Genomic DNA, 113,560 nt, shown 5'->3' with positions numbered 1-113,560 from the left:
GCCGTCGAGCACAAGGGCGCGCCGACCGTGATCCTCGCCCAGACGGTGAAGGGCTTCACGCTCGGCAAGGGCTTCGAGTCCAAGAACGCCAACCACCAGATGAAGAAGCTGTCGATCGACGAGTTCAAGAGCATGCGCGAGCTGCTCGGCCTCCCGATCCCGGACAGCGCCTTCGTCGACGGCCTGGTGCCCTACGGCCACCCGGGCGCCGACTCCCCCGAGGTCCGCTACCTCCAGGAGCGCCGTGCCGCCCTCGGCGGCCCCGCCCCGGCCCGCCGGGTCCACGCGGTGGCGCTGCCCGAGCCCGAGGAGCGGGCGTTCGCCGCGCTCAAGAAGGGGTCCGGCAAGCAGGAGATGGCCACCACCATGGCCTTCGTCCGCCTGGTCAAGGACCTGATGCGGGACAAGCAGACCGGCAGGCGCTGGGTGCCGATCGTCCCGGACGAGGCCCGCACCTTCGGCATGGAGTCGCTGTTCCCCTCGGCCGGCATCTACTCGCCGCTGGGCCAGACGTACGAGCCGGTCGACCGCGACCAGCTGATGTACTACAAGGAGGCCAAGGACGGCCAGATCCTCAACGAGGGGATCACCGAGGCCGGGGCCATGGCCGACTTCATCGCCGCCTCCACGTCGTACGCGACGCACGGCGAGACGATGATCCCGTTCTACATCTTCTACTCGATGTTCGGATGGCAGCGGACCGGCGACCAGATGTGGCAGCTCGCCGACCAGCTCGGCAAGGGCTTCATCGTCGGTGCCACGGCCGGCCGCACCACGCTGACCGGTGAGGGCCTCCAGCACGCGGACGGCCACTCGCACCTGATCGCGGCCACGAACCCGGCGTCGCTCAACTACGACCCGGCGTTCGCGTACGAGATCGCGGTCATCGTCAAGGACGGCCTGCGGCGGATGTACGGCCCCGAGGCCGAGAACGTCTTCTACTACCTGACGGTCTACAACGAGCCGAAGCCGCAGCCCGCGATGCCCGAGGGCGTCGAGGAGGGCATTCTCAAGGGCCTGTACCGCTTCAAGGAGGGCGCGCCCGCCAAGGCGAACGGGCCGCGCGCCCAGCTGCTGGCCTCGGGCACGGCGATCCACTGGGCCCTGGAGGCCCAGGAGCTGCTGGCCGCCGACTGGGGCGTCACGGCCGACGTCTGGTCCGCCACCTCGTGGGGCGAGCTGCGCCGGGACGCGCTGGAGTGCGACGAGGCGCTGCTCCGGGGCGAGCTGCGGGTGCCGTACGTGACCCAGGCGCTGGAGGGCGCACCGGGCCCGGTCGTCGCGGTCAGCGACTGGATGCGCCAGGTGCCGGACCAGATCAGCCAGTGGGTGGAGCAGGACTGGACCTCGCTCGGCACGGACGGCTTCGGCCTCTCCGACACCCGGGACGCGGCCCGCCGCCACTTCGGCGTCGACGCGCAGTCGGTCGTCGTGGCGACCCTGGCCCAGCTGGCCCGCCGCGGCGAGGTGCCGGCGACGGCGGTCAAGGAGGCGCGGGACCGCTACGGTCTCTGAGCATGATCGGTCCGTCCGGTCCGGGGTCGCGCCCCCGGGCCGGGCGGACCCGTCGTGCGGCCACAATGGCCGCATGCGTGCTGCCCGACTGATCCGCATGGTGCTGCTCCTCCAGGCCCGCCCCGGCATGACCGCCGCCGAGCTGTCCCGGGAGCTGGAGGTGTCCGAGCGGACGGTCACCCGGGACGCCCAGGCGCTGTCCGAGGCCGGGGTCCCGGTCTACGCGGAGCGCGGCCGGACGGGCGGCTACCGGCTCGTCGGCGGTTACCGCACCGGGCTGACGGGGCTGGCCCGGGACGAGGCGGAGGCGCTGTTCCTGTCCGGTCTGCCCTCCGCGCTGCGCGAGATGGGGCTGGCCGACGCCGCCTCCGCCGCGCGGCTGAAGGTGTCGGCGGCGCTGCTGCCCTCGCTGCGGGACGCCCCGGCGGGTGCCGCGCGGCGCTTCCACCTGGACGCGCCCGGCTGGTACCGGGAGCCGGCCACCCCCGCCCTGCTGCCCGCCGTGGCCGGGGCCGTGTGGGACGACCGGCGGATCCTCGCGCGCTACCGGCGGCCCGGCCGGGACCGCGAGGCGGAGCGCGCGCTCGCCCCGTACGGACTCGTGCTCAAGGCCGGGGTCTGGTATCTCTGCGCCCGCGCCGACGAGAGCGTCCGGGTGTACCGGATCGACCGCTTCACGGCCGTGGACGTCCTGGACGAGCGGTTCGAGCGGGACGAGGACTTCGATCTCGCCGCGTTCTGGGAGGCCCGCGCGGCCGAGTTCGCCCGGTCGATCCTGCGGTCGGAGGTGGTGCTGCGGCTCTCGCCGGTCGCCGCGGACCGGCTGGGGCACGCCACGGACCGGGCCGCCGCCGAGGAGGCGCTGGCCTCGGCGGGGCCGTCGGACGGCGACGGGTGGGTCACCGTCACCCTGCCGGTCGAGTCGCCCGAGGTCGCGTACGGTCAGCTGCTGGCGCTGGGCCCGGAGTTGGAGGTGCTCGCCCCGGAGGCGCTGCGCGCCCGGTTCGCCGGGGCCGCGCGCGCCCTGCACCGGCTGTACGGGGGCGGGGGCTGAGCCCCGGGTCGCGCACCTCCGCGTGCGGGGCCCGCCGCCCGGACGGATCCTGGACGCGTGATGGACGAGACGGAGTTCTGGGAGATCGTGGACCGCGCCCGCGAGGCCGCCGGCGGCGACTCCGAGGAGCAGGCCGATCTGATGGTCGAGCGGCTGGTGCGGCTCGATCCGGACTCCGTGCTGGACTTCGCCCGGCACTTCGAGGCCCGTTTCCACCGGGCCTACCGCTGGGACCTGTGGGGCGCCGCCGTCCTGCTCACCGGTGCGGCGGACGACGAGGGCTTCGACGCCTTCCGCTGCTGGCTGATCGGCCGGGGCCGGGAGGTCTTCGAGGGCGCGGTGCACGATCCGGACGCCCTGGCCGGTCTGCTGACGGACTTCGATCCGGAGTTGGACGGCGACGGGGAGGAGCTGGGGTACGCCGCCGACGAGGCGTACGAGCAGCTGACCGGGGTGGTGGCCCCCGACCTCGGGCTGCCGCCGCAGGCCGCCGAGCCGGAGGGCACCCCGCTCGCCCTGGACGACGACGCGGCGCTGGCGGCGCGGCTGCCCGCGCTGTGGGAGCGGTTCGGCGCGCTCACGGCGTGAGCGGGCGGCCCATCAGAACGTCGTCCACGTACCGTCCGTTCAGGAAGAACTCGCCGGGCAGCACACCCTCGACGGTGAATCCCTCCGCCTCGTACAGCGCGCGGGCGGGGGTGTTGTGGCCGAGGACCCGCAGGGTGATCCGGTTCGCCCCCTCGCGGCGCGCCTCGGCGCAGGCCGACCGCACCAGGGCCCGCCCGATGCCCCGGCCGCGCGCCCAGGTGGCCACGGCCAGGCCCTGGATCTGCCGTACGTGCGCGTTGCAGGCCAGCGGGGTCGGCGGCACCACGCGTATGTAACCGGCCGGCGCCCGCTCCCCCGCCCCGTTCACCGCCTCCGCCACCAGGATGTCCCCGGGCGGGTGGCGCTCGTCGAAGAACGGCGGGTACGGCGGCTGCGGACGCGGCTGCACGGCGTGCAGCGTCGACCAGGTGGCCCGGTCCAGCTCGGCGAGCGCGGACTCGTCGGCGAGAACGGCGCGCCGGACGACGGGGCCGGCGGATGCGGACGATGCGGCGGATTCGGTCATGGCCGCCACTGTGCCACGGCCGTGTACGGCGGCCCCCGTGGGGCAGGATGGCCCCATGGCTCACTCCCGTATCGCAGTCACCGGATCGACCGGCCTCGTCGGAGCGGCGCTGGTGCGCTCGCTGCGGGCCGACGGGAACGAGGTGGTCCGGCTGGTGCGCCGGCCCGCGCGGTCCGGCGACGAGGTGGAGTGGGACCCGAAGCGGGGGTACGTGGACGTGGCCGGGCTGGTGGGGTGCGACGCGGTCGTCCATCTCGCCGGGGCGGGGGTCGGCGACCACCGCTGGAGCGAGGCGTACAAGCGGGAGATCCGGGACAGCCGGGTGCTGGGCACGGCCGCGGTCGCGGAGGCCGTCGCCTCGCTGGACGTCCCGCCGAGGGTGCTGGTCTCGGGGTCCGCGATCGGTTTCTACGGCGACACCGGGGACCGGGCGGTCGACGAGGGCGCGCCGCCCGGGGACGGTTTCCTGCCGTCGGTGTGCGTGGAGTGGGAGGAGGCCACGGCCGCCGCCGAGGAGGCCGGGATCCGGACCGTGCACGCCCGCACCGGACTGGTCGTCGCCCGGGAGGGCGGTGCCTGGGGCCGGCTCTTCCCGCTGTTCCGGGCGGGGCTCGGCGGCCGGATGGGCAACGGACGGCAGTACTGGAGCTTCATCGCGCTGCACGACGAGGTCGCGGCGCTGCGCCATCTCCTGGACACCCCGGAGCTGTCCGGTCCGGTCAATCTGACCGGACCCGCCCCGGTGACCAATGCCGAGGTGACGGCGGCGATGGGGCGGGTGCTGCGCCGTCCGACGCTGTTCACCGCGCCGGCGCCCGCGCTGCGGCTGGCGCTGGGCGACTTCGCCGAGGACGTGCTCGGCAGCCAGCGGGTGCTGCCGGGCCGGCTGCTGGAATCCGGATTCGCCTTCGCCTTCCCCGGGATCGACGCGGCGATCCGCGCGGCCTTGCGCTGACGCATCCCCGCCCCGGCCCGTACGGGTGTGCGACCCCGTGCACCGGTGCCCCCGGCCGCGCGCGACTGCGCGCGATCCCGCCATGTCCCTAGCCTCGTGGGCGAACTCGCGCATTCCGGTGGCCGGTTGAGGGAAAGAGCCCCCCACTTGTTGCGCCGACTCGGGGAGGGCACGTGCTCAGCACGGCACACCACGCGGACGTCGTCATCATCGGGGCCGGGATCGCCGGCCTGTCAGCGGCCCACCGACTGATCAGGGCGGGAGTCAGCGTCAGCGTCCTGGAGGCCGGCCCCCGGGTCGGCGGCCGGATGGCGACCGACGAGGTGGACGGATTCCGGCTCGACCGCATCGGGCCGCTGCTCACCACCTCGTCACCGGAGCTGTACGGCACACCCGGGCTCGACGGTCTCGTCCTGCGGACCTTCGACCCCGGCGTCCTCGTGCACAGCGCCGGCCACCGCCACCGGACCGGCGAGGTGCCGGGCCCCAGGGGCTCCCGCAGCGCCCGGGGCGCGCTCCGGGCGGCGCGCGCCCTCGCGCACGCGCCCCGGGCGCCCCTGGGCGGGGCCCTCACCGGCGCCATGGGCGGGGCGATCGACCAGGCCCGGCTGGGGGTGGCGCTGGCCCGGCTCGCGGCCACGCCCCGCTCCCGCGTCCTGGCCCGGCCCGAACGGGCCGCGCTGGACGCCCTGTCGGGGCGCGGGCTGCCCGCCCGTACGCTCGACGGCTTCGTCCGCCCGCTGCTGACCGCACTGCTCAGCGACCCCGGGCTCACCACGTCCAGCCGCTACGCCGACCTCGCGCTGCGCGGCTACGCGAGCGGCCGGCTCTGTGTGCCCGAGGGCGGTTCGGCGGCGCTGCCCGACCTGCTCGCCGCGTCGCTGCCGCCGGGGACCGTGCGCACGGGGGTGCACGTCACGGCGGCGGACATCACCTCGGTGCGCACCAAGGAGCACGGTGAGCTGGGCTGCCGCTCGCTGCTCCTGGCGACCAACGCGAGCGCCGCCGCCGAACTGCTGCCGGGGCTGCGGGTGCCGCCCTTCCGCCCGGTCACGGTGGTCCACCACACCGCGCCCACCGCCCCGCCGACCGGGGCCTCGCTGCTGCTGGACGCCGACCGTTCGGGCCCGGTGGCGCACACCGCGGTGATGAGCGAGGTGGATCCGGCGCGGGCGCCGGAGGGCCGGGCGCTGATCAGCTCGACGGTGCTCGGCACCCGTCCGGCGGATCTGGACCGGACCGTGCGCGGGCATCTGGCGGCCCTGTACGGCGTGCCGACGGACGACTGGGAGCTGCTGGCCGTCCACCACGATCCGGAGGCCGTGCCGGCGATGGAGCCCCCGCACGACCCGCAGCGCCCGGTGCGGGTGCTCTCGGGGCTGTACGTGTGCGGCGACCACCGCGACACCGGCACCGTCCAGGGCGCCCTGTCCTCCGCCCGCCGGGCCGCCGAGGCGATCCTGGACGACCTCGGCGTACGGCACGGGGAGCGCGGCTCCGGGGCGCTCCCCGAGGCCGCGTAGGCGCCGGGTCAGCCCAGGGCGGCGACCTTCTCGCGGTAGCCCCGGACGGCGGCGGCGTCCCGGAAGGGCTCCAGCCGCCGTTCGAAGTCGCGTACGTACTCGGCGGCCCGGACCGAGCGCATCTCGGCGGCCTGCTGGGCGGCCTCCGCGCCGAGCCGGCAGGCCTGGTCCAGCTCGCCGAGCCCGAGCCGGGCGGAGGCCAGCACCACCCGGCAGAAGAGCCGGCTGCGGGCGTACGCGGGCGCGCGCAGCTGGAGCGAGCGCTCGGCGTACTGGGCGGCGATCCGGTACTGCTGGAGGTCGCGGTGGCAGTGGCCGAACTCGTCGGCGAGCTGCGCCTCGTCGAAGAAGCGCGCCCAGTGGGGCACCTCGTCGCCGGGGCGGGAGTTCTCCAGCGCGTGTTCCGCCCGGGTCAGCGAGGCCGTGCACGCCTTGGCGTCGCCGAGCACCCCGTGGCCGCGTGCCTCGACGGCGTGGAGCAGGGCGAGGACGGACTGGGGGGCGGCGGAGCCGACGCCCTGCTGGGCGACCCGGGCCAGCTGCACCGCCTCCCGGCCGTGCCCGAGGTAGACCGCCTGGCGGCTCATGGTGATCAGCACGAAGCTGCCGTAGGCGCGGTCGCCGGCGGCCTGGGCGAGCCGCAGCGCCTGGACGAAGTAGCGCTGGGCGAGGCCGTGGGCGGCGATGTCGTACGAGGTCCAGCCGGCGAGGCGGGTGAGGTCGGCGGCGGCCGCGAAGAGCCGGCGGCCGGTCGCCTCGCCGTAGGTGCCGCGCAGCATCGGCTCCGTCTCGTGCTCCAGATAGCGCACGAGAGCCTGCCGGGCGTGGCCGCCGCCGTAGGCGTTGTCCAGGGTGCGGAAGAGCTCGGCGACCGAGCGGAGCGCCGCCACGTCCCCGCTGCCGACGCGCTGGCCCGAGCCCCGCTCGGTCTGGCGCTGGCGGGGGACGCCGGGCGGCGCTCCGGCCGGGGACTGCGGTCCGCCGGGGCGGGCGGGGGCGGGGCCGCGCGGGGCGGGCCGGGCGCCCTGCTCGGGCACGCCGCCGTACGGTCCGGTGGCGCCGGGCGCGGGGCGGACCGCGCCCGGACGGGGCCGGGCGGGACTCTCCGGAGGGTCGTCCGGTCCGCCGCGCGCCACCCGTTCGTCGGCGCGCCCGATCAGCCAGTCCCGGCTGGGCACGACCAGTCCCGCCGGGGTGAAGGCGATCTTCCGCAGCTCGGCGTGGCTGCCGGAGTCCTTGCGCCAGAGCCCGCTGACGATGTCGACGGCCTCGGCGGGGGTGGCGGCGAACTCCAGCCCGGCGTAGACCGGAGCGCAGGCGTCCAGTCCCAGGTCCTGCGCGGAGAGCCGGCGGCCGAGCCGCCGGGTGAAGACCTCGGCGATCAGCGCCGGGGTGGTGCCCCGGGGCTGCTGGCCGCGGAGCCAGCGGGTCACGGAGGTCTTGTCGTACCGCAGATCGAGGCCGTGCTCCAAGCCGAGCTGGTCCACCCGGCGGGCGAGCCCGGCGTTGGAGAACCCGGCCTCGGTGATGAGCGAGGCGAGCCGGCGGTTGGGGGTGCGCTGCGGAGGTCGTTCCGACATCAGCTGTACGGTCTCCTGCCTTCGGGTCAGGGACAGGCCTCCGGACGGGCCCTGGGAACGGCGCGAATTTAGCGGCCTGCGGGACGGCCCCAGCGGCCATCGCTTCACTTTCATCCGATCGTGTGAGGATTGGGGGCGGCGCTGACGGGAACACCTGCCGGGCCCCCGTTCCGGCCCCGGTCGTACAGTGGCCGAGGCGCGATTCGACGCGGCGTGCGGGTGCGGGGACCCCGCACCCGGCACCGCAGGAAGAGAGGCAGCAGCCGTGACTGAGCTTCGGTTCGTCCGTCTGGGATTCGGCGAGGACGCCGTCGACTACCAGGAGGCCTGGCAGAAGCAGCGCGAGGTGCACGCGGCGCGGTTCGAGGACGCCGTCCCCGACACCTGCCTGCTGCTGGAGCACCCGCCCGTCTACACCGCGGGCCGCCGCACGGCCGACAGCGAGCGCCCGCTCGACGGCACGCCGGTCATCGACGTGGACCGGGGCGGGAAGATCACCTGGCACGGTCCGGGCCAGCTGGTCGGCTATCCGATCCAGAAGCTGCCCCGCCCGGTGGACGTCGTGGCGCACGTGCGCCGGCTGGAGGAGGCGCTGATCCGTACGGCTGCCGAGTTCGGTGTGGAGACCACCCGGGTCGAGGGCCGCAGCGGCGTCTGGGTCCTCGGCGACCCGGTCGAGCACCGCCCGGCGATCGGCGGCCTCTCGCTGGACTTCGACCCCCGGCTGCAGGACGAGGAGTTCGACGCCCGGCTCAACGGGCCGGAGTACGCCCCGTCCAACGCCGGGCAGCGCCGCGAGGACCGCAAGCTGGCCGCCATCGGGATCCGGGTGGCCAAGGGCGTGACCATGCACGGCTTCTCGTTCAACGTGAACCCGGACAACACCTGGTTCGACCGGATCGTGCCCTGCGGCATCCGGGACGCGGGCGTCACCTCGCTCAGCTACGAACTGGGCCGCGACGTCACCATCGCCGAGGTGCTCCCGGTCGTCGAGAAGCATCTGCGGGACGTCCTGGAGAACGCCGAACTCGCCCCGCGCACGATCGCGCGCGACGACGACGCCATGGCCACGGCGTGACCCACGGAACACGCGGCGGGGAATAGGACCTGCCGGGCCCAGGTTGGGCAGACGTACAGCCGAGCGAACCACGGGCGTACCCTGGTGTTCGCCGAAGAATCCAATGCAGTGAAAGCAAAGGGGAGTGCCGGAGTGTCTGTCGCACCCGACGGGCGCAAGATGCTGCGCCTGGAGGTCCGGAACAGCCAGACCCCCATCGAGCGCAAGCCCGAGTGGATCAAGACCCGGGCGAAGATGGGCCCCGAGTACAACCAGCTGCAGAAGCTCGTGAAGAGCGAGGGTCTGCACACGGTGTGCCAGGAGGCCGGCTGCCCCAACATCTTCGAGTGCTGGGAGGACCGCGAGGCCACGTTCCTCATCGGCGGTGACCAGTGCACCCGGCGCTGTGACTTCTGTCAGATCGACACCGGCAAGCCGCAGGCGCTGGACCGGGACGAACCCCGCCGCGTCGGCGAGTCGGTCGTCACGATGGACCTGAACTACGCCACCATCACCGGCGTCGCCCGCGACGACCTGGAGGACGGCGGCGCCTGGCTGTACGCGGAGACCGTGCGCCAGATCCACGCGCTGACCGCGGACCGGGAGGCCGGCCGCACCAAGGTCGAGCTGCTCATCCCCGACTTCAACGCGGAGCCCGCCCAGCTCGCCGAGGTCTTCTCCGCCCGCCCCGAGGTGCTGGCGCACAACGTGGAGACGGTGCCGCGCATCTTCAAGCGCATCCGCCCCGGCTTCCGCTACGAACGCTCCCTGGAGGTCATCACGCGCGCCCGCGAGGCCGGACTGGTGACCAAGTCCAATCTGATCCTCGGCATGGGCGAGACCCGCGAGGAGGTCAGCGAGGCGCTGCGCGACCTGTACGACGCGGGCTGCGAGCTGATCACCATCACCCAGTACCTGCGCCCGTCGGTGCGCCACCACCCGGTGGAGCGCTGGGTGAAGCCGCACGAGTTCGTGGAGCTGAAGGACGAGGCCGACGCGATCGGTTACTCCGGTGTGATGTCCGGGCCGCTGGTCCGCTCCTCGTACCGGGCCGGCCGGCTCTTCCAGCAGGCGATGGAGCGGCGCGGGGCGACGGCGGCGGCCGGGGCGCCGACCGCGTGACGTCACGCGGGTGCGCTCCGCGCAGGCACCTCGCCGGCGTTCACCGCCGGTCCGAAGCGGCTCGTACGTTCCCCGCGGACCGGGGCGCGTATGGGCCGCTTCGGCGTGCGCTCCGCGCTCATCGGGGTTTCATTGGTGTGTGACCGACCGGCCACGCGCTGGTAACACCCGGGCGTGACCCTGGGTGGACGGGGCGCGGCGGCTCGCGACGGCCGCCGCTCCCCGTGCTCCGCCGCAGGTCCTCGCTCCGTCACTCCGACCTTCCGTCCGCGCAGCACCTCCCGCCCGAACCGGGCCCGCCGGGTGCGCGCATCCGTTCCGAGAGGACTTCCACGATGCAGGCCGTGCCGGTACGCGCCACCGCCCTCCCGTCCGTCACGGGCGCCCTGCGCGCCGTCGAATCGCTGCTCCTGGCCGGCGGCCAGCGCACCGCCCGCCGCAACGCCTGGACGGCCGTCCTGGAGGACCGCCGCCGGGCCGAGGACCGCGTCGAGTCCGCGTACGTGGGGGAGGCCGTGGCGGACCACCGTTCGAAGGCCACGTAAACTTCATTGCATGGCGAGGAAGGCAAACACCACTGAAGGCGCGGACAGCGCCGAGAACGCGGGGCGGCTCAAGCAGATCGCCCTGACCTACAAGATGACCAGGCGGACCGACCCCAGGATCGGTCTTGTCGTCGCGGGTGTGGGAATCGTCACCTTCGGTGTCCTCCTCGCGATTGGTTTCTTGATCGACCACCCGATCTACCTGGGCATCCTGGGCTTCGTGCTCGCTCTCCTCGCGATGGCGATCGTCTTCGGACGGCGTGCCGAGCGGGCTGCCTTCGGTCAGATGGAGGGCCAGCCGGGTGCGGCGGCCGCGGTGCTCGACCGGGTCGGCCGTGGCTGGACCACGACGCCGGCGGTGGCGATGAACCGCAACCAGGACGTCGTCCACCGGGCCGTGGGCAAGGCGGGCATCGTGCTGGTCGCGGAGGGCAACCCGAACCGGGTGAAGAGCCTGCTCGCCGCCGAGAAGAAGAAGATGGCCCGCATCGTGGTCGACGTGCCCGTGCACGACATCATCGTCGGCAACGGCGAGGGTCAGGTGCCGCTGAAGAAGGTGCGCACCACGATGCTGAAGATGCCCCGCGTGCTGACCGGCCCGCAGGTGACCGCCGCCAACGACCGGCTGCGCGCCATGGGCGACCTGATGAGCAACATGCCGCTGCCGAAGGGCCCCATGCCGAAGGGCATGCGGATGCCGCGCGGCGGAAAGATGCGCTGACCCGCCACGGACGGACGAAGAGGGCGGGCGCGAACCGGTTCGGTTTGCGCCCGCCCTCTTCTCGTGCCCGGGCCGTCTCGTCCTCGGGCCCGGCGGACCTCAGATGCGCACCTGGACGGCGCGGCCGACCCGGTCGTGGATGCCCCGTCCGTCGCGGTCCCAGACCAGGGCCGGGATCACCAGGCAGAGCAGCAGGCTGCGCACCAGCCCCCGCCCGATCCCCAGCGGACCGCCGCTCTCGGCGACGACCCGGATGCCCATCAGACGCTTGCCGGGGGTGCAGCCGATGGTGCCGACGGTGAGCACGCTCAGGACGAAGAAGATGCCGAGCGCCCAGTTGCCGGCGGCCTGCTGGTCACCGCGAGCGAACAGCCCGTATGCGATCAGCATGCACAGGGCCCAGTCGATGAAGAGCGCGCCGAAACGCCGCCCGAGGGGCGCCATGGCCCCCGGTCCCTGCTCGGGAAGCCCGAGCCGCTTGCCCCGGTACCCGAAGTCGGCGCCCATCTCCTCGGCGGCCGCGCGCGGCCCGGAGAGCCACGATCCGATTGCTTGCCTGTTGTCCACCCGACCACGGTACTGCGCCCCTCCCGCGACCCTGCCCGGCGGGGGCGGGGCCACGGCCCCGACACGCGTCCGGAACAGGGCCGGAACGCGTCCGGAACGGCTCCCGGTCCGAGGAAGGAGGCGCCGGTCACACCCGCCCCGGTTAACTTCGGCGAAACAAATGGGTCATGCTTGAGAAATCCGGTCTGCCTATGGTCGGGTCCAGCGTGGGCCACCGCACTGGCCGCACCACGAGCTACCACCCCGTTCCTCTCCGGACGGGAGTAGGAGGAGTTGGATGTTCCAGAACGCCGACGACGCGAAGAAGTTCATCGCCGACAACGACGTCAAGTTCATCGATGTCCGGTTCTGCGACCTGCCCGGTGTGATGCAGCACGTCACGGTCCCGGCGGCGACCTTCAACCCGGCCGACGAGCTTGCCTTCGACGGCTCGTCGATCCGCGGCTTCCAGGCCATCCACGAGTCCGACATGGCGCTCCGCGCGGACCTGTCGACCGCCCGGGTCGACCCCTTCCGCCGCGACAAGACCGTCAACATCAACTTCTTCATCCACGACCCGATCACCGGCGAGCAGTACAGCCGTGACCCGCGGAACGTGGCCAAGAAGGCCGAGGCCTACCTCGCCTCCACCGGCATCGCCGACACCGCGTACTTCGGCCCGGAGGCGGAGTTCTACGTCTTCGACAACGTCCGCTTCCAGACGTCGGCGAACGAGAGCTTCTACCACATCGACTCCGAGGCCGGCGCCTGGAACACCGGTGCGATCGAGAACAACCGCGGCTACAAGGTCCGCTACAAGGGCGGTTACTTCCCGGTCTCGCCGGTCGACCACTTCGCCGACCTGCGCGCCGAGATGTCCCTGGAGCTGCAGAACAGCGGCCTGGAGATCGAGCGCCAGCACCACGAGGTCGGCACCGGCGGCCAGGCGGAGATCAACTACAAGTTCAACACGCTGCTCGCCGCGGCCGACGACCTGATGCTCTTCAAGTACATCGTGAAGAACGTCGCCTGGCGCAACGGCAAGACCGCGACCTTCATGCCGAAGCCGATCTTCGGCGACAACGGCTCGGGCATGCACGTCCACCAGTCCCTGTGGGCCGGCGGCGACCCGCTGTTCTACGACGAGCAGGGCTACGCGGGCCTCTCGGACACCGCCCGCTACTACATCGGCGGCATCCTCAAGCACGCCCCGTCGCTGCTGGCCTTCACCAACCCGACGGTGAACTCCTACCACCGCCTGGTGCCCGGCTTCGAGGCCCCGGTCAACATGGTGTACTCGCAGCGCAACCGCTCCGCCGCCATGCGCATCCCGATCACCGGCTCCAACCCGAAGGCCAAGCGCGTCGAGTTCCGCGCCCCGGACCCGTCGTCCAACCCGTACCTGGCCTTCTCCGCCCTCCTGATGGCCGGCCTCGACGGCATCAAGAACAAGATCGAGCCCGCCGAGCCGATCGACAAGGACCTCTACGAGCTGGCTCCCGAGGAGCACGCCAACGTCCAGCAGGTCCCGACCTCCCTCCCGGCCGTCCTGGACGCCCTGGAGGCCGACAACGAGTACCTCCAGGCCGGCGGTGTCTTCACGTCCGACCTGATCGAGACGTGGATCGACTACAAGCGCACCCACGAGATCGCCCCGATCCAGCTGCGCCCGCACCCGCACGAGTTCGAGCTGTACTACGACCTCTAGGCCGGACCGCCGCACGCACGGGCCGGGCCCGCTCCTCCTCGTCGGAGGGGCGGGCCCGGCCCGTTTCCGTGCGGGCCCGGTGGCTCAGGCGCGGTGCCGGCGGAAGCCGATGTACGCGTAGCTCTCCCCCGCGCGCGGGGCGCGGGTCCAGGAGCGGGTGGGGAAGGTGGGCAGGACGCCGCGGGTGAGGGCGAAGCGTGGCAGGGAGAGGTGCAGTTCGGTGTGGAGGGCGGTCAGGAAGCGGCGCTCGTTGGCGAGGGGGGTGTCCTCGGGGCGGAAGAGCCGGGCGGGGTCCAGGGCCTCGGGTATCGCCCCGGAGCGCTCGGTCCCGGTGTCCCGGACGGTGAACGCGTAGAGCTCGCGGCCCTGTTCGGCGACGGAGAGGTGGAAGGCGGAGCGGCCGGAACCGGAATCCTCGCGTCGGGGTTCGTTCCAGACCACGACCGCGCGGCCGGTGGCGGAGGCGGACGCGGCGGGGGAAGCAAGGCGGTCGCCCGGGAGGCGGGACTCGCCGTCGAAGGCGAAGGCCCAGCCCTCGTCGGTGCGGCCGACGCTCACCGTGGCCCGGTCCTCCCACGGCTCGGCGTCGTCGAGACCCCGTCGGTCACGTCGGTGGTGGGGGGTCGCGCGGACGTTCACGGGGGCGCCGAGGGCCGCGCCCTCCCCGCCCAGCAGTGCGGGCAGCCGGTCGGGGTCGGCGTCCCGCACCCAGACGCAGCGGTAGCCGGAGAAGGACGGCTGGTAGCCGTCGGGCTCGGTGAGCCAGAGGAGGCCGGGCGGGTCGAGGTCGGGCACGGGGGCGGGGGCGGGGCCCCGCTCGCCGGAGCGGGGGGTGGCGAGGAGTTCGGCGCCGCGCTCCGGGGTGACCAGCGGGCCGAGCCAGGGGTCGGCGAGCAGGCCGAGGGGGGCGATCAGCGAGGGGTCGGGCGCCTCCCAGTGCGGAAGGGCGGCGCGCAGCGTGCGCCAGGCGGCGTCCGTCGCACCCCAGCGGGCCTCCTCACGGGCCCGGGCGACGGCACGGCCCCAGGCGCCGTCCGGCGCGTAGCGGTGGGTGCCGTCGCGGACCGCGCCGAGGACGGCCTCGGCGGTCTCCCGGGGGACACCTCGCGCGGCGATCATCCCGAGCCAGTGGTCGTCCCCGCCCAGCCGCCATTCGCCGCGGCCGGGCTCCAGGGCCTGCAGGGGCAGGAGTTCGGGCAGACAGCCGGGTTCGCCGACCAGCGGGCCGTAGTCCCGGTGGCCGTTCGGGGAGAGGAAGTGCTGGATCTGCTGGTGGAGCACATGGCTGCGGGGCCGGCCGAAGGACCGCGCGTCCTCCAGGAGCGGCGCCGCCTCCTCGTACCGTCCGCGCAGTGCGAGCCGCCGGGCCTCCTCGACCCGGGCGTCCTGGGTGCGCGTGGTCGCGTTGACGAAGTCCGGGCGGGCGGCGCGGTCGCCGTGGAAGCCCCGGTACATCTCCTCCATGAACGCGCGGAACGAGGCGTAGCGGTCCGGGTACTCACCGCCCCAGCCCCGGTAGACGTACAGGGCCCATTCGCCGTCCTCGTCCGTGTCGCCCGGGTCGAGGAGGGCGTACGACATGTCGGAGTCGGTCTCCAGGCGCAGCGCCCGGCTCCACATCCCGGCCAGCAGGATCTCCTCCGGGGACGGGTTCTCGCCCAGGTTCTCCTCGTACATCGGGGTCATGCCGAACGGATCGTCGAACCACTGGATGTCCTCGGCGCCGCCGAGGCGGTAGATCCCGGCGGTCTGGTCCACCTGCCATCCGTCGCTGGCGGCCAGGAACGCCCGGTACGACGGGGGAAGCCGCTGTCCGAGGCGGGCCTCGGCGCCGGCGATCGCGGCCTCGGAGGCCCCCGGTACGCCGAGCGGGCGCGCTTCCTCCTCCGCCTCTTCGTCCGGGTCGTCGTCGGACGGGACCCACTCGTCCTGCCAACGCCCGAGGAACGTCTGCCAGTCGAAAGAACCTTCAGTCATGGCCGGATGGTGTCATCCGGCACCGACAACGGGGCCGCCGCGCCGGGTCAGGCGCCGGCGTCGTGCACGATCTGGATCAGGTTGCCGCAGGTGTCGTCCAGGACCGCCACCGTCACCGGGCCCATCTCCAGCGGCTCCTGGGTGAACCGCACGCCGAGCGCGCCGAGCCGGGCGTACTCGGCGGGCACGTCGTCCACGGCGAAGGACGCGGCCGGGATGCCGTCCTTGACGAGGGCCTCCTTGTACGGCTTCACGGCGGGGTGCCCGTCGGGCTCCAGGAGCAGTTCGGTGCCGTCGGGCGCCTCGGGCGAGACCACGGTCAGCCAGCGGGCCGCGCCGAGCGGCACCTCGTGCTTCTTCACGAAGCCGAGTACCTCCGTGTAGAAGCGCAGGGCCTTGTCCTGGTCGTCGACGAAGACGCTGGTCAGATGGATGCGCATGAGGCTTCTCCGGGTCGGTGGGGCGGGGGCGTTCAGTGCCGGAGGGCCTTGCCCACCTCGGCCTTCACGTCTCCTTCGAGCGTGCGGTTGCTGCGGGCCGTGGCGTCCTCGGTGGCCTTGGACGCCACGTCGTCGACCGTGACCACGACCGTGTCGAGGAGATTGCCGCTCGCGTCCCGGAAGTTGACCTGGACCGCGTAGGACTGCGTGCTGTCGGTGCTGTTGGTCACCGTGACCTTCGAGGTGGCCCGGCCGTCGCCGTCGGCGGTGGGGGCGGCCGCCTTGACGTCGCCGCCCGCGTTCACGCCGTCCTTGATGTCGTCGAGCTTGTCCCCGGCGGCGGCCGTCGCGGAGGCCACGGCGTCGGCGCCCTTGGAGGCGGCGGAGGAGGCCGCGGAGGCCGCCTTGGAGACCGTGCTCGACGCGGTGTCCCCGTCGTCGGAGCAGGCCGTGGCCGTCGCGGCGATCACCGCCGCCACCAGCACCGCGCCCGCGCCCCGTACGCCTCGCCTCGCCATGGTGCCTCCCAGCACTCGCCGTATCGGGTCCCAGTCAACGGGGCGGCGGTCGGGGCCGCACCCGGGGCGGGCGGCGGTTGGGCCGGACGGGCGGCGGGGTCGCGGGACCGGGCCGGAGCACCGAGGGTGGGGGCATGGACGAGCCGGCCGTACCCCCGGGCCCCGCCGCGCCGGACCCCGCGCCCGAGACCGGGCCCCGGCGGCGGCTGTGGCCGTGGGTGCTCGTGATGATCCTGGTGCTGCTGGCCCTGGGGGCCGGCGCGGTCTCCGCCGTACTGGCCGGGGAGGCGCACCGCGAGGGGGCCAGGACCCTGCACGTCCGGTACGAGGTCACGGGCGCGGCCGAGGACGTGACCCTCACGTACAGCACGTGGCGGGACGACGAGCTGTCGACCGGGCGGCTGACGCTGCGCCGGCTGCCGTGGGCCGGGGAGGTGGACACGAAGGGCTTCATGGACGGCGGTTCGTTCACCGTCACGCTCGGCCGGTCCGGGGGCAGCGTGGCCTGCGCGGTGACCGTGGACGACGGCACCCGGCGGACGGCGACCGCCTCGGGCCCCTTCGCCACGGCCTCGTGCAGCGGGTTCTGAGCGGCGGGCACCGCTGTGCCCCCGCCCGGGAAGGTCCGGACGGGGGCGGGGTGCGGGCGGGTCAGCGGCCGTAGCGGATGAGGGCGCGGACCATGCGGCAGGTGGTGTCGGACGGCGGGTGGATGCCGATGCGCTCGGCGGTCGTGCGTATCCGGGCGTTGCTCGCGGTCGACGGGTAGTAGACCCCCGTGTCGAGCAGCGCGATCGCCAGGCGCATCGCCTTCAGCCGGCGGTTGTGCGAGACGTACCATTCGCGCGGGCGGCCGGCGGGAAGGGGCTTCTTCTGCAGGGGCTTGTGGAGCGGCTGGGTCGTGACTGCGGCAACGGCCATGGGCAACCTCCTGGCGCGGTGGCGTAACTCTGCGGAACCCTCACGAACTACCCCCATTTTACTGCCCCCCACTGACAATCGCCCCTGGCCAGAGGGGTTTTCGGGGATCCATCCCGTACCTTTGGCCCCATGGAGATCTGGATCAATCCCGCCTGTTCCAAGTGCCGTTCCGCGGTGGACCTGCTCGACGCGGAGGGGGCCTCGTACACGGTCCGCCGCTATCTGGAGGACGTGCCGACGCCCGACGAGATCCGGGCGGTGCTCGGCCGTCTCGGGCTGGAGCCGTGGGACATCACGCGCACCGGCGAGGCCGACGCACGGGAGCTCGGCCTCGCGGACTGGCCGCGCGAGGCGGAGGCCCGCGACCGCTGGATCACCGCCCTCGCGGAGCATCCGAAGCTGATTCAGCGGCCCATCATCACGGCGGACGACGGCACGGCCGTGGTGGCCCGCTCCGAGGAGGCGGTGCGGGACGCGCTGGAGCGCTGAGCGGGCGGCCGGCTCAGGGGGCCGGGGCGAGGAACGCGGCGATCGCGGCGTCGAGTTCGTCCGCCGTCGCGGTGTGCGACGGCAGGCTGTGGTGGGTGGCCCCGGCCAGGACCACCGTCCGCGCGGGCGGCAGCAGCCGGCGCACGGCGGCTTCCGCGCGGGCCGCGCTCTGGGCCCGGCCGCGCCCGGCGAGCAGGACCAGGGCCGGAACGGTGAGCGCGCGCAGCGCCCCGGGCGCCGGGCGGGGACCGGTGACCGGGCGGGCCGAGGGAACGCCCGCCGCCGCCTCGCGCAGCCGCAGCCAGAGCGGGTCGAGCGCGGCCCCGCCGGTCTCCCACGCCAGGAAGGCGCGGACGCGGGCGGCGTTCGGGCGGAGCAGCAGGGGAAGGGCGTGCAGCAGATAGCCGGGGCGGAAGCCGGTGAAGCAGCCGGTCGGGTCGACGAGCACCAGCCGGTCCAGCCGCTCCGGCGCGTGCAGCGCGTAGTGGAGGGCGATCCAGCCGCCGTAGGAGTGGCCGCACAGGGCGGCGGACGGGATGCCCAGGCCGTCCAGGACCGCGTCGAGCCAGGCGGTCAGGTCCGCCACCGTGCGCACCGACCGCTCCCCCGGTGTGCTGCGGCCCGGCTCCCCGACGAGGTCGAGCGCGTGGACCCGGTGGGTGCGCCCGAGGTCGCTCGCCTGGGCGTACCAGACGGTGGAGGTCGCTCCGCCGCCGGGGAGCAGCACCAGGGGCGGCGCGTCCTCGGGGCCGCAGCTGTTGACGTGGGTCGTGCCGTAGGGGGTGGGGACGGCCGTCGCGGTGGTGCCGGGCGGCCAGTGGGCGGCGAGGACCGCGTCGTAGGCGGTGAGGAAGGCCGCGTCGGCGGTTACGGGCGGGGTGGACGTCATGGTGCTCCCTCGGCTCGCACATCCGGATATTATCTCGCTGAGCGAGATAATATCGAGGAGTCGGGATGGGTACGGAAACGGGCGGGCAGGAACGCGAGATCGTCCATCTGCTGCGCCGGGTCTCCATGGAATTCGGGCTGCGCCAGGCGGAGTTCGCCGCCCGGCACGGAATGCACCCGACCGATGTACGGGCCCTGGTGTGCCTGCTCGACGCCGAGCGGAGCGGGACGGCGGCCACCGCGGGGCGCCTCGGCGCGGAGCTGGGCCTGAATTCGGCGGGCACCACCTCGCTCATCGGCCGGCTGGAGCGGCTCGGCCAGGTGACGCGCACCCGCGACCCCCGGGACCGGCGGCGGGTGCTGCTGGCCGTGACCCCGCGCGCCGTGGAGCTGGGATGGGAGGCGTTCGGGCCGGCGATCGCGAGCGCCGAGGAGCTGCTGCGGGGGTACGAGGAGGGCGAGGTCGCGGCCGTACGGAGGTTTTTGGCCGGGTTCCTCGCCTCGGTCTCGGAGCCGTTGGAGCAGGCGGCCGGGGACCCGGAGGGCTGAGCCCGGCCCGCCCCGCTCCCCCGTCTACGCGCCGGCCTCCGCCACCGCCTCGGCCTCCGCGAGCAGTTCCGTCAGCCGGAGGCCGAAGCGGACGTCGCAGGGGTGCGGCTCCCCCGTACGGACGGAGTCGATCAGGGCGTCCACGGCGGCGCGGAAGGCGTCCACGGCCCCGTCCCAGCGGGGCAGGGCGGCGGTGCCGTGCCCGCCCCGCAGCTCGACGGCCACGCCGGCCGCCGCGACCGGGGCGCCGAGGGCGAGGGTCACGGTACTGGAGGCGCCGGAGGTGTGGCGGAGCACCAGGTGGTGGAGGTCGGCGGGGCCCCGGGCGGCCGTCAGGGCGGTGACGTCGCCGAGGACCGGGATGAGGACCGAGAGGGCGTGCGGGCCGACGTCCCACAGGCCGCCCTTCTCCCGGCGCCACGGGGACGCGGCGTAGGCGCTGTCGGCGCCGGGGGCCCACAGCGCGCCGATCCACTCGGCGCGCGCGGTGAACCAGTCGCCCGTCGCGCGTTGTTCCTCGATCCAGGCGGCGGTCGGCGGCGCGAAGCGCAGGGTGCAGAACACGACCGAGGCGACCCGGGCCTGTTCGGCCGCCTCGGCGACCGCGCGGGCCCCCTCGACGGTCGTGGCCACCGGCTTGTCCATGAGCAGATGGCAGCCGGCCGCCGCGGCGCGCGCGGCCAGCGGGGCCTGGACGTCCGGCGGCAGCGCGAAGGCGACGGCGTCACTGGCGGCGAACAGCTCGTCCAGCCCCGCCTCCCCGCTGAACGCCTCGACGCCGTACTCCCCGGCCAGCGCGCGGGCGGCCTCCGCGCGGCGGCCCCACACCCCGCTCAGCACGGCCCCGGGATGGGCCGCGAGGGCGGGTGCGTGGGTGGTGCGGGCCCACGGGCCCGTACCGACCAGGCCGATGCGCAGGGGGTTCACGGGAGGCGTCATGGGTCCAGTGTGCCCGGTGGGGCGTGGTGCGCGTCCGAATCCGGTGGCGGGACGGGGGCACGGACGGTTACGTTGGCGCCGGCCGGCCGCGGGACTCCGGCGCGACTTCCGGGACTTGCCTATGAAGCAAATATTTCGCTGTTCGCGCCCCCATTCCCCGGCCGGCCTCCGCGTGCGCGCACGCCTCGCGGACCGCCACGGGGGACACCGACCATGACGACCGAGACGACCGAGACCCTTGCCGACCTCGTCGCGGCCGAGGACGTCCTGCTCTTCGTCAACGCGGCGATCACCGCGACCGGGCAGCGCGAATTCCGCTCGGAGGCGTACGAGCAGCGGCTCTCGCTGGACTTCCTGCACGCGTACGTACGCGTCAACTACCGCCGTGTGTACGCCGCCGCGCTCGCCCTGGACATCAACGACCACAACGCCGCGCACATCGTGCACGGCCTGCTGGAGCACGCCGCCGACGCCACCGCCGAGGAGAAGCGCGCCGAGGGCCGGCTGATCGCGGCCCGGCTGGAGCGGATGGCGCCGCAGCGGGTCTACCGGCTGTTCCGGGGGCTGCGCGCGGCCGGGGTCAACAACCGGCGCACCCGGGCGATCGTGCGCGACTGGCTGGCCGCCCGGCCGGACCTCGGGCACGACGCCGTGAAGTACCGGTCGGGGCTGAAGGCCGCGGCCCGCCACACCCACCTCCGGCTCGACGGCGCGCCCGCCGCCGCGGCCCCGGGGGCGGACGGCGAGCTGGGGGCGTTCCTGTTCCGGCCGGGCGCGCTGCCGCGCTACCGGCACCCGCTGCTCGACGCCTGGCGCCGGGCCCACTACGAGCGGGGCGCCGTCGAGGAGCTGCCGTTCACCGTCGCGGAGGGCTTCGCCGCCCGGCGCGGCATGGAGCGCGAGGCGTTCCTGGAGCGGATGGCGCCCCGGATGACCCGGCTGGAGCGGCTGCGCACCCGGGAGGAGCGGGCGGACGGGCGTGCCGGGCCGCCGCCGGACGTGGATCTGGCCGCGATGCCGCTGACCCGTCTCGCGCTGTACGTGCTGGCGCTGGACCGGGAGGAGCGGGCGCGGCGGCGCGCGGAGCTGACCGGGGCGCTGCGCACGGCCGCGCGCCGGGCCGCCGGGCCGCACGCCGGGAGCTGGGGGCGGGTCGCCGCAGTGCTCGACGACAGCTACTCCTCGTCCGGTTCGGGGGTGAAGCGGCGCCGCCCGCTGGCCGTGGCGCTGGCCTGCCACCAGCTGCTGGAGGCGCTCGCCGCGCCCGGCGCGTACACCGGGCTGTGGACCTCCGGCGCGCGGGACCCGCTGCTGGTCGTGCCATGGGGGCCGACGCCGCTGGGCTTCCGGATCCTGGACGCGCTGGAGCACGGCCCGGACCGGCTGGTCGTCGTCTCGGACGGCTGGGACAACGCCCCGCCGGGGCTGGCCGGTGAGGTGCTGCGGCTGTGGCGGGCGCGGATCGACCCGGAGCGGCGCACCTCGGCGGTCCATGTGAACCCTGTATACGACGCGGACGGTTTCGATGTGCGGCGGCTGTCGTCGGCCGTGCCGACGGCCGGGATCCGCGACGCGGAGGACCTGCCGGCGCTGGTGGAGCTGGCGCGGTTCTCCGAGGGGCGCACCGGGCCGGCCGACCTGTACGCGTACCTGGACCGGCGGGTCGCCCGGTTCACCGGGGCCGGACCGGCGGGAGGAGAGCGGTGACCGCGATCGAGACGGCCGGGCTCACCACGGGCCCGGCCCAGGTGTGGGGCGGCATCCGCCTCGTCCCGCTGCTGCGCGAGGCCCCGGTGGAGGGGCTGCGGCTGCACCGGGAGGTGTACGAGGGGTACGGCGCCGCGACCGTGGAGCTCGGGCCGCGCACCGCGTACAGCTCGTACATCCCGCACGGGTTCGTCGCGGACTGGTCGGGCGAGGGGGCGGGGTCGGCGGCGTACGGCACCCAGCTGTCCGGTGCGGACGGCGGCGCGCGGCCCGAGGCCGTGCGGCTGCCCCGGCTGCACCACCACCGGCTGGCCAAGCGGCGGCCGGGCGACCGGCTGCGCTTCCTGCCGCTCCATCTGGCGCTGGAGGGCTATCTCGCACTGCACTTCGGCGGTCCCTCGACGGCCTGGGAGGAGTGGTCGCGCTCGGCGCTGCGGGACGGGCTGTCGCCGCGTGCGGAGGACACATATCTGGGGTGGTCGGTGCGGGGGCTCGGCGAGGCCCTGCGGATCTTCGAGATCCATCCGGGCCAGTGCGGGGTGATGGTCTACGCGTCGGACGCCCTCGCCTCCGCGTTCGTGGTGCCGCACCCGGAGGACTACCGGCTGCTGCACGCGACGCTCGTCCAGGACCTGTACGGGGAGCTGGTCCACCAGTACGCGACGTACGGCGCCCCGGTGCCCGATTTCGCCGCCCGGATCGCGGACGGGCCGCATCTGCGGACGCTCGCGGACCTGCGGGCCGCGGCGCGGGTCCAGGAGCGGGCGTGGCGCACGGGGCACGACACGCTGTTCGCCGGGGAGCTGCTGGACGGCTCGTACGCGTTCGACCGGGTGCGCCGCATGGGATCGTTCACGCTCCAGCGGTTCCTGCCGCCGTTCGCGCGGGACGGGAGCGGGCAGCACATCGGGGAGGCGATCACCGACCACAAGGGCCGGCTCGCGTATCTGAAGACGTTCCGGCTCTCCGAGGCGCAGATCCGGCGCGGGCATCTGCTGCGCCGGCTGGCCGCCGAGGACTGGCACCTGGGGAACACGGCGCGGGCGCTGGGCACGAGCACGCAGGAGCTGACGCGGCGGATCCGGGCGGCCGGTTTCGCGTCGCTGCTGCGCGAGCGGGGGCGGTGAGAACGGCCCCGGGTGCGGGGGCCGCTCCCCCGCACCCGGGGCCCGTCGCCCGCCGGAAACCCCGGTAACACGGGGTTCACACGAGGGCAACGGTCGGGAAATCGCGCCTTGCGAAGCTGCGCGGCAGAGACCGCTGCGCCCCCGAAGGATGGCTTCCGTGACGTTCAAGGCTGAGTACATCTGGATCGACGGCACCGAGCCGACCGCCAAGCTCCGCTCCAAGACCAAGATCATGTCCGGAGCCCCGTCGGCCGACGTGGCCTCGCTGCCCATCTGGGGCTTCGACGGTTCGAGCACCAACCAGGCCGAGGGCCACGCCTCCGACCGCGTGCTCAAGCCGGTCTTCAGCTGCCCGGACCCGATCCGCGGCGGCGACGACATCCTGGTCCTGTGCGAGGTCTTCGACATCGACATGACCCCGCACTCCTCCAACACGCGGGCGCTGCTGCGGCCGGTCGCCGAGCAGTTCGGCGGGCAGGAGCCGATCTTCGGCATCGAGCAGGAGTACACCTTCTTCGACGGGCACCGCCCGCTCGGCTTCCCCGAGGGCGGCTTCCCGGCCGCGCAGGGCGGCTACTACTGCGGCGTCGGCTCGGACGAGATCTTCGGCCGCGAGATCGTCGAGAAGCACCTCGACAACTGCCTGAAGGCGGGCCTGGGCATCTCCGGCATCAACGCCGAGGTCATGCCCGGCCAGTGGGAGTTCCAGGTGGGCCCGCTCTCCCCGCTGGAGGTCTCCGACCAGCTGTGGGTGGCCCGTTGGCTGCTCTACCGCACCGCCGAGGACTTCAACGTCTCCGCGACCCTCGACCCCAAGCCGGTCAAGGGCGACTGGAACGGCGCGGGCGCGCACACCAACTTCTCCACCAAGGCCATGCGCGAGGGCTACGACGCGATCATCACCGCCTGCGAGTCCCTCGGCGAGGGCTCCAAGCCCCTGGACCACGTCAAGAACTACGGCGCCGGCATCGACGACCGCCTGACGGGCCTCCACGAGACCGCCCCCTGGAACGAGTACAGCTACGGCGTCTCGGACCGCGGCGCCTCCGTCCGCATCCCCTGGCAGGTCGAGCAGGACCGCAAGGGCTACATCGAGGACCGCCGCCCCAACGCCAACGTGGACCCCTACGTGGTCACCCGCCTGATCGTCGACACCTGCTGCACCGCGCTGGAGAAGGCCGGCCAGGCCTGATCCCGTTCCACGACGCGTGCGCCGAAGGGGCGTTCACCGGATTCCGGTGGGCGCCCCTTCGGCGTGGCGTGAGATACGTAACGCCACGGGTCCGTACCGACGGCTGAGAGAGGTCTGCTGCCGGGGGGAGTTCTCTGGTTCAATGGGGGCATGGCCAGCATCCTGTACGTCTCGAACGGTCGCAGCGACCTCGAACCGTTCTGGCCGTCCCGTCAGCACCACGACTTCGACCGGGTGTGTTGCCGCGCGTGGAACGCGCCGGCCCTCTAAAGCCGCTCACCCCGGTCTTCGGCCCGCGCGCACGACGCACGTCCCTCCACAGACGACTCCTCGCGCGAAAGAGCTGACCCTCATGGCGAACACCCGTACCTTCTCCGCCGCTGCCGCCTCCACCGCCCCTCTCCCGTCCGCCCACCGGCACCGGCTGCGTGCCGTGGCGCCGGACGAGACGGTCCGGCCGGCCGACGTCTCCGCGCTGCTGACGCCGGGGGCGACCTGGCTGCCGGCGCCCCAGCACACCCTGCCCGCGCTGCCGGGCCGGCCCCCGATGGTCGGCTATCTGGTGCTCGTACCGGCCGACCAGCAGCCGGCGCTCGCGGCGGCCGCCGCGCAGTACGTGGTGCCGGAGGTGCCGGCGCAGGCTCCGGCCGGGCCGGTGACCATCGATTCCGTCCAGCGTTCCGCCTCGGTGAACGGGCAGGTGCTCGACCTCACGTATCTGGAGTTCGAGCTGCTGGCCCATCTCGTGGCGCACCCCCACCGGGTGCACACCCGCGACCAGTTGGTGACCACCGTGTGGGGCTACGGGCATGTGGGCGACGGGCGGACCGTCGACGTCCACATCGCCCGGCTGCGCCGCAAGCTGGGGGCCGAGCACCGGCGGTCGATCCAGACGGTGCGGCGCGTCGGGTACAAGTACGCGCCCTGACGGACGCGTGAGGGGGCCCGGTTCCGGAACGGTCCGGAACCGGGCCCCTTCGCCGTCCGGGGGCGGGCGGGGTCAGACCCGCACGGACGGGGCGGGCGCGGGGGCGGTGGCCGGTTCGCCGTGGTCGGGGACCGGGAGGCGGGACAGGGCGCGCGGGGTGCGCCAGTTGCGTTCGCCGAGGAGCGCCATCACCGAGGGCAGCAGCACCATGCGGACGATCGTGGCGTCGAGCAGGACGGCGACGGCCAGGCCGACGCCCATCTGCTGCATGTCCTGCATGGAGAGCGTGCCGAAGACGGAGAACACCGCCACCATGATCACGGCCGCCCCGGTGACGGCGCCGGCGGTACGCCGGATGCCCTCATCGATGGCCTCGGAGGTGGACAGGCCCCTCAGGCGGGCCTCGCGGATCCGGGAGACCACGAAGACGTGGTAGTCCATGGAGAGCCCGAACAGAACGACGAGGACGAACAGCGGCATCCAGGACTCGATGGCGCCGACTCCCTCGGAGCCGATCAGCGAGGCGCCCCAGCCGTGCTGGAAGACGGCGGTCATCACCCCGTAGGCGGCGGCCACGGAGAGCAGGTTGAGGACGATCGAGGTGACGGCGACGACATAGCTGCGGAAGCAGAACAGCATGAGCAGGAAGGTCACGGCGGCGATGAAGAGGAAGACGGGCACGATGCCGCGCCGCAGCTGGTCGTTGAAGTCGACGGACCCGGCCGTCTCGCCGGTGACGTAGGCGCGCGCCCCGGTGCCGTCGAAGGCGTCCGGCAGCCGGTGCTCGCGCAGTTCGCGCAGTCCGTCCTCGCCGTCGGGCAGCGCCACCTCGAACTCGGCGACGTTCTCGGCGCGGTGGACGGTCACGTGGTCGAAGCCGGAAAGCGCCTCACGGACGCCGGGGGCCGCGATGTCGTCGGCCTCCACGACCACCCGGGCCGGGGCGGGGCCGCCGGGGAAGGTCTCGCTGATCTTCCGGTAGGCGACCGAGAGCGTGGAATCGGAGCCGAACTGCTTCTCCAGGCCGAGGGATTCGGTCTTCATGCCGACAGCGGGCGCGGCGAGGACGAGCAGGACGGCGACGGAGGCCACCGCGAAGAGCTTCGGCCGGTTCAGCACCGGGCGCAGCAGCCGTCCGGCCACCTTGCCGCTCTCCTTGCGTCCGCGCCGGGCCCGGCTGTTGAGCAGCGGGATGCGGCCCGCCTCGACGCGGTCGCCGAGCCAGGACATCAGCGCGGGCAGCACGGTCACGGAGCCGAGCATCGCGATGAGGACGACGATGATCGTGGCGAGGGCGAAGCCCTTGAACAGCATCAGCCCGGACAGGAACATCCCGGCCATGGCGACCATGACGGTCAGCCCGGAGACCAGCACGGAGCGGCCGCTGGTCGCGGCGGCGATGCGCAGCGCCGTCTCGGCGTCGTGTCCGGCGGCCCGCTCGTCGCGTTCGCGGCGCAGATAGAACAGGCAGTAGTCGACGCCGACGGCGAAGCCCATCAGGAACATCACGGAGTACGTGGTCTGGAAGAGGTGCAGCTGGTGGCTGGCGAGCGAGAGCAGGCCGAAGGCGGCCATGCAGGCGGTGAGGGCGAGGGCGACGGGCAGCAGGGCCGCGACGACCGCGCCGAACGCGACGAGGAGGATGCCGAGCGCCAGGGGCACGGCGGTGAACTCGGCCTTCTTGAAGTCGTCGGAGAGCAGGTCGCCGAGCCACTTGCCGGCGCTGGCGTCGCCGAACTGGCGGACGGTGACCCCGCTGTGCTCCTCCGCGACGCCGGAGACGGCGTCCAGCACCGGCCGCACGCGGTCGGCGGCGGTGTCCGGGTCGCCCTTCATCGAGAAGGTGACCAGTCCGTCCGTACCGTCCTTCGAGGCGACGGGCGGGGCGAGGTCGGTGACCTCGCCGGTCCGGTCGAGGGCGGTGGCCAGCTCGGCGGCGGCCTTCCGCCAGCCGTCGGGGCGGTCGGAGGACACCATGACGAGTTCGCCGGCCCGGTGGCCGAGGCCCGCGTCGGAGAGGATCTTCTCGGCGCGGGCGGAGTCGCCGGCCCCGTTCTCGGCGTCGGTCATCTCGACCATGCCGGACGCGCCGCCGAGCCCCGCGGCCAGAACCACGAAGAGCAGCCAGCCGAGTACGGCCGTCTTGCGATGGTGTGCGCTCCACACACCGATACGTGCCGCGAGGTTTCTCCTCATGGCGGTGTCGCCCCCTGAAGTAGTGCGTCGGACCTGACTCCCCCGAATCTAGGAAGCGCCGGTCCGCCGCCCCAGCCGCCGAAACCCCCACCCGCCCGTGCCGTAGGGCGAGGTCCGGGGGGTGGTGCTGGGTACACCCCCGCCGGGTGGGGAAACGGCTGACGCCCGGGGCGCCGCCCGGGTGAGACTGTGTGCGGACCGGGCCGGCACGGCGGCCCGACGAGGGAAGCGAGTGGTTCATGAACGCGGTCGGAGCACGGATACGGTCGGCGCTGCTGGCCGCGTGGCGCGGACTGGTGCTGTCGTTCACCGCGCTCGCGGGTTCCGTCACGCTGTTCACGGTGACGCTGGTCTCCATCGCCCTCATCCCGCTGGGCATCGGGGTGCTGACCACCCCGCACCTGATCGAGGCGGTGCGCAGGCACGCCAATCAGCGCCGGCTGCTGGCGGTCACCTGGTCGGACGTCCGGATCCCGGTCCCGTACCGGCCGTTCCCCAAGGATCTGCGGGGCGGGCTCACCGGTTACGTGGAGCGCACCACGCTGCTGATGAAGGACCCGGCGACCTGGCGGGACATGCGCTGGATGCTGGTGGACATGACGGCGGGGGCGGTCGTGGCGCTGCTGGGGGCGGCGCTGATGCTCTACCCGGTGGAGGGCTTCGTCCTGGCGGCCGGGCTGTGGCGGGTCTTCACGGACGACCGTTACTGGTACGCGTTCGTCCCGGTGGACAGCCAGGCGACCGGGCTGATGGCGGCCGGGCTCGGTCTGGTGCTCCTGGCGGTCGGCACGGTGCTGAGCGAGCCGCTGCTGCGGGCCCACTTCGTGCTCGCCCGCTCGGTGCTCGCCCCCACCCAGGAGCAGGAGCTGGCGCTGCGGATCGACCGGCTGACCGAGACGCGGCACGAGGCCGTGGACACGGCCGCCTCGGAGCTGCGGCGCATCGAGCGGGATCTGCACGACGGGGCGCAGGCCCGGCTGGTCGCCATGGGGATGAACCTCGGGGCCATCGAGGCACTGGTCGAGAAGGACCCGGCGCAGGCGAAGAAGCTGCTGGCGATGGCCCGGGAGTCCTCGGCCGAGGCGCTCACGGAGCTGCGCGATCTGGTGCGGGGCATCCATCCGCCGGTGCTGGCCGAGCGGGGACTCGGGGACGCGGTACGGGCGTTGGCGCTGCGGCTGCCGCTGGCGACCGAGGTGGACGTGGAGCTGGCGGGCCGGGCCGAGGCCCCGGTGGAGTCGGCGGCGTACTTCGCGGTGAGCGAGGTGCTGACGAACGCGGCGAAGCATTCGGGCGCGGACCGGGTCTGGGTGGACGTGCACCACGCGGAGGGGATGCTGCGGATCTCGGTCACCGACAACGGGAAGGGCGGGGCGGTGGCCGGGGCGGGTTCCGGGCTGAGCGGAATCGAACGGCGACTCGGTACATTCGACGGCGTCATGGCCGTCAGCAGCCCCGCGGGCGGTCCCACCATGGTGACCATGGAGATTCCTTGCGAGTTGTCCTAGCCGAAGATCTCTTCCTGCTGCGCGACGGCCTGGTGCGCCTGCTGGAGGCGTACGACTTCGAGATCGCGGCCGCCGTCGAGACGGGGCCCGAACTGACCCGGGCCCTCGCGGAGCTTCAGCCGGACGTCGCCGTGGTCGACGTCCGGCTCCCGCCGTCCCACACGGACGAGGGGCTCCAGTGCGCCCTGGCCGCCCGGCGGGCCAGACCGGGGCTTCCGGTGCTCGTCCTGTCGCAGCACGTGGAGCAGTTGTACGCGCGCGAGCTGCTGGCGGACGGCAACGGGGCGATCGGCTATCTGCTGAAGGACCGGGTCTTCGACGCGGACCAGTTCGTCGACGCGGTGCGCCGGGTCGCGGCGGGCGGCACGGCGATGGATCCGCAGGTCATCTCCCAGCTGCTGAGCCGGCGGGCGCAGGACGAGCCGATGGGCGGGCTGACGCCGCGCGAGCGGGAGGTCATGGAGCTGATGGCGCAGGGCCGGTCGAACGCGGCGATCGCCTCGCAGATGGTGATCACGGAGCGGGCGGTGGCCAAGCACACCTCGAACATCTTCGGAAAGCTCGGCCTGCCGCCCTCCGACGACGACAACCGCCGCGTCCTCGCGGTGCTGGCCTATCTGGACCGGGGCAAGGCGTAGGGGGTGGAGGGGGCGTCCCGCGTCAGCCGTTGAACCAGGCGGCCATGTCGAGCCGGTGGGCGTCCGCGCCCACCATCGTGCGCAGATCGTCCTCCAGGGCGCGGACCCGGTCGGCGCCGAGGGTGCGGACCCAGGCGGCGCGGAGCCGGTCGAAGCCCTCGGCGGACCGGGTCAGCATGTCGATGCCGTGCGGGGAGAGCCGGACCAGTTTGCGGCGGCCGTCGTGGGGGTCGTCGAGGCGTTCGACGTATCCGAGGGCTTCGAGCTTCTCGACGGTCTTGCCCGCGGCCTGTTTGGAGACGCCGAGCCGGCGGCCGATCTCCCCGGCGGTCGATCCCGCGAGGCCCACCGCCTGGAGCGCGTAGCCGTGGGCGGGGCTGAGGCCGGCGTGCCCCTGCTCGGCGAGTTCGGCGTGGAGGGCGTCGACGACCGAGCGGAAGCCGGCGAACAGCAGCAGGGGCAGTTCGAAGCCGGCCCGGTCCGCGCCGGACGTCCCCTCGGCGGGCTCAGCCATTGCGAAACCCGACAACCTGGTTTACTTTTTCGTCAATCACGTTGTCGAGTTTACCGCGAGAGGGGACACCCATGTCCACGACCCGCTTTCCCGACCACACCCTGGAATCCGCCCCGGCCGCCGCCCGCCCCACCATGGCCTCCGTGGCCGAGAAACAGGGCTATCTGCCCGTCGGCGTCGCCCGGCTCGCCTCCTCGCCGGAGACGCTGAACGGCTTCCTCCGGCTCAGCGCCCTCTTCGAGTCCACGACCCTGGACCCGCTCTCCCGCGAGGTCCTGATCATGACGGTGGCCACCCGGAACGGCTGCCACCTCTGCGTGGCGATGCACACCGCCCGGCTCGCGGCGCTGGAGGCCGACGCCGCACTCGTCACCGCCCTGCGCGAGGGCGCCCCGCTGCCGGACGAACGGCTCGACGCCGTACGGGTGTTCACCCTGGCCGTCATCGAGACGGCGGGCGCCGTGGACGACGCCGCGCTCGGGGCCTTCCTGGCCCACGGCTACACCCCGCGCAACGCGCTGGAGGTGACGCTCGGCATCGGCGCCTACACCGTCTCGACCCTGGCCAACCGGATGACGGGCGCACCCGTCGACCCCCAACTCGCCGCTTTCGCCTGAGGATTGTCCCCGACCCGGGCGCCCTCCCGGGGTGACCATCGCACGATTCGCTCGTTCTGCTGAATGTGCGCCCACAGCCAGAGCCATCGTCAGCCGACGCGGGGCGGTCCGGGGCCGCGCTCGTCGAGCACTATCCGCGCCTGGTCCGGCTCGGCTATCTCATCCTGCCCCGGACACCCGACCGCGACCGGCGCGTGCTCACCGCCCACGCCCTGGCCCAGCGGTCGCTCCAGGCCGCGCTGCGCGCCGGTCCCGCGCTCGGCGGGGTGCTGCCGCCGCCCCGCCGCCCCGGCCGGTCCGCACCGGCCGATCCGGGGTACGCGTACGTCCGGAGCCGCGTGGTGCGCGGCGCCCTGGCGGCCGGGCGCGCGGGAGGGCCGGGCCACCGCCCCCGGCTCGCCCCGCTGCCGCCCGTCCTCCCCCTGGCCTGGGGGCTGCGGCTCCTCCCCCACTCCGGCGGGGCCGGCCAACTGGCCCTGGAGCAGGAGCTGTCGGAGGTCAGCCGGGCGGCGCGGGCGGCGTTCGCGCTGCGCGGTCTGGAGGGTCTCGCGGACGGCGAGATCCGCCGGGAGCTGGCCGACGCGGGCGTGGCCGACCCGCACGCCGCGCTGACGGAGGCCGACCGGGTGGCCTCGCCGCCCGAGCTGCTGGCCTCGCCGGGCTTCGACGCCTGCTCGCTGCGGGCCCGCCCGCCCGATCTGCCGCGCCGCCGCCGGTACACCCGCGCCGGTCTGGTGGCGCTCACCGCGCTGCTGGTCTGCGGGGCGCTGCTCGGACTGCCCGGCGACGGGTGGGGCCGGGGCGCCCCGGCCGCGCCGCCCTACGCGCGCAATCCGGCCGTCGAGGAGGCCCTGGACCCGGCGGCGCTGCGCAGGGTCCCGGCCGGCTTCTGGAAGCGTTCGGCCCGTACGGACTTCACCGCCTGGCCCACGCGCGGCGGCCTGGCCGAGGACACCGGGCTGCTGCGCCGCGCGCTCGCCGTCTGGGCGCGGCCGGGCGACGGGGTGCGGACCTCGGCGACACCGCACACCCCCGAGGGCCCGCCGATGGGACCGCCGCAGTTGCTGTACGCGGGCGAGGCCGGCGCCTCCCGGGTGGTGCTGTTCCACGACGGGCTGCGGGTGGTGCGGTACGCGGAGCCGCGCGCGGCCGGTTCCTCGGGCGCCGCGCTCGACTTCGCCCGGGTCGACGGGGCCGGCGCGGCGGACTCGGGCGCGCTGGTCGTGGACCGGGGGCGCGGCACGGTCCGGTATCTGACCGCGCCCTGGGTGCGCGGGGTGCGGGTGCGGGACCTGCTGGCCCCGGACCAAAGGCCCCGGGCGCCGCGCCGCGCCGCCGACGGGGTGACGGACGCGCTGGCGAGCCCGGTGAACGCCTCCGGCTGCGCGTCCTGGCCGGCGCTGGAGCTGGCCGGGCCGGGGGCGGTCCGGCTGGTGACCGATCTCGGCGAACTCGCCCCGGCCCGGCTGACCTCCGGCCCGCCCGCACACCCCCACGACGTCTCCGGACGCGGTGAGCACGAGAGCTGGGCGCGGACCGCCTGCCTGCTTCCGGCGGTGAGCGCGCACGGGGTGCGGTCGGTCAACTCCTGGGCGTACGCCCGGCAGTCGCTGCCCGAGGGCGCCGGCTCGGCCCAGTGGCTGTGCATCCGGGCGGAGACCTGGCGGGGCACCGGGAGCCGGGTCCTCGCCCTGTTCCAGCCGCTGTCCGCGCGGCCGGGCGGGGCCCGCCCGCCGGGTGCGGTCGCGGCCCGCGCCGAGGACTCGCCGGCCTGCGGGGCGCGGGCGCCCCGGGCACTGGCCGGGGTGCGGTGGAAGTCGCGCACCGGGCAGTGGTACGTCCTGGCCGCGGGCAGCGAGCAGTTCGCCTCGCTGGCCGCCTCGGGCGGGGTGGGCGGACGGGCGCGGGGACGGTTCCTCGCCCTGCCGGTCCGCGCGGGCGACCGGGCCCTGCTCGACGGCAGGCTGGCGGACGGCAGCCGGGTCGGGGTGCTGCGGTAGCGGGTGTCCGGGGCGCAGCGGACACGGGGAGGGGGAGGAACCGACGTCCCTCCCCCTCCCCGGCGGGTGTGCCGCCCCGGATCCGCGCGCCGGCGGATCCGGGACGGGCGGCGGCCGGACCGCCGCGGGCCGTTCAGACCTGGAGCCCCGTGGCCTTCACGTCCTCGACCTTGCGGACCTTGATCTCCATGCTGTTCACCTCCTTCCGACTGGACGACGTTCCCCCGACCGGTGGTGTGCCGGACCGGGGCGGAGAGGTGCCCGCGGGGTTTCAGCTCCTCGCCGTGAGGCGCCGGGCGCGCTCACGGACCGCGAGGGCCGCGGGAAGAACGAAGGGGGTCAGACAGACCCCGCTGCACAGCAGCGCCCACCAGAACTGCCCGGTGGCCGGGCCCGTGCCGAGCCGGTCGGCGGCCCAGCGCAGCACCTCCCAGGCGAAGGGCGCCAGGAAGAGCGCCGCCCAGACCAGGGTCAGCACGGCCCCGCAGAGCCGCACCCAGCGGAACCAGCGGCCGGCCCGGACGTCGACCGGATGCGCGTCGGCCAGTTCGGCGGCCCCCTCGGCGTCCAGCCGGCCGGCGGAGCGCCGGAGCATCAGGGTCGTGACCTGCCACAGGTTGCGGCAGCCCAGTGCGTTGACCAGCACCGCGTACAGGTCCGTGCGCAGGAAGACCATGCACTGCCAGAGCATCGCGGTGAGCTTCACGTAGATCCAGGTGGCGAGGACCGCGTCGAGCCGGTCCGGTGCCGCCCACGCCCCGGTGTCGATCAGCAGCCGCGCCGCCAGCGGTACGGCGAGCAGCACCGCGTCGAGGGCGAGGCCGGCCAGCAGCGGCCCGTACCGCTTGCGTTTCGGCACGGTCCACAGTTGGGTCAGATCGGTCTCGAAGACCAGCAGGAACCCCATCCGCCGGTCCATGCCGAACCGGGCCCCGAGACCGAGGGCGCGGGCCGCGAACCAGTGCCCCAGCTCGTGGAGGGCCGTGGCGGCCGTGGCGAGCGGGATGAGGATCAGGGTGCCGAGGCCGATGTCGTCCACGACGAACGCGTCGGTGCCCGGATCGGGGAAGAGGCCGGGCCGGAACGCGAACACGGCGAGCGCGAACACCGCGCAGGCGAGGTAGCAGCTCCAGGCCACCCGGCCGAAGAACGGCCGCGCGACCTCCTCGCGAACGCCGTCCAGCCACCGCCCGCCCTGCACGGGCGCCGAGCGGACCGGGGTGCTCTCCTGCCCCTCGTCGAGGAATCCCAGCTCGCGCAGGACCCCGACGAAGGACGGCACGTCGACGGGCTGCCCGGCGAACTCCTCGGCCTCGGCGGCGGCTTCCGCGACCGTCGCCCCGCGCGTCAGCGCCTCGATGACCACGCCCCCGACCTTCGGAATGGCGACGAACCGCCCCGTCTCCGGGTCGCCGACCAGGACCTCGTCCTCCCCCTCGGGCACCAGGCTCAGCGGGCGCAGCCGCACGGTCGCCGCCGGGGATCCGTCCACCTCGCTCATGCCGCCGCCCCCCGTACGGGAGCCAGCGCGCAGACCGGGCAGTCCGGCACCTCGGGGAACGGCACCCGGTCGGCCGCCAGGCCCGTGCGCAGATCGAGCCGGACCCGGGCGCCCGCGGCCACCGGCTCCTGGAACCCGGTCAGATAGCGCAGGCCCTCCAGCGCGATCAGCGAACCGATCTGCATGGCCACGGGGCCGATGAGCGGGTTCGTGGTCCGCATGCCGTACACGAGGTCCTCCGCGGCCGCCGCGCCGGTGCCCTCCTCGGGGCGCTGTCCGAACTCGCAGGCCAGGCAGGCGCTCCGCCCCGGATCGACGGACATGTACGAGAGCAGCGTGCGGGTGGCGCCGCCGACGACCAGCGGCACACCGGCCCGGACGGCGGCCTCGTTCACCCACAGGCCGGCGTCGGGATGGCCGTCCAGGCCGCCCACCATCAGATCGGTGCCGTCGGTGAGTCCGGCGAGGTCCTCGGGGCCCGCGACCCAGCGGTCGACGGTGCGCACCTCGATGTCCGGGTCGTAGGCCCGCACCCAGGCCGCGGCGCGCTCGACCTTGGAGCGGCCGACGTCCTCGTGGCGGTAGAGGAACTGCCGGGCGAAGTTGCGGGTCTCGACGCGGTCGTGGTCCAGCAGGGTCAGCCGGCCGACGCCGAGTCCCGCCAGGCACTGCACCAGCGAGGAACCGCCGCCGCCCACGCCGAGCACCAGGACGTGCGCGTCGCGCACCCGGCGCAGGAAGTCGGTGCGGTGCCGGTCGAGGTCCGCGAAGGTGCCGAAGAACGCCAGGTTGGAGAAGTGCCGCTCGTCCACGGCCGGATCGCCGGTGAACCTGCCCTCCTCGCGTTCGACCAGCCCCAGGCCGGCCAGGCCCGCCAGTCCCCCGTCGAGCTCGTCCGCGGTGACCTCGACCCCCCGGGCGGTGAGCGCGTCGCGCAGTCCGGGCACGCTCCGGGGCCCCTCCCGCAGCACGGAGAGCAGCGCCTCGACCTTCCCCTCGGGGTCCTCCAGGGTGATCGACTCACGGGGGTCGAAGACGACGATCAGGTCCTCCCCCACCGTCCGCCAGGAGCACTCCTTGAGCGCGACACGCATCAACCCACTCGCTTTCGGCCCCGGCGGACCCCGGACTCCCCGGGCTCGGCGCCACTCTGTGTCCCGGGGCTGAACTTCCGCTTTGACGGCGCTTTGGGCCGCCGCCGCAGGTCAGCCGGTACGGGCCCGGGGCGCGCCCGGTGGCTCAGCGCGCCGTCCGCAGCAGCGCGCGCACGGCGTCCGCGCCCGGGTGGTCGAGTCCCTCGAAGAGGGCGAGGGAGGACCGCCACGCCTCGCGCGCGCCCGCAGGGTCGCCGACGGCGCCCAGGACCTCGCCGAGCTCGCGCAGGGCGACCGCCTCGCCGTACCGGTTGCCGAGCCGGCGGAACCCCTCCTGGCAGCGGCGGCAGCATTCCAGGGCCTCGGTGTACTGGCCCATGGCGCGGTGGACGACGCCGAGGGTCTGCCAGGTGTACGCCTCACCGAGCCGGTTGCCCTCCGCCCGGTGCAGCCGCATCGCCTCCTCGCAGCAGGCGAGGGCCTTCTCGTGGTCGCCCAGATGGGTGTGGCACCAGCCGATGTTGTTCAGCGCGCCGCCCCATCCGGCCCGGTTGCCGGCCGCGCGCTCCAGTTCCAGGACCTGCTCGACGCAGCGGAGCGTGGCGCGGTAGTCGCCCTGCTGCTCGTACGACCAGCCGAGGGTCCGCAGGGTGTGGGCCTGGGCCGGCAGATCGTTCAGCTCGCGTTGCAGCTCCAGCGCCCGGGACAGCGCGTGCCGGGCCTCCTCGTGCCGGCCCAGCCGGATCGCGGCCCGGCCCGACTCGCAGTGGCACAGCGCCGTCCCGGCCCGGTCCTCCTGGCGCCGGGCCGCGGCGATGGCCGTGCGCTGGGTGGCCGCCCAGTCGTGCCAGCGTCCGCTGAGATGGAGGAAGTCGCCGAGGGAGAGCGGCAGTTGCCAGGCATGGGCGTCGAAACCGGCCGGGCCCGCCGCGTCGGTCACCGCGAGCAGGACCTGGTGCTCCGCCTCGAACCACGCCATCGCCTCCTCGTGCCCCTCCGGGTGTCCCGGTACGGAGCCGGGCACCGGGGGCGGCAGCGGCAGTTCGCGGCGGACCGGGGCGAGCCGCCGGGCCGCGACGTGCGCGGTGTGCAGGAAGTGGTCGAACAGGCGGTGCAGCGCCGCGGTGCGTTCCGCCGCGGTCTCCTCGGCCGCCGCCAGCCCGGCCGCGTAGGCGCGCAGCAGGTCGTGGAAGGAGTAGCGGCCCGGGCGGTGCTCGTCGATCAGGTGGACGTGGGCCAGTTCGGTCAGCGCCGCGGCGGCGTCCTGGACGGAGAGCCCGGCCAGCGCCGCCACGGCGGGCGCGGCGGCGTCCCGGCCGGGGTACAGCCCGAGCAGCCGGAAGACCCGGGCCGTACCGGCGTCCAGCCGGAGGTAGGACCACGAGAAGACCGTCCGTACGCTGCTCGCCGACTCGCCGGTTTCCAGCGCGTCCAGCCGCCCCCGGGTGCCGCGCAGTTCCGCCGCGACCGCGCTGAGCGCGAATCCGGGACGGCCGACGGCGCGGGCGGCGGTCACGGCGAGCGCCAGCGGCAGCCGGGCGCACAGGCCGATCAGCTCGGCCACCGCCTGCGGCTCCGCGGCGATCCGGTCCCGGCCGAGCCGGGCGACGAGCAGTTCGTGCGCCTCCTCGCGCGGCAGGACGTCCAGGCAGACCAGCCGGGCGCCGTCGGTGACGGCGAGACCGGCCAGCCGGGCGCGGCCGGTGACGACCACCGCGCAGCCGGCGCCGCCCGGCAGCAGCGGGCGCACCTGGTCGGCGTCGGCGGCGTTGTCGAGGACGAACAGCAGCCGGCGGCCCGCGGTCTCGGTGCGCAGCAGCGCGGTCCGCGCCTCCAGCGCGTCGGGGATGCGCTCCGGCGGCACCGCCAGGGCCTCCAGGAAACCCCGGATCGCCTCGCCGGGCGGCACGGGTCCTGCGGCGGAGCCGAAGCCGCGCAGATTCACGTACAGCTGGCCGTCCGGGAAGTCCGGCGCCGCGCGGTGGGCCCAGTGCAGGGCCAGCGCGGTCTTCCCCGAACCGGCCGTACCGGTGATCACGCGCACCGCCGGGCCCGTGCCGGGGTCCGCGTCGCCGGACGGCCCGTCCAGGGCCCGCAGTTCGGACCGCCGTCCGGCGAATCCGCTCACCCCGGCGGGGAGCTGACGCGGTGGCGTCGGCCCGGTCCGGGGCGGCCGGGCCGGGGGGCGGGGGCCGGGCCGGGGGGCGGCGAGCGCCGGGTCGCCGCGCAGCATGCGCTGGTGCAGTTCGCGCAGCGGGACGGACGGTTCGACGCTGAGTTCGGCGGTCAGCAGCCGGTGCACCTCGCGGTAGGCGTCGAGCGCCTCCGCCTGCCGCCCGGACCGGTACAGCGCGAGCATCAACTGCTCCCAGAGCCCTTCCCGGAGCGGGTGTTCGCGCACCGACTGCCGCAGCTCCGGCACCAGCGCGAGGTGCCGGCCGCAGACCAGGTCGGCCTCGACGCGGGCCTGGAGGACGTCGAGCCGCTGTTCGTCCAGGCGGGCCGCCTCCGCGTCCACCACCGGGCCGGGCGGGACGTCGGCGAGCGCGGGGCCGCGCCACAGGGCGAGCGCCTCCGCGAGCAGGTCCGCCGCGCGTTCGGCCTCGCCGGCCGCCAGCGCGGCCCGCCCGGACGCGCCGAGCCGGGCGAAGACGGCGGCGTCCAGATCGTCCTCGCCGTCGGGCACCACCTGGTAGCCCGGCGGCCGGGTGACCAGTAACCGGCCCTCGCGGTCGCCGAGTTCACGGCGCAGCCGCAGCACGTACTGCTGGATGAGATTGGCGGCGGCCCTGGGTTCGCGTCCGCCCCACAGCTCCGTCCCCAGCCGGTCCGTCGGCACGGGGGTGTCGCGCCGCACCAGCAGCGTGGCGAGCAACGCCCTCGGTTTCGCGGCGGAGATGCCGCGCCAGTGGGTGCCGTCGAATATTTCGAGGGCACCGAGGATACGGAAACGCATCCGGCCTCCCCCGCCGTCCGTACCGTGTGCGTGTGATCTTGCCACTGGCCGGAACGATGCGCCACGCGGTTGCCCCGACGGCCGGGGGGCCGCGCCGGGCCCGTCGGACGAGGAAGTCGCCGCAGACCTCTGTCATCACGGCTTACCCCTCAGTACATTGACAACATGTCTAATACGCAGCCAGCGGCGGTCGCGTCGGAGCGGATCGCGCTCAAGGCCCGCCGGGTCTCCTTCGCCTGGGACCGGACCCCCCTGCACTGGGTGCCCGGCGATCCGTTCACCACGCACACCATCAATGTGCTCCATCTGCTCCTCCCGGCCGGGGAGCGCTGGTTCATCCACGTCTACCGCCAGGTGCTGCCGTACATCCACGACGAACGGCTGCGACAGGACGTCATCGGCTTCATCGGCCAGGAGGCCGTGCACTCCCAGGCGCACGACGACGTGCTGCCGCACCTGCGCGAACTGGGCCTGGACCCCACCCCGTACACCGCGCAGATCGACTGGTTCTTCGAGAAGCTGCTCGGCGACCGGACGCTGCCGCCCGGACGGCCGCGCCGGTGGTGGCTGATGGAGCGGGTGGCGATCATCGCGGCGATCGAGCACTACACGGCGTTCCTCGGCGACTGGATCCTCAACGCCGACGAGCTGGACCGGCGGGGCGCCGATCCCACCATGCTGGACCTGCTGCGCTGGCACGGCGCCGAGGAGGTCGAGCACCGCTCGGTGGCCTTCGACGTCTTCACGCACGTCGACGGCGGCTACCGGCGGCGGGTGCGGACCTGGGCGACGGCCTTCTCCGCGCTGCTCTTCCTCTGGCAGCGCGGCGCCCGCTTCTTCATGGAGAACGATCCGAGCCTGCTGGACGGCAAGGCGTCCTTCGGGCAGTTCTACCGCGCCGGCCGGCGGGGCACCCTGCCCGCCACCCCGGCGATGCTGCGCTCCATCCCCCGCTATCTGAGCCGGTCGTACCACCCCTCGCAGGAGGGAAGCACGGCCCAGGCCGCCGCCTACCTCGCCCGCTCGCCCGCCGCCCTCGCGGCCGAGGCCCGTACGACGGAAGCGCGCTGACGATGAACCGCACCCCCCTGCCCCTGACCCGGCTGCGGACCGCCGCCGTGGTGGCCGGTGCCGCACTGCTCACCCGGCGGGCCCTGCGCCGGCGCATCGCCCGCTCCCCGCTCTGGCCGCTGCCCGCCCTGGACGAACCGATATCCGGCCACGCCCGGCGACGCCGCACCACCGCCGGGCGGCGGCTGCTGATCACCGGCCGGACCTCCCCCGCCGAGGGCGTCGTCCAACTGCGCCTGGAGGGACCGGACCTGCCCGCCTGGGAGCCGGGCGCCCATCTGGACCTGGTGCTGCCGTCCGGACTGGTCCGCCAGTACTCCCTCTGCGGCGACCCGGCCGACACCGGGGCGTACACCGTGGCGGTCCGGCTGGTCGAGGACGGCCGGGGCGGCTCGCGCGAGGTGCACACCGCGCTCCGGGAGGGCCGGGAGATCGAGGTGCACGGCCCGCGCAACCGCTTCCCCCTGACCGGGGCCCCGGCCCATCTCCTCGTCGCGGGCGGCATCGGCATCACCCCGATCCTGCCGATGGTGCGCGCACTGGCCGCCGCCGGGGCGGACTGGCGGCTGGTCTACGGGGGCCGCAGCCGGGCCACGATGCCCTTCCTCGACGCGCTGGAGCGGCTGGACGCGGGCACCGGCCGGGTGACCGTCGTCCCGCAGGACGAGGCCGGCCATCCCGACCTCACGGCGGCCCTCGCCGACACGGCCGAGGGCACGGCCGTCCACTGCTGCGGCCCGGAACCGCTCATGGAGGCCGTCGCCGCCGCGCTGCCGTCCGGCCGCACCCTGCACCTGGAGCGCTTCTCGCCGCGCGGCGACGACGCGGCGGACCGGACACCGTTCGAGGTCGAACTGCGCCGCACCGGCCGCACGGTGCCCGTCGCGGCCGGCGAGTCGGTGCTCTCCGCCGTCCGCGCGGAGGTGCCCTACGTGGCGTACTCGTGCGAACAGGGCTTCTGCGGCACGTGCCGACAGCGCGTCCTGGAGGGCGAGGTCGACCACCGCGACGAACTGCTCAACGACGAGGAGCGGCGCGACTCCATGCTGATCTGCGTGTCCCGGTGCCGGGGCGAGCGGTTGGTCCTGGACCTGTAGAACAGGGCGCCGGGGGCGGGTCGGTACGCTGGTGACCATGACGACGACCCCGGTGAAGCGCAGGATGGGCGTCGAGGAGCGCCGGCGGCAGCTGATCGGCGTGGCGCTGGAGCTGTTCAGCCGCCGGGCCCCGGACGAGGTGTCGATCGACGAGATCGCCGCCGCCGCCGGGATCTCCCGGCCGCTGGTCTACCACTACTTCCCCGGCAAGCAGAGCCTGTACGAAGCGGCGCTGCGGCGGGCCGCCGACGAACTGGCGGCCCGCTTCCTGGAACCGCACGAAGGCCCGCTGGGCGCCCGGCTGTTGCGGGTGATGGGGCGGTTCTTCGACTTCGTCGACGAGCACGGCCCCGGCTTCGCCGCGCTCATGCGGGGCGGCCCGGCGGCCGGCTCCTCCACGGCCAATGCCATGATCGACGGGGTGCGCCGGGCGGCCTGCGAGCAGATCCTCGCCCACCTCGGGGTCGAGGACCCGCCCGCCCGGCTGGAGCTGGTCGTCCGCTCCTGGGTCTCGCTCGCCGAGTCCACCGCCCTGATCTGGCTGGACGGCCGGCGCGTCCCGCGTGCGGAGCTGGAGACCCAGCTCGTGCACGACTTCGCCGCGCTGGCCGCTGTAAGCGCCGCGTACAACGAGGAGATGGCCGGCATCGTGCTCCGCGTCCTCTCCCAGGAGCCGGCCGACGGGCCCTTCGGCGACCTGCTGGCCCGGCTCTCCGCGCTGGCCCCCGCCGTCCCGGCGGTGCCGGCCCGCCGGCTGCCGGGCCAGGGCTCCTGAGAAGGCTGCGAGGGGGCGGACGGACCGCCCGCCCGGCGCCGGGCTCCGGGGCGCGTCGGCCCCGGGGCCCGGCGGTCCTCACCGCGCGGCGCGCCGCACCGAGACGAACGGCTGGGGCTCCGCGCCCTGCGCGGTCGAGGTACCGACCACCGTGAGCCCGCCCCGGCCCCCGGACACCCCGGTCGCCAGGTTCTCCGGGGGCGCCGAGGGGTCCGTCGCCCCGGGCCGGGCCAGGGCCAGGTCCTTCCACCGCCCCCGGGTCCCGGCGGCGCCGGTGGCGTCCGGGTCGAGCGGCGTCCAGGCCCAGGCCAGCGCGGAGCGCCGGGCACCGAGCGTCTGGCCCACGACGGCGATGCCGCCCCCGGGGCGGACGGTCAGGCCGAAGAGCCGTGCGTCCACGTCCGGCACGGGGACCCTGCGCCATCCGGTGCCGTCGTGACGGGCGGCCAGGGCGCGGGTCGTGCCGTCCTCCGGCGACCAGTCCTCGCCGACCAGCCACACATCGCCCTCGTCGGTCACCGCGAGGCTCTGGGCCTGGCCGGGAAGGTCCGTGACGCCGGGAACGCCGACCCGCTCCCAGGAGACCCCGTCGTAGTGCATCAGCAGCGGGGTTCCGCCGGAGCCGTCGTACCCGGTCGCCCAGACGTCGTGGTCGGAGACGGCCCGCACCGCGTTCAGGTACCAGTAGTCGCCGGGCAGTTCGGGGAGCGGGACGTCGCGCCAGGCCGTCCCGTCGAAGTGCCGGGCGATGCCGGCGGTCCGGGACTCGATGATCCAGCCGCCCTTGGCCTCGTTCCAGGTGCGCGAGACCTCGATCTGCGCGAGGCCCACGGCCCAGGCGCCTCCCGGGCGCGCGTCCACGTCGAGCAGGGAGCCGGACTCGGCCTTCTCCGGCAGGCCGGCCGCGACGACCCGCCACCCCTTGCCGTCGAAGTGCTGCGTGTAGACCCGGCCGTCGAGGACCGAGGTGTCGTCACCGACGAGCCACACGTCGCGGGAGCCGTTCGCGTCCATGGCGTTGACGCGGCTGCTGATCTCCCCGGCGACGGCCGTGGCGGGGGCGACCGGGGTCCAGGCGGCGCCCGGCTCGGAGCGCTCGGCCACCACCGGTCCGAACCGGGTCACCCTGCCCTCCTGCCGCACGGTGAATCCGGCCGCCCAGGTCCTCCCCCCTCCCATCGGCACGACGTCCATGAGGGTGGCGTCATGGAACGGCACCGACTCGCTCGCCCAGGCGGGAGCGGGCGTACCGCTCCCGCCCGCCGCGGTCGCGGGCAGGGGGGCGGACAGTGCGGCGATCAGAGCGGCCGCGGCCACGACGGCGCGACGGCTGGGTTTCTGCACGGGTGGTTCCTTCCGGAGACGGTCTCACCCGGTAAGTGCCCCGGCCCCGCGCCCGGGTTGCAGCCGATCCGCGAGACCTTCGCCGCTCAGAGCTTCCGGTACGACGGGTCCAGGTCGCGGGTCTCCGCCGACAGATGCGGTGCCAGTCCCTCGACGGGCCGGATGTGGGCGGTGAGCAGATCCAGCACGGCCTGGGTGAGCCGGGCCCGGACCTCCGGGGTGCGGCCGGGGAGCAGCGCGATCTCGACGTGCACGATCGCGTCGCCCTCGGGCGCGTCCGCGACCACGGTCTCCTCGACCCGCCGGAACCGGGTCTTGCAGGCGGCGATCTTGGTGGTGACGGTCTCCGCGATCAGGGGGTGCAGGGCCCCCGCGAAGCCGGGGCGGTCGAAGGCGTCGTCGAGTTCGGCGGAGTAGTCGACGGTGATCTGCGGCATGGCGGGCTCCTGGTCGGGGCATGGGGCGCGGAAGGGCGACCGCCCCACCCTTCACCGTCGGCGGCGGCCCGCACAAGCACGATCCACTACGTGAGCAACTGCCCCTGGAGCGCCAGGGCCAGGCCCGCCTCGGCGGTGTCGTTGCGGCCCCGTTCGAAGGCGCGGCGGTAGGCGGCGTCGCCGATGGCCGCGCGGGCGCGGCGTTCGCATGCCTCGCGGAGGGGGCCCAGCTCCGGGGTGCCGCGCTGGGGGTGGCCGACCATGCCCCAGTAGATCTGCCCGGTGCCGTAGACGCGGGCGGCCTCGGCGCCCTCGCCCTGGGCGGCGATGGCCGCGGCCAGGATGTCCAGTCCGAGGGCGATGCCGAAGCGGTCGCGGAGCCGGTGCTTGCCGGCGATCATGGCGCGGGCGTGGGCGGCGGCGGCGTCGGCGCGGTCCTGGAGCAGGGCGATGAGGGCGAGTTGGTAGTCGACGTAGCTGAGCGTCCATCCCTCGTCCCTGGCCTCGCAGGCGGCGCGCAGGACGACGGCGGCCTCGGCGGCCTCGTCGAGCCGGCCGAGGCCGATCAGGGCGAAGACGGTGATCATGTGGCAGCGCAGCCGGTAGGCGGTCTCCAGGGGGGTGCCGGCGCCGGTGGTGCTGAGCACCCGGTCCGCCTCGCGCAGGCCCTTCTGCGGTTCTCCGGTCATGAGGTGGGTGAGGCCGCGCAGATAGGCGGCGGCGAGGATGCCCTCGTCGGTGCCGTCCTCGGCGGCCGCGCGCAGGCACTGGTCCCCGACGCGTTCGGCGGCCTGGTAGTCGCCCTGGAGCATCTGGCAGATGCCGAGGACCCACAGGACGCGGGTGCGGTGGGGGCCGTCGGCGGGGCCGCGCTCCAGGGCGCGCTGGGCGTAGCCTCGGGTCTGCGGGAGGTGGCCGCAGCAGCACCAGAAGAAGCCGATACGGCCGGCCATCTCCTGGGCGGCCTCCGGGTCGTGGTCGAGGAGATGGTCGAGGGCGGCGCAGAGGTCGGTGTGGGACTCCGCGATGCGGTGGTACCAGTGGATCTGGTCGTCGCCGGTCCAGCCGGCGTGGGCGCTGCGGGCGAGCCGGAGGAAGCAGGCGGCGTGCCGGTCGGCGGCGGCACGCTCCTCCCCGAGTTCGGCGAGCCACATCCGGCCGTACTCGCGGATGCTGTCCAGCATGCGGTGGCGTACGCCGTCGCGGTCGCGGGCGACGACCGACTGGGCGACCAGGGCGCGCAGGGCGCCTCGGACGGCTTCGGGGGTGAGGGGCCCTCCGGCGCAGACGTCGACGGCGGTGTCCTCGTCGAAGTCGCCGCGCAGCACGGTGAGCCGGGCCCAGAGCAGGCGCTGGGCGGGGGTGCACAGTTCGTGGGACCAGCCGATGGTGGTGCGCAGGGTGCGGTGGCGCCGGGGCAGCAGGGTGGTGTCGGCGAAGACGTCGAGGCGGGAGCCGAGCCGGGTGGCGACCTCGCCGGGGCTCTGGCGTCCGACGGCCGCGGCGGCGAGTTCGACGGCGAGGGGGATGCCTTCGAGGCGCCGGCAGATCTCGGCGGCGGCCGCGGGGTCGTGGGGGGTGTCGGGGGCGGCGGCGGCCGCGCGGTCGCGGAAGAGGGCGAGGGCGGCGGCACCGGCTCCGTCCACGGGCAGCGGTTCCACCTCGACGCGCTGTTCGCCCTTGATGTCCAGGGGGCGCCGGCTGGTGGTGAGGACGGTGAGTCCGGGTGAGGTGGTGAGGATCTCGCCCAGCAGGTGCGCGCAGGAGGGGCGCAGGTGTTCACAGGAGTCCAGGACGAGCAGCAGCTGTTTGTCGGCGAGCCATTCGCAGAGCACGTCGATGGGGGTGCGCAGGGTGTGGTCGCTGAGTCCGACGGCGTCGGAGACGGTGGCCAGGAGCAGTTCGTCGTCGTGCAGCGGGGCGAGTCCGGCCCAGTGGACGCCGTCGCGGTAGAGGGATTCCACGCGGGTGGCCGCGCGGACGGCGAGCCGGGTCTTGCCGACCCCGCCGGGTCCGGTGAGCGTGGTCAGCCGGCCGGCGGAGAGGGTGTGGCCGATCAGTTCGAGCTCCGCCTCCCGTCCGACGAAGCTGTTGGTCTCCTCGGGGATGTTGCTCGCCATGGTCACCGTCGCTGCACAGCTGGATCGGCCGGTTCCGGCCCCGGGGTGCCCGCGCGGCGCCCTGGGGGCGGGGTGCGGGTCCCGGGGCCGGAACCGGCCGGGTGGAGTGGGAGGGGCGCGTCGGGGAGTGCGCTGGTGGGGCTCTCCCCGACGGGCTGCCCCTACGGTAGTCCTGTCGCGGTCAGCGCAGGGCGAACACCGCCACCGTACGTCCCGGAACGGTGAAGCTTCCCGAACTCCGCTCGTACGAGGCCCTCTTGACGGTAAGATCCGCGCCCGCCGCCTGGACGGGGTGGAGGGCGTAGCCCTTTCCGGCCAGGGCGCTGACCTTCTGGGTGGTGGTGCCGGGGGCGGCGTTGAAGACGACCACGAGCGAGCCGAGCCGCATGGTGATCACCCCGGGGGTCTCGCCGGTGCCGGAGAGCGGGAACGCGAGCCGGTCCTGCACCTGCGCGGCGGTGGCCAGGTCGAAGTCCTTCTCCGTGGTGCGGATGGTGAGCAGGTCCCGGTACGCGGCCGAGGCGCCGTTGATCTCCGCGCAGCCGGGGGTGAGCGCCGGATTCGCCAGCAGCGGCTTGGCGTACGGCCACTTGGCCTGGTTGTCGGCGGCCGGCGGCAGTCCGCGCCCGAAGCCGTTGCCGTCCCGGCAGTCCCAGTGCAGGGCGTTGAACCAGTCGCCGCTGTCGAAGGAGTTGCGGTCCAGCGACTTGGAGCGGAGCAGGTCGGTGCCGGCCTGGGAGAGGGACGGGCCCTGCGAAAGGGCGGCCGTCGCCATGGCGAGGACCTGCGTCCTGGCCCGGTCGGCGGCGGAGGTGCCCGCCGGGAGCTTGAAGGCCAGGGCGTCGTACAGGGACTCGTTGTCGTGGGCGTCGGCGTAGGCGAGGGCGTCACCGGGGGCGGCGGCATAGCCGGCCGGGGCGCCGTTGTAGTCGACGTCGGAGCCCTTCACGGTCTTCCCGGAGGTGTCGGTGAAGGTGTAGCCGGCGAGGTTGCCGGTGAGGCCGACCTTGATCAGGTCCTGGTAGTGGAGGAGGCGGGCCTTCTGCTCGGCCTCGGTGCCGTTGGCGGCCGAGGCGTTGGGGTCGGTGTAGAGGCCGGTGGCGAAGCCCTGGACGCCGGGGTCCTCGTCGAACGGGGAGCCGCCGCGCACGGCGTCGCGGGCCCGGTCGGAGAAGGTGGCGATGCCGGTGCCGGCCATGTTCTTCTGGGTGGCCTGGACGAAGCGGGCGTCGTCGGCGATCTCGCCGAAGTTCCAGCCCTCGCCGTACAGGATGATCTTCTTTCCGTCCACGCCGTCCTTGGCGACGGTCAGCGCGTCGAGGGCCTTGCGGACGGCCAGGATGTTGGCCTTGGGGTGGTGGCCCATCAGGTCGAAGCGGAAGCCGTCGACCTTGTACTCCCTGGCCCAGGTGACGACCGAGTCCACGACGAGCTTGCCCATCATGGTGTGCTCGGGCGCGGTGTTGGCGCAGCAGGTGGAGGTGGCGACGGTGCCGTCCTCCAGGAGCCGCTGGTAGTAGCCGGGCACGATCCGGTCGAGGACGGACTTCTCGTCCTGGCCGGAGGCGACGGTGTGGTTGTAGACGACGTCCATGACGGTGCGCAGTCCGGCGCCGTTGAGGCCCTGGACCATCCGCCGGAACTCGACGGTGCGCTTCGTGCCGTCCGGGTCGGAGGCGTAGCTGCCCTCGGGGACGGTGTAGTGCAGCGGGTCGTAGCCCCAGTTGAAGCCGTCCTTCGCGGCGGCCTTCGCCACGCACGCCTGCTGTTCGGCGGAGTCGGGGGCGTAGACGGACAGGTCGCAGGCGGGCTTCTGCTGGTCCTTCCTCTTCTCGGGGATGGTGCCGATGTCGAAGGCGGGAAGCAGGTGGACGTAGCTGGTGCCGGCCTCCGCGAGCCGCTTGAGGTGCGTCATCCCGTCGGAGCGGGTGTCGGTGAACGCCAGGTACTCACCGGGGTGCTTCGAGGTGGGGTCCGCGATGGAGAAGTCGCGGATCTGGAGTTCCTGGATCTGGGCGTCGCGCAGCGGCACGGCGGCGGGCTTGCGAAGGGTGTCCCAGCCCTTGGGGGCGAGGGAGCGGTCCGCCAGGTCCACGACGAGGCTGCGGGCCGAGTCGGCGGTCAGGGCCGTGGAGTAGGGGTCGGTGACCTTGTTGGTGACGAGCTTCCGCACGGTGGGCGCCCAGACGTCCACGACGTACCGGTAGGGCTTGCCCGTCCAGTTCTTCTTCCCGGTGACGGACCAGACGCCGGTACGGTCGTCGCGCCGCATGGGGACGGTCTTCCCGTCGAGTTCGAGGGCGACGGTACGGGCGGTGGGCGCCCACACCGAGAGGGTGGGGGTGCCGTGGCGGAAGACCGGGCCGAGGGCGGCGCCGCTCGCCCGCGCGCCGTAGAGGTCGTCGAGAACGCCGGCGCTCTGCACCCCGGTGGCGGCGAGCAGGGCGCCGTTGGCGGCGCGCTGGGTGGCGATCAGCTGGCCGCGCAGGGCCTCGCGGACGCGGTCGCGGTCCCGGGCGTCGACGGTGAAGGCGGGGTAGTCCTTGAGGTGCGGGTACGCCGCCTTCTGGGCGTCGGTCAGCGCGGACGGGGTGAGGCGCAGCCACTGGCCCTCGTCGCTGAGGGCGCCGTCCTCGACGGTGATGCCGCCGCGCGGGGCGTACACGAGCTGCTGGCTGGTGGCCTCGGTGGCCTTGACCTTCCAGACGACGGTGCCGGCGTCGATCCACTGCGCCTCGGCCTTGGTCAGGTCGGGCGTCGGGACGCCGCCGGCCTGCGGGAGCAGGTAGCCGGCCCGGCCGCCGAGCAGCCAGACCTCGTGGCCGTACGTGGCGAGGTCGAGGGACTGGTCGCTGGGCAGGTCCTTCTCGTCGCCCCGGTGCAGGATGTAGCTGAGCGCGGTGGCGCCCTCGGTGAGCGGGACCTCGAAGGTGAGCCCGGAGGCGTCCTTCTTCACGGGCTGGAGCGGCTTGGCCCAGTCGGTCGGCTCCTTGGCACCGGTCCAGGTGTGCAGGCCCCAGCCGTCGTAGTCGCCGTCGGCGCGGTAGTAGTGCAGCACGGCCTTGGTGGTGTCCTGCGCCGGGTAGGCGCCGTCCGGCGCGGTGTCGGCCTGGCCGTCCTGGCCCTGCGCGATCCACACCTCACCGGTCTTCGCCAGGTCCACGCTCCGCTCGGGCCCGTCGGCGGTCCCGGACCTCTCGACGGTGTACGGGACGGTGGCGGCGCCCTCCGGCACCTCGACCCAGGCGAACGCGCCGTAAGCGTCGCGCCCGGCGAAGGCGGCGGTGGCCGTGCCGGACCTCAGCCGCCAGCCGTCGTAGTCGCCGTCGGCGCGCCGGTAGTGGACGACGGCGTAGTCGCGCTCGACGGCCACGGGCTTGGCCGGGGCGGGTGCCTGTCCGGCGGTGGAGGAGGCGGTGGCGCTCGCGGTGCGGCCGGTGCGGTCCACCACGACGGCCTTGTAGCGCAGGGGCGTTCCGGCGGTCGTGTCGCTCAGCGTCTGGGTGACCGTGTACGGGGCGTGGTCGGCGGTGCCGAGGGTGGTCCACTTCCCGTTGCCGGTCTGGGCGGCGAAGACGACCCGGTTGAGGGAGCCGCCGTCCACGTCCGCGGTGATCTCGACGGTGCCGGTGGCACCGGCGGCCGGGGCCTTCAGCGTGAGGGAGGGCTTGGCGGCCGGGGCCGCGAGCGGCTTCGCGGCGCGGAGCACGAGGCTCGACAGCGCCGGGACGGTGACCGTGATCCTCGTGTCGGCGCCGCTGCGGACGGTGCCGGAACCGCCGTACAGGGTACGGAAGTCCATGCGGGCGGACTCCGTGGGCAGCTCGACGGTCTTCGCGGAGGTGCCGTTGTTGACGGCGACCACGTACTCGTCGCCGCGCGCCGCGTCCGTCCGCGAGAAGGCGTAGACGGAGCCCTCGGCGTACCGCTCGGTCTGCACCCCGTCGCGCAGCGCCGGATGGTCCCGGGTGAGCTTCGAGAGGGCGGCGATGGAGCGGTAGAGCGGGTGCGTCGGGTCGTAGGCGTCGGAGGCGTGGGTGCGGTCGGTGCCCAGCTCGTCGTCGTCGAGGTAGTCGGCGGTCTTCGAGGCGAACATGGTCTGGCGGGCGTCCTTGTCGCCGCCGGCCCCGGTGAAGCCCTGCTCGTCGCCGTAGTAGACGACGGGGTTGCCCCGGCTGAGGAACATCAGCTCGTTGGCCAGCTCCGCGCGCTCGACCAGCTCCGCGTCACCGGCCTTCGGGTTGTCCTGCTTGAGGAAGGTGCCGATGCGGCCCATGTCGTGGTTGCCGAGGAAGGTCACCTGCTCGTAGGCGTTGGCCTTGTCGGTGGTGTAGCGGTAGTCGTCGCCGAAGACGGCGGCGAGCTTCGAGGCCGGGGCGCCCTGGGAGGCGAACTGACGGGCGGCCTCCTGGAACGGGAAGTCGAGCGTCGCGTCCAGCCGCCCCCGGGTGACGTAGGGCGAGGTGATCGCGGTGTCGGCCGAGTAGACCTCGCCGAACATGAAGAAGTCCTCGCGCCCGCGCTTGGCCGCGTAGGCGTCGAGCGCGGTGGCCCACTGGGTCCAGAAGTCCAGGTCGACGTGTTTCACGGTGTCGATCCGGAACCCGTCGATGTCGAAGTCGCGGACCCACTTCTCGTAGATCTTCTCCATGCCGGAGACGACCTCGGGCCGTTCGGTCCACAGGTCGTCCAGCCCGGAGAAGTCGCCGTACGTGGTGGACTCGCCGGCATACGTGGAGTCGCCCCGGTTGTGGTACATCGTCGGGTCGTTGAGCCAGGACGGCGTCTTGCCGCCGCCGCTCACCGGCTCGTACGGGAAGGAGTCGGCGTCCACCTTCGCCATGCCCGCCGCGTCGTCGAAGGGGCGCCCGTCGCGGTCGAGGTAGGGGTAGGCGCCCTTGGGCCGGTAGCCGTAGGTCTTCTCGGCGTAGTCGACGGTGTCGGCGGTGTGGTTGGTGATGACGTCGAAGAAGACCTTCATGCCCTTGGCGTGGGCCTTGTCGATCAGCTTCGTGAGGTCGGCGTTGGTGCCGAAGTGCGGGTCGACCTGGGTGAAGTCGGTGATCCAGTAGCCGTGGTAGCCGGCCGAGGCGTCCTTGCCGGTGCCCTGCACGGGCCGGTTCTTGAAGATCGGCGCCAGCCAGATCGCGGTGGTGCCGAGCCCCTTGATGTAGTCGAGCCTGCTGCTCAGCCCCTTGAGGTCGCCGCCCTGGTAGAAGCCCTTGTCGGTGGGGTCGTAGCCCGTCTCCAGCCGCGAACCGGTCAGCCCGCCCCGGTCGTTGCCGGGATCGCCGTTGGCGAAGCGGTCGGGCATGACGAAGTAGAACTGCTCGCGGGTCAGATCGTGCCGGGCGGGCTGGGCGGCCAGCTCGGCGTCCGACGGCGCGGCGGGCGGCCGGGCCGCGGCGGCGGGCAGTGCGGGCACCAGGGCCGCGCACAGGGCGGCCGCGACGACGGCGGGTGCCGTTCTTCGCGCGGGCACGCGCAGGGACGGACGTGTCACTCGGCTCTCCTCGGAGGGGTACGGGATGTGCGGGGCCGGACGGACCGCCGGGAGGCGGCCCGTCCGGCGGGAAGGGAGGTCAGCTCCGCCAGACGTCGGCGGTCAGGGCGACCTTGCCGGAGGACGGCACCGTGCCCGTGCGGTTGGCGCCGCTCTCCCAGGTGACGTTGCCGTTCGCGTCCTTGCGGATGTACTTGTACGCGAACGTGGTGCCCGCGGGCATGTTCACGTCGAGCTTCCAGACCGGGTACGTGGCCGGGTCCAGCTTCAGGGCGCTGCCGGTGTTCCAGTTGCCGAGGGCGGGCTGGTCGCCGGTGACGTAGATGTTCTGGCCGAGCTGGGTGGTGGCGGTGACGCCGAAGGAGGCGCCGGAGGTGCCCGCGCCCGTACCGGGGTCGGTGCCGGGGTCGGTGGAGCCGCCGCCGCAGGTGCGGGCACCGGTGTGCAGGGCCAGGGCGGTGTCGGCGCCGAGGGTGGCGGTGAACTGGCCGGAGCCGTTGACGGTGACGCCCTTGCCGGACTGGACGTCGCAGTAGTCGCCGGCGGGCAGCGAGGTCTGGAAGGTGCGGGTCAGCGAGGAGCCCTCGTGGTTGATCGCCACGTACGCCTTGGAGCCGCGGCCGAAGGCGATCTGGTCGCCGCCGTTGTCCCACCAGTTGGTGACGGCCTCGCCGCGCGCGGTGTTACGGAAGCCGACCATGGAGGAGATCTCGCGCCAGGCGTGCTGGCACTTCCAGCCGTCGCTGTAGCAGGCGTTCACCGTGCCGCCGTTCGGCGGGCCGGCGTCCTTGTCCGACCACTCGTAGCCGGAGTGGACGTCGGGCGAGCCGTAGGGCCAGGCCAGCATGAACACGCTGGCGAGCGTGTAGGAGGCGCCGTTCTTGTAGTTCAGCGTCTCGCCGTTGCGCTCGGTGTCGTGGTTGTCGACGAAGACCGCGGCCCGCGACGACGGCATGAAGCCCCAGCCCTCGCCGAAGTTCTTCAGATAGGCGAGGTTCTCGTTGGTGAAGACCTGCTTGAGGCTCCGGGCGTAGCGGAACTCCTGGACGTCGCCGGTCCCGGCGTACTCGTCGGGCGAGACGGCCTCGCCGGCGCCGTAGATCGCCTCCTGCTTCCAGTAGGCGTTGGGGTTGCTCAGCCGGGACTTGATATTGGCGAGGTCGGCGGCGGGCATGTGCTTGGCGGCGTCGATGCGGAAGCCGTCGACGCCGAGCGAGAGCAGGTCGTTGAGGTAGCCGGCGATCCTGCCCCGGACGTAGTCCTCACCGGTGTCCAGGTCGGCCAGCCCGACGAGTTCGCAGTTCTGGACGTTGGCCCGGTCGCCGTAGTTGGTGATCTGCGACTGGCAGTCGTTCATGTCGTTGACCGAGTACAGGCCGGGGTAGTCGTACTTGCCGTACGAGGAGCCGCCGGTGCCCGTGCCGGAACCGGCCGACATGTGGTTGATGACCGAGTCGGCGACGACCTTCACGCCGGCGCCGTGGCAGGTGTTGACCATGTTCGCGAAGGACGTGCGGTCGCCGAGCCGGCCGGCGATCCTGTAGCTGACCGGCTGGTAGGAGGTCCACCACTGGCCGCCCTGGATGTGCTCCTGCGGCGGCGAGACCTGAACGAAGCCGTAACCGGCCGGGCCGAGCGTGTCGGTGCACGCCTTGGCGACGGAGTCGAACTTCCACTCGAAGAGGACGGCGGTGACGTCCTTGGTGCCCGGGGCGGATGCCTGGGCCGTCGTGGCGGGGGCCACGAGGGCGGCGGCTCCCGCGACGAGGGCGAGCGCGGCAGACAGGGGTCTGCGGGCCATGTCTTTCCTCCTGCTGTGGGGGAAACGCGGGTGACGGTGCAGCCTCATACGGCAACGCGCCCTGCCCTCAAGGCTCTGAAGGTTCTTGCTGCAAGAATGCAAACCTTGCCGCAGCGAGACCGTACGAGTCCGCCGGTGCGCGGTCAACCCTTTGGACATGAGCTGCTCACATCCGCGAAATCATGCAGATTTCTTCCTGCAAGGTCTTACGCAAGACATTGCAGCCCTGTTACGTTGCTCGCGACTCCGGTCCGGTCGGCCGGGGGTCCCGTTACCCCGGGCCCCACGCGCCCGGCCGGCCGGGCCGGTCACACAGGGGGCGCACCGGAGGTCACACTCCCCGCCGGCCCGTCCGGGCCGACTTCCGGTGCCTCTCCCCCGTGTACGCGAACACGCGAGGCCGGGTCCCCCCTCCGGACCCAGCCTCCCCTTCCCTTCCCCTCCGCCTCACGCGCCCCGCAGCGCCGCCGTCGACCCCCGTACGACCAGCTCCGGCTGGAAGACGTACTCCGTGCGCTGCACGGGGCTGCCGCCGATCTCCTCCAGCAGCGCGCCCACGGCCGCCGCCGCCATCGCCTGGACGGGCTGGCGGACCGTGGTCAGCGGCGGGTCGGTGAAGGCGATCAGCTGGGAGTCGTCGAAGCCGACGACGGAGACGTCGCGCGGGACGTCGAGACCGCGGTCGCGGGCCGCGCGGACCACGCCCAGGGCCATCAGGTCGCTGCCGCAGACGATGCCGGTGCAGCCCCGGTCGAGCAGCGCGCCCGCCGCCACCTGCCCGCCCTCGACGCTGAACAGCGTGGAGCAGACGAGGAGTTCGGCCTCCGAGCGGTCCAGCCCCAGCACCGAGACCGCCGCGTCCACGAAGCCGTCCCGCTTGCGGCGGGAGGGCACGTAGCGCTGCGGCCCGATGGCGAGGCCGACCTTGCGGTGCCCGAGTTCGGCGAGATGGCTCACCGCCATGCGCACGGCGGCGGCGTCGTCGGGCGAGACGAACGGGGCGCTGATGCGCTCGTTGTAGCCGTTGATCAGGACGAACGGCACCCCGCGCTCGGTCAGCGCGGCGTAGCGCGCCGGATCGGCCGAGGTGTCGGCGTGCAGTCCGGAGAGGAACACGATGCCGCCGACGCCGCGTTCGACGAGCTGCTCGACGAGTTCGTCCTCGGTGGCGCCGCCGGGCAGCTGGGTGCAGAGCACCGGGGTGTAGCCGTGCCCGGCCAGGACCTGTTCCACGGACTGCGCGAACGCCGGGAAGATCGGGTTGGTCAGCTCGGGCGTCACCAGCCCGATCAGCCCGGCGCTGCGCTGCCGCAGCCGTACGGGGCGTTCGTACCCCAGGATGTCGAGCGCCGCGAGCACCCGCTGACGCGTGGTGTCCGCGACGCCCGGCTTGCCGTTGAGGACCCGGCTGACGGTCGCCTCGCTGACGGCCGCCTGGCCGGCGATGTCGGAGAGCCTGAGCGCCGAACCGGCCCTGGGCGGGGGGACGGTCACACCGTCCACCACACCGTGGTGTCGGCGGGCAGCTCGACCTCGGGACCGTCGGTCTCGACCGGGGTGCTGGACAGCAGCGGGGTGCCGTACGCGGGGATCCGGACCGGGGCGCCGGTCGTGTTGACGGTGCAGACGAAACCGGGGCGGGCGAGAACGAGGACGCCCTCGGGGGCGTCCAGCCACTCCACCTCGGTTCCGGCGCCGAGGCCCGGGTGGGCGCGGCGGGCGGCGATCGCCGCTCGGTACAGCTCCAGGGTGGAGCCGGGCGTGCCGGTCTGGGCCTCGACGCTCAGCTCGCCCCAGCCGGCCGGCTGCGGGAGCCAGCTGCCGCCCGCGCCGAAGCCGTACGAGGAGCCCTCGCGGGTCCACGGGATCGGGACGCGGCAGCCGTCGCGGTAGCCGTCCTGGCCCTCGGCGCGGAAGAACGAGGGGTCCTGGCGGGCCTCGTCGGGCAGGTCGGTGACGTCGGGCAGGCCCAGTTCCTCGCCCTGGTAGACGTAGGCGGAGCCGGGCAGCGCCAGCATCAGCAGGGTGGCCGCGCGGGCCCGGCGCAGGCCCAGCTCGCGGTCGCCCGCGGTGCGGATCTGGGTGCCGAGGCCCGCCGGGTTGGCGAAGCGGGTGGCGTGCCGGGTGACGTCGTGGTTGGAGAGCACCCAGGTGGTGGGGGCGCCGACCGGGCGCATCGCGTCGAGCGAGGTGTCGATGACCTCGCGCAGCGCGGCGGCGTCCCAGGCGGTGGCCAGGTACTGGAAGTTGAACGCCTGGTGCATCTCGTCGGGGCGCACGTAGTTGGCGGTGCGTTCGACCGTGGGCGTCCACGCCTCGGCGACGGCGATCCGCCCACCCGTCGCCCGCCGCCGCCCTTCCGAGGAAGGCCCTCCGGGCCCCATTGCATCCGGGTACTCGTCGAGGATGGTGCGCCAGCTGCGGTAGATCTCGTGCACCCCGTCCTGGTCGAAGAACGGCATGACATCGTTTCCGAGCAGCTTCAGCTGGTCGTGGGTGCCCAGGTCGGGCAGGCCCTCGGCCTTGACCAGGCCGTGCGCCACGTCGACCCGGAAGCCGTCGACGCCCATGTCGAGCCAGAAGCGCAGGATCGAGCGGAACTCGTCGGCGACGGCCGGGTGCTCCCAGTTGAAGTCCGGCTGCTCGGGGGCGAAGAGGTGGAGGTACCACTCGCCGGGGGTGCCGTCCGGGTCGGTCGTGCGGGTCCAGGCGGGGCCGCCGAAGATGGACTCCCAGTCGTTGGGCGGGAGTTCGCCGTTCGCGCCCTTGCCGGGGCGGAAGTGGTAGCGGTCGCGCAGGGCGGAGCCGGGGCCCTCGGCCAGGGCGCGCTTGAACCACTCGTGCTGGTCGGAGGAGTGGTTGGGCACCAGGTCGACGATGATCCGCAGGCCCAGGGCGTGGGCGCCGCGGATCAGCGCGTCGGCGTCCAGCAGGCTGCCGAACATCGGGTCGATGGCCCGGTAGTCCGCGACGTCGTAGCCGGCGTCGGCCTGCGGGGAGGCGTAGAAGGGGCTGAGCCAGACCGCGTCGACGCCGAGGTCCTTGAGGTACGGGAGGCGGGCGGTGACGCCGGCGAGGTCGCCCATGCCGTCGCCGTTGCCGTCGGCGAAGCTGCGCGGATAGACCTGGTAGATCACCGCGTCCTGCCACCAGCCGGTGCGGTGGCCCGGGGCGTCGTCGGACGTGCCGGTGGAGGGGGCAGCGAGGTGCTGGGTCATGTCGTCCCTGGGGTGTCTGGGTGGGGGTGGCGCCGGGACCGGGTCGGGATGCCGGCGCCACCGTGACGGTGCGTGGGGGTCGTACGGCCGCGTGCTGTCGGCTCAGCCCTTGACGGCTCCGGCGGACATGCCGGTGACCAGGTGCTTCTGCGCGAACAGGAAGACCAGGGCCGCGGGTATCGCGATCAGCACGGACGCGGCGGTCATCGGACCCCACTGGGCGCCGTACTGGTTGACGAACAGTTGCAGCCCTCCGGCGAGGGTGAGGTTGTCCTCGCCGACCATGAAGGCGGAGGCGTACGCCACTTCGCCCCAGGCGGTGATGAAGGAGTAGAACGCGGTGACGGCGAGACCGGGCTTGGCCAGCGGCAGGATCAGCCGCCAGAAGGTGCCGAACGGGGTGAGCCCGTCGACCTGTCCGGACTCGTCGATCTCGCGCGGGATGGTGTCGAAGAAGCCCTTCATCATCCAGGCGCAGAACGGCACCGAGATGGTGAGGTAGGTGATCACCAGGCCGGCGGGCTTGTTGAGCAGCCCCATGCCCGACATGATGTTGTAGATCGGCACGATGAGGACGGCGACCGGGAACATCTGGGTCACCAGCAGGGTCCACATCAGCCCGCGCTTCCCGGGGAAGCGGAAGCGGCTGACGGCGTAGCCCGTGGAGGCGGAGACGATCACGCCGAGGAGCGTGGTCAGTCCGGCGACGACGACCGAGTTGCCGAACCACGTGAGGAACTTCGTGTTCTGGAGCAGGTTCGTGTAGTTCTCGAAGGTCGTCTCCTTGAAGAAGTCCGTGGTCGTCGCGTACGCGGCGGGCTTCAGCGAGGTGAGCAGGACCCAGAGGACGGGGAAGACGGCGATCACCGAGGCGACGATGAGCGTCAGGTGCAGTCCGGTGGAGGCCAGCGGCGAGCGTTCGCCGCGGCGGCGGACCTTGCGCGCGGAGTGCCGCGCGGCGGGGGCGGGTGCGGTGGTCACCAGTCATCTCCCTGGGTGCGGAGGACTCGCCGGTAGACCGCGGCGAAGACCATCAGGAGGACGAGGATCAGCACGCCCCAGGTGGAGGACTGCGCGAAGTCGCGCGGGCTGATCTCGAAGGAGAACTTGTACGCCTGGGTGACGAGGATCTGGGTGGCCTCACCGGGTCCGCCGCGGGTCAGCAGGAAGATCACCGGGAACATGTTGAAGGTCCAGATGGTGGAGAGCAGGATCACCGTCGTGGAGACCGGGCGCAGTCCGGGCAGCGTGACGTGGCGGAAGCGCTGCCAGGCGGTGGCGCCGTCCATCTCTGCGGCCTCGTACTGCTCGCTGGGGATGGACTGGAGCCCGCCGAGGAGGGCGACCATCATGAAGGGCACCCCGAGCCACACGTTGACGGCGATGACGGAGAACTTCGCCCAGGTGGGGTCGTTGAGCCACGGTATGCCGTCGAAGCCGGCCCCGGAGAGGATCTGGTTGAGCAGCCCGCGGTCCTCGTTGTAGAGGAAGCGCCAGGCGAAGACGGAGACGAAGCCGGGGATGGCCCAGGGCAGGATGAGCGCCATGCGGTAGGCGGAGCGGCCGGCGATCTTCCGGTTGAGGATGTTCGCCAGGGCCATGCCGAGGGCGAAGGTGATGGCCACACAGGAGACCGTCCACACCAGGGTCCAGCCGAGCGTGCCGAGGAACTGGTTGCCGGTGAGGGCGTCGGTGTAGTTGTCCAGGCCCACGAACTTGTACGTGGCGGGCAGGTGGTTGACACCGATGGACCGCGCGACGTTGCGCTCGTTGGCGTCGGTCAGCGACAGGTAGATGCCGCGGACCAGGGGGTACCCGATGATCACGCCGATCACGACGACGACCGGGGCCACCATCGTCCAGGCGTACCAGTGCGTCGACAGGGCCCGCCGGAGCCTGCTCGGCGGCGGGGGGTTGCCAGTACCGCGGCTCCGGCCGCGGGCGACGATGTCGTCGCCCGCGGCCTTCGCCACCGACTGGCTGGTGTGGACAGCCATCAGTCGGCCTGCCTTCCTGAGTTACTTCCAGCCCTTGAGGAGCTTGCGGTAGGAGTCGCCGGTCGTCTTGACCGCCTTCTCCGGGGAGGTCTGGCCGGTGAGGACCTTGGTGTACTCGGTGACCAGCGGGGCGAAGAGGCTGCCGGTCTCGGGGATCCAGGGGCGCTCGACCGCGCTCTCGACGACCGGCTTGAAGAAGCCGACGATCTCGTTGTCGACCACGGACTCCTCGGCGTAGGCGGAGGTGCGGGTCGGCAGGAGGTTGAGCTCCTTGGTGACCTGGGCCTGGGTCTTGACGGAGGTCATGTAGTCGACGAAGGCGTAGGAGGCGTCGAGGTTCTTGGAACCGGCGTAGACGGCCAGGTTGTGACCGCCCTGCGGGGCGCCCTGGGCGGCGGAGCCGGCCGGGACCGGGGCGACGCCCAGGTTGGCCTTGTCCGCGAACTCCTTGCCGGCGTAGGTGTCGGCGACGGCCCACGGGCCGTTGATCATCATGGCGACCTTGCCGTCCTTGAAGGACGACTGCATGTTCTCCCAGCCGTCCGTCGCGTCCGTCTTGGCGGCGCCGGAGTCCACGAGGTCCTTGACGACCTTCATCGCCTTGACGCCGGCGGCGTTGTCGATGGTGACGGTCTTGGAGGAGGCGTCGACCATGTCGCCGCCCTCGCCGTACAGGAAGGAGAGGAACCAGTACGCGTCGTCGCCGCGCAGGTAGAGGCCGGTCTTGCCGGTCTTGTCCTTGATCTTCTTCGAGACGGTCTTCAGTTCCTCGACCGACTTCGGGACCTCGACGCCGGCCTCCTTGAAGATCTTCTTGTTGTAGAAGATGCCCATGGAGTCGATGACCTGGGGCACCGCGTAGGTCTTGCCGTTGTACTTGGTGGAGGCGGCGGCCTGCTTCAGGAAGTCGTCGGGCTTCTTCAGCGCGGTGGTGCCGTCGAGCGGGGCCAGGTAGCCGAGGTCGGCGAACTCGGGCGTCCACGCGACCTCGGAGCGGATCACGTCGGGGGCGCCGGCGTTGGCCTGGGCGGCGTTCTTGAACTTGTTCTGCGCGTCACCGAAGGGGACGTTGACGTACTTGACGTCGACCTTCGGGTGCAGCTTCTCGAAACCCTCGGCGATCTTCTTGAAGACCTTGTCCTCGCTGCCCGCCGTGGAGGTGTCCCACCAGGTGACGGTGCCGGAGAGCTCGCCGGAGCTCTTCGAGGTGCCGTTCGAACTGTCGTCATCGCTGCCGCAGGCGGTCGCCGCGAGCGCCAGGGCCGCGACCAGGGCGGTGGCCGTTATGCCACGTCGCATCTGAACTCCTTCAACTGCCGTACCGCTCCGTCGCGGCGCCGGGTCGACGTGAACGTAACAAGGATGAAAGACGACCGAAAGACTTTGCGGAAGATTTCTGCAAGCTTCGGTGATCGTTACATTCGCGTGTCCTCACGGTTGCCGTCAAGCCTCTTGACGGAACCCGTTATCCCCTGGCAGAAGCGCCCCGCCTCGGGTGATTCCGCAGTGCGACGATCCGACCGCAGACGGCAGGACGGCGCCGCAAGACCTTGCAAGACATTGCCGCGAGCCCACCGGATCGCACCGCAAACGGCCCGCTCCGCCCCGCCGCGACGGCCGCCTCGGGCCGTTGCCCCGGGCACCGCCGCCCGAATCCCGGGCCTGGTGGGCAATCCGACCCGCTCCCGGTACAGTCCAGTGCCATGACCGCACGGCTTGCCGATATCGCCACTCAGGCGGGGGTCAGCGAAGCGACGGTCAGCCGCGTGTTGAACGGCAAGCCCGGCGTCGCCGCTGCCACCCGCGAATCCGTCCTCGCGGCGCTCGACGTCCTCGGCTACGAGCGGCCCGTGCGGCTGCGCCGGCGCAGCGCCGGTCTCGTCGGCCTGATCACGCCGGAGCTGGAGAACCCGATCTTCCCGGCGCTCGCCCAGGTCATCGGCCAGGCGCTGACGCGCCAGGGCTACACCCCGGTGCTGGCCACCCAGACCCCCGGCGGCTCCACCGAGGACGAACTGACCGAAATGCTGGTCGACCGGGGCGTCTCCGGGATCATCTTCGTCTCCGGGCTGCACGCCGACACCTCCGCCGACATGGGGCGCTACGAACAACTGCGCGCGCAGGGCGTGCCCTTCGTGCTGGTCAACGGCTTCTCGCCCAAGGTGCAGGCACCTTTCATCTCGCCGGACGACCGGGCGGCGATGCGGCTGGCGGTGACCCATCTCGTCTCGCTCGGCCACACCCGGATCGGGCTGGCGGTGGGCCCCAAGCGCTTCGTCCCCGTGCTCCGCAAGATCGAGGGCTTCCACGCCACGATGCGCGAGCAGTTGAACCTCGCGGCGGACGACGTGGAGGAGCTGATCCAGCACTCCCTGTTCACGCTGGAGGGCGGCCAGGCCGCCGCGTCGGCGCTGATGGAACGGGGCTGCACGGCCGTCGTCTGCGCGAGCGACATGATGGCGCTGGGCGCGATCCGCGCCGCCCGCCGGCTCTCCCGCGAGGTGCCGCGCGAACTGTCCGTGGTCGGCTACGACGACTCGCCGCTCATAGCGTTCACCGATCCGCCGCTGACGACGATCCGGCAGCCGGTGACGGCGATGGGCCAGGCTGCCGTGCGCACGCTCCTGGAGGAGATCGGCGGCACGCCCGCCCCGCACAGCGAATTCGTCTTCATGCCCGAGCTGGTGGTGCGCGGCTCCACCGCCGCGGGGCCAGGCGCCCCGGCCACTCCGGCCGTTCCAGGATCCCACGCGCGCCCGTAGACCGCCGTTCCGGGTCCACAGCACTCGGTAAACCGCCGTTCCAGGATTCACGCGCGCCCGTAGACCGCAGGACGGTCCCGCACGCGTTCCCCTCCCGCAGGACGTGCGGGCCGCCCCTCACCGGAGGATCATCGGGCGAAGGGGACGAATCTGGCAGACTCTGTGCCTATGGGTGAATTGAGCGTGAAACCACACGAAGGCCGGTCGAAGGCCACCCCGACACCCATCGTGAACGAGGCGGCCGACGAGGCGAAACCGAGGCGTACCGCGTACGCGGACCGGATCGGCGGACTTCCCGCCCGGATCGGCTCCGCGCTGAGCGGTCCGCACTCCCCCCGGCGGCCACGGCTCTGGTTCGAAATCCTGCTCATCGCGGTCAGTTACTGGCTGTACTCGCTGGTGCGCAACGCCGTCCCGGAACAGCGGACGGCGGCCCTCGCCAACGCCGACTGGATCTGGTCGGCCGAACACTTCCTGGGCATCGCCGTCGAGCAGTCCGTCAACCACGCGGTCAACTCGGTGACATGGCTGATCGTGTCGATGAACTACTACTACGCGACGCTGCACTTCGTCGTGACCGTCGGCGTGCTCGTCTGGCTCTTCCGCCGCCACCCCGGCCGCTACGCCCCCGCCCGGCTCGCGCTGTTCGCGACGACCGCGGTGGCCCTGCTCGGCTACTACCTGTACCCGCTGGCCCCGCCCCGGCTGATGAACGGCGGGCACTTCATCGACACGGTCATGATCCACCAGACCTGGGGGTCCATGGCCTCGGGCAACTTCAAGCAGATGTCCAACCAGTACGCCGCGATGCCGTCCATGCACATCGGGTGGTCGCTGTGGTGCGGCCTGACGGTCTTCGCCCTGGCGTCCGCCCCGTGGGCGCGGATCCTGGCCCTGGTCTACCCGGCCGTGACCCTGATGGTGATCGTGTCCACGGCCAACCACTTCTGGCTGGACGCCGTGGGCGGCATGGCCTGCCTGGCCTTCGGTTACGCGGTGTCGTACGCCTGGTACGGGGCGCTGCCGCACCACCTGCCGAAGCGGATCGCGCCGAAACCCGCCCGGCGACCGCGACTGCGGGCGGTGCGCCGGCCACCCCGGCCACTGCCGGACGGGCCCCGCCCGCAGCGCCGGGGCGCTCAGGCCGCCCCGTAGAACAGCTCCTCCACCACCGCACGCGCCCGGCGCGTGATCCGGCGGTAGTCGTCGAGCATGTCCCCGACGTGCCCGGACTCGTAGCCCAGGTAGCGGCCGACGGCGGTGAGCTCCCTCGGCACGGACGGGAAGGTGTCGCCGGGCCGGCCCCGGACCAGCATCACGGCATTGCGCACCCGGGTCGCCAGGACCCACGCCTCGTCCAGCGTCCGGGCGTCCTCGCCGGAGATCAGCTCGGCCGCGCGGGCGGCGGCCAGCGCCTCGCGGGTGCGGGTGGTGCGCAGCCCCGGCTCGGCCCAGCCGTGCCGCATCTGGAGCAGCTGCACGGTCCACTCCACATCGCTCAGCCCGCCGCGCCCCAGCTTGGTGTGGAGCGTCGGGTCCGCGCCGCGCGGCAGCCGCTCCGACTCCATGCGGGCCTTCAGCCGCCGGATCTCCCGCACGGCGTCCTCGCCCAGGCCCTCCGCCGGATACCGCAGCGGATCGATCAGGTCGACGAAGGCGCGGCCCAGGTCCGCGTCGCCCGCCACCGGCCGGGCCCGCAGCAGTGCCTGGCTCTCCCACACCAGCGACCAGCGCCGGTAGTACGCCTCGTACGACTTCAGGGTCCGCACCAGCGGACCGTTCTTGCCCTCGGGGCGCAGATCGGCGTCGATGAGCAGCGGCGGGTCCGCGGTGGGCAGCTGGAGGAGCCGGCGCATCTCGGTGACCACCCGGTTCGCGGCCCGGCCGGCCTCCTGCTCGTCGACGCCCTCCCGGGGCGCGTGGACGAACAGCACGTCGGCGTCGGAGCCGTAGCCCAGCTCCTGGCCGCCGAAGCGGCCCATGCCGATCACGGCGAAGCGGGTGGGCAGGGTGTCGCCCCACTCCGCGCGGACGGCGGCGCGCAGCGCCCCGGCGATCGTCACGGCGTTCAGATCCGTGACGGCGCCGCCGACCCGGTCGACCAGCGCCCCGGGATCGGGTTCGGCCGGGTTCTCCTCCGTGCCGTAGGAGCCGATGAGGTCGGCGGCGGTGGTGCGGAACAGCTCGCGCCGGCGCACCCCGCGAACCACGGCGACGGCCGATTCGGCGTCCTCCGCGCGCCCGACGGCGGCCAGCACCTCCTGCTCCAGGTTCTCCCGGGTGCGGGGCTTCAGCCCCTGCGGGTCGCCGAGCAGCGCGACGGCCTCGGGGGCCCGCATCAGCAGATCGGGGGCGAGCCGGCCGGCCGACAGGACCCGGGCCAGGTTCTCCGCCGCCGCGCCCTCGTCGCGCAGCAGCCGCAAGTACCACGGGGTCTTGCCGAGGGCGTCGGAGACCTGGCGGAAGCCGAGGAGCCCGGCGTCCGGGTCGGCGGAGTCCGCGAACCAGCCGAGCAGCACGGGCAGCAGGGTGCGCTGGATGGCGGCCTTGCGCGAGACGCCGGAGGACAGGGCCTCCAGATGGCGCAGGGCGGCGGCCGGGTCCTCGTAGCCGAGCGCTTCCAGCCGGTGCGCGGCGGCCTCGGTGCTGAGCCGGGACTCCCCCGGTGCCAGCTGGGCCACGGCGTCGAGCAGCGGCCGGTAGAACAGCTTCTCGTGGAGCCGGCGGACCACGGAGGCGTGCCGGCGCCAGGCCTGGTTCAGCTCGGTGACGGGGTCGGTGCGCAGCCCCAGCGAGCGGCCGATCCTGCGCAGGTCCGGCTCGTCCTCGGGGACGAGGTGGGTGCGGCGCAGCCGGTAGAGCTGGATGCGGTGCTCCAGGGCGCGCAGGAAGCGGTAGGCGTCGTCGAGCTGGGCGGCGTCCACCCGCCCCACGTAGCCGCCCGCCGCGAGCGCCCGCAGCGCCTCCAGCGTCGATCCGCTGCGCAGGGTGGCGTCGCTGCGGCCGTGCACGAGCTGGAGGAGCTGGACGGCGAACTCGACGTCGCGCAGTCCGCCGGGGCCGAGCTTGAGCTCCCTGTCGACCCGGTCGGCGGGGATCGTGTCCACGACGCGGCGCCGCATCTTCTGCACGTCGGACACGAAGTTCTCGCGTTCGGCGGCCTGCCAGACCAGCGGGGACACCGCCTCGACGTACTCGGCCCCCAGCTCGGGGTCGCCGGCCACCGGCCGGGCCTTGAGGAGCGCCTGGAACTCCCAGGTCTTCGCCCAGCGCTGGTAGTAGGCCAGATGCGAGGACAGGGTCCGCACCAGGGGCCCGTTGCGGCCCTCCGGACGCAGGTTGGCGTCCACGGGCCAGATGGTGCCCTCGACCGTGGTGTCGGAGCAGATCCGCATCATGTGGGCGGCGAGCCGGGTGGCGGCCTGCATCGCGGCGCTCTCGTCGGCGTCCCCGGCGGGTTCGCCGACGAAGATGACGTCCACGTCGGAGACGTAGTTCAGCTCGTGGCCGCCGCATTTGCCCATGGCGATGACCGCGAGCCGGCAGCGCGCGGCGTCGGAGGGCTCCGCCGTGCGGGCGATGGCCAGGGCGGCCCGGAGCGTCGCGGTCGCCAGATCCGCCAGTTCGGCGGCGGTCTGGGCGACGTCCGTCGTCCCGCACACGTCCCGGGCCGCTATGGCCAGCAGGCACCTGCGGTAGGCGACGCGCAGCGCGTCGGGGTCGGCGGCGTCCGCCAGTTCCCGTTCGAACTCGGGGACGCCGGGGTGCAGGTCGGCCGCCTCGTACGTGACGAGCGCCTGCCAGTCGCGCGGGTGGCGGGCCAGGTGGTCGCCGAGCGCCTCGGACGCCCCGAGCACGCCCAGCAGCCGGTCCCGGAGGGGTTTGGCCGTGACGAGCGTGTCCAGCAGGATCTGCCGTTCGGCGGGCTCCTCGGCCTCGACGAGCCGGACGAGGCCGCGCAGCGCCACATCGGGGTCGGCGGTGGCGCCGAGTGCTTCGAGCAGGACGGGGTCGGAGCGTACGGAGGAGAGGTCGGGCAGGTCCAGCAGCCGCTCGGCGGCGGACGGGTCGGTGAATCCGTGCCGCAGCAAGCGGGTGAACGTACTGCTCCTGCGCCCCGGCAACGTCGTCATCCCGTGCTCTCTTCCGCTCGCCGCCCGATCACGTTCCAGCCTTCCGAGCCTAGCGGGGTGCGCGTGTGCGGGCTCCCTGCGTACGGGTTCCGTCCTCGAGCGCCGGACGGGCTGGGTGGTACGGGTTTCCCGTGGGGGCGCCTGATGTTCGGTGGGTGGGGGTCCGGGGTCCCTCCGGGGGTCTCCTCGAACGACGAACGTGCGGGCACCACGTAAGGGCACCCGGGTCTGTGTTCGTCGTTCTGCGGGGACTCCCCTGCACGCCCCCGGACCCGGCCGGTTCTGCGTCTGCGGCCTGGGATTCGCCGACGGGGAGGCGTAGGCGTGGGCCGGCGTTCGTGGCCTCGGGTTCCACCGGGGGTAAGACGCACGACGGCCGGGTGGGGGCGCGCAGGGGAGTCCCCGCAGGAAATGGCGTACGACCCGGGTCCCCTTGCGTACCCGGGTGCACACGCCATTTCTGAGGAGTCTCCCCGGAGGGACACCACCCCCACCCACCGGACACAGGCGCACCCGCACCCCGCCCGGAGGGCTACCGCGTGCCGATCACGACCGTCGCGCACCACTCGTCGGAGGTGATCACGCGCGGGACGAGGCCGCCCGCGCCGACGGTTTCCTCGGCGCGGGCCGCCTGGCGTTCGCTGGTCTCGACGAGGAGGCTGCCGCCGGGGGCGAGCCAGGCGGGCGCCTCCGCCACCACCCGGCGCAGCACGTCGAGGCCGTCGCCGCCTCCGTCGAGGGCGACGAGCGGTTCGTGGTCGCGGGCCTCGGCGGGCAGGAGGGGGACGTCGTCGGTGGGGACGTACGGCACGTTGGCGAGGAGGACGTCGACGCGTCCGCGCAGGGAGCGGGGCAGCGGGGCGAAGAGGTCGCCCTCGTAGACCCGGCCGCGCGGGCCGAGGTTGCGCCGGGCGCACCGCACCGCGGCGGGCTCCACGTCGGAGGCGTGCAGGTCGATGTCGGTCCGCCGGGCGGCGAGGGCCGCGCCGAGGGCGCCCGTACCGCAGCAGAGATCGACCACGACGGCGGAGCGGGGGGCCAGTTCGACGGCCTGGCGGACCAGGAACTCGGTGCGTCGGCGGGGAACGAAGACGCCGGGGTCGACGGCGATCCGCAGTCCGCTGAACTCGGCCCAGCCGAGGACGTGTTCGAGGGGGTGCCCGGCGGCGCGGCGCCGGGTCATCGCGCCGAGTTCGGCGGGGGCGGCGGCGGTGGCGGCCAGGAGGGCGGCCTCTTCCTCGGCGAACACGCAGCCGGCGGAGCGCAGCGTGGTGACGAGGGCGGAGAGGTCGGACGGGGACAGGGTGACCGGCATGGAGAGCGGTGCCTTTCGGAGAACGCCGAGGGGTGCTCCGGGCCGGACACGCTAGGAAGGGCCGACCGCGCGCTCGTGGGAGGGGAGCACCCGCGCTGCTACAGCGGTGATGGGTCCCACCTCCTTCGGTACGCCCCGTGCGGGGACGGTTTCGCCCCGGCTTCCGGGGATGCGAAACACTACCGCAGCCGGGGACCGCGCACGACGCCGTTCAGCGCTTGCGCGGAGTCCAGTCGTTGCCGCCGTCGACGAGGCGGTTGTGGACGGCGATCGACCTGTTGGCCGCCTTGATCTCGCGGATGTCGGCGCTGTACTGGCGTTCGATCTGCTGGCCGTCGAAATTCTCCGTACGGCGGCGGTGCTTGAGCGACACCCGCACGATCAGGAAGACGATCGTGGCGAGCAGAACTCCGAACACGACGAGTACGTCTGTCATCGGCCGACCCCCGTTCACGGCGCGCTCCGACGCGGCGGCCGTACGGCCATTCTCCGTGATCTCGGTCCGGGAGTCCACCGCTCGGGCGCGAGGGAGCCCCTGGCCGGCCAGCGGATAATGGGGCCATGGAGCGCGCTGTGGGACTGCGGGAACGCAAGAAGCAAGCCACCCGGCAAGCCGTGCACGAGGCGGCCTTGAGGCTGACCGTGGAACTGGGCTTCGACCACGTCACGGTGGAGGCCGTCGCGGACGCGGCCGGGATCTCCCGCCGGACGTTCTCCAACTACTTCGCCGGCAAGGAGGACGCACTGCTGCACGGCGAGGAGCAGCAGATCCGCGAGCTGGTGCGGGCGGTGCGCGAGCGGCCCGCGGAGGAGGACGCCTGGACGGCGCTGCGCGCCGCGGTGGCCCGGTTCGCGGAGCGGGTCGCGCCCCCGGAGCGGGAGTGGGCAGTGCGGACGCGGCTGGCGATGGGGCATCCCTCGCTGCTCGCCCGCCAGCTGGCCAATCACGCCGCGATGGAGCGGGATCTCGCGGACGCGGTGGCGGGGCGGGGCAGCGGTACGGGGGCGCCGGTGCGCCCGCTGGTGCTGGCGGCGGCGTTCCTGGCAGCGCTGCGGATCGCGATGCGGCTGTGGATCGAGGAGGACCTGGCCCGGGAGCCGGCCGAGGTGATCGACGAGGTCCTGGAGGAGATGGGCCGGTCCTTCGGCTGAGCGGTCAGGGGCCTGACGGGCTTCCCGTGGGCTCCGTCCCCGGGATCTCGGGGCAGTGGGTCCCGGTGTAGATCGTGGGCATGCAGCGGTTGCAGTGGATGCACCGCGAGCGGGTGGCGGCGTCGCGGCGGATCCGGTGCAGCAGATCGGGTTCGCGCAGCAGGGCGCGGGCCATGGCGACGAACTCGAAGCCCTCGGCCATGGCGCGGTCCATGCCCTCCCGGTCGGTGACCCCGCCGAGCAGGATCAGCGGCAGCCCGAGCGCGGCCCGGAACTGCCGGGCGTCGTCGAGGAGATACAGCGGCCGGTAGGGGTAGGCGCGGAAGAACCGGTCCCCGGAGGCGCGGATGGCGAGCCGCTGGGGCAGCGGGAAGTTCGCGGCGAACTCGCGGACGGGGGCGTCGCCCCGGAAGAGGTACATGGGGTTGAGCAGGGAGCTTCCGGCGGTCAGTTCGAGGGCGTCGACGCTGCCGTCCTCCTCCAGCCAGCGGGCCACCTGAAGGCTCTCCTCCAGGGCGAGCCCGCCGCGTACGCCGTCCTTCATGTTCAGCTTGGCGGTGATGGCCAGCCGGTCGCCCAGCGCCTCGCGCACGGCCCGGGTCACCCGGAGCGCCACGGTGGCGCGGGCGCGCGGGGAACCGCCGAAGGCGTCGGTGCGGCGGTTGAGCCGGGGGCTGAGGAAGGCGCCCGCGAGGTAGTTGTGGCCGAGGTGGATCTCCACCGCGTCGAATCCGGCCTCGGCCGCCAGCAGCGCCGCCTCGGCGTGGGCGCGTACGACCCGGTCGATGTCCTCGGCGGTGGCGGCCCGGTTGCGGCGCATGCTCAGCGGGTTGAACCCGGCCATCGGCGCGAGTGACGCCGCCCCGTTGGACCGCCCGTCGGCCACGGGCCCGGCATGTCCGAGCTGGGCGCAGACCGCGGCCCCGGTCCCGTGCACGGCCTCCGTCAGCCGCCGCAGCCCCGGCAGCGCCTCGGGCCGCATCCACAGCTGCCGCCGCTCCGTGCGCCCCTCGGGCGCCACCGCGCAGTACGCCACCGTCGTCATGGCGACCCCGCCCTCGGCGGGCCGCAGGTGGTAGTCGATCAGCTCCCGCGTCACCAGCGCGTCCGGCGTGGCCCCCTCGAAGGTCGCCGCCTTCAGCACCCGGTTGCGCAGCCGCAGCGGCCCGAGCCGCGCGGGCGCCAGCACATCCGGCACCGCGCGGCGGCCGTTCCCGTCCGACGTGTCCGGTCCGCTCACCATGGCGCGCAGCATGACACGAACCTGACGAATAGTCAGCAGTCGTGCGGCGTGCTCGGCACCGCCGTTGTCAGTGCCGTCTGGCAGGCTCGTCCGTGCACATCACCACCGTGGCCGAGGGGGGCACATGGCCAGGCGCACACGTCAGCAGGCGCGGGGACGGAAGCGGACCGGGGGCGGCGGCAAGGGCGTCGCGATCCACCACGACATGAAGGTGTACGAGAACTTCGAGCGCTCCGCCCAGCGGATCTTCGCGTGCGTGCGGCAGGCGGAGAGGGCGTCGCCGGGGGCCCCGCGCTTCCTGTACATCGACGTCCAGGGCCATCTCAACGAAGCGGGCGGCTTCGACCACGACGCGCACGAGCTGATGCGGGACTTCGCGATGGGCTTCCTGCTCCCCTACCTCACCGAGGTGCACACCCCGCTGCTCGGTGTGCGCAATCCCGAGCCGCAGCGGAACGACATCCCGCACGTCCTGGGGATCGGCCATCCCACCGACGGCTCGCCGTTCGGATACGACGGCAACGCCCTCGGCATCAGACCCCGCGAGACACGGCCGGCCGAGCGCAGGACGCCGCCCACGGTGCGGGCCATCGCCCGCTACCTCGGGATGGAGGAGGAGCCGTGCTGCCTGGTGTGCTGGAGCAGGACCGTGGAGCGCGCGCATGTGGTGCCGAAGGCCCTGGGCGGCTCGATGGACGTCCGCAACTTCGCGCTGCTCTGCCCCGATCACCACGCCGAGGCCCCCGATGTGGCGGACGCCGAGAGTTTCTGGGCCTGGGTGGACTACGCGGAGCTGCGGGACAGCCCGGCCAAGTGGAGCGCGGCGCCCGAGGAGCTCAAGGAGTTCCTGCGCAGGCACCACGTCCGCGTGGACCGGGAGCCCCGTGAGCCGCTGCCGTTCTTCTCGGCGGTGAAGGAGGAGCTGAGATCGCTCTACGGCTGGCAGGAGGACGACCTGCGGACGGCGGACTGGTCGGAGCTGATGGACGAGTTCCACCGGGTGCTGGACACGGCGACCGGGCGGCACTTCTCCATCGAGAAGAAGGTCTCCACCCATGCCTGGGCCTACGACATCGCCCTGCGCCGGATCCGGGGCGAGGGGGACGCGATCGTCCGCGACACCGCCTGACGGATCCGGCGCGCCTCAGTTCTGGTTCACCGGCCACACCGCCGCCGGATCGCAGTGGTCCGGGCAGGCGAGCAGATAGACCTCGTTGCCGAGGAACAGGTTGTACGTATCGGCCCCGACGCTGTACGGCTGCTCGGGAAGGCCCGGGCGGACGCCGAACTCCATGTCCTCGGGGACCTGGCACAGGTACACCAGATCGGCCCCGCAGGCGCAGGTGTGCTCCTCGGGGTCCTGGGCCCATGAGGGGGTCCCGCCGACCTTGAAGGTCTGCTCTCCCCGGCCCCGGGCGCCCGGGGTCTCCGCATACGGGCGGAGGGTGAGCCGCCTGGCCTCCACGGAGGGCTCGCGCTCCTCGGTGGGCCGGGCCGCGCGGCGCTGGAGCAGGACGCGCCAGAAGGGGCCCGGGTAGGGGTCCTGGGGGGCGTCCCAGTAGCGCGGCACGAGGCGTCCGCCCTCGTAGGAGGCGTCGGTGGCCTCGTTGTGGTCGCGGCAGTGGAAGACCAGGAGGTGGTCGCCGCCGAAGTGGGCGATGTCCTCGGGCACGTCGAGCTGGAAGAAGAGCGCCAGCCGCTCGCCGCAGAAGCAGACGGGCCACTCCTGCCCGGGGTCGAGGTAAGGGTGACCGCCGAGGGAGTCGCGGGCCGGCGCGTCCAGCGGTCCGGCCCCGATCTCGATGGTGTGGGCGGGCAGCGCGGCGCGCGTCTGGGATATCTCTGTCTCCGGCATCCGGTCACCCTATGGCCGGAGAGATCTCAGAGGGCGTCGGCCGGTGCGTCCTCGGGGGCGTCCGGGACCACGAGTTCCCAGTCGAGCTGCCAGACGCGCAGGACGCCGTCCGTGGTGCGGGCGAGCGCGAGCCGGGCGTCCGGGGTCATCGACAGGGCGGACAGGCCGGAGGAGCCGGCGTGGGAGTCGAAGGCACGCAGACGGCGGCCCGTGGTCACGTCCCAGGCCAGCACGTGGGTGCCGATGTCGCCGGAGAGGGCGAAGTCGCCCCCGGCCGTGACGGCCAGCTCCCGGCAGGACCGGTCCCGGCCGAACGCGTGGAGCGCCGCGCCGGTGGCGACGTCCCAGACCTGGACGGTGTCGTGGTCCACGCCGATGCCGCCCGCGACGAACAACCGCCGGCCCCCGTCCGCGAATCGCAGCTGGGCCGGGGTCCAGTGCTGGATGTTCCGGTCGGCCCGGGGATCGGTCAGGGTGCGCAGGACGGTGCCGTCGGCGGCGTCGAGCAGGTCCACCCCGTGCCGGTCGGCGACGGCGATCGTGCGGCCGTCGGGTGCGGCCGCGACGATCCTGTACTGCCGGCCCCTCGGCGTCTCCACGCTCCGGTCGACGCGTCCGTCGTGCAGATTCCACCAGCGCACGGCGTGCGGGGCGGCGACGACGGCGTGACGGCCGCCGGGGATCAGACAGGCTCCCACCGGCCGGTGTTCGCCCAGGTAGTCGCGCATCCCGGACGCCAGCGAGCGCAGGCACTCCCCCGTGTCCGTCAGCCACAGGCGCGCCGTCCCGGCGCTGTCGACGGTCAGCAGCCGGCCGTGCTCCTCGCTCAGGTCGACCTCCAGGACATGTCTGGTGTGGCCGGGGAACTCCCGTATCAGGGCCCCGGTGTCGACCGCCCACAACCGCACTGTCTCGTCCCAGCTGCCGGTGACCGCCAGCCGCCCGTCACCGGACAGGATCACGGGCCCGCTCGTGGAACCGGGGTGGGTGAACTCGCGTACGGGCCAGGCCCCCCGCAGGATGCCTCGGCGGACATGGCGGGCGAGGTCGCCCCAGGCGGCCATCACCCGGGGGGCCCGCTCGTACCCGGTCGTGGCCCGCGCGGCTTCGAGCCGGGCGAGCGCGGTGTCGTACCGTCCCGAGGTGCGCGCCTCCTCCGCCTCGCCGAGCAGCGTGTCCACGCGGTCCCCGAGCCGGCTCACCTCCGCGTGGCGGCGCGGCACGCTCAGCCGGGGCGGGGCGGTGTAGCCGCCCGGCAGCGACCAGGCGCGGACCGTCCGGTCGGCGGAGGCGGAGACCAGGGTCCGGCCGCCGTCGGTGAACGCCAGCGCGGTGACGTCGCGCTCATGCCCGCGATAGGTCCGCAGACAGCGCCCGGTCCCGGTCTCCCACAGCCGGACTCCGCCGTGCGCGTGTCCGGCCGAGGCCAGCAGCCGGCCGTCCGGCGAGAAGGCGACGGCCCGGTCCCCCAGAGCGCCGGTGAAGGTCCGCAGCCGGCGTCCGGCCTCCAGGTCCCACAGCGCCAGCGTGCGGAACGTGCCCGTCACGGCCCGGCGGCCGTCCGCCGAGACGTACAGCACGTCCGGCATGGTCGCGTGCCCGCTCAGCTCACGCACGCACCGGCCCGAGGGGACGTCCCAGACATGGGCGGCGAAGTCACCCGCCTCCACGGGGACATGGCCCTTCTCCTTGTCCCCGTGCGTGGCGATCACCCGGTTCCCGTCGGCGGTCACCGCCACTCCCCCGCCGTCCAGATGGCCGGGGAAGGCACCCCGCAGCCGCCCGTTGCGGGTGTCCCAGACCCGGACCGTGCCCCGTCCGTCCACGGCCACGGCGGTACGCCCGTCCGGGGTGAGGCAGACGGAGCGCCGGGCCGGGTCGCGCGGAATCCGGGGCGGCCTGGCCGAGTCCAGGATCCTGGGCTCGCCCCGGAACAGCGGGGTGCCGAGGACCGGCCGGGCCAGGAAGCCCCGGGACAGGTTCCAGAAGCGGACCACCCCGTCGGCGGCCAGCGACAGCGCGTGCCGGCCGTCCGGGGTGAGGGCGACCGCCTCCACCTCGCGGCGGTGCCCCCAGAGCGTCTTCACGCACCGCTCCCCGCGTACGTCCCACAGGCGCAGCGCGCCGTCCGGGCAGCCGGTGAGGGCGATCCGGGCGTCGCGGGCCAGCGCCAGCGGCAGTGCCTCCTGCTTCCAGGGCCGCCGCGACCGGAGTCCGGGGAGCAGGTCCAGCGGGCTAGCCGGCAGCGGCAGTTCCCAAGTCCCGGCGGGTGCGGCGTGAGCGGCCGTCCCGGACCGGGCGGCGTCGAGGGCCGCCTCGCTCTCCCGGTCCTCCGGCCGCGTGCGGGCCGCTTCCTCCAACAGGTCGCGGGCCGCGCGCAGTTCGCCCCGCTCCAACTGCACCTGGGCGAGGAGGCGACGCGTGTCCGCCGTGTCGCCGGTGTCCCGGCGGACGCGTTCGAGCCGCGTGATCACGTCCTCGTCGGTGCGCCGGCCGCGCCGCCAGCGCAGCAACTCGTCGTTGTAGAGGGCCGGTACGTGGCGGGGGTCGGCGTCCAGCGCCGCCGCGAACGCCTCGGCCGCGTCGTCCACGCGGCCGAGGTCGAGCAGCGACAGCGCGCGGTTGTTGAGCTCGTCGGCGCGCAGTTCCGCCGCGACGGGCAGGGGCCGGGGGTACGGCGAACCGGCGCACGTCGCGTAGATGTCGGTCAGCACGTCGGCGACGTCCGCCATCGACGGGGGCCGCCCGGCCGCCTGCGGGCGCAGGCAGCGCCGCAGCAGATGGGCGAGTTCCGGCGGGGCGGTGACCGGGTTGCCGGGGTCGGCCAGGAAGTCGTCCAGCGCGAACGCGGCGATCGACCCGAACTGCCAGCGCACCCCGCCGGTCACCATCTCCAGCACGGAGACCGCGAAGCTGTGCACATCGCTGCGGCGCCCCACCGACTGCCCGGCCAACTGCTCCGGCGAGGCGTACGCGAGCGTCATCCCGCCCGTCGGCACCAGCACGCTGGCCTCCGGCTCCCAGCCGAGCACCCGGTTCCCCGCCGTCGGCACCCCGTACTTCGACCGGGCGAGCCCGAAGTCGGTGATCTTCGCCGTCCCCGCCCGGTCCAGCAGCACGTTGGCCGGCTTCACGTCCTGGTGCACCAGCCCGGCCCGGTGGGCGTGGTCGAGCCCCCGCGCCGTCTGCACCGCGATGTCCAGCACCCGCCGCAACGCCTCGTCCGCGCCCCCCGCGTACAGCCGCCCGTCCCGTATCCAGCCCGCGAGGCTCCCCCCGTCCACGTACTCCGCGAACACCCGGGGCATCCCGTCGATCACCCGCACGTAGTGGCAGGCGCAGACGTTCGGATGCAGCCCGAGCGACACCCAGGTCTCCGCCTCCCTGACGAACGACTCCTCGTCCCCCGGGTCCCGCACGGCCTCCGGCCGCGGACTCTTCACCGCCATGTCGGCACCCCACCCCAGATGCCGCACCCGGTGCACGACCCCCATCCCCCCGCGCCCCAGCTCCCCGAGCACCCGGTACCGGCCCCCGATCGTCGCGCCCAACTCCCAGGAGGTGTGCGCTTCAGATGAGTTCACTGGATCTCCCGGAGGCCGGCACGGCAGCGGAACGGGCGTCAGTATCCGCCGCCGCACGATGGCCTGTCGACGCGGGCCGGCCGGGGACCTACTCCTCCCTGGTGATCCTCGACGGATCCGGGGCGGGGCCTCCAGGCACCTGACCGGGATGGTCGACGATGCCGTACGCCACGCGGGCGGAGGACAGGGTGTGGCCGCGCCCGTCCAGAGGCTCGGTGCGGCTGCCGAGGTAGCCGTACGTGTCCGGGTCCAGGAAGAGGAAGAGGCGCATGCGCCCGGGGATCCGGCCCTCGCCGTCGAGATCGAAGGCGAGGGTGAGCCCCCGCCGGCCGGCCGCGTCGTGCGCGGGCGTGTCCACCAGCCTCGTTCCGGGGACGAGGGCCAGCGCCCGGTAGAGCGCGGCGGCGGTCCGAGGAGGGATGCCCGGCTCGTTCTGCAGGATGAAGAGGATTCTGGCGAACTGGGCCCCGGGAGTGGTCGCTTCGGGAAGTTCCGGCTGGTTGCCGTGCCCGGCGGAGTTGTGGATGAGCGCCGCGTAAGGGTCCGCCTCGAGAGCGTAGAAACGGTCGGTGCTGATGCGTGCGAGGAGCTTGCGGGGGTCGGCCGGCAACAGGGAAAGCGCCTCGCGGGTCTCCCGGGGCCGGTCCCCGATCTTGCCGGGCCGCGTGGACCGGGGGGCGTCGCCGACGAGGACGCTGGGTTCGCCGGTGCTGGTCGCTGGGCCGTAATGCGCGTTTCTGGCTCCGTCGTACCTCTGCCAGGAAAGGCGGTGCTCGCAGCCCTTCGTACAGACGACCTGGTCGGTGTAGACCCATTGGTGAGGGCCGGGCTTCCGCTCCGGCTCCTTCGCGGCGGCGGTCGCGGCCGCGTCGAGGACCTGGGCGACCGTCATGGGACGTGGCGGCCGGGGCGTCGCGCCCGGTCCGTCCGAGGTGACGACGACTGTGGCGGCCACGGCACCGGCCGCGAGACCCGCCAGCAGGGTCCGCCGCACCCCGGGCCGCGCGAGGCCCCGGCGGCGGGCGGTCACCGGTGCGCCGTCCTGTCCGAGCCCCTCCTCGGCCGCGCGCCCGGCCCGTTCCTCTTCCAGGCGTGCCAGTTCGGCACCCAGCCGCTGGGTGAATCCGGTGGGCGTGTTCATCGGGTGACCTCCGCTACGGGGGAGCTGAACGTACTGACCGGGGTGGCGCCTCCGGCCCGCAGCGCGCTACGGGCACGGTGCAGGCGGACGCGGGCGGTCGCCTGGGAGATCCGGAGGACCTTCGCGGCCTCCTTCGTACTCAGACCGTCCACGACCACGAGATCGATCACCGCGCGCAACGGCTCCGACAGCACCGCGTGCCGGGCGATCAGCTCCCGGGCCTCCCGCTCGGCGTCGATGCGCTCCTCGAACCGGAGCACGTCCTGCTCGTCCAGCAGCCGCCGCCCGCTCACCGCGGCCACCGCCTCCCGCTCCCGGGCCGCGTGCCGGGCGTACGAGGCCAGCGTGTTCCGGGCGATCCCGTACAACCACATCAGATGCGTCCCGCGCCCGACGTCGTACCCCTCGAACCCCTCCAGCGCGGCGACGAAGACATCGGCGGTCAGATCCGCCGCCAGATACGGGTCTCCGGTCCGCCGGGTGACGAACCCGAGGACGGCATCGACATGCTCCTCGTAGACCTCACCGAACGGAGTTCCTCTCCGCCCGGGTTCGTGCTCGGGTGCCTGCACGGCGACCTCCTGTGCGCTTCTGCGGTCTGTCACCCGCTTCTTGGCACGGGTCCGATGAACCGTTACTTCGCGCAGGTCAGGGGGTGCGGCGGAGGCGGCCCCCGGACGGCCCCGAGCCGGACACGGCTGCGGGCGGGTCACCCCGTCGACCCGGGTGACCCGCCCGCTTTCGGCTCTCCGTGTGCCGTCCTGCCGCTACAACACCGGCAGCAGGTTCTTCAGCTCGAAGGCGGTGACCTCGGAGCGGTACTCCTCCCACTCCTGCTTCTTGTTGCGGAGGAAGAAGTCGAAGACGTGCTCGCCGAGGGTTTCGGCGACGAGTTCGCTCTTCTCCATGAGGGAGATGGCCTCGCCGAGGTTCTGCGGGAGGGGCTCGATGCCCATCGCGCGGCGTTCGGAGTCGGAGAGGGCCCAGACGTCGTCGTCGGCGCCGGCGGGGAGTTCGTAGCCCTCCTCGATGCCCTTGAGGCCGGCGGCGAGGAGGACGGCGTAGGTGAGGTAGGGGTTGGCGCCGGAGTCGATGGAGCGGACCTCGACGCGGGCGGAGCCGGTCTTGCCGGGCTTGTACATGGGGACGCGGATGAGGGCGGAGCGGTTGTTGTGGCCCCAGCAGATGTAGGAGGGGGCCTCGCCGCCGGCGCCGGCGGCGCGGGTGGAGCCGCCCCAGATGCGCTTGTAGGAGTTGACCCACTGGTTGGTGACGGCGGAGATCTCCGCGGCGTGGCGGAGGAGGCCGGCGATGAAGGAGCGGCCGACCTTGGAGAGCTGGTACTCCGCTCCGGACTCGTAGAACGCGTTGCGGTCGCCCTCGAAGAGGGAGAGGTGGGTGTGCATGCCCGAGCCGGGGTACTCGGAGAACGGCTTGGGCATGAACGTGGCCTGGACGCCCTGCTCCAGCGCGACCTGCTTCATGACCAGGCGGAAGGTCATGATGTTGTCGGCGGTGGAGAGCGCGTCCGCGTACCGCAGGTCGATCTCCTGCTGGCCGGGGGCGCCCTCGTGGTGGCTGAACTCGACCGAGATGCCCATGGATTCGAGCATGGTGATGGCCTGGCGGCGGAAGTCCATGCCGACGTTCTGCGGGGTGTGGTCGAAGTAGCCGGAGCTGTCGGCGGGGGTCGGGCGGCTGCCGTCGACCGGCTTGTCCTTCAGCAGGAAGAACTCGATCTCGGGGTGCGTGTAGAACGTGAAGCCCAGGTCGGACGTCTTGGCCAGGATCCGCTTGAGGACATAACGGGGGTCGGCGAAGGACGGCGAGCCGTCCGGCATCAGGATGTCGCAGAACATGCGCGCCGTACCGGGCGCCTCCGCGCGCCAGGGCAGGATCTGGAAGGTGCCGGGGTCCGGCTTGGCGATCATGTCCGATTCGTATACACGGGCGAAGCCCTCGATGGCCGAACCGTCGAAGCCGATGCCCTCGTCAAACGCCTGTTCCAGCTCGGCAGGGGCCACGGCCACGGACTTGAGGTAACCGAGCACGTCGGTGAACCACAGCCGTACGAACCGGATGTCGCGCTCCTCAAGTGTCCTGAGGACGAATTCCTGCTGCTTGTCCATGAGCCACATCCTTGCAGTTCAGACGGTCTGTGCACCACCGCCCGGGGAAGGGGTGAGGCACCAGTATCACGACCCCGGATTTCCCCCAGATTACGCACCCGGCGTGAGATGGAGCACGTGGCCACCCACTACGATCGTCCGCCGTGGTGTACGAGGGCCGCGACGGCCTCGCAGCGGCCCCGCGCACACCGCCCGCGCGACCGTTCAGCCCCCTCATCGCCCCTTCGCCGAAGGACCATGACATGAGCTTCGACCGCAGGACCCGCATAGAGCAGATGCGCAAGGCAGACCGCGCGCGCGACCGCCGCAACCGCGTGCTGGTCGTCAGCGTCAGCGCCGTCGTCGTCGCGGGGCTCGTCACCTTCGGCGCGTACACCCTGATGGACCGCTCGGAGGCGAAGGCCGACCAGAAGGCCGCCGACGTCAAGGAGTCGAAGCAGGCCGAGGCGGACAAGAAGGAGCTGGCCAAGGGCGAGGTCGAGGGCGAGCAGTCCTGGGACCCGAAGAAGCTGACCCGCAACCACGTCACCGAGACCGTCAGCTACCCGATGAAGCCGCCGGTCGGCGGCGACCACAGTCCGGTCTGGATGAACTGCGACGGCGAGGTGTACAAGAAGGCCATCCCCGACGTGAACGCCGTGCACGCCCTGGAGCACGGTTCGGTCTGGGTGACGTACACCGACAAGGCCCCCGCCGCCGATGTGGACAAGCTCGCGGAGCGCGTCGGGAAGACCCCGTACTCCCTGATGAGCCCCTACCCGGACCAGAAGGGCGCGCTCATGCTCAGCGCCTGGGGCAAGCAGGTCACCGTGGACAGCGCCGACGACCCCCGGGTGGCGACGTTCTTCGCCAAGTACGTGCAGGGCCCGCAGACGCCCGAGCCGGGTGCGGCGTGCACCGGCGGGCTGGGGGCTCCGTGACCGTGAGCGAGGGCACCCGGCGCGTGCGCTGGGTGGCCGGTTCGGCCGTCGCGCTGGCGGTGCTGTTCGCGGGGGCGGCGACGGTCGCCTCCGCGGGCGGCGACGGCGAGGACCATCCGGCGGCCACCGCACCGGCGGTCCCGGCCTCCGGTTCCGCGGACGCCGGGTTCGCCCGGGACATGGCCGTCCACCACCAGCAGGCCGTGGAGATGTCCTTCATCGTCCGCGACCGCACCCGCGACGAGGACGTGCGCCGGTTCGCGTACGACATCGCCAACACCCAGGCCAACCAGCGCGGCATGCTCCTGGGCTGGCTCGACCTGTGGGAGCTGCCGAAGATCTCCGCCGGGCAGGAGCCGATGGCCTGGATGGCGGACCCGTCCCACGACGGCCACGACATGTCCGGGATGCCCGGCATGGACATGGGTGACGGGGGCGGGGACGGGCACGGGGACGGGGACGCGTCGGGCGGCGGGTACGAGGCCCACGACGGCTCCCTCATGCCCGGCATGGCCACCCGCACCGAACTCGACGCCCTCCGGCGGGCCGACGGCAAGCGGGCCGAGGTGCTGTACCTCCAGCTGATGACCGACCACCACAAGGGCGGCATCGCCATGGCCCGGGGCTGCGTCCGGCTCTGCACCGTGAAGGCCGAGAAGCGGCTCGCGCAGGGCATGGTCGACGCCCAGCAGTCCGAACTGGACGCGATGGCCGCCATGCTCACGGAGCGCGGGGCCGCGCCACGCGGCTGAGGAGGCACGGGGCGGCCCGCCCGCACATCTGCGCGCCGCCCCGGTTCCCGCCCCACACCAAATACACCCGAATGGGTGATAGCGGTCGCGTACTCCGAACGGGTCACCGGACGATGGGAGGGCTCGGGGTGTGACGGCTGTGCCTCACGGCACCAGGAGGAATCCCCATGACCACCGCCAAGGACATCATGCACGACGGCGCCACCTGGATCCCGGCGCACGAGACCCTCGACCGCGCCGCGCAGCTCATGCGCGACCACCACGTGGGCGCGCTGCCCATCTCGGAGAACGGCGACCAGGACCGGATGATCGGCATCCTCACGGACCGCGACATCGTGGTCGGGTGCATCGCGAGCGGCCACGATCCGTCGAAGATGACCGCCGGCGACCTCGCCCAGGGCACCCCGCGCTGGATCGACGCGGAGGCCGGGATCGAGGCCGTCCTGGAGGAGATGCAGACCCACCGGATCCGCCGGCTGCCCGTCGTCGAGAACAAGATGCTGATCGGCATGATCAGCGAGGCGGACCTCGCCCAGCATCTGGAGGACGAGCAGATCGCCGCCTGGGCGGAACAGGTCTACGCCCGGGGCTGAGCCGGCCGGAACCGCCCCGCGCCGCCCCCTCTCGCGTACGCACGTATCGCGTCTGCGCCGCGGCCCGTGGCCCCGCACCGCGCGGATGGCGGGTCGTCTCCGCGTCCGCCCCTCGAAGGGCCGGGATACCCGGGAGGGGTAGGGTGGCGCCATGTCGGTGACGAGGCGTGCGACGTACGGACGGCTGCTGCTGTTCGCCGCGCTGCTCCTCGGCATCGTCACCATGCACACCCTGGGGCACCCGGCCGACCACGCCGGAGCCGCGTCCATGACACCGGCCGCCCACGCGATGGCCCCGGCCGCCAGGCCCGGCACTCCCCCGGCCATCCCGCCGGCCGCCGCGCCGGCCCCGTATACGGTCCACGCCATGGCCCCGGCTGCCCCTGTGGCCGCCTCCGCCCCGGCCTCGTATACGGTCCACGGCTCCGCCGCCCGCCACCCGGCCCCCGAGCCCGCGTCCCCGCACGGCATGGATCCGCTGGCCGTCTGTCTCGCGGTGCTCGGGGTCTGGGGGCTGGCCCTGCTCGTCATCCTGCTGGTGACCCGCCGCGCCGCCGGGCGGATGCCCCGGTCCGCCGGGGCCCGTCCGGCCCGGCTGCCCCGGCCGCCTCCGCCGCGGCGGTCCGGCACGGCCCTCCTCACCGATCTGTCGGTTCTGCGCGTATAGGCGGACCACGGCGCACCGCGCCCGTCCGCCCCTTCCGCACACCCCGACACCATCCTTGAGGTGCACTCCGTCATGTCCGCACAGCCCACCCGCCGTGCCGTGCTCGGCGCGGCGATCGCCGTCGCCGGTTCCGGCGTCCTGACCGCCTGCTCCGACTCCGGCGCCGGCCCCGACCACTCCTCCATGAACCACGGCGCCCCGTCGGGGACCGCCGCCCCGGACGGCTATGTCGCCCCGGACGGCCCCGAGGTCGCCGCCGCCGAGAAGCGCCGGGGCGCCGGCCCCGAGCGCGCGGTCGCGCTGACCGCCGCCACCGCCCGGCTCGACCTGGGCGGCGGTCGCACCGTCCGCTCCTGGGCGTACGGGGACCGGCTCCCCGGCAAGGAGGTCCGGGTCACCGCGGGCGACACCCTCGCGCTGACCCTCGCCAACCATCTGCCGCAGGCCACCTCGCTGCACTGGCACGGCCTCGCCCTGCGCAACGACATGGACGGGGTGCCGGGGCTGACCCAGCGGGCCGTCGCCCCCGGCGCGCGGTTCACGTACCGGTTCGCGGTGCCGCACCCCGGGACGTACTGGTTCCATCCGCACTCCGGCGTCCAGCAGGACCGGGGGCTGTACGCACCCCTGATCGTCGAGGACCCGAAGGAACCCCTGGCCTACGACAAGGAGTGGGTCGTCGTGCTCGACGACTGGGTCGACGGGGTGGACGGGTCCACGCCGGACGCGGTGCTCCGGGAACTCACCGGGGGCGGCGGGCACGGCGGGCACTCCATGGACGGCGGCATGGAGGGAACGGAAGGGATGGAGGGGATGTCCGGGAGCGGGGAGAGCCCTTCCCCGGACGGCGGAAAGGGGGCCGGCCCCTCCCGCATGCTCATGGGGGCCATCAGCGAGCTGCTGGGCGGGGACGCCGGGGACGTCGGCTATCCGGCCTATCTGGTCAACGGGCGCACCGCCGAGGACCCGGCCGTCCTCACCGCCCGGCCGGGCGACCGGATCCGGCTGCGGATCATCAACGCGGGCGGCGACACCGCCTTCCGGCTCGCGCTCGGCGGCCACCGGATGACGGTGACGCACACCGACGGCTTCCCGGTCCGGCACACGACGGCGGACGCGCTGCTGCTCGGGATGGGCGAGCGGTACGACGTGCTGGTGACCGCCGGGGACGGGGTGTTCCCGCTGACCGCGCTGGCCGAGGGCAAGAACGCCGTGGCGCGGGCACTGCTGCGGACCGGGGGCGGCGCGGCGCCCGGCGCCTCCGTACGGCCGAAGGAGCTGGACGGGGAGCTGGCGGTGACGGAGCGGCTGGTGCCGGAGGAGGCGGCGGCGCTCCCGGCGCGGCGGCCGGACCGGACGGTGCGGCTGCGGCTGACCGGTTCGATGGCGGCGTACGACTGGGCGTTCGACGGCCGGCCGTACCGGGCGGACCAGCGGCATCCGGTGCGGGCCGGGGAGCGGGTCCGGATGGTGGTGCGCAACGACACGGAGATGTGGCACCCGGTGCATCTGCACGGGCACACCTTCGCGCTGGCGGGCGGCGCGAAGGGGGCGCGCAAGGACACCGCGGTCGTGCTCCCCGGGCGTTCGCTGACCGTCGACTTCGACGCGGACAATCCGGGGCTGTGGATGCTCCACTGCCACAACGTCTACCACGCGGAGGCGGGGATGATGACGGTCCTCGGCTACCGCCGCTGACGGCCGGTCCGCCCCGAGGTCCCGGCGGGCCGCGGCGCCTTTCCCGTGGCCCGCCAGGACATCGCGTCAGTCAGACGATTACACTGGGCGGCGTGCCTCAACTACGCCTCGCACTGAATCAGATCGACTCGACCGTCGGCGACCTCGCCGGCAACAGCGAGTCGATCGTCCACTGGACCCGGCACGCCGCCGAGCAGGGCGCCCACCTCGTGGCGTTCCCCGAGATGGCGCTGACCGGCTACCCCGTCGAGGACCTGGCCCTGCGGTCGTCCTTCGTCGAGGCGTCGCGGAGCGCGCTGCGCGCGCTGGCCGCGCGGCTGGACGCGGAGGGCTTCGGCGAGCTGCCGGTCGTCGTCGGCTATCTCGACCGCTCGGAGTCGGCGGCGCCCCGCTACGGGCAGCCCGCCGGCTCCCCGCGCAACGCCGCCGCGGTGCTGCACCGGGGCGGGATCGCGCTGAACTTCGCCAAGCACCACCTGCCCAACTACGGCGTCTTCGACGAGTTCCGGTACTTCGTGCCGGGCGACTCGATGCCGGTGGTGCGGGTGCACGGCATCGATGTGGCGCTCGCCATCTGCGAGGACCTCTGGCAGGACGGCGGCCGGGTGCCGGCCGCGCGGGCCGCCGGGGCCGGGCTGCTGCTGTCGATCAACGCCTCGCCGTACGAGCGGGACAAGGACGACACCCGGCTCGAACTGGTCCGCAAGCGGGCCCAGGAGGCCGGCTGCACCACGGCGTACCTCGCGATGATCGGCGGCCAGGACGAGCTGGTCTTCGACGGCGACTCGATCGTCGTCGACCGGGACGGCGAGGTGATCGCCCGCGCCCCCCAGTTCTCCGAGGGCAGCGTGATCCTGGACCTGGAGCTGCCGGCCGCCGCGGCCGAGGCGCCGTCCGGTGTGGTGAACGACGGGCTGCGGATCGACCACGTGGTCCTCTCCGAGGAGCCGCTGCCGGCCTATGAGCCCGAGCTGACCGGCGGGTACGCGGAGCGGCTCGACGACGACGAGGAGCTGTACTCGGCGCTTGTCGTGGGCCTGCGGGCGTACGCCGCGAAGAACGGCTTCGGCAGTGTGCTGATCGGGCTGTCCGGGGGCATCGACTCGGCGCTGGTCGCCGCGATCGCCTGCGACGCGCTGGGCGCGGCCAACGTGTACGGCATCTCGATGCCGTCGAAGTACTCCTCGGACCACTCCAAGGGCGACGCGGCCGAGCTGGCGCGGCGGACCGGGCTGAACTTCCGGACCGTGCCGATCGAGCCGATGTTCGACGCCTATATGGGGTCGTTGGGTCTCACCGGTCTCGCGGAGGAGAACCTCCAGTCCCGGCTGCGCGGCACGATGCTGATGGCCGTCTCCAACCAGGAGGGCCAGATCGTCCTGGCGCCGGGCAACAAGTCGGAGCTGGCGGTCGGGTACTCGACGCTGTACGGCGACTCGGTCGGCGCGTACGGGCCGATCAAGGACGTCTACAAGTCGTCGATCTTCCGGCTGGCGAAGTGGCGCAACCGGGCCGCCGAGGAGCGCGGGCAGACCCCGCCGATCCCGGAGGCGTCCATCACCAAGCCGCCCAGCGCGGAGCTGCGTCCCGGGCAGGTCGACACGGACTCGCTGCCCGACTACGACGTCCTGGACCGGATCCTGGAGCTGTACGTCGACCGGGACCAGGGGCGCGACGCGATCGTGGCGGCCGGGTTCGATCCGGCGCTGGTGGCGAAGACGCTGCGGATGGTGGACACCGCCGAGTACAAGCGGCGGCAGTACCCGCCGGGGACGAAGATCTCCCCGAAGGGTTTCGGCAAGGACCGCCGGCTGCCGATCACCAACCGGTGGCGCGAGTCCGGCTGAGGCCGGGCGCCCCTCCGCCCGCGCCGGTCGCCGCCCCCGTCAGAGCCTGACGCGGGCGGCGATCGGCAGATGGTCGCTGTCGGTGGCCGGGAGGGTCCAGGAGGAGACGGGCTCGATGCCCTTGACCATGATCTGGTCGATGCGCGCCATCGGGAACGAGGCGGGCCAGCTGAAACCGAAGCCGCTGCCGGCCGCGCCCTGGGTGGAGCGCATCTGGGAGGTCACGGCGGTGAGCGATCGGTCGTTCATGGTGCCGTTGAGGTCGCCGAGCAGGACGACGCGTTCCAGCGGCTCGTGGGAGATCGCCTTGCCGAGGGCGTCGGCGCTCTGGTCGCGCTGGTCGGCGGTGAAGCCGGCGTGCAGTTTGACCCGGACCGACGGCAGGTGCGCGACGTAGACGGCGACCTGGCCCTCGGGGGCGGTGACGGTGGTCCGCATGGCGCGGACCCAGCCCATCTTGATGTCCACGGGGCGGGTGTCGTGGAGGGGGTATTTGCTCCACAGTCCGACGGTGCCCTGGACGGAGTGGTACGGGAAGCGGGCGCGGAGCGCCGACTCGTACGCCGCGACCTTGCCGCCGGGCAGTTCCTGGAGGGCGACGACGTCCGCGCCCGAACCGGCGACCTGCTGGGCGGTGCCGGCCGGGTCGGGGTTGTCCGCGTTGACGTTGTGGGTGGCGACGGTGAGGTCGCCGCCGCCGCCCTGCTTGTCGGTGAGCAGTCCGCCGAAGAGGTTGAACCAGACGGCGACGGGGAGCAGCAGGGCGATCAGCGCGGTCGCGGAGCGGCGGACCAGGCCCAGGACCAGCAGCACCGGGACGAAGACCGCGCACCAGGGCAGGAAGGTCTCGGTGAGGCTGCCCAGGTTGCCGATGGTGTTGGGGATCTGGGCGTGGAGCAGCATCACCAGGGTCAGCAGGACCGAGCAGCCGGCGAGGACGATGCCCCGGCGCCAGATGCCCGGGTTCCGGGTGATTCTGTCGCGCAGGTCCCGGAGGCGGGATCCGGAGCCGTGCGGCTCCGTGCCGTCGCTCCCGGTGTCCGTCCTGTACGCCTGCACCATTGCGCCGTCCTCACTGCCTTGCCCTGAACATCGCCGCGACCACGACCCTAGTGCCTCGGCGTGCCTCGGCCGCCGAGCCCTCGGTGCTGCGCGGCGCTTTCGCCGCCGTCGACGACGGCCGTACGGGGACGAGGACGACCGGGGCCCGCCGGCGGGTTCCGGGGGGCGGCCGCCGGGGCGCGCTTGTGACAGAACGCGCATACGTGTCCGGCCCCGGCGGGTCAGCCCCGGCCCGCTCCGTTCCGGTCCGCCGCTTCGGGGCCGAGGCCCTGGAGGAGCAGGCGGATGATCCGGTCGGCGAGGTCCTCGGGGAGGGGGGCGTCGGGGCGGTGGATGGTGCGGACGAGCATGGGGCCGAGGAAGAGGTCGTCCATCAGCTCCACGTCCGTGTCGTCGCGCAGTTCGCCGGCCGCGACGGCCCGGCCGACGGCGGCGAGCATCGCGGCCCGGCGGGGCGCGATGACGGTGCCCTGGTATTCGGTCCAGAGCTTGGGGTGGGACTTCATCTGCGCGAAGACGTTGTGCAGGAAGACCGAGGAGCGCCGGGCGAGGCCGCTGGTGCGCATGGATTCCAGGAGGATGCGCAGATCGGCCAGGCCGCGCGTGCCGGACACCACCGGTTCGGGGGGTTCGATGTCGCGCAGGACGTCGACGAAGAGGGCCTCCTTGTCCGCCCAGCGGCGGTAGATGGTGGCCTTGCCGACGCCGGCGGTACGGGCGATGCGCTCGATGGAGAGTCCGGCGAGGGGTTCACCGGCTTCGAGGAGGGCGGTGACCGCGTCCAGGATGGAGCGTTCGGCGGCGGCGCTGCGCGGGCGGCCCCGGCGGGGCTCCTGCTCCTCGCCCGGTGGCTGCTCGGGGCCCCCGGCGGGGGCCGGGGGGCCGTCGTCGCCGGGGGTCGGCCGGTCCTGCCCGCCGGGGGGCGGGCCGCCCGGGTCCGCTGCCTGAGCCTGCACGTGAAACCACCTTTCGCCGCCCCGATTCTCGCCGAAGCGGGCGGCACCCGTGGCAGGACGGGTGCCGCCGCTCCCTCACCGTCCCGCGCCCGCGGGCACGGCCTTCTCGTCCCGGGCGGCCGGGCCGCCGCCGCCGTCGGAGGGCTTCCCCGGCAGGAACAGGGCGACCACGAGGGCGCCGAGCGCGGCGACGCCGGCCGAGCAGAAGGCGGTGATGTGCATGGCGCTCATGAAGGCGTCGTTGGCGGCGGTGACCAGCGGGGCGCCGGCCGGTCCCATCTTCTCCGCGACGCCGAGGGTGGCCTCGATGGACTCGCCCGCCACGTCCCGTACGGCGGCCGGGACCGCACCGAGGTGGTCCTCGATGTCGCCCCGGTAGACGGTGGAGAGCACCGAGCCGAGGACGGCGATGCCGAGGGCGCCGCCGACCTGGCGGAAGGTGTTGTTGACGGCGGAGCCGGAGCCGGCCTTCTCGCGGGGCAGGGCCTGCATGACGGCGACGGTGACGGGCGGCATGACGTGGGCCATGCCGGTGCCCTGGACGAAGAAGACCACGCACATCACCCAGACCGGGGTGTCGGCGTCGAACAGTGCGAAGGCCGCGAGCCCGGCGGCGACCGCCAGCATGCCGGCGGTGCACACGGCGCGGGCCCCGAAGCGGGCGACGACGTGCCGGGCGCGGGGGGCGAAGACCATCTGGGCCACGGCCAGCGGCAGGATGAGCAGCCCGGACTGGAGGGCGCTCCAGCCGCGCACGCTCTGCATGTAGAAGGCGGAGAAGAAGGTCACGCCCATCAGCGCGAAGAAGACCAGCGCGATCGCGGCGACGGCGGCGGAGAACGCGGGCTTGCGGAAGTACGTGATGTCGATGGCGGGGCTGCTGCTGCGCTTCTCGTGCAGGACGAAGACCACGAGGACCGCGAGGCCGCCGAGGACCGGCAGGAGCACGGAGACATCGGTGAAGTCGGCGAGTTCGCCGCCCCGGATGATGCCGTAGACCAGCAGCACCAGGCCGATGACGGAGAGCACCACGCCGACCGGGTCGAGCCGTCCGGGGCGGGGGTCCCTGGACTCGGGGACGAGCACCACCATGGCGATCACCGCGATGACCACGACGGGCACGTTGACCAGGAAGATCGAGCCCCACCAGAAGTGTTCGAGGAGCAGTCCGCCGGTGATCGGGCCGATCGCGATGCCGAGGCCGACGCTGCCGGCCCAGATGCCGATGGCCTTGGGCTGCTCGTCGCGCTCGAAGACGTTCATCAGGACGGCCAGGGTGGCCGGCATGACGAAGGCGGCGCCGAAGCCCATCACCGCGCGCCAGGTGATCAGCTCGGCGGGCGAGCCGGACATCGCGGCGAGGGCCGAACCGGCGCCGAACAGCACGATCCCGAGGAGCAGGATCTTCTTGCGGCCGATGCGGTCGCCGAGCAGTCCGGCGGTGAACAGCAGTCCGGCGAAGACGAGCGTGTAGGAGTTGATGGCCCACTCCAGCTCGCTCTGGGTGGCTCCCAGACCGGTGGGCGCGGGCGAGGCGATCGTCTTGACCGCGACGTTCAGGATCGAGTTGTCCAGCACCACGATGAGCAGGCTGAACATGAGTACGGCGAGAATCGCCCAGCGGCGGCGGTGGACCGCCTCGGGGACGTGGGGCACGGCGGCGGGTGCGCCGGACGGTATGGACATGGGCGAAAGCCTAACGTCATTTCGATACGAGACCGTCTCGTATTGGAAAGTCTTTACCGGTCTCCTGGCACGGAGTGCCGTTCCGTGCGCGGGCCCACTTCCCGGGAGCCGTCCGGGGATGCCACCATGGAAGGGATCCGGGGACGCCGTCAGGGCGCCTCGAGATGACGAAGGAGCCGTACGCCATGTCGCTTCAGGCTGCGCAGAACCAGTCCGCCACACCCCCCTCCGGTGCCCCCGCCGACAGCAGCAAGGCGCTGTACGGCGGCAAGAGCAACCGCCGGGTCACCGTCCACGACATCGCCGCCGCCACCGCGCGGGGCGAGAAGTGGCCCATGCTCACCGCCTACGACGCCATGACCGCGTCCGTCTTCGACGAGGCCGGCATCCCGGTCATGCTCGTCGGGGACTCGATGGGCAACTGTCACCTCGGCTACGACACCACCGTGCCCGTCACGATGGACGAGATCGCCATCCTGTCCGCCGCCGTCGTCCGGGGCACCAAGCGCGCCCTGATCGTCGCCGACCTGCCCTTCGGCGCGTACCAGGAGAGCCCGGTCCAGGCCCTGCGCAACGCCACCCGGCTGATCAAGGAGTCCGGGGTCGGCGCCGTCAAGCTGGAGGGCGGCGAGCGCAGCCACGAGCAGATCAAGCTGCTGGTGGACGCCGGAATCCCGGTCATGGCGCACATCGGCCTGACCCCGCAGTCCGTCAACGCCATGGGCTACCGGGTGCAGGGACGCGGCGAGGAGGCCGCCCAGCAGATGCTGCGCGACGCCAAGGCCGTCCAGGACGCCGGCGCGTTCGCCGTCGTCCTGGAGCTCGTACCGGCCGAGCTGGCCGCCGAGGTCACCCGCACCCTGCACATCCCGACCGTCGGCATCGGCGCCGGTCCGGACACCGACGCCCAGGTCCTCGTCTACACCGACATGGTCGGTCTGACCGGCGGCAAGGTGCCGCGCTTCACCAAGCAGTACGCCGACCTGCGGCAGATCCTCGGCGACGCCGCGAAGGCGTACGCGGACGAGGTCGTCGGCGGCACGTTCCCCGCGCCGGAGCACACCTTCCACTGATCCGGCCGGGCCGACCGGCCCGAGGACCACTGCCGCACCACCGACAGCCCGCCGACTTCCCCCATCGGCGGGCTGTCGCGCCGCTGTCGGCGGACTGTCGGCGCGCTGTCGGTGGCGGCTGGTCTGATGGCGTCCATGACGCGAATCGACAAGAACCCCGGAAGCGGCAGGAGCGGCGGCCACGCCGTGGAGGTGCGGGGACTGGTCAAGCACTACGGCGAGACCAAGGCTCTGGACGGCGTGGACCTCGATGTGCGCGAGGGCACCGTCCTCGGCGTGCTCGGCCCCAACGGCGCCGGCAAGACCACGCTCGTACGGGTCCTCTCCACCCTGATCCGGCCCGACGCCGGACACGCGGTCGTGGCGGGCTTCGACGTGGTGCGCCAGCCCCGCGCGCTGCGCCGCACGATCGGCCTGACCGGGCAGTACGCCTCGGTCGACGAGAAGCTCTCCGGCTGGGAGAACCTCTACATGATCGGGCGCCTGCTCGACCTGCCCCGCAAGAAGGCCCGCGCACGCGCCGACGAGCTGCTGGAGCGCTTCTCGCTCACCGAGGCCGCGAGGAAGGCCGCGATGGAGTACTCCGGCGGCATGCGGCGCCGGCTCGACCTGGCCGCCTCCATGATCGGCAACCCGGCCGTGCTCTATCTCGACGAGCCCACGACCGGGCTCGACCCCCGGACCCGCAACGAGGTCTGGGACGAGGTGCAGCGGATGGTCGCGGAGGGCGCGACCGTGCTGCTCACCACCCAGTACATGGAAGAGGCCGAGCAACTGGCCAGTGAGCTGACGGTCATCGACCGGGGGCGGATCGTCGCCCGCGGCGGGATCGACGAGCTGAAGGCCAAGGTCGGCGGCCGCACCCTGCAGATCCGCCCCGCCGACCCGGCCGATCTGGCGGCGATGGCCCAGGCGGTCCGGGACGCCGGACTCGACGGGGTGGCCGGCGCCCAGGCGGTCCCGGACGAGGGCCTGCTGTACGTACCGATCCTCAGCGACGAGCAGCTCACCGCCGTCATCGGCCTGCTCGGCACCCGGGGCTTCCCGCTGGCGCACGTCGCCACCGCGCTGCCCAGCCTGGACGAGGTCTTCCTCGCCATCACCGGCGACAAGGCCACCGTCACCGACACGATCCCCGAGGAGGTCGCGGCATGAGCACGACGACCCTGACACCCACGCCCGCCGACGCCGTCTCCGCCGCCCCGGCCGCCAAGCTCCACGACGAGGGCGGAATCGGACTGCGGAACAACCTGCGCCACATCGGGGCGCTCGTACGGCGCAATCTGCTCCAGATCAAGAAGGATCCGGAGTCCATGTTCGACGCGCTGCTGATGCCCGTCATCTTCACGCTGCTGTTCGTCTACGTCTTCGGCGGCTCGGTCGGCAGCAGCATGGGCGGCGGCCGGCAGGAGTACCTGAACTATCTGATCCCCGGTCTGATGGCGATGATGGGCATGAACATCGCCATGGCCGTCGGCTCCGGGGTCAACGACGACTTCCGCAAGGGCATCATGGACCGGTTCCGGACCATGCCGATCGCCCGCTCCTCCGTCCTGATCGCCAAGATCGTGGTCGAACTCGGCCGGATGCTGGTCGCGACCCTCATCCTGCTCGCCATGGGCTTCGCCCTCGGCATGGAGCTCCAGGAGTCGGTGGTCGGTCTGATCGCGGCGGTCGGTCTGTCGGCCGCGTTCGGCGCCGCCATCATGTGGATCTTCATCCTGCTCGGTCTGTCCATGAAGACCCCTCAGGCCGTCCAGGGCATGGGGATGCTGGTGATGATGCCGCTCCAGTTCGGTTCCTCGATCTTCGCCCCGACCCAGACGATGCCCGGCTGGCTCCAGTCGTTCACCGACTACAACCCGCTGTCCAACCTGGCCGACGCCGCCCGCGCGCTGATGATGGGCGGCCCGCTCGCCCACGCGGTCTGGGTGACCCTCGGCTGGACCGTGGTCATCACCGCGGTCATGGCACCGCTCGCGGTCTCCAAGTTCCGCAAGAAGGCCTGACCCCGGATCCCGCTCCCCGGGTTCAGTCCACGTACGCGTCGACGAGGGCGGTGGCCTCCTCCAGGGAGAGTCCGCCGCCCTCGGCGTACGCGGCCTCGAAGCGCTCGTCGCCGGCCGCGGCGCGGGCCAGCCTCTCGGCACGGGCGAAGCTGTCGCGCTCCATCGACGTCTTGAAGTGGCCCGCCGGCAGCAGCTCCTGGGCGCAGGCCAGCAGCCGGGCGGCCAGTTCGCCCCCGTCCCGCCCGCCCAGACCGGCGAGCGACCAGGCCACCACCACCAGATTGACCACCCTCATCTGCGGCGCCACCATCTGCGTGAGCGGGTCGCCCAGCCGCGTCAGCGCGTAACGGGCCTGCCCCAGCGCCCGTTCGTACGCCCCGTCCTGGTTGTCCAGCCAGGCCAGACCGCCCACCACGAAGCCCTCGAATATCGCCATCGTCTGGGACCTGAACTGCTCCAGCAGCGCCTCGAACTGCTCGCGGGCCTCGGCGGTGCGGCCCGAACGGCCCAGCAGCAGGGCGAGGAAGAGCCGGGCCGCGGGCTTCGCCTCGTGGCCGGTGTGCCGTTCGTCGGCCAGCACCTCGCGCAGGATCGCCTCGCCCTCGGCGGCCCGGTCCAGTTCGGTCAGCGCGAAGGCGTAACGGGTCCGGAGCACCGAGACCTGGGCCAGCGCGCCCAGCTTCTCCGCGTACCGGACGGCCTCCAGATAGTCCTCGGCGGCCCGTTCGTAGGCGCCGGTCTTCTCGTTGGCCTCGCCGCGCGAGGACAGCGCCTCGGCCATCCCCCAGTCGTCACCGAGCCGGCGGAAGATCTCCAGGGCCTCGTCGGCGTCCTCATGGGCCCGGCCCGACCACTCGGGCCGGTTGGCCAGGACGTTGGCCCGCATCTGGAGGGCGGCGGCCAGCTCCCACGCGAAGCCGAACTCCCGCGAGGCCCGCACCGTCTCGTCCAGCAGATGGCGCAGGTCCGCGACACCGCCGGTGAGCATCACGGCGAAGAACCAGAGCGAGCCGGGGCTGCGGCAGGTCTGCGGCTGGCCGGCCCGGTAGGTGGCGGCGATGGCCCGCAGCCTCCGCAGGCTCGACTCGTTCTTCCACTCGTCCATCGCGTGGTCCATGCTGACCAGCTGGACCAGGATCACCTCGCGGCGCGCCTCTTCGAGCAGTTCGGGGCCCATCGGCGGCGGCGCGTCCGTGCACCGTTCGTGGATCGAGGGCGCCGGGCGCACGGGCTCGGCGAACGGGTCGGGCCCGAGGGCGGCGGCGGCATCGGCCCAGTGCAGCGCGTCGCCGCGGAGGTTGCGGATCTGCCAGTACCAGGAGAGCGAGAGCACCAGGCACAGCGCCTCCTGCTCGTCGCGGGCGGCGACCGCGTGCCGCAGGGCGGTGCGCAGGTTCTCGTACTCCCGCTGGAGGACGGCGACGGCGGCGTGCTGTCCGGAGCCGCGCAGCAGCGGGTCGGTGGTACGGGCCAGCTCCCGGAAGTACACGAGATGGCGGCGCTCGACGGCGTCCCGCTCGCCGGATTCCGCGAGCCGCCCCGCCGCGTACTCGCCGACGGTCTCCAGCAGCCGGTAGCGCATGGCGCCGTCGGCGGCGGGAGCGGCCACGACGAGGGACTTGTCGACGAGGGAGCCGAGGAGCCCGGCGATCTCGTGGGCCCGCCCGGGGTCCTGGGCGCAGACCGCCTCGGCGGCCTCCAGGGTGCAGCCGCCGGCGAAGACGGAGAGCCTGCGCAGCACGGCCCGTTCGTCCTCGGCCAGCAGGTCCCAGGACCAGTCGACGACCGCGCGCAGGGTCTGCTGGCGCGGGAGCACGGTGCGGCTGCCGCTGGTCAGCAGGCGGAAGCGGTCGTCGAGCCGGTCCGCGATCTGGCGCGGGCCGAGCATCCGCAGCCGGGCGGCGGCCAGTTCGATGGCGAGCGGCAGTCCGTCGAGCCGGCGGCAGATCTCGGCGGCGGCCTCGGCCGTGGCCGGATCGGCGTCGGTCCTGAAGCCCGGCCGGGCCGCGGCCCCGCGCTCGGCGAGCAGCCGCAGCGCCGTCGGGTCGGGCAGCGGTTCCACGGGGCGCAGGAACTCGCCGGGGACGCCGAGGGGTTCGCGGCTGGTGGCGAGGACGGTGAGCCCCGGACAGCGGGCCAGGAGGTGGTCGGCGAGGTCCGCGGCGGCCTCGATCAGATGCTCGCAGTTGTCCAGGAGCAGCAGCATGCGGCGGTGCGCGCAGTGTTCGGTGAGCCGGGCGAGGGGCTCGCCGGGGCCGCGTTCGGCGGCGCGGAACTCCTCGGCGCCCGCTCCGCGCAGCACGGTCTCCCGGGCGCCGAGCGCGCCGAGCACCGCTTCGGGAACGGCCTCGGGATCGTCGACGGGGGCGAGTTCGGCGAGCCAGACGCCGTCGGGCCAGTGGCCGGGGCCGAACGATTCCGCGGTCTCCTGGGAGAGCCGGGTCTTTCCGGCCCCGCCGGGGCCGAGGAGGGTGACGAGCCGGGCGCGGGAGAGGTCGCCGCGCAGCGCCTCCATGTCCTGTTCCCGGCCGACGAAGCTGGTGAGCCGGGCGCGGAGGTTGCCCTGCCGGACGGCGGGCGCGGCCGGGGCGGCGGGGGCCGGGGGTGCCGGTTCCTGGTGGAGGAGCGCGGTGTGCAGTGCGGTGAGTTCGGGCCCGGGGTCGGTGCCGAGCCGTTCGGCGAGCACGGTGCGGACCTCGTCGTAGGCGGCGAGCGCCTGGGCGGTGCGGCCGGCGTCGCGCAGGGCGCGCAGCCGCAGCGCCTGGAGCGGTTCGTCCAGGGGGTGTTCGCCGCAGAGCGCGGTCAGCTCCGGCAGCACCTCGTCGGCGCGGCCGAGGGCGAGCGCGGCGGCGATCCGGGCGCGGCGGGCGTCGAGCCGGCGCAGCGACCAGCGCGCGGCGTCGGAGGCGCGGTCGGGCAGATCGGCGAGGACCGGTCCGCGCCACAGGGCGAGTGCCTCGTCGAGGAGGGCCAGGGCCGTCGCCGGGTCGCCCCCGGCCAGGGCCCGCGTCCCCTCGCCGGACAGCCGGTCGAAGCGGTGGAGGTCGACGCGGTCGGGGTCGGCGGTGAGGCGGTAGCCGTTGGCGGCGGAGGCGACGGCGTCGTGGCCCACGGCGCGGCGGAGCCTGCCGACGAGTGCCTGGAGGGCTCCGGGCGCGTCGGCGGGCGGCTCTCCGTCCCACACCTCGTCGACGAGGACGGCCGTGGAAACGGTCCGCCCGGCGCGCAGCGCGAGCACGGCCAGCAGGGCGCGCAGCCGCGCCCCGCCGACGGCGACGGGGGTGCCGTCGTCGCGGAGGGCCTGGGTGGTGCCGAGGATGCCGTAACGCATCCGCCCATTGTCCGTGACGGGCGGTGGCTCATCCACAGCCGCCCGGCCGCCGCCCGCCCCGCCCCGTGTGCTGCGCGTCATGCCCTCACCCTTCATGGAACTCCCCACCCTTCATGGAACTCCCCGCCCGGCGCGAGACGTTTTTGGCGTGTCGCCCGTCGAGACGTTCACCCGCGTGTCGCCCGTCGAGACGTTTTCCGCGTATCGCCTGTACGGTCGTGGCGCGCCGCCCGCCCGCAAGGACCGTCTCACCGCCCCCGGGAGCCTGCCGATGACCTCCGCGACAGCCCGCAGCGACCGGCGGATCAGCCCGGTCTTCCTCGGTATCGCCGCCGTGACGGCGGTCTCCGGATGGGCGGTGTGGACGGATTTCGCCGAGCAGCCGGGCTTCGCGACCTTCCTGTTCGTCACCGGGGCGTGGGTCGTCTCGCTCTGTCTGCACGAGTACGCGCACGCCAGGACGGCGCTGCACAGCGGCGACATCTCCATCGGGGCGAAGGGCTATCTGACCCTGAACCCGCTGGCGTACACGCACGCGCTGCTGAGCATCGTCCTGCCGGTGCTCTTCGTGATCATGGGCGGGATCGGGCTGCCGGGCGGGGCGGTCTTCATCGAACGGGGCCGGATCCCGGGCCGGTGGCGGCACAGCCTGATCTCGGCGGCGGGTCCGCTGACCAATGTGCTGTTCGCGGTGGTGTGCACCGCGCCGTTCTGGCTGGACGCGCTGGACGGGGTGCCGCTCCCGTTCCGGTACGCGCTGGGCTTCCTGGCGCTGCTCCAGGTGACGGCGGCGATCCTGAACTCGCTGCCGGTGCCGGGGCTGGACGGCTACGGGGTGGTCGAGCCATGGCTGTCGCACCGGCTGCGCCGCTCGGTGGAGCCGTTCGCCCCGTACGGGCTGATCGCGGTCTTCGCCCTGCTGTGGATCCCCGAGGTCAACGCGGCCTTCTTCGACGCGGTCGACGCGATCCTGCGCGGGCTGGGTGTCAGCGGCACGGAGACGTACTGCGGTCTGGATGCCTACCGGTTCTGGCAGGCGGGCGATCCGGGGTGCGCGGTGGGCGGCTGAAGGCTGCTGCCCGCAGCGGTGTCCGGGCAGGTCAGGGCCCGTCCGACGATTGCCGTCCGCCGGGCGGCGCCGGCACCCGCGCCGGGCGGCGGTCAGGCGTCCTGGGCCGTGTTCCGGCGGCGCACGTAGTACCAGGCCATGTTGGACGAGAGCCCGACGAGCAGCACCCAGACGACGCCGAGGAGCCAGCTGCCCTGGACGAAGGCGATCACGGCCGCGACGACGGCGAGGACGCAGACGGCGAGTGCGTAGAGGGCGAGGCGGGGCATGGGGTGGCTCCTGTCGGGGGTGCTGCGCGGTCCCGTCCAGTGTCCCCCATGCCCCCGGACGCCGTGAGCGGGGTGCGGGACCGGCTCAGACGTCGGTGGTGCGCAGCCCGGCGTGCGCCTTGTAGCGGCGGTTGACCGAGATCAGGTTGGCGACCAGCGATTCGACCTGGTGGGCGTTGCGCAGCCGGCCGGCGAAGATGCCGCGCATGCCGGGGATGGTGCCGGCCAGGGCCTGGACGGTGTCGGTGTCGGCGCGGTCCTCGCCGAGGACCAGGACGTCGGTGTCGATCTCCTCGATGGACGCGTCCTGGAGGAGCACCGCGGACAGGTGGTGGAAGGCCGCGGTGACGCGGGAGTCGGGCAGCAGGGCGGCGGCCTGCTCGGCGGCGCTGCCCTCCTCGGGCTTGAGGGCGTAGGCGCCCTTCTTGTCGAAGCCGAGCGGGTTGACGCAGTCGACGACGAGCTTGCCGGCCAGTTCCTCGCGCAGGGACTCCAGCGTCTTGGCGTGACCGTCCCAGGGCACGGCGACGATCACGATGTCGCTCTCCCGGGCGCAGGAGGCGTTGTCGGTGCCGCGCACCCCGTGGCCCAGCTCCGCCGCCGCGGCCTCGGCCCGGTCGGCGGCCCGGGAGCCGATGATCACGCGCTGCCCGGCGCGGGCGAACCGGTAGGCGAGCCCCCGGCCCTGCGGCCCGGTGCCGCCGAGCACGCCGACCGTCAGGCCGGAGACGTCGGGGAGGTCCCAGGGGTCCTTGGCGGGGGGCTTGGGGGCGCTGCCGCTGTCATTCGTAGTCATGGCCCCGACACTACTGCCAGGTACCGGGCCGGGCCGCCGCTCCGGCCGTCCAGTGGGACGGGTCGGTCCATGGACCCGTTCGGGTGATCGGGTGGCGTTCGCCGGTGCCGGGCGCGGCGGCGGTGCAGGATGCCGGGCCATGGATGCCGTACGAGTGGCGCTGCTGCGCGAGGTGCTGGCGGGGACGCAGTGGCCGGCGGCCACCCGGCGGTTCGGGGGGACGCTGCGGTCCTGCGTGGTGCCGCACGGCGGCGGGCTGCTGCTGGTGGGGACCCGGGAGTACGAGCCCTGGCATCTGGCCGCCCATCTGGTGGACGAGTCGACGTGGTCCGGGCTGCCCGAGCTGACGCCGACGCTGGTGCGCCACCGGGTGGAACCGGGGGCTCCGGCGCATCTGTCCGTGGGGCTCGGCCGGATCGAGGCGGCCGGGCGCGGCGAGACGCTGCTCGTGGTGGTGCCGGAGCGGCCGGGGGCGGGGCTGCTGGAGCGGGTCCACGACGCGCGCCGGGCCGGGGCGACGGTGCTCTCCCTGGACAACGGCGATCCGGAGGTGCGCGGGCTCGCCCACGAGGCGCTGTCCGTGGCGGACGGCGACGACGTGGACCTGGACACGGTGCAGCATCTGGTGAGCGCGGCGGCCGGGGAGAACGGGCCGCCGGTGCCGCGCGGCCGGCGCCGCTTCCGGGACCGGCTGTCCCGGCTCGCCGACCAACTGACCGCACCCCCGCCGCCCCGGTGGTGACGGCGCACCGGTGGTGACCGCGCCCCGGTGGTGTCTGCACCCTGGTGGTGTCCGCGCCCGCGCCCCGGCGGTGAGCGGCCCCCCGCCCCGGTGGCGAGCGGGCGCGGGACCCGCCCGGCCGCCGCGGCCGATATCCGTTTGCCCAGGACACGGACCGGGACGGACCATGTCTCCTCGTGACCTCCCGCACCTCCCCCGCCGCCCGCCCGTCCCTGGCGGCCCGGCTCTCCGCCCTGCTGCCCGATCTCTCGCCCTGGCGCTCGTCGGCGGACTTCCGCCTCCTGTGGGTGCAGGGGCTCGTCACCTACTTCGGCAGTTTCATGGCGCTGATCGCGCTGCCGCTCCAGATCAAGGAGCTGACCGGCTCCCCGCTGGCCGTCGGCGCGATGGGCGCGGTCGAACTGGTGCCCCTGGTGGTGTTCGGGCTGTACGGCGGGGCGCTCGCGGACGCGGTGGACCGGCGCAAGGTCATCCTGGCCACCGAGGCGGGACTCGGACTGCTGGCCCTGGCCCTGCTGGTCAACGCCTGTCTGCCCGATCCGCTGCTGTGGCCGCTCTACGTCGTGGCCGGCGGGGTCTCCGCGCTCGCCGGGCTGCAGCGGCCCGCCCTCGACTCGCTGATGGCCCGCATCGTGCCGCACGACCAGCTGGGCGCCGCCGCCGCGCTGAACTCGCTGCGCTGGCAGGCCGGCGCGATCATGGGCCCGGCGCTGGCCGGGCTGGTGGTGGCCTACGCGGGGCACGCCACGGCCTACGCGGTGACCGTGACCACCTTCACCGCCTCCGTCCTGATGTGCCGGCGGCTGGCGCCCGCGCCGCCCGCCGAGAAGGGCGCGAAGCCCTCCCTGCGCGGGATCGCCGAGGGGGCCCGCTACGCCTGGAGCAGGCCGGTGCTCCTCGGGACGTACGCGATCGACATGGCGGCCATGTTCTTCGCCTTCCCGAACACGATCTTCCCGTTCCTCGCCGACGACCTGGACGCGGACTGGGCGCTGGGGCTGATGTACGCGGCGGGCTCGGCCGGCTCGCTGCTGCTGGGGCTCACCAGCGGCTGGACCGCCCGGGTGCGCAGGCACGGGCTCTTCGTGCTGTTCGGCGCGGCCGTCTGGGGGCTGGCGATCGCGGCGGCGGGCTGGTTCGGCAACGTGTGGCTGGTGCTGGTCTGCCTGGCGGTGGCCGGGGCGGGCGACATGCTCAGCGGACTGGGCCGGTCGACCATCTGGAACCAGACGATCCCGGAGGAGCTGCGGGGGCGGCTCGCGGGCATCGAGGTGCTGTCGTACAGCGTCGGCCCCCAACTGGGCCAGGTCAGGGCCGGTGCCATGGCGGGCTGGACGGGGACCCGGACCGCGATCTGGAGCGGGGGCGTGGCCTGTGTCGCCTCGGTGGCCCTGCTGGCGACGGCCCTGCCGAAGCTCCTGACCTACGACGCGGAAACGGACGAGGACGCGCTGCGCCGACGTGCGCGGAGCGAGGAAACCCTGGGCGCTGCGGGGACGGGTACGCATACGGATACGGATACGGCAGGTGTGGGCACGACGGGCCCTGCGGGGACGGATACGGATGCGGCAGGTGCGGGCGCGACGGGCCCGGCAGGTGCGGCGACGGGCTGAGCCCGGGGCGGGGGTCCGTCGGACGCGGCGGGGGTCACGGGCACGGCGGGCGTCGCAGGTGCGGGCTGAGCCCGGGGCGGGGGCCCCGGGCCCGCGGTTCCGGGCCGCGGGGGCTCAGCCGGCCGCGTCCTCGTCCGGGCCCTGGCGGTCGTGCCACTTGGGATCGTTCTCCCACTCCAGGTTCCGTTCCCGTGCGATGTCCATGGCGTGCTGGGCCTCCTCGCGCGTGGCGTACGGGCCGAAGCGGTCCTTCGCCGGGCACTCCGGGCCCTCCTCGACCTTCTTGTGCTCCAGGCAGTAGAACCACTCGCCCGGCTTGCCCACCGTGCGCTTCTTGAACAGGGCCATCCCGTGCTCCTTTCCTCTGTGCCATGCTGCCCCAGCCGCGCTGGTTAGACTCGCTGGCATGTCTGGTCAGTCGCTGCTTGTGCCGGGGGAGCTCACTCCCGTCCGTTCCGTGCCCGGAAACATCCGGCGCCCCGAGTATGTGGGCAAGCCGGCCCCGACGCCGTACACCGGCCCCGAGGTCCAGGACGCCGACACCGTCGAGCGCATGCGCGTCGCCGGGCGGATCGCCGCCCAGGCGATGGCCGAGGCGGCCAAGCACATCGCCCCGGGCGTCACGACGGACGAACTCGACCGCGTCGCCCACGAGTTCATGTGCGACCACGGCGCGTACCCGTCGACGCTGGGTTACCGGGGCTTCCCCAAGTCGCTGTGCACCTCGGTCAACGAGGTGATCTGCCACGGGATCCCGGACTCCACGGTGCTGCGCGACGGGGACATCGTGAACCTCGACGTGACCGCGTACCTGAACGGGGTGCACGGCGACAACAACGCCACCTATCTCTGCGGCGACGTGGACGAGGAGTCGCGGCTGCTCGTGGAGCGCACCGAGGAGGCGTTGAACCGCGCGATCAAGGCGGTGCGGCCGGGCCGCCAGATCAATGTGATCGGCCGGGTCATCGAGTCGTACGCGAAGCGCTTCGGCTACGGCGTGGTGCGGGACTTCACCGGGCACGGGATCAACTCCTCGTTCCACTCCGGGCTGATCATCCCGCACTACGACAGCCCGCACGCCACCACCGTGATGCGCCCCGGCATGACGTTCACCATCGAGCCGATGCTGACGCTCGGGACGCATGACTACGACATGTGGGACGACGGCTGGACCGTGGTGACGAAGGACCGCAAGCGCACCGCCCAGTTCGAGCACACCCTGGTCGTGACGGAGACGGGCGCGGACATCCTCACGCTTCCGTAAGGCCCCCTCCCTCGGTTACCGACGGGCCCCCGGGACGCGGCCGACGCCCGGTTCACGATCGGCACCCGTTCACGACCGGCCCCGGTCGCGGTCGGCCCGTTCACGGTCGGCCCCGCTCACGACCCTGGCGTGGTCGCGGGTATCGCGGGGATCAGCACCTCCCGGCACCACTGGCCAAAGCCGGTGGGGGCCGGGTCGGTCAGGGCACGCCATTCGGGCTCGTAGATGCCGTCGTCCTGCGCGGCGGCCATGTCGAGCAGGCCCTGGGCCCATGCCTCGTGCATCCCGTACCGCGTCAGCGTCGCCTTGTACGCCTCGGGGGCGGGGCGCTCGAAGCGGACCGGGCGCTCCAGGACCTCCGACAGGACCTCCGCCATGCCGTCGGGGGTGAGGGAGTCCGGGCCGATCAGCGGAACGGTCCGCTGTCCGCTCCAGGAGTCGTCGGCGAGCAGGCGGGCGGCCGCGGCGGCGATGTCGCGGGTGGCGACGAGCGGCAGCGCGCGGTCGGCGGCGACGGGCAGCGAGAGCACGCCGTGCGTCCTGAGCGCCTCCGCCTGATGGAGCAGGTTCTCCATGAAGAACGGCATGGCCAGGGCCCGATAGCCGGCCCCGGTGGCCTCGATCGCCGCGTCCATCGCGAACGCGGCCGACAACTGCCCGGCGGGAGCCCCGTATCCCCGGCCCAGGCTGCTGACCCCGACGATGCGCCGGACCCCCCGGTCCACGACGGCCGCGCAGGCCGGGCGGGTGAAGCCGAGGTAGTGCTCCCGGATGTCGTCGGCTCCCGGGTCCGGCGGGACCAGCCAGAGCACGCTGTCGGCGCCCTCGAACGCCTCCCCGAGCACCGCGGGGTCGCGATGGGAACCCCGGACGATCTCGACGCGCTCACGCGCCTCCGGGGCGAGACGGTCGGGGTCGCGGGCGATCACCCGGACCTTCCGGCCGTCGTCGAGCAGCAGGCCGAGCACCTGGCGGCCGATGCGGCCGGTGGGAGCGGTGAGGACGATCACGGAAGCCTCCGAAGTGCGCAGGACTGTGGTGCGGCACGGCGCGCCGCCCGTCGTCGACGACCCGCCGTTTCCACTGATAACGATTGCACGCTAACACCGATACCGCAAGGCGCTAACAGCGTTCCGTTATCATCGGAAACCATGGAGACCGAGCACCCCGCCCCCGCCGAGAGCAACCGCCAACGGATCATCGACTCCGCCACCCGGCTGCTGGCGGAGGAGGGCCGCGAGGCGGTGTCGACGCGAGCCGTCAGCGCCGCGGCCGGGGTCCAGGCCCCCACCATCTACCGGCTCTTCGGTGACAAGCAGGGCCTGCTCGACGCCGTCGCCGCGCACGGATTCGCCAGCCACGTCGACGAGAAGGCCGCACTCGAATCGACCGGCGACCCGGTGGAAGACCTGCGCAGGGGCTGGGACTTCAACACGGAGTTCGGGCTGGCCAATCCGGCCCTGTACACCCTGATGTACGCCCAGCCCCGCCCCGGCACACCCTCCCCCGCCGCCACCGCCGCGCTGGAGATCCTCGCCGCCCACATCCACCGGATCGCGGAGGCCGGGCGCCTGCGGATCGACGAGTCACGCGCCACGCACCTGGTGCACGCCGTGGGCGGCGGCACCACCCTCTCCCTCATCGCCACCCCCGAGGACGACCGGGACCTGAGCGTGTCCTATCTGGCAAGAGAGGCGGTCATCGCCGCCATCACCACCGAGGCCCCCACCTCCCCGCCCCCCGGGCCCGCCGCGGCGGCCGTGGCCCTGCACGCCCTCCTCCCCCGCACCGACACACTGACGACCGGAGAACGCGCCCTGCTCACGGAGCTGCTCGACCGCATCTCGACCACCCCCGACGAGACCGCCTGACACCTGACACCGGACACCTGCCGCCTGCCGCCTGCCGCGACCATCCGGCAGCAGACCCCGCACCACCACCCGACGCCACCACCCGACACGGGCACCCGACGAGACGGAACGGACGGAAGGACCGCGCCGTCACGTGTCCACTTTTCCCGACAGCGCGTCGGCAAGCGGTTGACTTAGGTAAGCCTAAGTAGGAAGATCGGCGTACCGGCAAGCGTCGCGGTGGTCCACCGCGACGGGCCGATATATCCCCTTCTTTCTGGACTTCCCTGTCCCCTCGGCCCCGGAGGCCCGCCTTGGACGCAACCGCTACCGCCACGCCCACCACGCCCTTCTCGACCCTGATCCGCACCGCGTCGCACGAGCAGCACACCGAGGCGGAGACCACGACCTTCATGGCCGATCTGCTCGGCGGGCGGCTCGGAGTGGACGCGTACACCCGGTACACCGAGCAACTGTGGTTCGTGTACCGGGCGCTGGAGGAGGGCGCGCGGGGGCTGGCCGGTGACCCGGTCGCCGGGCCGTTCGTGCGGCCGGAGCTGATGCGTACCGCCGAACTGGAGCGCGATCTCACCCATCTGCGGGGCGCGGACTGGCGCGAGGGCCTGGAGCCGCTGCCGGCCACCGCCGCGTACGCCGCCCGGATCGCCGCGTGCGCGCGCACCTGGCCGGGCGGGTACATAGCCCACCACTACACCCGCTACCTGGGCGACCTGTCGGGCGGTCAGATCATCCGGGACAAGGCCGAGCGGACCTGGGGCTTCGCGCGCAAGGGCGACGGGGTGCGGTTCTACGTGTTCGAGGACATAGCCAACCCCGCCGCCTTCAAGCGCGACTACCGCGACCTGCTGGACGCGGTGAACGCGGACGATCAGGAGAAGCGGCGGATCGTGGACGAGTGCAAGCGCGCGTTCGCGCTGAACACCGCCGTGTTCCGGGAGCTGGGCGACACCTTCCGGGCCGCCTGACGCCGTCGCCCGACACGGCCTAGCCGTGGTGGACCAGCGCCACCCTGCCGCCGATCTCCACCGTGCCGTCCGGCGCCGGGGCGGTGAGGATCTGGGAGCCGCGACCCTGTGCGATGTTGAGCGCGCGACCGAGTTCCGCGCTCAGCAACAGGGCCGCGGCTCCCGTCGCTTCGTCCTCCGCGATGCCGTCATCCCTACGGGGGAACGCCCGAGCCCGCACCCGCCCCGCCGCCTCGTCCTCCCACGCCCAGGCGTACAGCCAGCCCTCGCCCGGCGGCGGAGCCGGCAGCGCGTCGACCTCGGCGGCCGAGGCGTACCGCTCCAGCCGGCGCGGGGGCGCCCATTCGGGGCGGGCGGTGATCCAGGTGAACTCCCCGTCGTGGCGGGCGAACACCTCGCCCACGCCCAGTTCCAGGATCTCCAGATCGAGCAGCCAGGCCGCCCCGACCACGGGATGTCCGGCGAACGGCAGCCTGAGACCGGGGGTGTAGATGTCCAGCTCGCCGCGTTCGGGGTCGTCCACGAACACCGTTTCGCTGAAGCCGAGTCGCCGCGCCAGCGCCTGGCGGGAGACCGGATCGGGGTAGCCGCGCCCGTCGCGGACGACGCCGAGGGGGTTGCCGTGCCGGCCGTCGGGGCCGCAGAACACGCGCAGCACATCGGTGCCGGCGGGTACGTCGTAGTGGTTCACGTCCGCATTCAAGCACCCGTCCGGGCACCGGTTCCTCCTGAGGACCGGCACCCGGGCGGGTCCCGTCGTACCGCGAGACGGGTCAGACGGTACGGCGGCGGCGCGCGACGACGACCGCTCCGGCACCGGCCGCCACGATGACGCCCGAGGCGGCGAACAGGGCGCCGGCCGGGAGGTCCGAGCCGGTGGAGGCAAGGGCCCCGGAGCCGCCGACCGTACCGCCGCCGCCCACGGTGCCGCCGGTGGACGAACCGGAGTTCGTGGTCGTCCCACCCGTGGAGTCACCGGTGGACGGCAGGGTCGCGTCCTTGTCGAGGGCGACCGCGACGGTCAGCGCGTCGAGCTGCTCGCCCGCCTTGTACATCCCGCCGAAGACCTTGGCCGCGCCGGCGGCGGTGAGGGTGGCGGGCACGGCCGAGAGGGTCACCACGCCGTTCTTCGCGGTGAGTCCGCCGGCGGGCAGCCTGAGGTCGGCGACCGTCAGCGCGGTGTACGTGGACGTCTTGCCGGTGGCCCGGTCCTTCGCCGTGACATCGGCGACGAGACGGCCCTCGGTTCCCTGGGCCCGGATCTCCAGGCCGGTCAGCGAGAGGTCGAGGGCGTAGCTGCCGTTCTCCTCGTGCCCGAGGAAGCGGACCTTTCCGTCGAAGGCGGCCGTGAGGGTCTTCTTCGCGGCGTCGAACTCACCGGTGGCGTCGGGGAAGCGGTAGCCCCGGCCGGTCGCGGTGGCTCCGGCGGTCGTCTCGACGCGTCCGTGCGCGATGGGGCCCGTGACGTACGAGCGGAAGGAGGACTTCACGCCCCAGTCCAGGGTGCCGTCGGCGATCTCACCTCGGGAGGCGGGGCGGCCGGTGGCCGTGGCGGTGCTCGTCGGGGTGGGCTCGGGGGTGGACGTGGTGGGCTCGGTGGTGGGCTTCTCCGTCGGCTTCGTCGTCGGATCGGTGGGCTTCGTGGTCGGGTCGGTGGGCTTCGTGGTCGGCTTCTCCGTGGGCTCGGTCGGGGCCTTGACGGCCGTGACGGTGAGCGTGGCGGGGTCGAGCACCTCCCCTTCCTTGTACTGGCCGTTGAAGGCCGCGGAGCCCGCCTTGGTCAGCGTGGCGGGGATGTCCGTGAAGACCATCGCCCCGCCCGCGCCCTGGCCCGGACGGACGGCCGAGAGGTCGAGATCGGCGACGGCCACGTCGTTCACGGTGCCCTGCGGGGTCGCCACGTCGGCGGTGATCGCGCCGCCGGTTCCGCTGGTGGAGAGCTTGAGGTCGGAGAGCGTGATGTCGAGGACGCCGCCGTGCGCCGAGAAGGTGACGCTGCCGTCGAAGGCGGTGTCGGTGCCGTGCGTGGTGAGGTCGTAGGTGCCCTTGCCGTTGCCGAAGGTGAAGACGCCGTTGGAGGCGGCCTGGGTGGCACCGTCCTTGACCGTGATGGTCCCGGCGGCGCCGACGTACGTGCGGAAGGACTGCTTGAAGCCCCAGTCCAGCGTGCCGTCCTTCAGTTCCGTCGTGGAGGCGGCGGCCTCCTGCGTGGACGGAGCGGCGGCGAGTGCCGGCAGGGCGAAGACGGCGCCGAGGGTGGCGGCCGTCGCGACGGCTGCGGCGAGGGTGATGGGGCGGCGGGTGGCTGCCATGGTCGGGGGTCTCCTCAGGGGTGGAACAGATATCGGGGGAAGGGGATGCGGGGACGGGGATGTGACGGAGTCACGGGATGTGGGAGTCACGGGAGGTGACGGGCACGGGGTACGGAGGGGTCAGGAACTGGGGGGTGTGGGGGTCGTGGGGTCTGTGGTGGGGCGGTTGCGGCGAACCAGGACGAGCACCCCGGCCGCGACGGCTGCCAGGACTCCGGCGCCGCCGAGGACCGCGTACAGCCCGGCGCGGGAGCCCTCTTCGGGCGCGGCGGCGGCGGGGGCGGTGCTCGCCGGGGCCTCGGTGGCCGAGGGGGTCGGGTCGCTGCCCAGGTCGGGGAGGGCGGGCAGCTCCGCCGAGGGCTCGACGGCCACGGCCAGCGAGACCGGGTCCATGGCGGTGCCCGCCGTGTAGAGCGAGCCGAAGGCCCTGGCCCCGCCGGAGGTCAGGGTGGCCGGGGCCTCGGTGAGTGCGGCGACCCCGTTCCTCGGGACGAAGTCCTGGGCGGTGAAGGTGACCAGCGGGACGGCCCTGCTGATGGTGCCGTCGGTGCGGACGTCGGCGCTCAGCGTGCCCCGGCCCGCCTTCACGGCGACCGCGAACCGGGACAGCGTCAGGTCGAGCCCGCCCGCCCCGGTGAAGCGGACGCTGCCCGCGAAGGCCGCCGCCAGGGTCTCCCTCGCGGGGTCGTACGTGCCGGTGCCGTGGGGGAAGCGGAAGAGCGCCCCGCCGTCCTGGGCACCGCCGGACAGCGTCCACGTGCCCTGTCCGATCGAGCCGGTGACGTATTCGCGGTAGGTGCGGCGCACGCCCCAGTCGACGGCGGCGTCCTCGATCCGGCCGGCCGGGACGGTCTTCTTCGGCACCGCGCTCGGGCCCTTCCCGGACGGGGAGGAGGACGGGGCAGGCGTCCCGGCCGGTGCCGTGGTGTCCACGGAGAGGCTGACCGGGTCCAGTGGGGTCCCGGCCGTGTAGTAGCCGGCGAAGGCCTGGGCGCCCCGCGCGGTCAGCGTGGCCGGGACGCGGGTGAGGGCGACGGGGGTGGAGCCGCCCCGCATGTCGATGCCGCCCAGAGAGAGCGTGGCCAGCGGGACCTGGGCGGCGGAGGTGACCCGTCCGGTCCCCCGGTCCCTGCTCGTCACATCGGCGTGGACCGTGCCGATGCCGCCCTGGACGCGGACGGTGGGGCGGCTGATCGTGAGGTCGAGTTCGTACGAACCGTCCGCCTTTCGGTGGCCGGTGAAGTGGACACCGCCCGAGAAGCCGGAGCGGAACGCGCCGCTCGCCGGGTCGTAGGAGCCCGTGGCCGAGTGGAAGCGGAACTGCCCGGAACCGACCGTGGCGGCGCCGCCCGTCAGGCTCCAACTCCCCTGCGCGATCGGGCCCGTGACATAGCTCTGGAACGAGGACTTGATGCCCCAGTCCAGCCGCCCGCCCTGGACCGTGCGGGCCGCCGCCTGCGCGGACGTGGTCGGAAGCAGCGCTGCCGCCACCACCCCCACGAGCGCCACACCGAGCGCGCGGACAGCTGGGAACGACGGCATGGGAACCCCTCCGAGAACTAGAAAGTAAGGTAAGGCTAACCTAATATACGAACAGCCTGTGCTGGTAACCCTTTTCGGCACATTGCTCGCAAACAGCCGCCAATCGCATGCCATGGAACGACAGGACGGTGCCCCGTGCGCTTCTCACAGGACTTCGCCCCACCGGGACGCGCACGCGGCGCCGCCCGTCCGGCCGCGCTCGCCGCCACCGCCGTCCTGGTGCTGGCCGGGTGCGGGGGCACCGGCGCCCCCTCGGCGCGGACGGCGGGGGCCGGAGCCTCCGCGAGCGCCGCCGCCGACCGGGTCGAGCCGCTGGCCACCACGCCCGAACCCCGGCTCCCGGTCACCGTCGGATCGGCGGACGGCCGGCGGACCACCGTGGCCTCGGCCGACCGGATCGTGCCGCTGACCGGCGGACTGAGCGAGATCGTGTTCACTCTCGGGCTCGGCGAGCGGGTGGTGGCCCGGGACGTCACCGCCACCTTCGAACAGGCCGCGGACCTCCCCGTGGTGACACGGGCCCATGACGTCTCGGCGGAGAGCGTGCTGTCGCTGCGGCCCACCGTCGTCCTCGCCGAGACCACGACCGGACCGGCCGAGGCCGTCGCCCAGATCCGCGACGCCGGGATCCCGCTCGTCGTGATCGATCCCGCCACGGAACTCGCCGACGTGGGCCGCCGGATCACCGCCGTGGCCGCCGCCCTCGGCGTCCCGGACGCGGGAACGGCGCTGGAGCGGCGCACCCGGGAACGGATCGACGCGGTGCGCGACTCCGTTCCCGCACCGGCCGGCGGGGCGGCCAAGCCCCGCGTCGCCTTCCTCTATCTGCGCGGTTCCGCCTCCGTCTACCTCCTGGGCGGCCGGGAGTCCGGGGCGAGTTCGCTGCTGGAGGCGGCCGGGGCCGTGGACGCGGGCAAGGCGTCCGGGCTGAAGAAGGACTTCACCGCGATCACCAGCGAGGCCCTGGCCACGGCGGCCCCCGACGCGATCCTCGTCATGACCAAGGGCCTCGAATCCGTCGGCGGGATCGACGGACTGGTGAAGATCCCCGGCGTCGCGGAGACCCCCGCCGGGATGGACCGGCGGATCGTCTCCGTCGACGACGGGGTGCTGCTGAACTACGGACCGCGCACGGACCGGGTACTGCGCGAACTGATCGCCCAGCTCTACCCGGAGAAGGGAGCGGCCCGATGACCGCCCGCTGCGAACCCCCCCTCGCGCAGGACACTCCCGCACCGGCCGGCGCACCGCCCCGGGCCCGGCGCACGACCGCCTTCCTCCTCACCGCCGGACTCGTCGCCGCGCTCCTGGTGTGCTGTCTGCTCTCCGCCGGGCTCGGCGCGTACGGCATTCCGCTCGGGGACGTCCTCGCCTCCGTCCAGCACCGGGCGGGGCTCGGCGGCCACGCGCTGGACCGGGTCGCCGAGAGCGTCCTGTGGAACGTGCGGCTGCCCCGCGTGGTCCTCGCCCTGCTGGTCGGCGCCTCGCTGGGCTGCGCCGGGGCCTTGATGCAGGGCGTGTTCGGCAATCCGCTCGCCGAGCCGGGGGTGATCGGGATCTCCTCGGGCGCGGCGGTCGGCGCGGTCGCCTCGATCGCGCTCGGACTCGGCTTCTTCGGCAACTGGACCGTGACCGTCTGCGCGTTCGTCGCCGGACTCCTCACCGTCCTGCTGGTGTACGCGCTGTCGCGCTCGGGCGGCCGGACGGAGGTGGTGACGCTGATCCTGACCGGGATCGCCGTCAACGCCTTCGCGGGCGCGCTGATCGGGCTGTTCATCTTCTTCGCGGACAACGCGCAGATCTCCCAGATCACGTTCTGGCAGCTCGGTTCGCTGGCGCAGGCGACGTGGCCGAAGGTCCTGGCGGTGCTGCCGTGCGCGGTGCTGGGGCTGGCCGTCGCGCCGTTCCACGCCCGCCGGCTGGATCTGCTGGCGCTCGGCGAACGGCCGGCCCGCCACCTCGGGGTCGACGTCGAACGGCTCCGCGTGGTGCTGGTGCTGGTGGTGGCGCTGCTGACCGCCGCCGCCGTCGCGGTCGCCGGGATCATCTCGTTCGTCGGGCTGCTGGTGCCGCATCTGCTGCGGATGGCGAACGGCCCGGGGCACCGCTTCCTGGTCCCGGGCAGCGCGCTGGGCGGGGCGCTGGTGCTGGTGGCCGGGGACCTGGCGGCCCGTACCGTCGCGGATCCGGCCGAACTGCCCCTCGGCGTACTGACCGCACTCCTCGGCAGCCCGTTCTTCTTCTGGCTGCTGCGCAGGACCCGTCGCAAGCAAGGTGGTTGGGCATGAGAAGGCCGCGGAACCCGTTCACGGCGCGTCCCCGGCGGCTGCCGGCTCCGGTCTCCCTTGGGACGGCGGTGGCCGAGGCGCGCGGGCTGCGGGTCCGGCTCGGCGGCCGGCCGGTGCTGGACTCCATCGATCTGGCGGCCCGTGCGGGCGAGGTGCTGGCGCTGGTCGGCCCGAACGGGGCCGGGAAGTCGACGCTGCTGGCCACGCTCGCCGCCGATCTGCCCGCCGAGGCCGGCACGGTGAGCGTCGACGGCCGGTCCGTCACCGACTGGTCCGCCGCCGAACTGGCCCTGCGCCGGGCCGTGCTGCCGCAGTCCGCCGCACTCTCCTTCCCCTTCCCGGTGGAGGAGGTGGTACGGATGGGGCGGGCGCCCTGGGCCGGTACGGACCGGGCCGACGAGGACGATCCGGCGGTCCGCGCGGCGATGGCGGCCACGGAGGTCACCGCCTTCGCCGCCCGCCCCTTCTCCGCGCTCTCCGGCGGCGAGCGGGCCCGGGTGGCGCTGGCCCGGGTGCTGGCGCAGCGCGCCCCGCTGCTGCTGCTCGACGAGCCGACGGCCGCGCTCGATCTGCGCCATCAGGAGCTGGTGCTGCGGATCTGCCGGGAGCGGGCCGCCGCCGGGGACGCGGTGGTGGTGGTGCTGCACGATCTGGGACTCGCGGCGGCGTACGCGGACCGGGCCGCGGTGCTGCACGGCGGGCGGATCGCGGTGGCGGGCCCGCCCGCCGAGGTGTTCCGCGGCGAACTGCTCGGCGCGGTCTACCGGCAGCCGGTGGAGGTGTTCCCGCACCCCCGGACCGGGGTGCCGCTCGTCGTACCGGAACGGGCTTCTTGACCCGCGCTTGACCCTTTACGGGTTCGCTCATGGGTCGACCGTGATCTCGCCGTTCCTGTGGGTCCCCAGTGAGAGCTGAATCACTGCAGAGGGGGGTAACAGTCAGGTAAGCCTCGGTTAAGTTAGGTCCGCCTCACCCACCTTTGTCCGACCCGCCGTTCCTCCCTTCGTCCCCTGTGGAGTCCGCATGCGAGCCGTTCGTCTCTCCGTCGTCACCGCTGCCGCCGCCGCGGCCGCCCTGACCGCCGTCACGGGCTGCTCCGAGAAGAGCGACGGCAAGGGCGAGGGGGCCGTCCAGGTCGTCGCCAAGGACGACGCCTGCGAGGTGTCGAAGACGAAGCTGCCGGCCGGCCACGTCGAACTGGCCGTGGAGAACAAGGGTTCCAAGGTCACCGAGGTCTACGTCCTCTTCCCGGACGACCGCATCGTCGCCGAGCGCGAGAACATCGGTCCCGGCACCAAGGCCACCATCACCGCCGAGATCAAGGCCGGTTCGTACGAGATCGCCTGCAAGCCCGGGATGAAGGGCCACGGCATCCGGCAGAAGATCGAGGTCAGCGGCGGCAGGGCGGCCAAGCGCAGCCCGGAGATGGACCGGGCGGTGGCCGCGTACCGCACCTACGTCCAGGCGCAGGCCGACCAGACGCTGCCGAAGGTCAAGGTCTTCACGGACGCCGTCGCCGCCGGGGACATCGAGGCCGCGAAGAAGGCGTACGCCGACTCCCGTATCGGCTGGGAGCGCACCGAGCCGGTCGCCGAGTCCTTCGGCGACATCGACCCGAAGGTCGACGTCCGCGAGGACGGGCTGGAGGACGGCCAGAAGTGGACCGGCTGGCACCGCCTGGAGAAGGCGCTGTGGCACGACAAGAAGCTGGGCGCCGAGGAGAAGGCCCTCGCCCCCGCCCTCTACAAGGACCTGGTCGACTGGCAGAAGCGCGTCGGCACCGCGGACATCACCCCGACCTCCATGGCCAACGGCGCCAAGGAACTCCTCGACGAGGTCGCCACCGGCAAGGTGACCGGTGAGGAGGAGCGCTACAGCCACACCGACCTGGCCGACTTCAAGGCCAACGTCGAGGGCGCCGAGCAGTCCTACCAGCTGCTCAAGCCGATCGCCGCGAAGAACGACGCGGAGCTGACCGCCACCCTGGACAAGCGGTTCGCGGAGCTGAACACGCTGCTCGACACCTTCCGCGCGGACAAGACGTCCTACGTCTTCACCTCGTACGACAAGGTCGGCAAGGCCGACCGCAAGAAGCTGTCCGACGCGGTCAACGCCCTGGCCGAGCCGCTGTCCCGGCTCGCCGCCGCGGTGACGAAGTAAGCGGACGGGAAGGGGCCCGGGGATGACCGGTCAGGCCGAGGAGAACAGCGCCGCCTCCACCGCGCCGTCGCGCCGGGCCGTGCTCGGCTGGGGCGGTGCGGGGCTGGCGCTCGGCGCCGCCGTGGCGGGCACCGCCGTGGCCGCCGTGCGCTCCGACGACACGCCCGTCGCCGCCGCGGACAGCGGGGCGGCGGTGCCCTTCCACGGGGCGCACCAGGCCGGGATCGCCACGGCCGTCCAGGACCGGCTGCACTTCGCCGCGTTCGACGTGACGACGAAGGACCGCGCGGAGCTGGTGGCGCTGCTCAAGGAGTGGACGAGGGCGGCGGAGCGGATGACGGCCGGTCACGCGGTCGGGGACGGCGCCTTCGGCGGACTGCCCGAGGCGCCGCCGGACGACACGGGCGAGGCGCTGGGCCTCAGGCCGTCCCGGCTGACGCTGACGATCGGCTTCGGCCCCTCGCTGTTCGCCAGGGGCCGGTTCGGGCTGGAGGACCGGCGGCCGGACGCCCTCGTGGACCTGCCGAAGTTCCCCGGCGACAATCTGGACGCGGCGCGCAGCGGCGGCGATCTGTGCGTGCAGGCCTGCGCGGACGATCCGCAGGTGGCGGTGCACGCGATCCGCAATCTGGCCAGGATCGGCATGGGCCGGACCGCGATCCGCTGGTCGCAGCTGGGGTTCGGCAAGACCTCGTCCACCACGCCCGACGCCCAGACCCCGCGCAACATGATGGGCTTCAAGGACGGCACCCGGAACATCTCCGGCACCGACACCGCCGCGCTGGACCGCCATGTGTGGGTCGGCGCGAAGGACGGCACCGACTGGATGACCGGCGGTTCCTATCTGGTGGCGCGGCGGATCCGGATGCACATCGAGACCTGGGACCGGGCCGGGCTCCAGGAGCAGGAGGACGTGTTCGGCCGCGACAAGGGCGAGGGCGCCCCGGTCGGCAGGTCCAAGGAGCGGGACGAGCCGTTCCTCAAGGCGATGCTGCCGACCGCGCACGTACGGCTGGCGCACCCCGACAGCAACGGCGGCGCGCAGATCCTGCGGCGCGGCTACTCCTTCACCGACGGCACGGACGGTCTCGGCCGGCTCGACGCCGGGCTGTTCTTCCTCGCCTACCAGCGCGACACCCGCAAGGCGTTCGTCCCGCTGCAACGGCGCCTGGCCGCGCACGACGCGCTCAACGAGTACATCCAGCACGTGGGTTCGGCGCACTTCGCCGTCCCGCCGGGCGTCCGCGACACGGACGACTGGTGGGGCCGGGCGCTGTTCTCGTAACGGGACGCGAAGCGGAAAGGGAACCGAGACGTGTTCAGCAACTTCCTGATCGGACTGCGCGAGGGGCTGGAGGCCAGCCTCGTCGTCTGCATCCTCATCGCGTATCTGGTGAAGACGGGCCACCGCGACAGGCTGGCCCCCATCTGGATCGGTGTGTCCATCGCGGTCGTGGTCAGCCTGGCGTTCGGCGCGGGGCTGGAGTTCGGCTCGCAGGAGATGACGTTCAAGGCCCAGGAGGCGCTGGGCGGTTCGCTGTCCATCGTCTCGGTGGGCCTGGTGACCTGGATGGTCTTCTGGATGCGGCGCACCGCGCGTCATCTGAAGACGGAGCTGCACGGCAAGCTGGACGCGGCGCTCGCGATGGGGACCGGGGCGCTGGTCGCCACGGCGCTGCTGGCGGTGGGCCGCGAGGGGCTGGAGACCTCGCTGTTCGTGTGGCGCGCGGTGCACGCGGCGGACGACGGCTGGCATCCGATGATCGGGGCGCTGCTGGGCATCCTCGCGGCCGTGGTGCTGGGGTGGCTGTTCTACCGGGGCGCGCTGAAGATCAATCTGTCGAAGTTCTTCACCTGGACCGGCGGGATGCTGGTGGTGGTCGCGGCGGGCGTGCTGGCGTACGGCGTGCACGACCTCCAGGAGGCCGAGTTCCTGGGCGGTCTGCGCGACCGGGCGTTCGACATCAGCGGGGCGGTCCCGCCGGACAGCTGGTACGGCACCCTGCTGAAGGGGACGTTCAACTTCCAGCCGGATCCCACCGTTCTCCAGATCACGGTGTGGGCGCTGTATCTGGTCCCCACCCTCGCGCTGTTCCTCGCCCCGGTAGGGTTCGGACGGTCAGGGAGCCCTGCTGTGGGGGCGACGGATCAGAAGGCGCGGAAGTCAACGGATGAGAAGCCTGAGGCCGGTTCGGCCGGCAACGGGGCTCGCGGCGGCGATAGTGCTGTGCATGACGGCGAGCGGGTGCGTGACGGTGCACGGCGAGCTGGAAGTCGTTCCGGCGGCGACGCGGTCTGAGGCCGCGCGGGCCCTGAACGACTTCACCACCGCGTACAACGCGGCGGACAAGGCGTACGACCCCGCCCGGGACGAGAAGCAGGTCACCGGCGCGCTGGGGGCGATCAACCAGGCCGGGCTGACCGCCCGGCACAAGAACAACCCGGGCGGCAATCCGAACCACCGTCCGCTGGAGCTGACCGACGCCACCTACGTCATCCCCAAGAAGGCGGGCTGGCCCCGGTGGTTCCTCGCGGACACCGACTCCAACCGGGACCGGGACGAGGGCGCCCAGGACACGCGCTGGCTGATCGCCTTCGTCAAGTCCGGCCCCCGTCAGGGGTGGAAGGCGGCCTATCTGGCGGTCGTCTCCCCGTCCCGTATCCCGGAGGCGGCGAAGGACGGCGACGGCAGGGCCACGCCGGTCGCGGCGGACGGCCCGGGTCTGGCCGTCGCTCCTCGGGAGCTGGGCACGACGTACACCGGGTACCTCCAGGAGGCCACCCCGGACGTCTTCGCCCCGGGCACCTCGACCTCGGCCTGGCGCGCCGCGCGGCTGAACACCCGGCGGGCGGGGTTCTCGTTCCAGTTCCGCGACCAGGCGCTGGACACCGGGACGTACGCGCCACTGGGTGTGGAGACGAAGGACGGCGGCGCGCTGGTCTTCTTCACCAGCAAGCACTTCGAGCGGCAGACCGCCGCGCAGGGACTGCGTCCGCAGGTCAGCCGGGACGTCTCGGCGCTGCTGACCGGTGAGGTGAAGAGCACCCTCACCAAGGAGCGGGTCTCCAGTCAGCTGGTGTACATACCGAAGAAGGGCGCCGGCGACGGCAAGGTCGTCGTGCTGAACCGGCTGGCGGGCCTGATCTCGGCCACGGGTTCCTAACTTGATCTTTAACGTGCGTCGTCGAACGATGCGTCGTACTTGATCACTCGGTTCGGTATCTGCCGTACGCGGAAGCGGCCTTCGTCTGAACATGT

94 protein-coding genes (1 of these 94 cut by a window edge) are annotated in these 113,560 nt (G+C 73.3%); 50 read left to right on the top strand and 44 right to left on the bottom strand.

Annotation, left to right across the window (positions count from 1 at the left end):
* The 3 genes from aceE to ACWCXC_RS04140 all read left to right on the top strand — a co-directional run.
* Positions 1–1,515, top strand: the 3' portion of a protein-coding gene (aceE, locus tag ACWCXC_RS04150) for a pyruvate dehydrogenase (acetyl-transferring), homodimeric type (protein WP_450886521.1). The gene continues 1,155 nt to the left of window position 1, outside the view; only the last 1,515 of its 2,670 coding nucleotides appear in the window; the start codon falls outside the window, past its left edge; its stop codon occupies positions 1,513–1,515.
* Positions 1,516–1,588: 73 nt separating this feature from the next.
* Positions 1,589–2,569, top strand: coding sequence for a helix-turn-helix transcriptional regulator (locus tag ACWCXC_RS04145; RefSeq protein ID WP_450886519.1), 981 nt, complete (start codon positions 1,589–1,591; stop codon positions 2,567–2,569).
* Positions 2,570–2,629: 60 nt separating this feature from the next.
* Positions 2,630–3,157 carry a DUF4240 domain-containing protein gene (locus tag ACWCXC_RS04140; protein WP_450886672.1) on the top strand — a complete coding sequence of 176 codons (528 nt, stop codon included), beginning with the start codon at positions 2,630–2,632 and terminating at the stop codon, positions 3,155–3,157.
* Here the strand turns inward: ACWCXC_RS04140 and ACWCXC_RS04135 are convergent.
* On the bottom strand, positions 3,147–3,683 hold the full coding sequence (locus ACWCXC_RS04135) for an N-acetyltransferase family protein (protein ID WP_450886517.1): 537 nt from the start codon (positions 3,681–3,683) through the stop codon (positions 3,147–3,149). The two genes, ACWCXC_RS04140 and ACWCXC_RS04135, sit on opposite strands and share 11 nt — an antisense overlap.
* Before the next feature lie 55 nt (positions 3,684–3,738).
* Between ACWCXC_RS04135 and ACWCXC_RS04130 the strand changes: the two genes are divergently transcribed.
* Together ACWCXC_RS04130 and ACWCXC_RS04125 are read left to right on the top strand one after the other, a co-directional pair.
* Complete coding sequence (locus ACWCXC_RS04130) at positions 3,739–4,638, top strand: TIGR01777 family oxidoreductase (protein ID WP_450682294.1); 900 nt, start codon at positions 3,739–3,741, stop codon at positions 4,636–4,638.
* A 173-nt stretch (positions 4,639–4,811) separates the two neighbouring features.
* On the top strand, positions 4,812–6,161 hold the full coding sequence (locus ACWCXC_RS04125) for an NAD(P)/FAD-dependent oxidoreductase (RefSeq protein WP_450682295.1): 1,350 nt from the start codon (positions 4,812–4,814) through the stop codon (positions 6,159–6,161).
* Positions 6,162–6,169: 8 nt separating this feature from the next.
* Here ACWCXC_RS04125 and ACWCXC_RS04120 read toward each other — a convergent pair whose 3' ends face one another.
* Positions 6,170–7,741 (bottom strand): regulator, encoded by a 1,572-nt coding sequence (locus ACWCXC_RS04120; RefSeq protein WP_450886514.1) that lies wholly within the window; start codon positions 7,739–7,741, stop codon positions 6,170–6,172.
* Between the two features lie 265 nt (positions 7,742–8,006).
* Between ACWCXC_RS04120 and lipB the strand changes: the two genes are divergently transcribed.
* The 4 genes from lipB to ACWCXC_RS04100 all read left to right on the top strand — a co-directional run bounded on the left by lipB (position 8,007) and on the right by ACWCXC_RS04100 (position 11,186).
* Positions 8,007–8,819 (top strand): lipoyl(octanoyl) transferase LipB, encoded by an 813-nt coding sequence (lipB, locus tag ACWCXC_RS04115; RefSeq protein ID WP_450886512.1) that lies wholly within the window; start codon positions 8,007–8,009, stop codon positions 8,817–8,819.
* A 159-nt stretch (positions 8,820–8,978) separates the two neighbouring features.
* Positions 8,979–9,920 (top strand): lipoyl synthase, encoded by a 942-nt coding sequence (gene lipA / locus ACWCXC_RS04110; RefSeq protein ID WP_450682336.1) that lies wholly within the window; start codon positions 8,979–8,981, stop codon positions 9,918–9,920.
* 335 nt (positions 9,921–10,255) lie between these two features.
* Positions 10,256–10,465 carry an SCO2195 family GlnR-regulated protein gene (locus ACWCXC_RS04105; RefSeq protein WP_450682298.1) on the top strand — a complete coding sequence of 70 codons (210 nt, stop codon included), beginning with the start codon at positions 10,256–10,258 and terminating at the stop codon, positions 10,463–10,465.
* A gap of 10 nt (positions 10,466–10,475) precedes the next feature.
* Complete coding sequence (locus ACWCXC_RS04100; protein WP_450682299.1) at positions 10,476–11,186, top strand: DUF4191 domain-containing protein; 711 nt, start codon at positions 10,476–10,478, stop codon at positions 11,184–11,186.
* Positions 11,187–11,285: 99 nt separating this feature from the next.
* Here the strand turns inward: ACWCXC_RS04100 and ACWCXC_RS04095 are convergent, their stop codons facing one another.
* Complete coding sequence (locus tag ACWCXC_RS04095; RefSeq protein ID WP_450886509.1) at positions 11,286–11,753, bottom strand: RDD family protein; 468 nt, start codon at positions 11,751–11,753, stop codon at positions 11,286–11,288.
* A gap of 277 nt (positions 11,754–12,030) precedes the next feature.
* On the opposite strand from ACWCXC_RS04095, the gene glnA (ACWCXC_RS04090) reads away from it, so the two are divergent.
* Positions 12,031–13,440 carry a type I glutamate--ammonia ligase gene (glnA, locus tag ACWCXC_RS04090; RefSeq protein WP_450886507.1) on the top strand — a complete coding sequence of 470 codons (1,410 nt, stop codon included), beginning with the start codon at positions 12,031–12,033 and terminating at the stop codon, positions 13,438–13,440.
* An 84-nt stretch (positions 13,441–13,524) separates the two neighbouring features.
* On the opposite strand, the gene ACWCXC_RS04085 is transcribed toward glnA (ACWCXC_RS04090), so the two are convergent.
* The 3 genes from ACWCXC_RS04085 to ACWCXC_RS04075 are packed head-to-tail and all read right to left on the bottom strand — an operon-like array spanning position 13,525 to position 16,375.
* On the bottom strand, positions 13,525–15,417 hold the full coding sequence (locus ACWCXC_RS04085; RefSeq protein WP_450886505.1) for an SMI1/KNR4 family protein: 1,893 nt from the start codon (positions 15,415–15,417) through the stop codon (positions 13,525–13,527).
* Positions 15,418–15,464: 47 nt separating this feature from the next.
* Positions 15,465–15,857, bottom strand: a complete 393-nt coding sequence (locus tag ACWCXC_RS04080) for a VOC family protein (RefSeq protein ID WP_450682303.1) — start codon at positions 15,855–15,857, stop codon at positions 15,465–15,467.
* A 32-nt stretch (positions 15,858–15,889) separates the two neighbouring features.
* A complete protein-coding gene (locus ACWCXC_RS04075) occupies positions 15,890–16,375 on the bottom strand; it encodes a hypothetical protein (RefSeq protein ID WP_450886503.1) in 486 nt (161 codons plus the stop codon).
* A 134-nt stretch (positions 16,376–16,509) separates the two neighbouring features.
* On the opposite strand from ACWCXC_RS04075, the gene ACWCXC_RS04070 reads away from it, so the two are divergent.
* The gene (locus ACWCXC_RS04070) at positions 16,510–16,965 is read left to right on the top strand and encodes a hypothetical protein (RefSeq protein ID WP_450682305.1); all 456 of its coding nucleotides are present in this window, start codon (positions 16,510–16,512) and stop codon (positions 16,963–16,965) included.
* 61 nt (positions 16,966–17,026) lie between these two features.
* On the opposite strand, the gene ACWCXC_RS04065 is transcribed toward ACWCXC_RS04070, so the two are convergent.
* The gene (locus tag ACWCXC_RS04065) at positions 17,027–17,296 is read right to left on the bottom strand and encodes a hypothetical protein (protein WP_450682306.1); all 270 of its coding nucleotides are present in this window, start codon (positions 17,294–17,296) and stop codon (positions 17,027–17,029) included.
* Between the two features lie 129 nt (positions 17,297–17,425).
* On the opposite strand from ACWCXC_RS04065, the gene ACWCXC_RS04060 reads away from it, so the two are divergent.
* On the top strand, positions 17,426–17,785 hold the full coding sequence (locus ACWCXC_RS04060; RefSeq protein WP_450682307.1) for an ArsC/Spx/MgsR family protein: 360 nt from the start codon (positions 17,426–17,428) through the stop codon (positions 17,783–17,785).
* A 13-nt stretch (positions 17,786–17,798) separates the two neighbouring features.
* Here ACWCXC_RS04060 and ACWCXC_RS04055 read toward each other — a convergent pair whose 3' ends face one another.
* Positions 17,799–18,674, bottom strand: coding sequence for an alpha/beta fold hydrolase (locus ACWCXC_RS04055; RefSeq protein WP_450886499.1), 876 nt, complete (start codon positions 18,672–18,674; stop codon positions 17,799–17,801).
* Positions 18,675–18,739: 65 nt separating this feature from the next.
* On the opposite strand from ACWCXC_RS04055, the gene ACWCXC_RS04050 reads away from it, so the two are divergent.
* Positions 18,740–19,222: a MarR family winged helix-turn-helix transcriptional regulator gene (locus ACWCXC_RS04050; protein ID WP_450886497.1), complete on the top strand. Its 483-nt coding sequence runs from the start codon at positions 18,740–18,742 to the stop codon at positions 19,220–19,222.
* 24 nt (positions 19,223–19,246) lie between these two features.
* Here the strand turns inward: ACWCXC_RS04050 and ACWCXC_RS04045 are convergent, their stop codons facing one another.
* On the bottom strand, positions 19,247–20,161 hold the full coding sequence (locus ACWCXC_RS04045) for a Gfo/Idh/MocA family protein (RefSeq protein WP_450886495.1): 915 nt from the start codon (positions 20,159–20,161) through the stop codon (positions 19,247–19,249).
* Between the two features lie 213 nt (positions 20,162–20,374).
* Here ACWCXC_RS04045 and ACWCXC_RS04040 point away from each other — a divergent pair, with 213 nt between their 5' ends.
* The 4 genes from ACWCXC_RS04040 (at position 20,375) to ACWCXC_RS04025 (ending at position 25,115) form a co-directional block, all read left to right on the top strand.
* A complete protein-coding gene (locus ACWCXC_RS04040; protein WP_450886493.1) occupies positions 20,375–21,868 on the top strand; it encodes a hypothetical protein in 1,494 nt (497 codons plus the stop codon).
* A complete protein-coding gene (locus tag ACWCXC_RS04035; RefSeq protein WP_450886491.1) occupies positions 21,865–22,995 on the top strand; it encodes an ARPP-2 domain-containing protein in 1,131 nt (376 codons plus the stop codon). Before ACWCXC_RS04040 ends, ACWCXC_RS04035 begins: the two co-directional genes overlap by 4 nt.
* A 157-nt stretch (positions 22,996–23,152) precedes the next feature.
* The gene (glnII, locus tag ACWCXC_RS04030) at positions 23,153–24,187 is read left to right on the top strand and encodes a glutamine synthetase (RefSeq protein WP_450682313.1); all 1,035 of its coding nucleotides are present in this window, start codon (positions 23,153–23,155) and stop codon (positions 24,185–24,187) included.
* A 352-nt stretch (positions 24,188–24,539) separates the two neighbouring features.
* The gene (locus ACWCXC_RS04025) at positions 24,540–25,115 is read left to right on the top strand and encodes a winged helix-turn-helix domain-containing protein (protein ID WP_450682314.1); all 576 of its coding nucleotides are present in this window, start codon (positions 24,540–24,542) and stop codon (positions 25,113–25,115) included.
* A gap of 72 nt (positions 25,116–25,187) precedes the next feature.
* On the opposite strand, the gene ACWCXC_RS04020 is transcribed toward ACWCXC_RS04025, so the two are convergent.
* Positions 25,188–27,311 carry an MMPL family transporter gene (locus ACWCXC_RS04020; RefSeq protein WP_450682315.1) on the bottom strand — a complete coding sequence of 708 codons (2,124 nt, stop codon included), beginning with the start codon at positions 27,309–27,311 and terminating at the stop codon, positions 25,188–25,190.
* A gap of 239 nt (positions 27,312–27,550) precedes the next feature.
* Between ACWCXC_RS04020 and ACWCXC_RS04015 the strand changes: the two genes are divergently transcribed.
* A complete protein-coding gene (locus tag ACWCXC_RS04015; protein WP_450886488.1) occupies positions 27,551–28,819 on the top strand; it encodes a sensor histidine kinase in 1,269 nt (422 codons plus the stop codon).
* Positions 28,804–29,457: a LuxR C-terminal-related transcriptional regulator gene (locus ACWCXC_RS04010; RefSeq protein ID WP_450682317.1), complete on the top strand. Its 654-nt coding sequence runs from the start codon at positions 28,804–28,806 to the stop codon at positions 29,455–29,457. Before ACWCXC_RS04015 ends, ACWCXC_RS04010 begins: the two co-directional genes overlap by 16 nt.
* A gap of 22 nt (positions 29,458–29,479) precedes the next feature.
* Here ACWCXC_RS04010 and ACWCXC_RS04005 read toward each other — a convergent pair whose 3' ends face one another.
* The gene (locus ACWCXC_RS04005; RefSeq protein ID WP_450682318.1) at positions 29,480–29,971 is read right to left on the bottom strand and encodes a MarR family winged helix-turn-helix transcriptional regulator; all 492 of its coding nucleotides are present in this window, start codon (positions 29,969–29,971) and stop codon (positions 29,480–29,482) included.
* A 71-nt stretch (positions 29,972–30,042) separates the two neighbouring features.
* Between ACWCXC_RS04005 and ACWCXC_RS04000 the strand changes: the two genes are divergently transcribed.
* On the top strand, positions 30,043–30,588 hold the full coding sequence (locus ACWCXC_RS04000) for a carboxymuconolactone decarboxylase family protein (RefSeq protein ID WP_450682319.1): 546 nt from the start codon (positions 30,043–30,045) through the stop codon (positions 30,586–30,588).
* 65 nt (positions 30,589–30,653) lie between these two features.
* Positions 30,654–32,588 (top strand): hypothetical protein, encoded by a 1,935-nt coding sequence (locus tag ACWCXC_RS03995; protein WP_450886485.1) that lies wholly within the window; start codon positions 30,654–30,656, stop codon positions 32,586–32,588.
* Positions 32,589–32,859: 271 nt separating this feature from the next.
* Here ACWCXC_RS03995 and ACWCXC_RS03990 read toward each other — a convergent pair whose 3' ends face one another.
* The 3 genes from ACWCXC_RS03990 to ACWCXC_RS03980 form a co-directional block, all read right to left on the bottom strand.
* Positions 32,860–34,089, bottom strand: coding sequence for a hypothetical protein (locus ACWCXC_RS03990; RefSeq protein ID WP_450886483.1), 1,230 nt, complete (start codon positions 34,087–34,089; stop codon positions 32,860–32,862).
* Positions 34,086–35,183, bottom strand: coding sequence for a HesA/MoeB/ThiF family protein (locus ACWCXC_RS03985; protein ID WP_450682322.1), 1,098 nt, complete (start codon positions 35,181–35,183; stop codon positions 34,086–34,088). The genes ACWCXC_RS03990 and ACWCXC_RS03985 overlap by 4 nt, the downstream gene beginning before the upstream one ends.
* A 145-nt stretch (positions 35,184–35,328) precedes the next feature.
* Positions 35,329–38,139, bottom strand: a complete 2,811-nt coding sequence (locus tag ACWCXC_RS03980; protein WP_450886481.1) for a BTAD domain-containing putative transcriptional regulator — start codon at positions 38,137–38,139, stop codon at positions 35,329–35,331.
* Positions 38,140–38,304: 165 nt separating this feature from the next.
* On the opposite strand from ACWCXC_RS03980, the gene ACWCXC_RS03975 reads away from it, so the two are divergent.
* The 3 genes from ACWCXC_RS03975 to ACWCXC_RS03965 all read left to right on the top strand — a co-directional run bounded on the left by ACWCXC_RS03975 (position 38,305) and on the right by ACWCXC_RS03965 (position 41,082).
* Positions 38,305–39,210: a metal-dependent hydrolase gene (locus tag ACWCXC_RS03975; protein ID WP_450682324.1), complete on the top strand. Its 906-nt coding sequence runs from the start codon at positions 38,305–38,307 to the stop codon at positions 39,208–39,210.
* 17 nt (positions 39,211–39,227) lie between these two features.
* Positions 39,228–40,307 carry a PDR/VanB family oxidoreductase gene (locus tag ACWCXC_RS03970; protein WP_450886670.1) on the top strand — a complete coding sequence of 360 codons (1,080 nt, stop codon included), beginning with the start codon at positions 39,228–39,230 and terminating at the stop codon, positions 40,305–40,307.
* 64 nt (positions 40,308–40,371) lie between these two features.
* Positions 40,372–41,082 carry a TetR/AcrR family transcriptional regulator gene (locus ACWCXC_RS03965; protein ID WP_450682338.1) on the top strand — a complete coding sequence of 237 codons (711 nt, stop codon included), beginning with the start codon at positions 40,372–40,374 and terminating at the stop codon, positions 41,080–41,082.
* A gap of 78 nt (positions 41,083–41,160) precedes the next feature.
* Here the strand turns inward: ACWCXC_RS03965 and ACWCXC_RS03960 are convergent, their stop codons facing one another.
* From ACWCXC_RS03960 to ACWCXC_RS03915, 10 genes are all read right to left on the bottom strand, one after another.
* A complete protein-coding gene (locus tag ACWCXC_RS03960) occupies positions 41,161–42,426 on the bottom strand; it encodes a hypothetical protein (protein ID WP_450886479.1) in 1,266 nt (421 codons plus the stop codon).
* 86 nt (positions 42,427–42,512) lie between these two features.
* Positions 42,513–42,863, bottom strand: a complete 351-nt coding sequence (locus ACWCXC_RS03955; protein WP_450682326.1) for a 5-carboxymethyl-2-hydroxymuconate Delta-isomerase — start codon at positions 42,861–42,863, stop codon at positions 42,513–42,515.
* Between the two features lie 86 nt (positions 42,864–42,949).
* Positions 42,950–44,983: an ATP-binding protein gene (locus ACWCXC_RS03950; RefSeq protein ID WP_450682327.1), complete on the bottom strand. Its 2,034-nt coding sequence runs from the start codon at positions 44,981–44,983 to the stop codon at positions 42,950–42,952.
* Between the two features lie 181 nt (positions 44,984–45,164).
* Positions 45,165–50,486, bottom strand: coding sequence for a pullulanase-type alpha-1,6-glucosidase (gene pulA / locus ACWCXC_RS03945; protein ID WP_450886476.1), 5,322 nt, complete (start codon positions 50,484–50,486; stop codon positions 45,165–45,167).
* A 79-nt stretch (positions 50,487–50,565) separates the two neighbouring features.
* Positions 50,566–52,287 (bottom strand): carbohydrate-binding module family 20 domain-containing protein, encoded by a 1,722-nt coding sequence (locus ACWCXC_RS03940; protein WP_450886474.1) that lies wholly within the window; start codon positions 52,285–52,287, stop codon positions 50,566–50,568.
* A gap of 447 nt (positions 52,288–52,734) precedes the next feature.
* Entirely contained in the window at positions 52,735–53,793 is a 1,059-nt protein-coding gene (locus ACWCXC_RS03935) for a LacI family DNA-binding transcriptional regulator (RefSeq protein ID WP_450682330.1), read from the bottom strand.
* A complete protein-coding gene (locus ACWCXC_RS03930) occupies positions 53,778–55,505 on the bottom strand; it encodes a glycoside hydrolase family 13 protein (protein WP_450886471.1) in 1,728 nt (575 codons plus the stop codon). The genes ACWCXC_RS03935 and ACWCXC_RS03930 overlap by 16 nt, the downstream gene beginning before the upstream one ends.
* Positions 55,506–55,607: 102 nt before the next feature.
* The gene (locus tag ACWCXC_RS03925) at positions 55,608–56,486 is read right to left on the bottom strand and encodes a sugar ABC transporter permease (RefSeq protein WP_450682332.1); all 879 of its coding nucleotides are present in this window, start codon (positions 56,484–56,486) and stop codon (positions 55,608–55,610) included.
* Positions 56,483–57,502 (bottom strand): carbohydrate ABC transporter permease, encoded by a 1,020-nt coding sequence (locus ACWCXC_RS03920; protein ID WP_450886469.1) that lies wholly within the window; start codon positions 57,500–57,502, stop codon positions 56,483–56,485. Before ACWCXC_RS03920 ends, ACWCXC_RS03925 begins: the two co-directional genes overlap by 4 nt.
* Before the next feature lie 21 nt (positions 57,503–57,523).
* Positions 57,524–58,801, bottom strand: a complete 1,278-nt coding sequence (locus tag ACWCXC_RS03915; protein ID WP_450684174.1) for an extracellular solute-binding protein — start codon at positions 58,799–58,801, stop codon at positions 57,524–57,526.
* Positions 58,802–59,205: 404 nt separating this feature from the next.
* Between ACWCXC_RS03915 and ACWCXC_RS03910 the strand changes: the two genes are divergently transcribed.
* Both ACWCXC_RS03910 and ACWCXC_RS03905 read left to right on the top strand, forming a co-directional pair.
* Positions 59,206–60,264 carry a LacI family DNA-binding transcriptional regulator gene (locus ACWCXC_RS03910; protein ID WP_450886466.1) on the top strand — a complete coding sequence of 353 codons (1,059 nt, stop codon included), beginning with the start codon at positions 59,206–59,208 and terminating at the stop codon, positions 60,262–60,264.
* A 183-nt stretch (positions 60,265–60,447) separates the two neighbouring features.
* Entirely contained in the window at positions 60,448–61,419 is a 972-nt protein-coding gene (locus tag ACWCXC_RS03905) for a phosphatase PAP2 family protein (protein WP_450886464.1), read from the top strand.
* Here ACWCXC_RS03905 and ACWCXC_RS03900 read toward each other — a convergent pair.
* From ACWCXC_RS03900 to ACWCXC_RS03890, 3 genes are all read right to left on the bottom strand, one after another.
* A complete protein-coding gene (locus tag ACWCXC_RS03900) occupies positions 61,404–64,397 on the bottom strand; it encodes a bifunctional [glutamine synthetase] adenylyltransferase/[glutamine synthetase]-adenylyl-L-tyrosine phosphorylase (RefSeq protein WP_450886461.1) in 2,994 nt (997 codons plus the stop codon). The genes ACWCXC_RS03905 and ACWCXC_RS03900 overlap by 16 nt on opposite strands.
* Positions 64,398–64,929: 532 nt before the next feature.
* The gene (locus tag ACWCXC_RS03895) at positions 64,930–65,712 is read right to left on the bottom strand and encodes a putative protein N(5)-glutamine methyltransferase (protein WP_450886459.1); all 783 of its coding nucleotides are present in this window, start codon (positions 65,710–65,712) and stop codon (positions 64,930–64,932) included.
* 211 nt (positions 65,713–65,923) lie between these two features.
* Entirely contained in the window at positions 65,924–66,148 is a 225-nt protein-coding gene (locus ACWCXC_RS03890) for a hypothetical protein (RefSeq protein WP_450886457.1), read from the bottom strand.
* Between the two features lie 125 nt (positions 66,149–66,273).
* Between ACWCXC_RS03890 and ACWCXC_RS03885 the strand changes: the two genes are divergently transcribed.
* On the top strand, positions 66,274–66,864 hold the full coding sequence (locus ACWCXC_RS03885) for an acyl-CoA-like ligand-binding transcription factor (RefSeq protein ID WP_450886455.1): 591 nt from the start codon (positions 66,274–66,276) through the stop codon (positions 66,862–66,864).
* Between the two features lie 4 nt (positions 66,865–66,868).
* On the opposite strand, the gene ACWCXC_RS03880 is transcribed toward ACWCXC_RS03885, so the two are convergent.
* A complete protein-coding gene (locus ACWCXC_RS03880; protein WP_450886453.1) occupies positions 66,869–68,107 on the bottom strand; it encodes an NADH:flavin oxidoreductase in 1,239 nt (412 codons plus the stop codon).
* A gap of 124 nt (positions 68,108–68,231) precedes the next feature.
* On the opposite strand from ACWCXC_RS03880, the gene ACWCXC_RS03875 reads away from it, so the two are divergent.
* Positions 68,232–69,236, top strand: coding sequence for an HNH endonuclease signature motif containing protein (locus ACWCXC_RS03875; protein WP_450684166.1), 1,005 nt, complete (start codon positions 68,232–68,234; stop codon positions 69,234–69,236).
* Positions 69,237–69,251: 15 nt separating this feature from the next.
* Here ACWCXC_RS03875 and ACWCXC_RS03870 read toward each other — a convergent pair whose 3' ends face one another.
* The 5 genes from ACWCXC_RS03870 to glnA (ACWCXC_RS03850) all read right to left on the bottom strand — a co-directional run bounded on the left by ACWCXC_RS03870 (position 69,252) and on the right by glnA (ACWCXC_RS03850) (position 76,816).
* Complete coding sequence (locus ACWCXC_RS03870) at positions 69,252–69,962, bottom strand: hypothetical protein (RefSeq protein ID WP_450886451.1); 711 nt, start codon at positions 69,960–69,962, stop codon at positions 69,252–69,254.
* A gap of 26 nt (positions 69,963–69,988) precedes the next feature.
* A complete protein-coding gene (locus ACWCXC_RS03865; protein WP_450886449.1) occupies positions 69,989–73,546 on the bottom strand; it encodes a WD40 repeat domain-containing serine/threonine protein kinase in 3,558 nt (1,185 codons plus the stop codon).
* An 88-nt stretch (positions 73,547–73,634) separates the two neighbouring features.
* The gene (locus ACWCXC_RS03860) at positions 73,635–74,687 is read right to left on the bottom strand and encodes a CU044_5270 family protein (protein WP_450684163.1); all 1,053 of its coding nucleotides are present in this window, start codon (positions 74,685–74,687) and stop codon (positions 73,635–73,637) included.
* The gene (locus tag ACWCXC_RS03855) at positions 74,684–75,259 is read right to left on the bottom strand and encodes an RNA polymerase sigma factor (protein WP_450886447.1); all 576 of its coding nucleotides are present in this window, start codon (positions 75,257–75,259) and stop codon (positions 74,684–74,686) included. The genes ACWCXC_RS03860 and ACWCXC_RS03855 overlap by 4 nt, the downstream gene beginning before the upstream one ends.
* A gap of 195 nt (positions 75,260–75,454) precedes the next feature.
* The gene (gene glnA / locus ACWCXC_RS03850) at positions 75,455–76,816 is read right to left on the bottom strand and encodes a type I glutamate--ammonia ligase (RefSeq protein ID WP_383632377.1); all 1,362 of its coding nucleotides are present in this window, start codon (positions 76,814–76,816) and stop codon (positions 75,455–75,457) included.
* Positions 76,817–77,058: 242 nt separating this feature from the next.
* Between glnA (ACWCXC_RS03850) and ACWCXC_RS03845 the strand changes: the two genes are divergently transcribed.
* From ACWCXC_RS03845 to ACWCXC_RS03820, 6 genes are all read left to right on the top strand, one after another.
* On the top strand, positions 77,059–77,736 hold the full coding sequence (locus ACWCXC_RS03845) for a DUF3105 domain-containing protein (protein WP_450886445.1): 678 nt from the start codon (positions 77,059–77,061) through the stop codon (positions 77,734–77,736).
* Positions 77,737–77,738: 2 nt separating this feature from the next.
* Positions 77,739–78,488: a DUF305 domain-containing protein gene (locus tag ACWCXC_RS03840; protein WP_450886668.1), complete on the top strand. Its 750-nt coding sequence runs from the start codon at positions 77,739–77,741 to the stop codon at positions 78,486–78,488.
* Between the two features lie 167 nt (positions 78,489–78,655).
* A complete protein-coding gene (locus tag ACWCXC_RS03835) occupies positions 78,656–79,081 on the top strand; it encodes a CBS domain-containing protein (protein WP_450684159.1) in 426 nt (141 codons plus the stop codon).
* 151 nt (positions 79,082–79,232) lie between these two features.
* On the top strand, positions 79,233–79,748 hold the full coding sequence (locus ACWCXC_RS03830; protein ID WP_450684158.1) for a hypothetical protein: 516 nt from the start codon (positions 79,233–79,235) through the stop codon (positions 79,746–79,748).
* 72 nt (positions 79,749–79,820) lie between these two features.
* Positions 79,821–81,446, top strand: coding sequence for a multicopper oxidase family protein (locus ACWCXC_RS03825; protein ID WP_450886442.1), 1,626 nt, complete (start codon positions 79,821–79,823; stop codon positions 81,444–81,446).
* 92 nt (positions 81,447–81,538) lie between these two features.
* The gene (locus tag ACWCXC_RS03820; RefSeq protein ID WP_450886440.1) at positions 81,539–83,293 is read left to right on the top strand and encodes an NAD+ synthase; all 1,755 of its coding nucleotides are present in this window, start codon (positions 81,539–81,541) and stop codon (positions 83,291–83,293) included.
* Positions 83,294–83,332: 39 nt separating this feature from the next.
* On the opposite strand, the gene ACWCXC_RS03815 is transcribed toward ACWCXC_RS03820, so the two are convergent.
* The 3 genes from ACWCXC_RS03815 to ACWCXC_RS03805 all read right to left on the bottom strand — a co-directional run bounded on the left by ACWCXC_RS03815 (position 83,333) and on the right by ACWCXC_RS03805 (position 86,997).
* The gene (locus tag ACWCXC_RS03815; protein ID WP_450684155.1) at positions 83,333–84,355 is read right to left on the bottom strand and encodes an endonuclease/exonuclease/phosphatase family protein; all 1,023 of its coding nucleotides are present in this window, start codon (positions 84,353–84,355) and stop codon (positions 83,333–83,335) included.
* Positions 84,356–84,576: 221 nt separating this feature from the next.
* Positions 84,577–85,311, bottom strand: a complete 735-nt coding sequence (locus tag ACWCXC_RS03810) for a TetR/AcrR family transcriptional regulator (protein ID WP_450684154.1) — start codon at positions 85,309–85,311, stop codon at positions 84,577–84,579.
* A gap of 75 nt (positions 85,312–85,386) precedes the next feature.
* Entirely contained in the window at positions 85,387–86,997 is a 1,611-nt protein-coding gene (locus ACWCXC_RS03805; RefSeq protein WP_450684153.1) for an MFS transporter, read from the bottom strand.
* A 185-nt stretch (positions 86,998–87,182) separates the two neighbouring features.
* Here ACWCXC_RS03805 and panB point away from each other — a divergent pair, with 185 nt between their 5' ends.
* The 3 genes from panB (at position 87,183) to ACWCXC_RS03790 (ending at position 90,079) form a co-directional block, all read left to right on the top strand.
* Complete coding sequence (panB, locus tag ACWCXC_RS03800) at positions 87,183–88,070, top strand: 3-methyl-2-oxobutanoate hydroxymethyltransferase (RefSeq protein ID WP_450684152.1); 888 nt, start codon at positions 87,183–87,185, stop codon at positions 88,068–88,070.
* Positions 88,071–88,196: 126 nt separating this feature from the next.
* A complete protein-coding gene (locus ACWCXC_RS03795; RefSeq protein WP_450684151.1) occupies positions 88,197–89,225 on the top strand; it encodes an ATP-binding cassette domain-containing protein in 1,029 nt (342 codons plus the stop codon).
* Positions 89,222–90,079: an ABC transporter permease gene (locus ACWCXC_RS03790; protein ID WP_450684150.1), complete on the top strand. Its 858-nt coding sequence runs from the start codon at positions 89,222–89,224 to the stop codon at positions 90,077–90,079. Before ACWCXC_RS03795 ends, ACWCXC_RS03790 begins: the two co-directional genes overlap by 4 nt.
* A gap of 22 nt (positions 90,080–90,101) precedes the next feature.
* On the opposite strand, the gene ACWCXC_RS03785 is transcribed toward ACWCXC_RS03790, so the two are convergent.
* The gene (locus ACWCXC_RS03785) at positions 90,102–93,410 is read right to left on the bottom strand and encodes an ATP-binding protein (protein WP_450886435.1); all 3,309 of its coding nucleotides are present in this window, start codon (positions 93,408–93,410) and stop codon (positions 90,102–90,104) included.
* Positions 93,411–93,681: 271 nt separating this feature from the next.
* Between ACWCXC_RS03785 and ACWCXC_RS03780 the strand changes: the two genes are divergently transcribed.
* Positions 93,682–94,479 carry a site-2 protease family protein gene (locus tag ACWCXC_RS03780; RefSeq protein WP_450684148.1) on the top strand — a complete coding sequence of 266 codons (798 nt, stop codon included), beginning with the start codon at positions 93,682–93,684 and terminating at the stop codon, positions 94,477–94,479.
* Positions 94,480–94,571: 92 nt separating this feature from the next.
* On the opposite strand, the gene ACWCXC_RS03775 is transcribed toward ACWCXC_RS03780, so the two are convergent.
* Both ACWCXC_RS03775 and npdG read right to left on the bottom strand, forming a co-directional pair.
* Positions 94,572–94,748, bottom strand: a complete 177-nt coding sequence (locus tag ACWCXC_RS03775) for a hypothetical protein (RefSeq protein ID WP_383632417.1) — start codon at positions 94,746–94,748, stop codon at positions 94,572–94,574.
* A gap of 85 nt (positions 94,749–94,833) precedes the next feature.
* The gene (npdG, locus tag ACWCXC_RS03770; RefSeq protein ID WP_450684147.1) at positions 94,834–95,544 is read right to left on the bottom strand and encodes an NADPH-dependent F420 reductase; all 711 of its coding nucleotides are present in this window, start codon (positions 95,542–95,544) and stop codon (positions 94,834–94,836) included.
* Positions 95,545–95,683: 139 nt separating this feature from the next.
* Here npdG and ACWCXC_RS03765 point away from each other — a divergent pair, with 139 nt between their 5' ends.
* A complete protein-coding gene (locus ACWCXC_RS03765) occupies positions 95,684–96,286 on the top strand; it encodes a hypothetical protein (RefSeq protein WP_450886432.1) in 603 nt (200 codons plus the stop codon).
* 212 nt (positions 96,287–96,498) lie between these two features.
* On the top strand, positions 96,499–97,899 hold the full coding sequence (locus ACWCXC_RS03760) for an MFS transporter (protein WP_450886666.1): 1,401 nt from the start codon (positions 96,499–96,501) through the stop codon (positions 97,897–97,899).
* Between the two features lie 114 nt (positions 97,900–98,013).
* On the opposite strand, the gene ACWCXC_RS03755 is transcribed toward ACWCXC_RS03760, so the two are convergent.
* On the bottom strand, positions 98,014–98,247 hold the full coding sequence (locus tag ACWCXC_RS03755) for a hypothetical protein (protein ID WP_383632426.1): 234 nt from the start codon (positions 98,245–98,247) through the stop codon (positions 98,014–98,016).
* Positions 98,248–98,305: 58 nt separating this feature from the next.
* On the opposite strand from ACWCXC_RS03755, the gene map reads away from it, so the two are divergent.
* The gene (gene map / locus ACWCXC_RS03750) at positions 98,306–99,163 is read left to right on the top strand and encodes a type I methionyl aminopeptidase (RefSeq protein ID WP_450684145.1); all 858 of its coding nucleotides are present in this window, start codon (positions 98,306–98,308) and stop codon (positions 99,161–99,163) included.
* A 116-nt stretch (positions 99,164–99,279) separates the two neighbouring features.
* On the opposite strand, the gene ACWCXC_RS03745 is transcribed toward map, so the two are convergent.
* Entirely contained in the window at positions 99,280–100,173 is an 894-nt protein-coding gene (locus ACWCXC_RS03745) for an NAD(P)H-binding protein (RefSeq protein WP_450684144.1), read from the bottom strand.
* A 141-nt stretch (positions 100,174–100,314) separates the two neighbouring features.
* Between ACWCXC_RS03745 and ACWCXC_RS03740 the strand changes: the two genes are divergently transcribed.
* Both ACWCXC_RS03740 and ACWCXC_RS03735 read left to right on the top strand, forming a co-directional pair.
* The gene (locus ACWCXC_RS03740; protein ID WP_450886429.1) at positions 100,315–101,034 is read left to right on the top strand and encodes a TetR/AcrR family transcriptional regulator; all 720 of its coding nucleotides are present in this window, start codon (positions 100,315–100,317) and stop codon (positions 101,032–101,034) included.
* A gap of 293 nt (positions 101,035–101,327) precedes the next feature.
* A complete protein-coding gene (locus ACWCXC_RS03735) occupies positions 101,328–101,999 on the top strand; it encodes a biliverdin-producing heme oxygenase (protein ID WP_450886427.1) in 672 nt (223 codons plus the stop codon).
* Between the two features lie 19 nt (positions 102,000–102,018).
* On the opposite strand, the gene ACWCXC_RS03730 is transcribed toward ACWCXC_RS03735, so the two are convergent.
* The 3 genes from ACWCXC_RS03730 to ACWCXC_RS03720 form a co-directional block, all read right to left on the bottom strand.
* Positions 102,019–102,690, bottom strand: a complete 672-nt coding sequence (locus ACWCXC_RS03730; protein ID WP_450684141.1) for a PhzF family phenazine biosynthesis protein — start codon at positions 102,688–102,690, stop codon at positions 102,019–102,021.
* An 82-nt stretch (positions 102,691–102,772) separates the two neighbouring features.
* Positions 102,773–104,311 carry an HtaA domain-containing protein gene (locus ACWCXC_RS03725; RefSeq protein ID WP_450886425.1) on the bottom strand — a complete coding sequence of 513 codons (1,539 nt, stop codon included), beginning with the start codon at positions 104,309–104,311 and terminating at the stop codon, positions 102,773–102,775.
* A gap of 120 nt (positions 104,312–104,431) precedes the next feature.
* Positions 104,432–105,853 carry an HtaA domain-containing protein gene (locus tag ACWCXC_RS03720; protein WP_450886423.1) on the bottom strand — a complete coding sequence of 474 codons (1,422 nt, stop codon included), beginning with the start codon at positions 105,851–105,853 and terminating at the stop codon, positions 104,432–104,434.
* A gap of 135 nt (positions 105,854–105,988) precedes the next feature.
* On the opposite strand from ACWCXC_RS03720, the gene ACWCXC_RS03715 reads away from it, so the two are divergent.
* From ACWCXC_RS03715 to ACWCXC_RS03685, 7 genes are all read left to right on the top strand, one after another.
* Positions 105,989–107,047: a heme/hemin ABC transporter substrate-binding protein gene (locus tag ACWCXC_RS03715; protein WP_450684138.1), complete on the top strand. Its 1,059-nt coding sequence runs from the start codon at positions 105,989–105,991 to the stop codon at positions 107,045–107,047.
* Positions 107,044–108,141, top strand: coding sequence for a FecCD family ABC transporter permease (locus tag ACWCXC_RS03710; protein ID WP_450886420.1), 1,098 nt, complete (start codon positions 107,044–107,046; stop codon positions 108,139–108,141). The genes ACWCXC_RS03715 and ACWCXC_RS03710 overlap by 4 nt, the downstream gene beginning before the upstream one ends.
* Positions 108,138–108,977, top strand: coding sequence for a heme ABC transporter ATP-binding protein (locus tag ACWCXC_RS03705; protein ID WP_450886418.1), 840 nt, complete (start codon positions 108,138–108,140; stop codon positions 108,975–108,977). Before ACWCXC_RS03710 ends, ACWCXC_RS03705 begins: the two co-directional genes overlap by 4 nt.
* Before the next feature lie 187 nt (positions 108,978–109,164).
* Positions 109,165–110,301: an iron uptake system protein EfeO gene (gene efeO / locus ACWCXC_RS03700; RefSeq protein ID WP_450684135.1), complete on the top strand. Its 1,137-nt coding sequence runs from the start codon at positions 109,165–109,167 to the stop codon at positions 110,299–110,301.
* A 22-nt stretch (positions 110,302–110,323) separates the two neighbouring features.
* Positions 110,324–111,586: an iron uptake transporter deferrochelatase/peroxidase subunit gene (efeB, locus tag ACWCXC_RS03695; RefSeq protein WP_450684134.1), complete on the top strand. Its 1,263-nt coding sequence runs from the start codon at positions 110,324–110,326 to the stop codon at positions 111,584–111,586.
* 30 nt (positions 111,587–111,616) lie between these two features.
* Complete coding sequence (gene efeU, locus ACWCXC_RS03690) at positions 111,617–112,600, top strand: iron uptake transporter permease EfeU (RefSeq protein WP_450684133.1); 984 nt, start codon at positions 111,617–111,619, stop codon at positions 112,598–112,600.
* Positions 112,533–113,465: a hypothetical protein gene (locus tag ACWCXC_RS03685; protein ID WP_450886415.1), complete on the top strand. Its 933-nt coding sequence runs from the start codon at positions 112,533–112,535 to the stop codon at positions 113,463–113,465. Before efeU ends, ACWCXC_RS03685 begins: the two co-directional genes overlap by 68 nt.
* Positions 113,466–113,560: the final 95 nt, after the last annotated feature.

The organism is Streptomyces sp. NPDC001515, assembly GCF_053597115.1.
This window is presented reverse-complemented; position numbering and strand designations above follow the sequence as displayed.

Coding starts and splice junctions, on each gene's coding strand:
- glnA (WP_450886507.1), top strand. CDS start 12,031: ATGTTCCAGAACGCCGACGACGCGAAGAAGTTCATCGCCGACAACGAC.
- ACWCXC_RS04080 (WP_450682303.1), bottom strand. CDS start 15,857: ATGCGCATCCATCTGACCAGCGTCTTCGTCGACGACCAGGACAAGGCC.
- ACWCXC_RS04145 (WP_450886519.1), top strand. CDS start 1,589: ATGCGTGCTGCCCGACTGATCCGCATGGTGCTGCTCCTCCAGGCCCGC.
- ACWCXC_RS03835 (WP_450684159.1), top strand. CDS start 78,656: ATGACCACCGCCAAGGACATCATGCACGACGGCGCCACCTGGATCCCG.
- ACWCXC_RS03710 (WP_450886420.1), top strand. CDS start 107,044: ATGACCGCCCGCTGCGAACCCCCCCTCGCGCAGGACACTCCCGCACCG.
- ACWCXC_RS04070 (WP_450682305.1), top strand. CDS start 16,510: ATGGACGAGCCGGCCGTACCCCCGGGCCCCGCCGCGCCGGACCCCGCG.
- ACWCXC_RS04105 (WP_450682298.1), top strand. CDS start 10,256: ATGCAGGCCGTGCCGGTACGCGCCACCGCCCTCCCGTCCGTCACGGGC.
- ACWCXC_RS03765 (WP_450886432.1), top strand. CDS start 95,684: ATGGATGCCGTACGAGTGGCGCTGCTGCGCGAGGTGCTGGCGGGGACG.
- ACWCXC_RS04120 (WP_450886514.1), bottom strand. CDS start 7,741: ATGTCGGAACGACCTCCGCAGCGCACCCCCAACCGCCGGCTCGCCTCG.
- ACWCXC_RS03900 (WP_450886461.1), bottom strand. CDS start 64,397: ATGACGACGTTGCCGGGGCGCAGGAGCAGTACGTTCACCCGCTTGCTG.
- npdG (WP_450684147.1), bottom strand. CDS start 95,544: ATGACTACGAATGACAGCGGCAGCGCCCCCAAGCCCCCCGCCAAGGAC.
- ACWCXC_RS03885 (WP_450886455.1), top strand. CDS start 66,274: ATGGAGCGCGCTGTGGGACTGCGGGAACGCAAGAAGCAAGCCACCCGG.
- ACWCXC_RS04100 (WP_450682299.1), top strand. CDS start 10,476: ATGGCGAGGAAGGCAAACACCACTGAAGGCGCGGACAGCGCCGAGAAC.
- ACWCXC_RS04025 (WP_450682314.1), top strand. CDS start 24,540: ATGGCGAACACCCGTACCTTCTCCGCCGCTGCCGCCTCCACCGCCCCT.
- ACWCXC_RS03785 (WP_450886435.1), bottom strand. CDS start 93,410: ATGCGTTACGGCATCCTCGGCACCACCCAGGCCCTCCGCGACGACGGC.
- ACWCXC_RS03720 (WP_450886423.1), bottom strand. CDS start 105,853: ATGCCGTCGTTCCCAGCTGTCCGCGCGCTCGGTGTGGCGCTCGTGGGG.
- ACWCXC_RS03950 (WP_450682327.1), bottom strand. CDS start 44,983: ATGGCGAGCAACATCCCCGAGGAGACCAACAGCTTCGTCGGACGGGAG.
- map (WP_450684145.1), top strand. CDS start 98,306: ATGTCTGGTCAGTCGCTGCTTGTGCCGGGGGAGCTCACTCCCGTCCGT.
- ACWCXC_RS04045 (WP_450886495.1), bottom strand. CDS start 20,161: ATGACGCCTCCCGTGAACCCCCTGCGCATCGGCCTGGTCGGTACGGGC.
- ACWCXC_RS03890 (WP_450886457.1), bottom strand. CDS start 66,148: ATGACAGACGTACTCGTCGTGTTCGGAGTTCTGCTCGCCACGATCGTC.
- ACWCXC_RS04000 (WP_450682319.1), top strand. CDS start 30,043: ATGTCCACGACCCGCTTTCCCGACCACACCCTGGAATCCGCCCCGGCC.
- ACWCXC_RS03980 (WP_450886481.1), bottom strand. CDS start 38,139: ATGCGTTTCCGTATCCTCGGTGCCCTCGAAATATTCGACGGCACCCAC.
- ACWCXC_RS03685 (WP_450886415.1), top strand. CDS start 112,533: ATGACGGCGAGCGGGTGCGTGACGGTGCACGGCGAGCTGGAAGTCGTT.
- ACWCXC_RS04060 (WP_450682307.1), top strand. CDS start 17,426: ATGGAGATCTGGATCAATCCCGCCTGTTCCAAGTGCCGTTCCGCGGTG.
- efeB (WP_450684134.1), top strand. CDS start 110,324: ATGACCGGTCAGGCCGAGGAGAACAGCGCCGCCTCCACCGCGCCGTCG.
- ACWCXC_RS03940 (WP_450886474.1), bottom strand. CDS start 52,287: ATGGCCCGCAGACCCCTGTCTGCCGCGCTCGCCCTCGTCGCGGGAGCC.
- ACWCXC_RS03910 (WP_450886466.1), top strand. CDS start 59,206: ATGACCGCACGGCTTGCCGATATCGCCACTCAGGCGGGGGTCAGCGAA.
- ACWCXC_RS04005 (WP_450682318.1), bottom strand. CDS start 29,971: ATGGCTGAGCCCGCCGAGGGGACGTCCGGCGCGGACCGGGCCGGCTTC.
- ACWCXC_RS04050 (WP_450886497.1), top strand. CDS start 18,740: ATGGGTACGGAAACGGGCGGGCAGGAACGCGAGATCGTCCATCTGCTG.
- panB (WP_450684152.1), top strand. CDS start 87,183: ATGTCGCTTCAGGCTGCGCAGAACCAGTCCGCCACACCCCCCTCCGGT.
- ACWCXC_RS04075 (WP_450886503.1), bottom strand. CDS start 16,375: ATGGCGAGGCGAGGCGTACGGGGCGCGGGCGCGGTGCTGGTGGCGGCG.
- ACWCXC_RS04130 (WP_450682294.1), top strand. CDS start 3,739: ATGGCTCACTCCCGTATCGCAGTCACCGGATCGACCGGCCTCGTCGGA.
- ACWCXC_RS03795 (WP_450684151.1), top strand. CDS start 88,197: ATGGCGTCCATGACGCGAATCGACAAGAACCCCGGAAGCGGCAGGAGC.
- ACWCXC_RS03955 (WP_450682326.1), bottom strand. CDS start 42,863: ATGCCGCAGATCACCGTCGACTACTCCGCCGAACTCGACGACGCCTTC.
- ACWCXC_RS03780 (WP_450684148.1), top strand. CDS start 93,682: ATGACCTCCGCGACAGCCCGCAGCGACCGGCGGATCAGCCCGGTCTTC.
- ACWCXC_RS04015 (WP_450886488.1), top strand. CDS start 27,551: ATGAACGCGGTCGGAGCACGGATACGGTCGGCGCTGCTGGCCGCGTGG.
- ACWCXC_RS04140 (WP_450886672.1), top strand. CDS start 2,630: ATGGACGAGACGGAGTTCTGGGAGATCGTGGACCGCGCCCGCGAGGCC.
- ACWCXC_RS03740 (WP_450886429.1), top strand. CDS start 100,315: ATGGAGACCGAGCACCCCGCCCCCGCCGAGAGCAACCGCCAACGGATC.
- ACWCXC_RS03845 (WP_450886445.1), top strand. CDS start 77,059: ATGAGCTTCGACCGCAGGACCCGCATAGAGCAGATGCGCAAGGCAGAC.
- ACWCXC_RS03930 (WP_450886471.1), bottom strand. CDS start 55,505: ATGACCCAGCACCTCGCTGCCCCCTCCACCGGCACGTCCGACGACGCC.
- ACWCXC_RS03870 (WP_450886451.1), bottom strand. CDS start 69,962: ATGCCGGAGACAGAGATATCCCAGACGCGCGCCGCGCTGCCCGCCCAC.
- ACWCXC_RS03805 (WP_450684153.1), bottom strand. CDS start 86,997: ATGTCCATACCGTCCGGCGCACCCGCCGCCGTGCCCCACGTCCCCGAG.
- ACWCXC_RS03705 (WP_450886418.1), top strand. CDS start 108,138: ATGAGAAGGCCGCGGAACCCGTTCACGGCGCGTCCCCGGCGGCTGCCG.
- ACWCXC_RS03815 (WP_450684155.1), bottom strand. CDS start 84,355: ATGGTGCAGGCGTACAGGACGGACACCGGGAGCGACGGCACGGAGCCG.
- glnA (WP_383632377.1), bottom strand. CDS start 76,816: ATGGACAAGCAGCAGGAATTCGTCCTCAGGACACTTGAGGAGCGCGAC.
- ACWCXC_RS04040 (WP_450886493.1), top strand. CDS start 20,375: ATGACGACCGAGACGACCGAGACCCTTGCCGACCTCGTCGCGGCCGAG.
- ACWCXC_RS03875 (WP_450684166.1), top strand. CDS start 68,232: ATGGCCAGGCGCACACGTCAGCAGGCGCGGGGACGGAAGCGGACCGGG.
- ACWCXC_RS03755 (WP_383632426.1), bottom strand. CDS start 98,247: ATGGCCCTGTTCAAGAAGCGCACGGTGGGCAAGCCGGGCGAGTGGTTC.
- lipA (WP_450682336.1), top strand. CDS start 8,979: ATGCTGCGCCTGGAGGTCCGGAACAGCCAGACCCCCATCGAGCGCAAG.
- ACWCXC_RS03895 (WP_450886459.1), bottom strand. CDS start 65,712: ATGCCGGTCACCCTGTCCCCGTCCGACCTCTCCGCCCTCGTCACCACG.
- ACWCXC_RS03825 (WP_450886442.1), top strand. CDS start 79,821: ATGTCCGCACAGCCCACCCGCCGTGCCGTGCTCGGCGCGGCGATCGCC.
- ACWCXC_RS03830 (WP_450684158.1), top strand. CDS start 79,233: ATGTCGGTGACGAGGCGTGCGACGTACGGACGGCTGCTGCTGTTCGCC.
- ACWCXC_RS03790 (WP_450684150.1), top strand. CDS start 89,222: ATGAGCACGACGACCCTGACACCCACGCCCGCCGACGCCGTCTCCGCC.
- ACWCXC_RS03725 (WP_450886425.1), bottom strand. CDS start 104,311: ATGGCAGCCACCCGCCGCCCCATCACCCTCGCCGCAGCCGTCGCGACG.
- ACWCXC_RS03965 (WP_450682338.1), top strand. CDS start 40,372: ATGGGCGTCGAGGAGCGCCGGCGGCAGCTGATCGGCGTGGCGCTGGAG.
- ACWCXC_RS03920 (WP_450886469.1), bottom strand. CDS start 57,502: ATGGCTGTCCACACCAGCCAGTCGGTGGCGAAGGCCGCGGGCGACGAC.
- ACWCXC_RS03860 (WP_450684163.1), bottom strand. CDS start 74,687: ATGAACACGCCCACCGGATTCACCCAGCGGCTGGGTGCCGAACTGGCA.
- ACWCXC_RS04065 (WP_450682306.1), bottom strand. CDS start 17,296: ATGGCCGTTGCCGCAGTCACGACCCAGCCGCTCCACAAGCCCCTGCAG.
- ACWCXC_RS03880 (WP_450886453.1), bottom strand. CDS start 68,107: ATGGTGAGCGGACCGGACACGTCGGACGGGAACGGCCGCCGCGCGGTG.
- ACWCXC_RS04055 (WP_450886499.1), bottom strand. CDS start 18,674: ATGACGTCCACCCCGCCCGTAACCGCCGACGCGGCCTTCCTCACCGCC.
- ACWCXC_RS04135 (WP_450886517.1), bottom strand. CDS start 3,683: ATGACCGAATCCGCCGCATCGTCCGCATCCGCCGGCCCCGTCGTCCGG.
- ACWCXC_RS03775 (WP_383632417.1), bottom strand. CDS start 94,748: ATGCCCCGCCTCGCCCTCTACGCACTCGCCGTCTGCGTCCTCGCCGTC.
- ACWCXC_RS04020 (WP_450682315.1), bottom strand. CDS start 27,311: ATGAGGAGAAACCTCGCGGCACGTATCGGTGTGTGGAGCGCACACCAT.
- ACWCXC_RS03915 (WP_450684174.1), bottom strand. CDS start 58,801: ATGCGACGTGGCATAACGGCCACCGCCCTGGTCGCGGCCCTGGCGCTC.
- efeO (WP_450684135.1), top strand. CDS start 109,165: ATGCGAGCCGTTCGTCTCTCCGTCGTCACCGCTGCCGCCGCCGCGGCC.
- ACWCXC_RS03990 (WP_450886483.1), bottom strand. CDS start 34,089: ATGAGCGAGGTGGACGGATCCCCGGCGGCGACCGTGCGGCTGCGCCCG.
- ACWCXC_RS04085 (WP_450886505.1), bottom strand. CDS start 15,417: ATGACTGAAGGTTCTTTCGACTGGCAGACGTTCCTCGGGCGTTGGCAG.
- ACWCXC_RS03985 (WP_450682322.1), bottom strand. CDS start 35,183: ATGCGTGTCGCGCTCAAGGAGTGCTCCTGGCGGACGGTGGGGGAGGAC.
- ACWCXC_RS03975 (WP_450682324.1), top strand. CDS start 38,305: ATGTCTAATACGCAGCCAGCGGCGGTCGCGTCGGAGCGGATCGCGCTC.